Source organism: Thiobacillus sp. (assembly GCA_024235835.1).
Lineage (GTDB): Bacteria > Pseudomonadota > Gammaproteobacteria > Burkholderiales > Thiobacillaceae > PFJX01.
The window spans coordinates 1-112,503 of the sequence record JACKLQ010000002.1 but is presented as its reverse complement, the minus strand read 5'-3'; the positions used below and the strand labels follow the sequence as shown (position 1 = coordinate 112,503).

The 112,503-nt window shown below is 64.7% G+C and carries 113 protein-coding genes, 1 pseudogene and 1 riboswitch (1 of these 115 only partly in view); of the genes and pseudogenes, 60 read left to right on the top strand and 54 right to left on the bottom strand.

Translation table 11 applies throughout. The features are described 5' to 3' along the window. Positions 1-660: pseudogene (gene ltrA / locus H6935_08780) on the top strand (group II intron reverse transcriptase/maturase) (it extends 704 nt beyond the left edge of the window). 100 nt (positions 661-760) lie between these two features. Here ltrA and H6935_08775 read toward each other — a convergent pair. The 7 genes from H6935_08775 to H6935_08745 all read right to left on the bottom strand — a co-directional run bounded on the left by H6935_08775 (position 761) and on the right by H6935_08745 (position 7,940). Continuing rightward, positions 761-1,201: a DUF302 domain-containing protein gene (locus H6935_08775; protein ID MCP5278444.1), complete on the bottom strand. Its 441-nt coding sequence runs from the start codon at positions 1,199-1,201 to the stop codon at positions 761-763. 9 nt (positions 1,202-1,210) lie between these two features. Then, positions 1,211-3,913, bottom strand: coding sequence for a glucosidase (locus tag H6935_08770; GenBank protein ID MCP5278443.1), 2,703 nt, complete (start codon positions 3,911-3,913; stop codon positions 1,211-1,213). Beyond that, a complete protein-coding gene (locus tag H6935_08765; protein MCP5278442.1) occupies positions 3,906-5,936 on the bottom strand; it encodes a glycogen debranching enzyme family protein in 2,031 nt (676 codons plus the stop codon). Before H6935_08765 ends, H6935_08770 begins: the two co-directional genes overlap by 8 nt. Before the next feature lie 65 nt (positions 5,937-6,001). Continuing rightward, on the bottom strand, positions 6,002-6,292 hold the full coding sequence (locus tag H6935_08760) for a DUF2934 domain-containing protein (GenBank protein ID MCP5278441.1): 291 nt from the start codon (positions 6,290-6,292) through the stop codon (positions 6,002-6,004). Between the two features lie 183 nt (positions 6,293-6,475). After that, a complete protein-coding gene (locus tag H6935_08755) occupies positions 6,476-6,868 on the bottom strand; it encodes a hypothetical protein (protein MCP5278440.1) in 393 nt (130 codons plus the stop codon). Between the two features lie 15 nt (positions 6,869-6,883). Then, a complete protein-coding gene (locus tag H6935_08750) occupies positions 6,884-7,237 on the bottom strand; it encodes a hypothetical protein (protein ID MCP5278439.1) in 354 nt (117 codons plus the stop codon). A gap of 127 nt (positions 7,238-7,364) precedes the next feature. Further along, the gene (locus H6935_08745; protein ID MCP5278438.1) at positions 7,365-7,940 is read right to left on the bottom strand and encodes a MarR family transcriptional regulator; all 576 of its coding nucleotides are present in this window, start codon (positions 7,938-7,940) and stop codon (positions 7,365-7,367) included. Positions 7,941-8,053: 113 nt separating this feature from the next. Between H6935_08745 and H6935_08740 the strand changes: the two genes are divergently transcribed. Both H6935_08740 and H6935_08735 read left to right on the top strand, forming a co-directional pair. Beyond that, on the top strand, positions 8,054-8,530 hold the full coding sequence (locus tag H6935_08740) for a cytochrome P460 family protein (protein MCP5278437.1): 477 nt from the start codon (positions 8,054-8,056) through the stop codon (positions 8,528-8,530). 302 nt (positions 8,531-8,832) lie between these two features. Continuing rightward, the gene (locus H6935_08735; GenBank protein ID MCP5278436.1) at positions 8,833-9,066 is read left to right on the top strand and encodes a hypothetical protein; all 234 of its coding nucleotides are present in this window, start codon (positions 8,833-8,835) and stop codon (positions 9,064-9,066) included. 20 nt (positions 9,067-9,086) lie between these two features. On the opposite strand, the gene H6935_08730 is transcribed toward H6935_08735, so the two are convergent. From H6935_08730 to H6935_08715, 4 genes are all read right to left on the bottom strand, one after another. Further along, entirely contained in the window at positions 9,087-9,656 is a 570-nt protein-coding gene (locus H6935_08730) for a carboxymuconolactone decarboxylase family protein (GenBank protein ID MCP5278435.1), read from the bottom strand. A 55-nt stretch (positions 9,657-9,711) separates the two neighbouring features. After that, the gene (locus tag H6935_08725) at positions 9,712-9,939 is read right to left on the bottom strand and encodes a hypothetical protein (protein ID MCP5278434.1); all 228 of its coding nucleotides are present in this window, start codon (positions 9,937-9,939) and stop codon (positions 9,712-9,714) included. Between the two features lie 78 nt (positions 9,940-10,017). Next, entirely contained in the window at positions 10,018-10,551 is a 534-nt protein-coding gene (locus H6935_08720; GenBank protein ID MCP5278433.1) for a TetR/AcrR family transcriptional regulator, read from the bottom strand. Between the two features lie 91 nt (positions 10,552-10,642). Further along, the gene (locus H6935_08715; GenBank protein MCP5278432.1) at positions 10,643-11,239 is read right to left on the bottom strand and encodes a hypothetical protein; all 597 of its coding nucleotides are present in this window, start codon (positions 11,237-11,239) and stop codon (positions 10,643-10,645) included. Between the two features lie 132 nt (positions 11,240-11,371). Between H6935_08715 and H6935_08710 the strand changes: the two genes are divergently transcribed. The 9 genes from H6935_08710 (at position 11,372) to H6935_08670 (ending at position 18,654) form a co-directional block, all read left to right on the top strand. After that, positions 11,372-11,953, top strand: coding sequence for a sigma-70 family RNA polymerase sigma factor (locus tag H6935_08710; protein ID MCP5278431.1), 582 nt, complete (start codon positions 11,372-11,374; stop codon positions 11,951-11,953). A 12-nt stretch (positions 11,954-11,965) separates the two neighbouring features. Further along, positions 11,966-12,250 (top strand): zf-HC2 domain-containing protein, encoded by a 285-nt coding sequence (locus H6935_08705; protein MCP5278430.1) that lies wholly within the window; start codon positions 11,966-11,968, stop codon positions 12,248-12,250. Positions 12,251-12,411: 161 nt separating this feature from the next. Then, positions 12,412-12,711 carry a hypothetical protein gene (locus tag H6935_08700; GenBank protein ID MCP5278429.1) on the top strand — a complete coding sequence of 100 codons (300 nt, stop codon included), beginning with the start codon at positions 12,412-12,414 and terminating at the stop codon, positions 12,709-12,711. Positions 12,712-12,729: 18 nt separating this feature from the next. Beyond that, on the top strand, positions 12,730-13,572 hold the full coding sequence (locus H6935_08695) for a DUF692 domain-containing protein (protein MCP5278428.1): 843 nt from the start codon (positions 12,730-12,732) through the stop codon (positions 13,570-13,572). Further along, entirely contained in the window at positions 13,562-14,341 is a 780-nt protein-coding gene (locus H6935_08690) for a putative DNA-binding domain-containing protein (GenBank protein ID MCP5278427.1), read from the top strand. The genes H6935_08695 and H6935_08690 overlap by 11 nt, the downstream gene beginning before the upstream one ends. Positions 14,342-14,349: 8 nt before the next feature. Next, entirely contained in the window at positions 14,350-14,802 is a 453-nt protein-coding gene (locus H6935_08685) for a DoxX family protein (GenBank protein ID MCP5278426.1), read from the top strand. A 10-nt stretch (positions 14,803-14,812) separates the two neighbouring features. Further along, positions 14,813-17,101, top strand: a complete 2,289-nt coding sequence (locus H6935_08680; GenBank protein ID MCP5278425.1) for a bifunctional diguanylate cyclase/phosphodiesterase — start codon at positions 14,813-14,815, stop codon at positions 17,099-17,101. Between the two features lie 446 nt (positions 17,102-17,547). After that, the gene (locus tag H6935_08675; protein ID MCP5278424.1) at positions 17,548-17,907 is read left to right on the top strand and encodes a DUF2384 domain-containing protein; all 360 of its coding nucleotides are present in this window, start codon (positions 17,548-17,550) and stop codon (positions 17,905-17,907) included. Then, complete coding sequence (locus tag H6935_08670; protein ID MCP5278423.1) at positions 17,908-18,654, top strand: RES family NAD+ phosphorylase; 747 nt, start codon at positions 17,908-17,910, stop codon at positions 18,652-18,654. It abuts the gene before it with no gap. Between the two features lie 41 nt (positions 18,655-18,695). On the opposite strand, the gene H6935_08665 is transcribed toward H6935_08670, so the two are convergent. After that, entirely contained in the window at positions 18,696-19,745 is a 1,050-nt protein-coding gene (locus tag H6935_08665; protein ID MCP5278422.1) for an AI-2E family transporter, read from the bottom strand. A 51-nt stretch (positions 19,746-19,796) separates the two neighbouring features. Between H6935_08665 and purM the strand changes: the two genes are divergently transcribed. The 3 genes from purM to H6935_08650 all read left to right on the top strand — a co-directional run bounded on the left by purM (position 19,797) and on the right by H6935_08650 (position 22,311). Further along, the gene (gene purM, locus H6935_08660) at positions 19,797-20,852 is read left to right on the top strand and encodes a phosphoribosylformylglycinamidine cyclo-ligase (protein ID MCP5278421.1); all 1,056 of its coding nucleotides are present in this window, start codon (positions 19,797-19,799) and stop codon (positions 20,850-20,852) included. A 13-nt stretch (positions 20,853-20,865) separates the two neighbouring features. Further along, positions 20,866-21,501, top strand: a complete 636-nt coding sequence (locus tag H6935_08655; protein ID MCP5278420.1) for a phosphoribosylglycinamide formyltransferase — start codon at positions 20,866-20,868, stop codon at positions 21,499-21,501. A 72-nt stretch (positions 21,502-21,573) separates the two neighbouring features. Continuing rightward, positions 21,574-22,311 carry a DUF3108 domain-containing protein gene (locus H6935_08650; protein MCP5278419.1) on the top strand — a complete coding sequence of 246 codons (738 nt, stop codon included), beginning with the start codon at positions 21,574-21,576 and terminating at the stop codon, positions 22,309-22,311. Positions 22,312-22,318: 7 nt separating this feature from the next. On the opposite strand, the gene H6935_08645 is transcribed toward H6935_08650, so the two are convergent. The 3 genes from H6935_08645 to H6935_08635 all read right to left on the bottom strand — a co-directional run bounded on the left by H6935_08645 (position 22,319) and on the right by H6935_08635 (position 25,375). Next, positions 22,319-23,464 (bottom strand): 5-(carboxyamino)imidazole ribonucleotide synthase, encoded by a 1,146-nt coding sequence (locus H6935_08645; GenBank protein MCP5278418.1) that lies wholly within the window; start codon positions 23,462-23,464, stop codon positions 22,319-22,321. Then, complete coding sequence (gene purE / locus H6935_08640; GenBank protein MCP5278417.1) at positions 23,461-23,925, bottom strand: 5-(carboxyamino)imidazole ribonucleotide mutase; 465 nt, start codon at positions 23,923-23,925, stop codon at positions 23,461-23,463. Before purE ends, H6935_08645 begins: the two co-directional genes overlap by 4 nt. A gap of 70 nt (positions 23,926-23,995) precedes the next feature. Then, the gene (locus H6935_08635) at positions 23,996-25,375 is read right to left on the bottom strand and encodes a phosphomannomutase/phosphoglucomutase (GenBank protein MCP5278416.1); all 1,380 of its coding nucleotides are present in this window, start codon (positions 25,373-25,375) and stop codon (positions 23,996-23,998) included. Positions 25,376-25,678: 303 nt separating this feature from the next. Between H6935_08635 and soxY the strand changes: the two genes are divergently transcribed. The 14 genes from soxY to H6935_08565 all read left to right on the top strand — a co-directional run bounded on the left by soxY (position 25,679) and on the right by H6935_08565 (position 40,003). After that, positions 25,679-26,146 carry a thiosulfate oxidation carrier protein SoxY gene (soxY, locus tag H6935_08630; GenBank protein MCP5278415.1) on the top strand — a complete coding sequence of 156 codons (468 nt, stop codon included), beginning with the start codon at positions 25,679-25,681 and terminating at the stop codon, positions 26,144-26,146. 46 nt (positions 26,147-26,192) lie between these two features. Beyond that, positions 26,193-26,507 carry a thiosulfate oxidation carrier complex protein SoxZ gene (gene soxZ / locus H6935_08625; protein MCP5278414.1) on the top strand — a complete coding sequence of 105 codons (315 nt, stop codon included), beginning with the start codon at positions 26,193-26,195 and terminating at the stop codon, positions 26,505-26,507. 50 nt (positions 26,508-26,557) lie between these two features. Continuing rightward, positions 26,558-27,904 (top strand): sigma 54-interacting transcriptional regulator, encoded by a 1,347-nt coding sequence (locus tag H6935_08620; GenBank protein ID MCP5278413.1) that lies wholly within the window; start codon positions 26,558-26,560, stop codon positions 27,902-27,904. Positions 27,905-27,932: 28 nt separating this feature from the next. Further along, on the top strand, positions 27,933-28,316 hold the full coding sequence (locus H6935_08615) for a CZB domain-containing protein (protein ID MCP5278412.1): 384 nt from the start codon (positions 27,933-27,935) through the stop codon (positions 28,314-28,316). A gap of 507 nt (positions 28,317-28,823) precedes the next feature. Further along, positions 28,824-29,450 (top strand): rhodanese-like domain-containing protein, encoded by a 627-nt coding sequence (locus H6935_08610; GenBank protein MCP5278411.1) that lies wholly within the window; start codon positions 28,824-28,826, stop codon positions 29,448-29,450. A 10-nt stretch (positions 29,451-29,460) separates the two neighbouring features. Continuing rightward, positions 29,461-30,186, top strand: coding sequence for a DUF302 domain-containing protein (locus H6935_08605; protein MCP5278410.1), 726 nt, complete (start codon positions 29,461-29,463; stop codon positions 30,184-30,186). Between the two features lie 31 nt (positions 30,187-30,217). After that, entirely contained in the window at positions 30,218-30,898 is a 681-nt protein-coding gene (locus tag H6935_08600) for a hypothetical protein (protein ID MCP5278409.1), read from the top strand. A gap of 29 nt (positions 30,899-30,927) precedes the next feature. Further along, positions 30,928-31,512, top strand: a complete 585-nt coding sequence (locus tag H6935_08595; GenBank protein ID MCP5278408.1) for a hypothetical protein — start codon at positions 30,928-30,930, stop codon at positions 31,510-31,512. Positions 31,513-31,526: 14 nt separating this feature from the next. After that, a complete protein-coding gene (locus H6935_08590) occupies positions 31,527-32,906 on the top strand; it encodes an FAD-dependent oxidoreductase (protein ID MCP5278407.1) in 1,380 nt (459 codons plus the stop codon). Positions 32,907-33,001: 95 nt separating this feature from the next. After that, entirely contained in the window at positions 33,002-35,761 is a 2,760-nt protein-coding gene (napA, locus tag H6935_08585; GenBank protein MCP5278406.1) for a nitrate reductase catalytic subunit NapA, read from the top strand. A gap of 17 nt (positions 35,762-35,778) precedes the next feature. Beyond that, entirely contained in the window at positions 35,779-36,228 is a 450-nt protein-coding gene (locus tag H6935_08580) for a nitrate reductase cytochrome c-type subunit (protein MCP5278405.1), read from the top strand. Positions 36,229-37,583: 1,355 nt separating this feature from the next. Then, on the top strand, positions 37,584-38,954 hold the full coding sequence (gene hemN / locus H6935_08575; protein ID MCP5278404.1) for an oxygen-independent coproporphyrinogen III oxidase: 1,371 nt from the start codon (positions 37,584-37,586) through the stop codon (positions 38,952-38,954). A 76-nt stretch (positions 38,955-39,030) separates the two neighbouring features. After that, entirely contained in the window at positions 39,031-39,282 is a 252-nt protein-coding gene (locus H6935_08570; GenBank protein MCP5278403.1) for a hypothetical protein, read from the top strand. Between the two features lie 25 nt (positions 39,283-39,307). Then, a complete protein-coding gene (locus tag H6935_08565) occupies positions 39,308-40,003 on the top strand; it encodes a flagellar brake protein (protein ID MCP5278402.1) in 696 nt (231 codons plus the stop codon). A 65-nt stretch (positions 40,004-40,068) separates the two neighbouring features. Here the strand turns inward: H6935_08565 and H6935_08560 are convergent, their stop codons facing one another. The 3 genes from H6935_08560 to H6935_08550 are packed head-to-tail and all read right to left on the bottom strand — an operon-like array spanning position 40,069 to position 41,796. Beyond that, positions 40,069-40,620, bottom strand: a complete 552-nt coding sequence (locus H6935_08560; GenBank protein MCP5278401.1) for a DUF302 domain-containing protein — start codon at positions 40,618-40,620, stop codon at positions 40,069-40,071. A 34-nt stretch (positions 40,621-40,654) separates the two neighbouring features. After that, entirely contained in the window at positions 40,655-40,864 is a 210-nt protein-coding gene (locus tag H6935_08555) for a zinc-finger domain-containing protein (protein MCP5278400.1), read from the bottom strand. 11 nt (positions 40,865-40,875) lie between these two features. After that, the gene (locus H6935_08550) at positions 40,876-41,796 is read right to left on the bottom strand and encodes a branched-chain amino acid transaminase (GenBank protein MCP5278399.1); all 921 of its coding nucleotides are present in this window, start codon (positions 41,794-41,796) and stop codon (positions 40,876-40,878) included. Positions 41,797-41,951: 155 nt separating this feature from the next. On the opposite strand from H6935_08550, the gene H6935_08545 reads away from it, so the two are divergent. From H6935_08545 to H6935_08525, 5 genes are all read left to right on the top strand, one after another. Further along, positions 41,952-42,611: a CBS domain-containing protein gene (locus tag H6935_08545; protein MCP5278398.1), complete on the top strand. Its 660-nt coding sequence runs from the start codon at positions 41,952-41,954 to the stop codon at positions 42,609-42,611. 121 nt (positions 42,612-42,732) lie between these two features. After that, entirely contained in the window at positions 42,733-43,383 is a 651-nt protein-coding gene (locus H6935_08540; GenBank protein ID MCP5278397.1) for a MotA/TolQ/ExbB proton channel family protein, read from the top strand. Between the two features lie 55 nt (positions 43,384-43,438). Then, positions 43,439-43,834, top strand: coding sequence for a biopolymer transporter ExbD (locus H6935_08535; GenBank protein ID MCP5278396.1), 396 nt, complete (start codon positions 43,439-43,441; stop codon positions 43,832-43,834). Continuing rightward, entirely contained in the window at positions 43,831-45,810 is a 1,980-nt protein-coding gene (locus tag H6935_08530) for a TonB family protein (protein MCP5278395.1), read from the top strand. Before H6935_08535 ends, H6935_08530 begins: the two co-directional genes overlap by 4 nt. A gap of 49 nt (positions 45,811-45,859) precedes the next feature. Further along, entirely contained in the window at positions 45,860-47,371 is a 1,512-nt protein-coding gene (locus tag H6935_08525; protein ID MCP5278394.1) for a sel1 repeat family protein, read from the top strand. A gap of 16 nt (positions 47,372-47,387) precedes the next feature. Here H6935_08525 and H6935_08520 read toward each other — a convergent pair whose 3' ends face one another. From H6935_08520 to H6935_08490, 7 genes are all read right to left on the bottom strand, one after another. Then, complete coding sequence (locus tag H6935_08520) at positions 47,388-48,047, bottom strand: hypothetical protein (GenBank protein MCP5278393.1); 660 nt, start codon at positions 48,045-48,047, stop codon at positions 47,388-47,390. 3 nt (positions 48,048-48,050) lie between these two features. Further along, positions 48,051-49,283 carry an ABC transporter permease gene (locus H6935_08515; protein ID MCP5278392.1) on the bottom strand — a complete coding sequence of 411 codons (1,233 nt, stop codon included), beginning with the start codon at positions 49,281-49,283 and terminating at the stop codon, positions 48,051-48,053. Further along, positions 49,280-49,996, bottom strand: coding sequence for an ABC transporter ATP-binding protein (locus H6935_08510; GenBank protein MCP5278391.1), 717 nt, complete (start codon positions 49,994-49,996; stop codon positions 49,280-49,282). The genes H6935_08515 and H6935_08510 overlap by 4 nt, the downstream gene beginning before the upstream one ends. Before the next feature lie 20 nt (positions 49,997-50,016). Then, positions 50,017-51,309: an HlyD family secretion protein gene (locus tag H6935_08505; protein ID MCP5278390.1), complete on the bottom strand. Its 1,293-nt coding sequence runs from the start codon at positions 51,307-51,309 to the stop codon at positions 50,017-50,019. Continuing rightward, the gene (locus H6935_08500) at positions 51,306-52,736 is read right to left on the bottom strand and encodes a chloride channel protein (GenBank protein ID MCP5278389.1); all 1,431 of its coding nucleotides are present in this window, start codon (positions 52,734-52,736) and stop codon (positions 51,306-51,308) included. The genes H6935_08505 and H6935_08500 overlap by 4 nt, the downstream gene beginning before the upstream one ends. 211 nt (positions 52,737-52,947) lie before the next feature. Continuing rightward, positions 52,948-54,447, bottom strand: coding sequence for a YdiU family protein (locus H6935_08495; protein MCP5278388.1), 1,500 nt, complete (start codon positions 54,445-54,447; stop codon positions 52,948-52,950). Between the two features lie 168 nt (positions 54,448-54,615). Then, on the bottom strand, positions 54,616-55,110 hold the full coding sequence (locus H6935_08490; protein ID MCP5278387.1) for a heme-binding protein: 495 nt from the start codon (positions 55,108-55,110) through the stop codon (positions 54,616-54,618). Positions 55,111-55,489: 379 nt separating this feature from the next. Between H6935_08490 and H6935_08485 the strand changes: the two genes are divergently transcribed. Together H6935_08485 and H6935_08480 are read left to right on the top strand one after the other, a co-directional pair. Next, entirely contained in the window at positions 55,490-55,972 is a 483-nt protein-coding gene (locus H6935_08485) for a TerB family tellurite resistance protein (GenBank protein MCP5278386.1), read from the top strand. 284 nt (positions 55,973-56,256) lie between these two features. After that, on the top strand, positions 56,257-57,465 hold the full coding sequence (locus H6935_08480) for a TIGR03862 family flavoprotein (protein MCP5278385.1): 1,209 nt from the start codon (positions 56,257-56,259) through the stop codon (positions 57,463-57,465). A 65-nt stretch (positions 57,466-57,530) separates the two neighbouring features. Here the strand turns inward: H6935_08480 and H6935_08475 are convergent, their stop codons facing one another. From H6935_08475 to thiC, 5 genes are all read right to left on the bottom strand, one after another. Beyond that, complete coding sequence (locus H6935_08475; protein MCP5278384.1) at positions 57,531-58,586, bottom strand: macro domain-containing protein; 1,056 nt, start codon at positions 58,584-58,586, stop codon at positions 57,531-57,533. Positions 58,587-58,588: 2 nt separating this feature from the next. Continuing rightward, the gene (locus H6935_08470) at positions 58,589-59,272 is read right to left on the bottom strand and encodes a DUF4433 domain-containing protein (GenBank protein ID MCP5278383.1); all 684 of its coding nucleotides are present in this window, start codon (positions 59,270-59,272) and stop codon (positions 58,589-58,591) included. Between the two features lie 68 nt (positions 59,273-59,340). Beyond that, positions 59,341-59,718 carry a type II toxin-antitoxin system VapC family toxin gene (locus tag H6935_08465; GenBank protein ID MCP5278382.1) on the bottom strand — a complete coding sequence of 126 codons (378 nt, stop codon included), beginning with the start codon at positions 59,716-59,718 and terminating at the stop codon, positions 59,341-59,343. Next, on the bottom strand, positions 59,715-59,951 hold the full coding sequence (locus H6935_08460) for a type II toxin-antitoxin system prevent-host-death family antitoxin (GenBank protein MCP5278381.1): 237 nt from the start codon (positions 59,949-59,951) through the stop codon (positions 59,715-59,717). Before H6935_08460 ends, H6935_08465 begins: the two co-directional genes overlap by 4 nt. A 145-nt stretch (positions 59,952-60,096) precedes the next feature. Continuing rightward, a complete protein-coding gene (thiC, locus tag H6935_08455; protein MCP5278380.1) occupies positions 60,097-62,025 on the bottom strand; it encodes a phosphomethylpyrimidine synthase ThiC in 1,929 nt (642 codons plus the stop codon). Between the two features lie 37 nt (positions 62,026-62,062). Continuing rightward, positions 62,063-62,156, bottom strand: a riboswitch (TPP riboswitch). 59 nt (positions 62,157-62,215) lie between these two features. Here thiC and H6935_08450 point away from each other — a divergent pair. The 3 genes from H6935_08450 to H6935_08440 all read left to right on the top strand — a co-directional run bounded on the left by H6935_08450 (position 62,216) and on the right by H6935_08440 (position 64,591). Continuing rightward, positions 62,216-62,869, top strand: coding sequence for a protein-L-isoaspartate O-methyltransferase (locus H6935_08450; protein ID MCP5278379.1), 654 nt, complete (start codon positions 62,216-62,218; stop codon positions 62,867-62,869). An 83-nt stretch (positions 62,870-62,952) separates the two neighbouring features. Continuing rightward, positions 62,953-63,276, top strand: a complete 324-nt coding sequence (locus tag H6935_08445) for a sulfurtransferase (GenBank protein MCP5278378.1) — start codon at positions 62,953-62,955, stop codon at positions 63,274-63,276. A gap of 7 nt (positions 63,277-63,283) precedes the next feature. After that, a complete protein-coding gene (locus tag H6935_08440; protein MCP5278377.1) occupies positions 63,284-64,591 on the top strand; it encodes a TolC family outer membrane protein in 1,308 nt (435 codons plus the stop codon). Positions 64,592-64,689: 98 nt separating this feature from the next. Here H6935_08440 and waaA read toward each other — a convergent pair whose 3' ends face one another. Continuing rightward, positions 64,690-65,940: a lipid IV(A) 3-deoxy-D-manno-octulosonic acid transferase gene (waaA, locus tag H6935_08435; protein MCP5278376.1), complete on the bottom strand. Its 1,251-nt coding sequence runs from the start codon at positions 65,938-65,940 to the stop codon at positions 64,690-64,692. 55 nt (positions 65,941-65,995) lie between these two features. Between waaA and H6935_08430 the strand changes: the two genes are divergently transcribed. Next, a complete protein-coding gene (locus H6935_08430; GenBank protein ID MCP5278375.1) occupies positions 65,996-67,006 on the top strand; it encodes an NAD-dependent epimerase in 1,011 nt (336 codons plus the stop codon). Here the strand turns inward: H6935_08430 and H6935_08425 are convergent, their stop codons facing one another. Beyond that, a complete protein-coding gene (locus H6935_08425) occupies positions 67,007-67,948 on the bottom strand; it encodes an NAD(P)/FAD-dependent oxidoreductase (GenBank protein ID MCP5278374.1) in 942 nt (313 codons plus the stop codon). A gap of 62 nt (positions 67,949-68,010) precedes the next feature. Here H6935_08425 and H6935_08420 point away from each other — a divergent pair, with 62 nt between their 5' ends. Further along, a complete protein-coding gene (locus tag H6935_08420) occupies positions 68,011-69,150 on the top strand; it encodes an SAM-dependent methyltransferase (protein ID MCP5278373.1) in 1,140 nt (379 codons plus the stop codon). Between the two features lie 91 nt (positions 69,151-69,241). On the opposite strand, the gene H6935_08415 is transcribed toward H6935_08420, so the two are convergent. From H6935_08415 to secA, 4 genes are all read right to left on the bottom strand, one after another. Beyond that, the gene (locus H6935_08415; GenBank protein MCP5278372.1) at positions 69,242-69,688 is read right to left on the bottom strand and encodes a hypothetical protein; all 447 of its coding nucleotides are present in this window, start codon (positions 69,686-69,688) and stop codon (positions 69,242-69,244) included. A 2-nt stretch (positions 69,689-69,690) separates the two neighbouring features. Further along, entirely contained in the window at positions 69,691-70,053 is a 363-nt protein-coding gene (locus H6935_08410; GenBank protein MCP5278371.1) for a four helix bundle protein, read from the bottom strand. A 36-nt stretch (positions 70,054-70,089) separates the two neighbouring features. Next, on the bottom strand, positions 70,090-70,317 hold the full coding sequence (locus tag H6935_08405; GenBank protein MCP5278370.1) for a hypothetical protein: 228 nt from the start codon (positions 70,315-70,317) through the stop codon (positions 70,090-70,092). A 127-nt stretch (positions 70,318-70,444) separates the two neighbouring features. Continuing rightward, positions 70,445-73,198 carry a preprotein translocase subunit SecA gene (gene secA / locus H6935_08400; GenBank protein MCP5278369.1) on the bottom strand — a complete coding sequence of 918 codons (2,754 nt, stop codon included), beginning with the start codon at positions 73,196-73,198 and terminating at the stop codon, positions 70,445-70,447. A 94-nt stretch (positions 73,199-73,292) separates the two neighbouring features. On the opposite strand from secA, the gene H6935_08395 reads away from it, so the two are divergent. From H6935_08395 to H6935_08365, 7 genes are all read left to right on the top strand, one after another. Then, complete coding sequence (locus tag H6935_08395; GenBank protein ID MCP5278368.1) at positions 73,293-73,733, top strand: DUF721 domain-containing protein; 441 nt, start codon at positions 73,293-73,295, stop codon at positions 73,731-73,733. Further along, positions 73,733-74,299 (top strand): shikimate kinase, encoded by a 567-nt coding sequence (locus H6935_08390; GenBank protein ID MCP5278367.1) that lies wholly within the window; start codon positions 73,733-73,735, stop codon positions 74,297-74,299. Before H6935_08395 ends, H6935_08390 begins: the two co-directional genes overlap by 1 nt. Beyond that, complete coding sequence (locus H6935_08385) at positions 74,266-75,588, top strand: hypothetical protein (protein MCP5278366.1); 1,323 nt, start codon at positions 74,266-74,268, stop codon at positions 75,586-75,588. Before H6935_08390 ends, H6935_08385 begins: the two co-directional genes overlap by 34 nt. Positions 75,589-75,683: 95 nt before the next feature. Beyond that, positions 75,684-76,973, top strand: coding sequence for a VanZ family protein (locus H6935_08380; GenBank protein MCP5278365.1), 1,290 nt, complete (start codon positions 75,684-75,686; stop codon positions 76,971-76,973). A 38-nt stretch (positions 76,974-77,011) separates the two neighbouring features. Next, entirely contained in the window at positions 77,012-78,247 is a 1,236-nt protein-coding gene (locus tag H6935_08375) for a putative O-glycosylation ligase, exosortase A system-associated (protein MCP5278364.1), read from the top strand. A gap of 138 nt (positions 78,248-78,385) precedes the next feature. Continuing rightward, on the top strand, positions 78,386-79,108 hold the full coding sequence (locus tag H6935_08370) for a PEP-CTERM sorting domain-containing protein (GenBank protein ID MCP5278363.1): 723 nt from the start codon (positions 78,386-78,388) through the stop codon (positions 79,106-79,108). 1,117 nt (positions 79,109-80,225) lie between these two features. Next, positions 80,226-81,638 (top strand): hypothetical protein, encoded by a 1,413-nt coding sequence (locus tag H6935_08365; protein MCP5278362.1) that lies wholly within the window; start codon positions 80,226-80,228, stop codon positions 81,636-81,638. A 70-nt stretch (positions 81,639-81,708) separates the two neighbouring features. Here the strand turns inward: H6935_08365 and H6935_08360 are convergent, their stop codons facing one another. The 8 genes from H6935_08360 to H6935_08325 all read right to left on the bottom strand — a co-directional run bounded on the left by H6935_08360 (position 81,709) and on the right by H6935_08325 (position 90,188). Further along, a complete protein-coding gene (locus H6935_08360) occupies positions 81,709-82,386 on the bottom strand; it encodes a PEP-CTERM sorting domain-containing protein (GenBank protein MCP5278361.1) in 678 nt (225 codons plus the stop codon). Positions 82,387-82,602: 216 nt separating this feature from the next. Continuing rightward, entirely contained in the window at positions 82,603-83,667 is a 1,065-nt protein-coding gene (locus tag H6935_08355) for a VanZ family protein (GenBank protein MCP5278360.1), read from the bottom strand. A 51-nt stretch (positions 83,668-83,718) separates the two neighbouring features. After that, positions 83,719-84,552, bottom strand: coding sequence for a sel1 repeat family protein (locus tag H6935_08350; GenBank protein ID MCP5278359.1), 834 nt, complete (start codon positions 84,550-84,552; stop codon positions 83,719-83,721). A gap of 130 nt (positions 84,553-84,682) precedes the next feature. After that, positions 84,683-86,131: a sodium:solute symporter family protein gene (locus H6935_08345; GenBank protein ID MCP5278358.1), complete on the bottom strand. Its 1,449-nt coding sequence runs from the start codon at positions 86,129-86,131 to the stop codon at positions 84,683-84,685. Between the two features lie 36 nt (positions 86,132-86,167). After that, entirely contained in the window at positions 86,168-87,226 is a 1,059-nt protein-coding gene (locus H6935_08340) for a spermidine/putrescine ABC transporter substrate-binding protein (protein ID MCP5278357.1), read from the bottom strand. Continuing rightward, complete coding sequence (locus H6935_08335; GenBank protein MCP5278356.1) at positions 87,223-88,002, bottom strand: ABC transporter permease subunit; 780 nt, start codon at positions 88,000-88,002, stop codon at positions 87,223-87,225. The genes H6935_08340 and H6935_08335 overlap by 4 nt, the downstream gene beginning before the upstream one ends. Beyond that, the gene (locus tag H6935_08330; GenBank protein ID MCP5278355.1) at positions 87,995-89,032 is read right to left on the bottom strand and encodes an ABC transporter permease; all 1,038 of its coding nucleotides are present in this window, start codon (positions 89,030-89,032) and stop codon (positions 87,995-87,997) included. The genes H6935_08335 and H6935_08330 overlap by 8 nt, the downstream gene beginning before the upstream one ends. After that, on the bottom strand, positions 89,019-90,188 hold the full coding sequence (locus H6935_08325; GenBank protein ID MCP5278354.1) for an ABC transporter ATP-binding protein: 1,170 nt from the start codon (positions 90,186-90,188) through the stop codon (positions 89,019-89,021). The genes H6935_08330 and H6935_08325 overlap by 14 nt, the downstream gene beginning before the upstream one ends. Positions 90,189-90,382: 194 nt before the next feature. Here H6935_08325 and H6935_08320 point away from each other — a divergent pair, with 194 nt between their 5' ends. From H6935_08320 to H6935_08305, 4 genes are all read left to right on the top strand, one after another. Then, a complete protein-coding gene (locus H6935_08320; GenBank protein MCP5278353.1) occupies positions 90,383-92,242 on the top strand; it encodes a PAS domain S-box protein in 1,860 nt (619 codons plus the stop codon). Between the two features lie 180 nt (positions 92,243-92,422). Further along, positions 92,423-93,043 carry a sigma-70 family RNA polymerase sigma factor gene (locus tag H6935_08315; protein ID MCP5278352.1) on the top strand — a complete coding sequence of 207 codons (621 nt, stop codon included), beginning with the start codon at positions 92,423-92,425 and terminating at the stop codon, positions 93,041-93,043. Between the two features lie 4 nt (positions 93,044-93,047). Next, positions 93,048-93,938 carry a hypothetical protein gene (locus H6935_08310; GenBank protein MCP5278351.1) on the top strand — a complete coding sequence of 297 codons (891 nt, stop codon included), beginning with the start codon at positions 93,048-93,050 and terminating at the stop codon, positions 93,936-93,938. Between the two features lie 103 nt (positions 93,939-94,041). Further along, entirely contained in the window at positions 94,042-94,842 is an 801-nt protein-coding gene (locus H6935_08305; GenBank protein ID MCP5278350.1) for a hypothetical protein, read from the top strand. Between the two features lie 9 nt (positions 94,843-94,851). On the opposite strand, the gene ubiB is transcribed toward H6935_08305, so the two are convergent. The 4 genes from ubiB to H6935_08285 are packed head-to-tail and all read right to left on the bottom strand — an operon-like array spanning position 94,852 to position 97,511. After that, positions 94,852-96,369: a ubiquinone biosynthesis regulatory protein kinase UbiB gene (ubiB, locus tag H6935_08300; protein ID MCP5278349.1), complete on the bottom strand. Its 1,518-nt coding sequence runs from the start codon at positions 96,367-96,369 to the stop codon at positions 94,852-94,854. A gap of 10 nt (positions 96,370-96,379) precedes the next feature. Beyond that, positions 96,380-96,604 carry a type II toxin-antitoxin system MqsA family antitoxin gene (locus H6935_08295; protein MCP5278348.1) on the bottom strand — a complete coding sequence of 75 codons (225 nt, stop codon included), beginning with the start codon at positions 96,602-96,604 and terminating at the stop codon, positions 96,380-96,382. Next, positions 96,601-96,909, bottom strand: coding sequence for a DUF4258 domain-containing protein (locus tag H6935_08290; GenBank protein MCP5278347.1), 309 nt, complete (start codon positions 96,907-96,909; stop codon positions 96,601-96,603). Before H6935_08290 ends, H6935_08295 begins: the two co-directional genes overlap by 4 nt. Then, positions 96,906-97,511: a hypothetical protein gene (locus tag H6935_08285; GenBank protein ID MCP5278346.1), complete on the bottom strand. Its 606-nt coding sequence runs from the start codon at positions 97,509-97,511 to the stop codon at positions 96,906-96,908. The genes H6935_08290 and H6935_08285 overlap by 4 nt, the downstream gene beginning before the upstream one ends. A gap of 36 nt (positions 97,512-97,547) precedes the next feature. Between H6935_08285 and mtnA the strand changes: the two genes are divergently transcribed. The 3 genes from mtnA to H6935_08270 are packed head-to-tail and all read left to right on the top strand — an operon-like array spanning position 97,548 to position 100,589. Beyond that, positions 97,548-98,714 (top strand): S-methyl-5-thioribose-1-phosphate isomerase, encoded by a 1,167-nt coding sequence (mtnA, locus tag H6935_08280; protein MCP5278345.1) that lies wholly within the window; start codon positions 97,548-97,550, stop codon positions 98,712-98,714. After that, entirely contained in the window at positions 98,711-99,349 is a 639-nt protein-coding gene (locus tag H6935_08275; GenBank protein ID MCP5278344.1) for a class II aldolase/adducin family protein, read from the top strand. The genes mtnA and H6935_08275 overlap by 4 nt, the downstream gene beginning before the upstream one ends. Positions 99,350-99,353: 4 nt before the next feature. Further along, positions 99,354-100,589, top strand: coding sequence for a hypothetical protein (locus H6935_08270; protein ID MCP5278343.1), 1,236 nt, complete (start codon positions 99,354-99,356; stop codon positions 100,587-100,589). A gap of 118 nt (positions 100,590-100,707) precedes the next feature. On the opposite strand, the gene H6935_08265 is transcribed toward H6935_08270, so the two are convergent. From H6935_08265 to xth, 5 genes are all read right to left on the bottom strand, one after another. After that, complete coding sequence (locus H6935_08265; GenBank protein MCP5278342.1) at positions 100,708-101,178, bottom strand: CopD family protein; 471 nt, start codon at positions 101,176-101,178, stop codon at positions 100,708-100,710. Between the two features lie 149 nt (positions 101,179-101,327). Next, a complete protein-coding gene (locus H6935_08260; GenBank protein ID MCP5278341.1) occupies positions 101,328-105,338 on the bottom strand; it encodes a ribonucleoside-diphosphate reductase, adenosylcobalamin-dependent in 4,011 nt (1,336 codons plus the stop codon). Positions 105,339-105,415: 77 nt separating this feature from the next. Continuing rightward, a complete protein-coding gene (locus H6935_08255; GenBank protein ID MCP5278340.1) occupies positions 105,416-105,733 on the bottom strand; it encodes a CcdB family protein in 318 nt (105 codons plus the stop codon). After that, entirely contained in the window at positions 105,733-106,005 is a 273-nt protein-coding gene (locus H6935_08250) for a type II toxin-antitoxin system CcdA family antitoxin (protein MCP5278339.1), read from the bottom strand. Before H6935_08250 ends, H6935_08255 begins: the two co-directional genes overlap by 1 nt. 72 nt (positions 106,006-106,077) lie before the next feature. Next, positions 106,078-106,866 carry an exodeoxyribonuclease III gene (gene xth, locus H6935_08245; GenBank protein MCP5278338.1) on the bottom strand — a complete coding sequence of 263 codons (789 nt, stop codon included), beginning with the start codon at positions 106,864-106,866 and terminating at the stop codon, positions 106,078-106,080. A gap of 80 nt (positions 106,867-106,946) precedes the next feature. Here xth and H6935_08240 point away from each other — a divergent pair, with 80 nt between their 5' ends. The 5 genes from H6935_08240 to H6935_08220 are packed head-to-tail and all read left to right on the top strand — an operon-like array spanning position 106,947 to position 112,006. Continuing rightward, positions 106,947-107,870, top strand: a complete 924-nt coding sequence (locus tag H6935_08240; GenBank protein ID MCP5278337.1) for a sulfotransferase — start codon at positions 106,947-106,949, stop codon at positions 107,868-107,870. Continuing rightward, complete coding sequence (locus H6935_08235) at positions 107,870-109,078, top strand: hypothetical protein (GenBank protein MCP5278336.1); 1,209 nt, start codon at positions 107,870-107,872, stop codon at positions 109,076-109,078. Before H6935_08240 ends, H6935_08235 begins: the two co-directional genes overlap by 1 nt. Next, positions 109,075-110,004, top strand: coding sequence for a glycosyltransferase family 2 protein (locus tag H6935_08230; protein ID MCP5278335.1), 930 nt, complete (start codon positions 109,075-109,077; stop codon positions 110,002-110,004). The genes H6935_08235 and H6935_08230 overlap by 4 nt, the downstream gene beginning before the upstream one ends. Next, on the top strand, positions 110,001-111,173 hold the full coding sequence (locus tag H6935_08225; GenBank protein ID MCP5278334.1) for a glycosyltransferase family 4 protein: 1,173 nt from the start codon (positions 110,001-110,003) through the stop codon (positions 111,171-111,173). The genes H6935_08230 and H6935_08225 overlap by 4 nt, the downstream gene beginning before the upstream one ends. Before the next feature lie 2 nt (positions 111,174-111,175). Further along, entirely contained in the window at positions 111,176-112,006 is an 831-nt protein-coding gene (locus H6935_08220) for a hypothetical protein (GenBank protein MCP5278333.1), read from the top strand. Here H6935_08220 and H6935_08215 read toward each other — a convergent pair. Beyond that, on the bottom strand, positions 111,912-112,503 hold a 592-nt coding region (locus H6935_08215), incomplete at its 5' end, for an arylsulfatase (protein ID MCP5278332.1). The two genes, H6935_08220 and H6935_08215, sit on opposite strands and share 95 nt — an antisense overlap.

Below are 112,503 nucleotides of genomic sequence, written 5' to 3'. Positions count from 1 at the left end.
GGCGGGCCGCTGAGCCCGCTGCTGGCGAACGTGCTGCTGGATGACGTGGATAAGGTATTGGAGAAGTACGGCCATTGCTTTGCGCGCTATGCCGACGACTGCAACGTCTATGTACGCAGCCGGAAGGCAGGCGAGCGGGTGATGGCGCTACTGCGGCGGTGTTACGCCAAGCTGCGGCTCAAGGTCAATGAGGCCAAGAGCGCGGTGGCGAGCGTGACGGGAAGGAAGTTCCTGGGCTACAGCTTCTGGTTTGCCAAGGAAGGGATCAAGCGCAGGGTGGCCGACAAGCCGATGGCGACGTTCAAGCAAAGGGTCAGGCAACTGACCCGGCGCTCGGGCGGACGCAGCATGGCCGAGGTCATCGACAAGCTCAAACCTTACCTGTTGGGATGGAAAGCCTACTTTGGGCTGGCGCAAACACCGAAAGTCTGGCGGACGCTGGACGAATGGCTTCGGCACCGGCTCAGGGCGATCCAACTCAAGCACTGGAGGCGGGGTAGCACGATCTACCGGGAACTGATCAACCTGGGCGCAGCCGGACAGGTAGCAAGGCGTGTAGCGGGCAATTCCCACTGCTGGTGGAGAAACAGCGATGGCGACATCAAACGGGTGCTGACCATTGCCTACTTCGACAAACTCGGCGTACCTCGACTCTCATGACCTCAACTTCTCGAACCGCCCGGTGCGGACCCGCATGCCGGGTGCTGTGGGAGGGGCCCGGTCAGGTAACCTGACCGCCCCTATCCCGATTGCTGAAGGATTACTTCAAAGCCGCGTCGATCAACCCGCCCACCGCCGCCAGAGGCTTGCCCTGGTCCGGGTCCAGGCCGTGCCGGCCGATGAGGCATTCCGGGCTGTTCCAGGTCACCAGGGTACGGCCGCCCTCGTCCTGCCAGGCCAGGGCTTTCATGGGCAGGTCCAGGCCGACGGTGGGCACGGCCTGCATCAGGGGTGTGCCCACCTTGGGATGGCCGAAGACCAGCAACTGCATGGGCCGCAGCGACAGGCCCGCTGAGCGGGCCTCGGCGGCATGGTCGATGCGGGCGAAGACCTTGATGCCCTTGGTTTTTAGCACGGCCTCCAGACGATCCAGGGTCTCCGCCACCGGATAGGGACTGGGGCGGCTGGCCAGGCCGGAATCGTCGGCGCCGGTGGACAGGGGCAGCAGGGCCAACAGCAGGATGGAAAGCGTGTTTCTCATGGTTCATCTCTAGGGGGAAGTAACGGTGGGGGATTTCCAGTATTCGGGAATGTCTTCCCGATAGCGCCGGAACACCAGGTTTGCGATCAGCGCGGTCCAGCCGGTCTGATGGCTGGCGCCCAGCCCCTGGCCGGTGTCGCCGTGGAAGTATTCGTGGAACAAGTGCAGGTCGCGCCAGTGGGGATCCCGCTGCAAGGGGGAATCCGGCGCATAGGCGGGGATGCGCCCCTCCGGACCGCGCCGGAACAGGTCCACCAGGCGCTCGGCCAGCAGGTTGGCCACTTCCTTCAGGCTGGCCCCACGGCCGTCCAGACAGGGGGCGGACACGGTGAAACCGGCGCCCAGGAAGCGGTAGTACTTCTCCACGGACTGGATGAGCAGGTAGTTCAGTGGCAGCCACACCGGGCCGCGCCAGTTGGAATTGCCGCCGAACAGGCCGTTGCGGGACTCGCCAGGCTCGTATTCCATGCGCACCCGGCCGATACCGGGCAACTCGACCAGGTCCTGGTGGCTGGCGTGATGCTTGGAGACGCCGCGCACGCCGTAAGGGGAGAGGAATTCGTTTTCATCCAGCACCCGAGCCAGGATGCGCGCCAGCTTGTCCGGATCGGCCAGGGACAGCAAATGCTCGCCGCGTGTGTTTTCATGCACCGGGCAGGCGCACACCACGTGGCCGTCGAAGCCGCCGCCGCCGTGTTCGGCCAGGCGGGCGGCGAAGCGGGGCGCGGCCTCCAGCAGGCGCTTGTCCACCACCTCGCAGGCGAACAGGGGAATGATGCCCACCCAGGAGAACACGTCGATGCGGCGTTGCCCACCGTCCGGCCCCAGCAGCAGGTCCTTGTAAAAACCGTCCGCCTCGTCCCACAGTGCAATGCCGCCGTCGCCGTGGCCGGCGCTTTTTCCAGCAATCCCGGCGGCGATGTTCATGAACTGCATGTAGCACTGGATGGCGATTTCCTCGTAGGCCGGGTCTTCCACCGTGATTTCCAGGGCCATGAGGGTCAGGTTCAGGGCATACATGGCCATCCAGCCGGTGGCGTCCGCCTGCTTGAGATGAAAGCCGGGCGGCAGGGGTTGGGAGCGGTCGAACACGGAGATGTTGTCCAGGCCCATGAAGCCGCCCTCGAACACGTTGTGGCCGTCGCTGTCCTTGCGGTTGATCCACCAGGCGTAGTTGAGCAGCAGCTTGTGCAGCACCCGCTTGAGGAAACCCCGGTCTTCCGTGCCTCGCTGAACCCGCTCGGCCCGGTAAAGCTTCAGGGCCGCCCAGGCGTGCACCGGCGGGTTGGCGTCGCCGAAGGCCCACTCGTAGGCGGGGATCAGGCCGTTGGGGTGCAGGGCGTTGTCCCGCAGCAGCAGTTCGATCTGGTCCTTGGCAAAGTCCAGATCCACCAGGGCCAGGGCCGAGGCATGGAAGGCCAGGTCCCAGGCGGCGAACCAGGGGTATTCCCACTTGTCCGGCATGGACACCACCGCCTTCATCCGGAAATGGCGCCAGTGGCGGTTGCGGCCTGACTTGCGCGCCGCCGGTGGCGCGTGGCCGTCGCCGTCCAGCCAGCGGGCCACGTCGTAGTGGAAGAACTGCTTGCTCCACACCATGCCCGCCAGGGCCTGGCGCAGGATGCGGTGGTCCTCGGTGTTGGCGTGGGGCAGCAGGGTGTCGTAGAACACCGTGGCCTCGGCATGGCGCAGGGAGAAGGTGGCTTCCCAGCGGGCGAAGGGCGCATCCATGGGGGCACGGGACAGCACCATGCCGGTCATGGCGGTTTCGCCGGGGGCTACGGTGAGCCGGTGGCTGGCGGTGAACTTGCTGCCCGAGCGCTCCGGATTGACGGCGGCGGTCTCGCCGTGGACCAGGTAGCGGTGGAAGGCATCCTTGGTGTACGGGTGGGCGTTGGGTTGGCCCCACAAGGCCTGGGTGTTGGTCTCGTTGTCGGTGAACAGGCGTTCCGCTTGGCGCCGGCCATACAGGTAGCAGGTACCCAGGCTGGGATGGTCTGCCCGCACCGCCCATACCGCGCCCTGGGGCGCGGGGATTTCGCGCAGGACCGGCCGTTCTCCGCCGTCGCCCCAGTTCCATGTATTGCGGAACCATAGGCTGGGTAATAGCCAGATGTTGGCTGGTTTCGGCCCCCGGTTTGCAGCGAACAGGCGGATCAGTATCTGCTCCGGTCCCGCCTTGGCGTAGCGCACCTCCACGTCCCAGTATCGGTCGTCCACGAAGGCGCCGGCGTCGTGCAGGGTCACCGGCGGATCGGCGCGAGTGCGGCGGGCGTTTTCCTCCACCAGCCAGCGGTAGGGGAACTCGCCCTGGGGGTACTTGTACAGGTAGCGCAGCCAGCTGGCGGTGGGGGTGGCGTCCAGGTGGAAGTAGCATTCCTTCACGTCCTCGCCGTGGTTGCCCTGGTTGCCGGTGAGGCCGAAGAGGCGCTCCTTCAGGATGGGGTCGCAGCCGTTCCACAGAGACAGGGCGAAGACCAGGCGCTGTTCCTCGTCGCAGATGCCGGCGATGCCATCCTCGCTCCAGCGGAAGGCCCGGGCGTGGGCCTGGTCGAAACCGAAGTACTCCCAGGCAGCGCCCTCGGCGGAATAATCCTCCCGCACCGTGCCCCAGGCCCGCTCGGACAGATAAGGTCCCCACAGGCGCCAGTTCTCCCGGCCTTGCCGCTGGGCCTCCAGGCGGGCGCGTTCCGGATTGTCGTGGCTAGCCATGGCGAGCCTCTTGTCCGGCGCGTTCCAGTTCGCACCAGACCTGCAACACACTGGCCACGGACCAGGCCTGGGCGGGGGCGCCCCGGGGCGTATGGGGCGGTTCCGCGTCGAACAGTTCGCTTACCGTGCCCAGGCCGGCGTCCGGCAGATGGTCGGAGAAGGGCTCCAGCAGGGCCTGGGCGGCCCCAGCGTCACCGGTGACCTTGTACGCGGCCATGGCGTAATGGGGCAGCAGCCAGGCCCAGGCCGGGCCCTGGTGGTAGGCGCCGTCCCGCGCTGCCACGCCGCCTTCGTAGCGGGGCCGGTAATCCGGGTGCTCCGGGTCCAGGGTGCGCAGACCGTAGGAGGTGAGCAGGCGTTCGCCCACCACCGCCACCACCCGGGCCTGGTTCTCGGCCGCCAGGGGCGTGTGATGCAGGGAAACGGCGAAGATCTGGTTGGGGCGGATGCGGCCATCATCGCCTTCGGGGCCGCCGATCACGTCATACAACCCCAGGCCGTCGGGCCGGATGAAGCGCCGGAAGCCTGCCCGGGCCTGTTCCGCCAGGGTTTCGAAGGGTGTCGGGTCCTCCTCCAGCAGCCGGGCGAAGCCCGCCAGGCTCAGGAGGGCGTTGAACCAGAGGGCGTTGATCTCCACCGGCTTGCCCGCCCGGGGGGTGACGGGATGGCCGTCCACCCGGGCGTCCATCCAGGTGAGCTGGGTATCGGGCGCGCCGCAGACCAGCAAGCCGTCCGCCGGGTCCAGGCGGATGCCATGGCGGGTGCCGCGCCCATAGGCCCCGGCGATATCCGCCAGCCTGGGCCAGCAGCGGCGCAGGGCGTCCAGGTCGCGGCTGGCTTCCAGGTAGGCCCGCCAGGCCTCCAGGTACCACAAGGCGGCATCCGCCGAGTTGTAGGCCGGAGAGGCCCCATCCTCTGGGAAATGGTTGGGCAGGTGGCCGTCGTCCAGGTGGGCAGCCCAGCCTTCCAGGATGTGGCGTGCCTCCTCGTGGCGATGGAATGGCAAGGTCAGCCCCGGCAAGGCGATGAAGGTGTCCCGCCCCCACTCACCGAACCAGGGATAGCCGGCGATCATCCCGCCCCGGCGTTGCCCGCGTTGCAACGGCCAATCCACCAGGAAGCCGCTGGCGGCCAGCACCAGCTGATCTATCCAGGCGGGGGCGCCGGACAGGCAGCCGTTCCGCACCTTGGCCATGCGCAGAAGGCTGGCGTCCTGGTGCTGGCGCTGGTGCAGGGCCTCGCCCAGATAAGGAGAAATATCCCGTTCCGTGGAGGCGACAAAACCCACCCACTCGCCGGCATGAAGGGGCAGGTCCACCGTGCCCACCCACAGGAGGTCGTCCCTGTCCGGCAGACCGCGCCGCGCCTCCTCCTGCAAGTGGAAGCGCTCGATCCAGGTCTTCTCGGCGCTGATGCGCCCGCAACGGCTGCGAAAGCGCAGGGCCACGCCGTCGCCAAAATCCACTTCAAGTTCGTGGTCCGAATGGTGGATAGCCGGCTCGAATGCCCCCGCGTGGGTCTCGCCATGATGGTTCCGGTGGTTGGCCAGCAGCCGCACCTGCAACCTGGGGTGGGCGCCATGGCCCGGCTCCGCCAGCAGGCGCCAGGCCAGGTAGGTCGTGTTGGCCCCCGCCTCCATCCAGATGCGCGCCTCCAGGCGGGTGTCCCCCACCCTATAGCGCCACACCGGCAGACGGCCGTCCAGGCGGAAGGACTCCAGATGGAGATGGCCGAGGGGTTCCAGAGCACCACTCGCCCAGCGGTTGGTGAACAAGGGGATCGCCCGTTCCCCAAGCATCAGCGTGGCCTCGGCCCGGGCGAACACCAGGCGGCGGCCTGGCGAGCCGCCGGGTTCCGGGGCCACCAGCAAGCCGTGGTAGCGGCGCGTGAGGGTGCCCGCCACGGTGCCGGCGGCATAGCCCCCCAGACCGTTGGCGAGCCACCATTCCCGGCGCTCGGCCTGGGCAAGGTCGTTGCAGACCTCGCGGCCGAAATGGATGGATTGGGGCAGGGCCTGTTCCACGTGGATTCCTATCTCTGGCGGCGGGCTGGCTGCGCGCGGGTTCAAGCCAGGTTCAAGAGGTGTGCTCAGTCACCGCTCTCAAGTAAACGAAGGGCCGCCCCGAGTTTACTTGACCCCCTCGGGGGGCGGGCTGGGCGCAGCCCGGCCCTGGGGGCGCTCAGATCGACGCCTGCCTGGGCCCGTACCCGGGCCTCGGCGGCCAGCCAGTCATCCAGTTCGCATCCCGGACAAAACCCGCGCTGTTCCGCCAGGTAATAGGCCGCCTCGGCCACCATGGCGTCGAAGTCATCGGGCTCCCTCTTGGCTTCGGTCTTCTTGCCGGTCGCCTGCTTTCCGGCTTTTGCTGTCGCGCTCATGTCAATCTCCTTATGGTTACGGGCGGAACGATGGCCCGCCGCTGTTTCTTGGTCGTACCAAGCGCGAATTCCTGACGCGGTGAGGGGTATTTTTCTACTCCATCAAGTGGAGCGCATCCTGGCCCCCAGCCCGGCCCACCAGCGCCGCCGGTTGCCGGGCAGGGGCGCTGAGGTCTACTAGGTTCAATTCCCCTGGAGCATGCTCAACAGTTGCTTCTCACTCTGACCGCCCAGGCGCACCTGGCGGATGAGGCCGTCCTCCACCAGTACGAAGCTGGGCGTGGCGGCAATGCCGAACGCCCGCGCCAGTGGCGCCGATTCCGCCACGTTGATCTTGATGAGATTGGGGTGGTCGCCGCGCAGCCGGTCCACCACGGGGGCCATGGCCCGGCAAGGGCCGCAATGGGGTGCGAAGAAGTAATACAGCCGCCGGCTTTCCCTCTGGGCGGGGCCATCCACGGCGGAAGTATCCGGTGCGGGGCTGCCCTCGCTGCGCTTTGCCCGCCGCAAGGCCAGGAATTGGCTCAGGACCAGCAGAGCCACCAGGCCCCCCACGATAGTGATCAGCCATTGCATGGCATTCTCCGGGAATCAGTAGCCAAAGTCGCCTGTCCAGGCGCCCTTGCGGAAATCAATGGACAGCCAGCGGGGCACATAGGGCTTGGGATCAGCAATGGGAAAATCATCCAGGGGCGGCGTGCCGCCCACCTCCGCCACGTTGCACACCCGGGTCATCACCGGACGGAAGCGCACGGCAAGCCGCTCCGATGCCAGGGTGGCGTCGTCTGCGACCTGCTCACTGAAGCGCACCCGCTTGCGGATCAGGCAGGAGAACAGCAGTTCCATCTCCGCCAGCAAGGGCGTGGCGCGGGCGGCCAGGGCGCGCTCCGCCGCGGGGCTGAGGCGAATTTCAAGTGTTTTATCCGAAAGGGTGATGTGGGCCATGTCGGCTCCCGTCCAATTGCATTGCTTGCTCGTGGATTGGTCGTTCTGATGGGTCAATCCTGACAACATACATGCCGTCATCCTTAACAGCATGCATGGACCACCATGACGAACCCCTTTTCGCGGGCTATGCCGGGTCTCCGGCTGGCTCGTGTTCGCGACAGATGCGCTCTCGGTCCCCCACCGTCAACGTCTCGCCGGTGAGGCCGCAACGCCACTGGCCGAGACCTTCCGCGAGGTGGTGACGGCAGGTGCGGCACACGCCGAAGCTCTTCCGCCCTTCCGCGAGCTGCAAGCGGCGCAGCATGCCGGTCAAGCCATCCAGCAGCCCCTTGGGCAGGCTCCTGGCGGCGGTCTGGAAGCGCTCGGCGCCCGCCTGCTCCACCGCCTTCACCAGGGACAGGCCGGCCTCGGTCAGGGCCAGGCGCACCACCCGGCCATCCCTGTCATCCGCCCCCCGTGCGAGGAAGCCCTTGCTCTCCAGCAGGATCAGGCTCTGCGACACAGTGCCCTTGGTCAGGCCCAGATAGTCGCTCACCGCCTGGGGCGTGTTGGAGTAGCGGTTGGCGTTGGCCAGATAGAGAAGGATGCGCGCATGCACGGGGAGCAGGCTGTGCGTCGCCGCCACGGTCTTCAGGTGGGCCTCCGCTAGATTGCCCAGGCGTTCGGCCAATTCCAGGATGCGCAGGATGTCATTGCTCATGGGTTTAATGTAGCGGATCGATACTTGATTGACAAATCAGAACCTCCTCCCTATAAGTATCGTATCGATACCAAATGGATCGATATGACCCCATCTTCGAGAGGAACCCGAACATGAAAACCCTGCTACTTGCCCTGAGCCTGACCACCGCCACCGCCACCTATGCGGGTAGTGCCGGCGTGGACTATCCCCTCGGCTACCGGAACTGGTCCCACGTAAAGAGCCTGATCCTGGAGCCCGGCCATCCCCTGCACGAGACCTTTGGCGGCCTGCACCACATCTACGCCAACGACCGCGCCCTGAAGGGCTACCGGAGTGGCAAATTTCCGGACGGCGCGGTGATCGTGTTCGACCTGCTGGAGGTGGACAAGGCCGGTAGCGCCATCGCCGAAGGGCCGCGCAAGATCGTCGGCGTGATGCAGCGTGATGCCCGGCGCTTCAAGGACACCGGTGGCTGGGGCTTCGAGGGATTCGCCAAGGGCGACCCGAAGCAACGGGCAGTGGGCAGCCAGGCCAAGGGTGCCTGCTTCGCCTGCCATGCCGAGCAGGCGGCCAAGACGGGTTATGTATTCAGCGCCTGGCGCGAATAACCGGCTCGCCTGCCGGCGCCGTGCACCCCAGGGGTGCACGGCCCGTCTTCGCGGCCTGCGTAAAGCGCGGGGGTTGTCCCAGGCGAGCCTGGGGCAGCGGGTGGGCCTCTCCCAGGAGTGTTGGCCCCCACAAGGTGCTGGTGGTCACCCGCGTAGACCGGGCCTGGCAGGCGGAGGGCTGGTGGGTCCGGTTGCCCCAGGAGGATTTCTGCCAGGTGTACGGTCTGCACGCCAGCCAGAAGTAACAGGACCGGGGCGGGCCGGGTATCGACCTGATCCTGGACACCCTCCGGGGCAGCGTGGTGGCTGAACAGGAACGGCAACACTTCCTGAAAGCCCAGCTCGTTTTCTGGCTGCTGGCCGCGCCGGATGGCCATACCAAGAACTTCAGCCTGTTCATAGAACAGGGTGGCCGGTTCCGCCAGCCCCCCAACTCTCAAGTAAACGAAGGGCCGCCCCGAGTTTACTTGACCCGCTCGGGGGGCGGGCTGGGCGCAGGCCGGCCCTGGGGCCGCTCAGCACTTGCCGCCAGATGAAGGCGGATTTCGATAGCCGTTTATACCGACCAGACACGGCCCGCGAAGGCGCCGTCAACCGGGGTGTGGAACAGGTGGTTGGCGTAGTTGCTCAGGGTCTTCACGGAGATGGCCAGGACGATCTCCAGGATGTGCCGCTCGCTGAACCCCGCCGCCAGGAAGGCCGCCACGTCCGCCTTGCCGGGCAGGCCCCGCTTCACCACCATGGTCCGGGCGAAGTCGTGCAGAGCAGCCAGCTTCGCATCGGGGATGGGGACGCCGTCGCGGACGGCGTTGGTCACCGCCACCGGCACGCCGGACATCTTGTCGGCGATGAAGCTGTGGGCGGCCACGCAGTAGGTGCAGCCGTTTTCCCGGCTGATGGCCAGCAGCACCACTTCCTGCTCGGCGGGCGTGAAGCCGGAAGATTGGCGGAAGCGCTCGTAGCCGTGGATGTAGGTGTCCAGCAATCCTGGCGAGTTGGCCATGACGCCATACATGTTGGGGATGAAGCCCAGCTTGTTCCGGGCTTCTTCCAGGCGGGCGCGGGCCAGGGGTTCCGCCTCGTTGGGGCTGAGGGAGGGGAGGGAGAGTTTGTGTTCGGCTTGCATGAGCGACTCCTGTTTCTAATGAACCGACTGGTCCATAAGTGGGCACAAAAAAGGGCTACAGTCCCACCAACTCGGCGGTATGGCCGCATGCGCGAACCAGGCCGAGAAGTTCGGTAGCCCTCGTCTTGGCCGGGTCGAAGGCCACCAGTAGCAAATGCGGCCTGCCGGGATTGAAGCGGGGCGCCACGACGCCGTCCCGAGCCCACAGGTGCACTTCCAGGGCCGCACGGGCCTTGTCGTCGAGGGCTTCGTCAATGTGGATCATGGTGTCGCTGTAGTTCATGGTGCTCTCCGGTTGCGGGGTGTGCCCAAATGCCGCACGGCCTATCTGGACCGTACGTTCCATAATAAGTCAAAAAAATCAGTCCAAGGCCATGAGGATCACCGCGATGATGCCTTTCAGGGTTTCCGCGTCAGCGCCGGCCTTGGCCTGATTTTTTAGGCCGCTCATGCTGCTCACCAAGTAGTTGGCCAGTTGCTGGGCGTCCCGCTCGGGCCGGATGTCCCCTTCGCGCTGGGCGCGTTCCACCGCAGCCCGCAATATGCCGCGAAAGCGTTCGATGCTGTGGGCCACATCGCGGGCGATCTCCGCCTCGTTCTGCGCGAACTCGCTGGCGGTGTTCATCACCAAACAGCCCCGACGCTGGCCCTCGGCTTCCACGTCAGCCAATACGGAGTTCAGAAAGGCCTCGATAAAGCGACGGCCCGAAGACGCGCCTGCCAGCCCTTCCCGCAAGTGGCCGGCCAGGAAATCCGTGTAGCGTGCCATGCATTGCCGGAACAACTGCTGTTTGCTGCCAAAGGCTTGGTATAGGCTGCTCTTGGACAGGTTCATGGCGTTGAGCAGATCCTGCAAGGAGGTGTGCTCGTAGCCTTGCGTCCAGAATAACTGCATCGCTGTTTCCAGCGCGCTGTCCGGGTCGTATTGAAGAGGTCGTCCAATGCTTAGTGCCATGCCTCGTTTATGGACCGGGCGGTACAGTATGTCAAGGATGGATGCGAAAACGGCCGACATAAAAACTCAGATCCGCCGCATCCTGAGTGCCAGAGGCCAAGGGCTGGCCCTTAAGAAACATGCGGATGCAGTTGTTCTGCATCTCGGTCTGGGTGATGACCCGGCCATCCAGGGGCTTGTAGCGCGGATAGCGGCTGGCCACGTCCATGAGGGAGGGGATGTCCACCTCGTGCCGGCCCATCCCCACCTTGCCGCCGGCCGTGCCGCCGTTGGGATGGCACGCGGCACAGTTGAGTCCCGTGGTACCCAGGCGGGCATCATTGAACAGGGTCTCGCCCCGCTTCATCGCGGCCTGTTCAGCCCGGGCCGCGAAGGCCTTGCGGTCCGCCTCCGCCAGGCCCATGAATCGGTTCAGCCGCGCCATCGCCTCCGCCGGCAGGCCGTCGCCGTGCTGCTGAACGACACCGGGGCCGTAGTGGGTGGGGTAATTGAGCCAGGGATTGTTGTGGGGGTTGGGCGGCAAGGGCGTGGGTGTGCCTGGCCCGGAGAACTGGAAGCCAGCCGCGCCGAGCCCGGCCCCTGTAACCATCAACACAATACCGATCAGGAAAAATGTAAAACGGCCCATGGCGTTGCTCCTTGTCTGATGGGTGATCAAGGGTTGGTCGTCTGAAGCCAGGAACTCCTGACAGGTATTGGCGTCATTTATGGACCGTCTGGTACATTACCGCCACAACAAGACCATTGGATGGAGAAGACCATGGGTGAATACGCCGCCGGCTCGCCGGATGATTGGCTTACGGATCATGGCGCGGCCTTATATAAATATGCCCTCCTGCACACCCGGGACGAACACAGGGCCGAGGAGGCGGTGCAGGAGACCCTGCTGGCGGCGTTGCAGGCCAGGGACCGTTTTTCCGGGGAATCCTCGGTACGGACCTGGCTCATCGGCATCCTCAAGCATAAGGTCATGGACATGTTCCGCCGAGATGCAAGGGAAGTGCAGCTGGAAGATCCGGATGACGCGGAGGTCAGCGAGGATCCGCTGACGGAGGAAATCTTCAAGCCCAGTGGGCGCTGGCAAGACAAGCCCTCGGACTGGGGCAACCCCGAGGAGATGCTGGAACGCGGCCAATTCATGACTATCCTGCAGCGTTGCCTGGATGCGCTGCCACCTCGTCTGGCGCGTCTTTTCATGATGCGTGAGGTCATGGAAGAAAATACTGAAAATATCTGTCAGGAATTGGCCATTACGCCGACCAACCTGTGGACGATGCTGTATCGGGCCCGTTTGGGGCTCCGGCGGTGTCTCGACCGGAACTGGGTCGGCTCAATGTCGTAAGAGCGCCCGAGGATGATGAAGATGCTGACCTGCAAGGATGCAAGCCACTTGATTTCGGAGAACCAGGAACGCCCCTTGGGTTTCCGGGATCGCTGGGGTCTGAAGCTGCACCTGATGATGTGCGTGTACTGCCGCCGTTTCGAGCAGCAGGTGGCCTTGATGCGGAAAGCCCTGCGCGAGCTGGGCCGCCGCGCCGAGTCCGAAAGCGAGGACATCGCGGAAGACATCGAATTCACCCCCGAGGCGCGGGAACGCATCCGCAAGGCCGTGGCCGAGCGGTGCAACCACGAACACTGAACGCCCGGTTCTCCGAGACCATCGTCATCCCAAACCCATCGACGGGCCGCCCCAAGATGGGTTTGCCCCCCACGGGGGGCAGTCCGGCCGACAGGCCGGGCCGGGGGCCAAGTAGCTGCCCACCCGGGCAAACAACATGACAGACCTTTAGGAGAATCGACATGAACGCGACCAAGAAAACCCTGACCCTGGCCCTGGGGGCCGCCCTGACCGCTGCCATCGGCACTGCCGGCCTGGCCCAGGCTGCAGGCAATCCCTTTGCCATGCAAGGCCTTTCCAGTGGCTACATGGTGGCCGCCGCGGACAAGGCCAAGGATGGCAAGTGCGGCGAAGGCAAATGTGGTGGCAGCAAGGATGCCAAAGCCAAGGACGGCAAATGTGGCGAAGGCAAGTGCGGTGGCAGCAAGGCCAAAGCCAAGGATGGCAAGTGCGGCGAGGGTAAGTGCGGCGGCAAGAAGTAAGCCATCGGAGCACCCGACATGCATGGCTATCCACTGCATGGCGCGGGCCTCGGCCTGAGGCGGGAGCACTTGCCCGACCTCATGGCCGGGATTCCGGATGCCATCGATTTCTTGGAACTCGCCCCGGAAAACTGCTTGGACATGGGCGGCTCCCGCCGCAAGGCCCTGCGTTTTATTGCCGAGCGTCGGCCCATCGTCGCCCACGGGCTCTCCCTCAACCTGGGCGGCCCTGCTCCCCTGGACGAGATCTTCCTGAAACGCGTGAAGCGCTTCCTGGACGAATACCGTATTGACCTCTTCACCGAGCACCTGTCCTGGTGCGGCGACGACGGCCACCTCTACGACCTGCTGCCCATTCCTTTCACGGCTGATGCAGTGCGGCATGTGGCAAATCGCATCCGCCGCACCCAGGAAATTTTGGAGCGGCCCATTGCCATCGAAAACGCCTCCTACTATGTGGCCCCCGCCATGGCCGAGATGAGCGAGATCGCGTTCATCCGCGCGGTGTTGGAGGAGGCGGATTGCGGCCTGCACCTGGACGTGAACAACGTCTATGTGAACAGCTTGAACTTCGGCTTCGACCCCCGCGCCTTCATCGATGCGATGCCCACGGAACGTGTGGTGTACATGCACATGGCCGGCCATTGGCGGGAGGCGGAAGACCTCATCATCGACACCCACGGAGCGGACGTGATCGAGCCGGTGTGGGATCTGCTGGCCCATGCCTTCCGGGTGGTCGGCAACCCGCCCACCCTGCTGGAGCGGGACTTCAACATTCCGCCCCTGGACGAACTGATGCCCGAGGTGGAACGCATTCGCGCGATGCAGATTCAGTCACGGTATTTGCGCCATGTCGCCTGAGCCCCTTTCCTTCACCACCTACCAGGCGACCTTCGCCGCCCGCATCCGCGACCCCAGGGGCGCTCCCCGGCCACCCGGTGCTCCGGCCAGGCGCATGCGGGTGTATGAGGAACTGCTGTTCAACAACCTGGAAGGCTTCCTGCTGGCCTGCTATCCGGTCACCCGGAAGATACTTGGCGCGCAAGCCTGGAAACGCACCGTGCGCCACTTCTTCAAGGAACACCGCTGCCACTCGCCCTTGTTCCGGGATATCCCCAAGGCCTTTCTGGAGTGGATCAAACCCCGCGCCGCTGAACTGTTCCCGAACCTGCCCTTCCTGCATGAGTTCATGCATTACGAATGGCTGGAACTGGCGGTGGAGACGGCGCCCGACGAGATCGGCCTGACCGCTCCCGAGCGGGTGGACGCCAAGGGCGATCTGCTGGCCGGGCGTCCGGTGGTAAACCCCACGGCGCGGCTGGCCTGCTACCACTACCCGGTGCACCGCATCGGTCCGCGTTACAAGCCCGCCGTGCCGGATGAAGCCCCCCATTGCTACCTGCTGTTCCGTGATTCCGGGGATGAAGTGCGCTTCATTCAGCTCAATCCCCTGGCGGCTCACCTCATGGACCTGTTGCGCGGCCAACAGCCCACCGGGCGCGAGGCCTTGGCCCATCTGGCCGGGGAAAACGCGCCCGACCAATTCGAGCTTTACCTGCACGCGGGTGGAGAACTGCTCAACGACCTTTATGCCCGGGGCGCGCTGCTGGGCACCTGGAGAGAACCATGAACGCCTGCCTGACCTGCATGACCCGTGACGCCCTCAACCTGCTCAACCGCGCCGGCGCGTGGCTCGCCCCCCTGGGCTTGCGCCTGCTGCTGGCCTACGAGTTCTGGGAATCCGGCGTGGAGAAGTTCAAGGGCGAAAACTGGTTCGCCGACATCCAGGGGCAGTTTCCCTTCCCCTTCAACCTGGTGCCCCCTGAAATCAGCTGGCAGATCGCCACCTGGAGCGAACTGATCGTCCCCGTGTTGCTGGTGCTGGGCCTGGGCACCCGCTTCGCCAGCGTGTCGCTGATTGTGCTCACGGTGGTGGCCTGGGCCAGCGTGCATGCCGGCAATGGCTACAACGTCTGCGACAACGGCTTCAAGCTGCCGCTGATTTACCTGGTGATGTTCGTGCCCCTGCTGCTCAATGGTGCCGGAAAGCTGTCCCTGGACCACTGGATTGCCGGCCGCATGAAAGGCTAAGGTGGGCATCATGGAGCGGGGCCTGAAGTGGCGCATCCTCGCCCTCTATGCCCTGGTCCTGGCCCTGGGGGCCGGGTTCACCTGGCGGATCTACCAGGACAGCCGCGATCTCTACTCTGCCACCGTGCCCCTGGTGGAGGAAGGCCTGCCCGTGCTGGGTAGCCTCTCCGCCCTGCGCGCCAGCGTGGTGGCCCAGGAACCCATCCTGTATGAGTATTACGCCACTGCCGATTCGGCCCGCTTCCGCTTGCGCTGGCAGGCCAATCGGCAAGCCATCGCCGACCATGGCGCAAAGGTGCGCCGGGATTTTCCCCAACACCCCCGACTGGCCTCCATTGACGCCCACGATGCCCGGATCGGCCAACTGGCGTCGGAACTGGATATCACCCTGGGCACGAAACCCGTGGACTGGGACCAGGCCCGGGCGCTGTTGGAAGAAATCAGCCGCCATGCCCTGGAAATCAACATCCATCTGGACAACCTGGCGGAAGATGTCCATACACGCGTGGAGCACCGTGCGGCCACGGCGCGGGTGAGCGTGGCCGCCATCAACCGTTCCGCCCTGTTCTATGGCATCGGCGTGTTCCTGCTGGCCCTGACGGCGGGCTATTTTCTCAACCGACATCTTGCGGGCACAAGGGAGCGCCAACGCCTGGCCATGTTCCCCGAGCGCAACACCCATCCGGTCTTCGAACTGGGCTTGCAGGGCGAGATCCTTTACGCCAACCCCGGCGCCCGGGCGACGCTGGCCACTCTGGACAGTGATGCCGGCCCCGCCGCCCTGCTCCCCGCCAACATCCACTCAAGATTGACCGAATTGCTGGACTTGGGCGCGGAAACCGGACACTGGGCCTACGGAGCGTTGGGGCGCGAGTTCGAGGCGGGCGTGCATTACCTCACGGACTTCAGTCGTTTCCACGTCTATCTGACGGATGTGACCGCACGTGAGGAAGCCAAGCGGCACCTGGCCTGGCTGGCCCACCACGACCCCTTGACCAATCTGCCCAACCGGCGGCGTTTCCTGGAAGACATCACCACCGCCGTGGCCGAGGGCGGCACCGGGGCGGTGGCCCTGCTCAGCATCGACCGGCTCCGGCGCATTGTCGACGGGGTCGGGCACCGGGTGGCGGACCAGCTGCTCATTGCCGTTTCCCGCCGGATGACCCAGTCCTTGGAGGACACCGCATTGCTCTGCCCCCAGGCCTGCTTGTACCGTTTCGAGGGCGCGGTATTCGGCCTCCTCCTGCCCTGTCTGAAGACGGACGAGGCACCTGGAAACATCGCGCTAAAAATCGCCAGCGCCTTCGAGGCGCCCGTGCATGTGAATGGCCAGTCTTTCCACCTGGGCGTGAGCATCGGTGCCAGCCTGTTTCCCGCGGATGACGGTGATGCCGTCAACCTGATCAGCCATGCCGACCGGGCACTGCAACAGGCCCGGGGCCATGGCGGCTACCGCGCCTACGACCGGGAACTGTCCATCCAGGCCAGGGATCGTCTGGAACTGGAGAACCACCTGCGCCATGCCCTGTCGCGCCAGGAATGGTTCCTGGTGTACCAACCCCAGGTGGAGGTTGCGAGCGGACGCATCATCGGCGCGGAAGCCCTGTTGCGCTGGCGCCATCCGACCCGCGGCCTGATTTCTCCAGCCAGTTTCATCCCCCTGGCCGAGGAAACCGGCCTGATCGTCCCCATCGGCGCCTGGGTGCTGCAAACCGCCTGCGCCCAGGCGCGCCGATGGATCGACGATGGGTTCCCGCCCCTGACCATGGCGGTCAACCTGTCGGCGCGGCAGTTCGAAAGCGAGCAACTGGCCGAGGAGATCGCGGCCACCCTGAATGCCACGGGCCTGCCACCCCAGACCCTGGAACTGGAAGTCACGGAAAGCCTGGCCATGGAAGACGTGGAGCGGTCGATTCGCACCCTGCGGGCATTGAAGGCCCTGGGGATACGTATCTCGGTGGACGACTTCGGCACGGGTTACTCATCCCTGGCCTACTTGCGCCGTTTGCCCATCGACAAGCTCAAGGTGGACCAGTCCTTCGTGCGCGCCCTGGAAAACGATCCGGCCAGCGCCATGCTGGTTCGTGCCATCGTGGAACTGGGCCACAGCCTGGATCTGGCCATCATCGCCGAAGGAGTTGAGAACCAGGCGCAGCTGGCGTTTCTAAAAGAGATCGGGTGTGAGGAGGCACAGGGCTATTGGTTCAGCCGGCCGCTGGAAAGCACTGACTTTCTGAAGCGGCTTCTTCCGGTGAACGGGAGTACAGGAAAACTCCAACAATTGGGCCGAAACCCTTGATCTGGGCGCGCAGCAGGCTTGGTGCCAACAAGTGAGCTGGCAGCGAGCCAATGCACGAGGTCCGCTGAATTCGCTAGCTGAAGCCAGTGATCGTGTCCTTCGGTGTGGCGTAAGAAGCGATCTTGATGTCATCGACGCCGGCGGTTTTGGGGAACCGATCAGCGAGTGACCGCAGGCAAGCTGACGTTGTGGTTCTCGCCCAGGTCGTCGAGGGTTTTCATGGTCATGTAGCGGCGCAGTCGCGCCCACTCGTCGTTCTGCGCATGATGGAAAGCGAACAGTCACCCGAGCGCGTCATGGCGTTCTTCCAAGATCCGAAGGTGAGCTATGTGGCGTAAAGACTTATTCGGGCCGGATTATTAATGCTAATTTTATAAGCAAATATTGCGTGCAATGTGCGCATTATTTTCTTATATTGTGCAATATGCACATATTGGAGGGGTGAGATGAACCTGGCTGTTGCAGCGACACCAGATAAGGCCAGTGTTTTGGCTGAGGCCTTCGCAAATGCGGGCAAGCTGCTTGGCCTGACCCAGGCGGACCTTGGCGCCATTATTGGCAAGGACCGTACTGCTGTAGGCCGTGGACGTATCGACCCCACGAGTAAGGACGGCGAACTCGCGTTGCTGTTTATTCGGTGCTATCGCGCCTTGTTCGTCTTGGTGGGCGGCGCCCAGGACCAGATGCGGCACTGGATGCACACTGAAAACCTGCATACTGGCGGTGTGCCCGCTGAGCAGGTCAAGAGCGTGCAAGGTCTTGTCAGGGTGCTGGAATACCTCGACGGTATTCGGGGCAAGCTGTAGGTGGTGGATTGGGGTGCTTGCCTGGCGCAGGCCGCGCCAGGCCTCCTCGCGGGTACGCTGCTGCGGTTGGTGGAGAGTCAGGAGCAAGTTGCAACCAACCAGCTCGTCAGTTCCCTGGGGCGCCAGTCAGTCTTGGAAGAACTGCTGGAGCAGACCAAACCCCCGTTACCGCATGGCACAGAAGGGCTCCATTACCTGCTGGCCACGCCTTTTCGCTATCCCCCGCTGCAATGGGGGTCCCGCTACGGTACACGGGCAGAACCCGGCTTGTTCTATGGCTCACTCACGACCACCACCGTACTCTGGGAGGCCGCTTTTTACCGCTTCGTGTTCTGGCATGGCATGAAAACCCCGCCACCCGCCAAACTGGATACCCAACATACCCTGTTTGGCGCGGAGTACCTGACCGTGTATGGGCTGCGGCTGCAGGATGCGCCATTTAAGGCGTTCCAAGCCACGTTGACTGACCCCGCAGACTACCGCGAGAGCAAGGCCCTGGGCCATAAGATGCGGGAAATGCGCGTACAGGCCTTTGAGTGCATCTCGGCTCGAGACCCCGCGCATGGCATCAACGTGGCGCTATACACGCCCGAGGCCTTGGCCAACCCCAAGCCGGTCTCCCAGGAGGCCTGGTTGGGGGAGGTGGATGGTGCGCACGTCAAGTTTCGCGCGGCACATGGCAAGGACGTGCACGATTTCCCCCTGGAGGCCTTCCTGGTGGCTGGAAAGCTGCCGCAACCCGCGTGAACCGGGACAACATGATTTCCAGGCTGTTGTGGCCCTTGCCGTCAATCCAGTTGCTTCTTGAGGTGCCGCAGGCCCACCAGGAAGATCGCCGCCGCCGGGATGGCGATGAGCACCCCCACGAAGCCCAGCAACTGGCCGAAGGCCATGAGGGCGAAGATGACGGCCACGGGATGGAGCCCCACCTTCTCGCCCACCAGCCAGGGGGTGATGACCATGCCTTCCAGCAACTGGCCCACGGCGAATACGCCCCACACGGGCAACAGGTCGGCGAGGGTGCCGAACTGGGCCCAGGCGGCCAGGGTGCCCAGCAACACGCCCACCACCACCCCCAGGTAGGGCACGAAAACCAGGATGCCGGTTACCAAACCCACGGCCAGGGCGTAGTCCAGGCCGGCGATCCAGAGGGCCAGGCTGTAGAACAGGGCCATGACCAGGATCACCATGACCTGGCCCCGCACGAACTGGGACAGCACGGCGTCGAATTCACTGGCCAGGCCCACCACTCTTGGGCGCAGACGGTCAGGCAGCCAGTCCGCCAGGTGGGCCATGGTGCGGTCCCAGTCCCGCAGCAGGTAGAACAGCACCACGGGCACCAGCAGCAGGTTGGCCAGGAAGCCCACCAGGGCCAGGCCGCTGTCTGCAAGTTTGGGCAGATAGGGGGTGAGGCGGCTCAGTTCCGACACGTGGCCCCGCAGCCAGGCCAGGATTTCTTCCTGGTCCCTCACCAGGTCCACACCGAAGGTGGCGGACAGCCAGGGCAGGAAGGTGTTGCCCGCCCACTCCACCAGGCCGGGAATCTGCTGCATGAAGAGCCGGGCCTGGGCCTGGAACAGGGGGGTGAGGATCAGGGCCATGAGCACGAACACCAGCGCCAGGCCCGCGAGCACCAGTACCGTGCCCCAGGTGCGGCCGATCTTGCGCGCCTCCAGCCGGTCCACCAGGGGGTCGCACAGGTAGGCGATGGCGGCGGCCAGCAGGAAAGGAGCGAGGATGGGCGACAGAAGGTAGAGCAGCCAGCCCCCCGCCAGGGCTACGGCCAGGGTGAGGGCTGTTCGGGTGGGGAGGGACTGGAAGGGAGGCTGGGCGTTCATGTCGGCTAGAATAGCACCCTCTTTTCTTCGCCTTTTCCCTCCGGATTCATCGTGACCACGCCTACTTCCCCCACCTCCGCCACTTCCCTTTCCTATCGTGACGCCGGCGTGGACATCGACGCCGGGGATTCCCTGGTGGAGCGCATCAAGCCCCACGCCAGGCGCACCCTGCGGCCCGAGGTGCTGGGGGGCATCGGCGGCTTCGGCGCCCTGATGGAACTGCCCAAGCACTACAAGGAGCCGGTGCTGATTTCCGGCACCGATGGGGTGGGCACCAAGCTGAAGCTGGCCTTCCAGATGAACAAGCACGACACCATCGGCCAGGACCTGGTGGCCATGAGCGTCAACGACATCCTGGTGCAGGGGGCCGAACCCCTGTTCTTCCTGGACTACTTCGCCTGCGGCCACCTGGACGTGGACGTGGGGGAAGCGGTGGTGGCGGGCATCGCCCGGGGCTGCGAGCTGTCCGGCTGCGCCCTCATCGGCGGCGAGACGGCGGAAATGCCCGGCATGTACCCGGCGGGGGAATATGACCTGGCGGGCTTTGCCGTTGGCGTGGCGGAGAAATCCCGCCTTATCTCGGGGCGTGACATCCGTCCCGGCGACACACTGCTGGGTCTGGGTTCCAGTGGCCCCCATTCCAACGGCTACTCCCTGGTGCGCAAGATCGTCGAGGTGACGGGGGCCGACCTGGCCAGCGACTTCCACGGCCGTCCCCTGGGTGAAGTCCTGTTGGAGCCAACCCGCATCTACGTCAAGCCCCTGCTGGCCCTGATGCAGGAGATCACGGTGAAGGGCATGGCCCACATCACCGGCGGCGGCATCACCGGCAATGTGCCCCGGGTGCTGCCCGACGACTGCACCGCCGTCATCGACGCCCAGGCCTGGACCTGGCCGGCGGTGTTCCAGTGGCTGCGGCAGGGGGGCAACGTGGCTCTGCCGGAGATGCACCGCACCTTCAACTGCGGCATCGGCATGGTGGTGGTGGTCGCCGCTGCCGACGCGGCTGCCGCCATGGACTTCCTCAAAAGCCAGGGCGAGACGGTGTACCGCCTGGGCGAGATCAAGGCCCGCCAGGCCGGCCAGGAACAGACCATCATCGTTTGACGCTTAATAGTTCATGCGTGTCGTCATCCTCATCTCCGGCCGGGGCAGCAACATGCAGGCCCTGCTGGAGGCGAACCTGCCCGTTGAGTTCGCCTGCGTCATCAGCAACCGGCCGGATGCCACGGGCCTGGCCTTTGCCGCGGAACGTGGCGTGGCCACGGCGGTGGTGGACCACAAGGCCTTCCCGGACCGGCCCAGCTTCGATGCGGCCCTGGCCCTGGAAATCGACCGCCATGGACCCGACCTGGTGATCCTGGCGGGCTTCATGCGGGTGCTCACCGACGACTTCGTGCGCCGCTATCAGGGCCGCATGATCAACATCCACCCGGCCCTGCTGCCGGCCTTCCCCGGCCTGCATACCCATGAGCGGGCCCTTAAGGAGGGCGTGAAGCTGCACGGCTGCACCGTGCATTACGTCACCCCCGAGGTGGACGTGGGCCCCATCATCGTCCAGGCTGCCGTGCCGGTGCTGGCGGACGACACCCCCGAGACCCTGGCGGCCCGGGTGCTCAGGCAGGAGCACCGCATCTTTCCCCTGGCCGTGGCCTGGATCGCGTCCGGGCGCGTGGACCTGCGGAGCGATGGCACCGTGGCGGTGCAAGGGCTTCCGGACATGGCTGAAGCGGCCCTGGTCTCCCCCCACGACTGATTCCGGTGCCCTGGTCATCCGAGGCACGGTTTTATCCGTTACTCAAGCACAGATATGACCTTGGGACTTGGCATGAACATCCGGTTGGGTTTGATCCTGGCAGGCCTTGTGGCCCTGGCCATGCCTGGGTCAGTGACTGGCATCGAAGCGTGGGCCGACACGGGCTCCCGTTCCCAGGCCATGGCCCCCTTGCGCTCCTTGCCCGCCCAGTCCCGCCTGGTCTACGACGTGCTGGCCGGGAAGGACGGCTTGAAGCTGGGGCAGGCCGTGTACACATGGAGGGTGAGTGGCGAACGCTACCGGCTTGAAAGCGTGGCGGAGGCCCAGGGCGTGGCCAGCTTGTTCATGAGCGGTCGCATCGTCCAGACCAGCGAAGGTCGCATCGGCAGCCAGGGCCTGATACCCGAGCTGTACGCCCAGACCAAGAGGGAGAAACCCAAGGGCACGGCGCGTTTCGATTGGGACAATCGGCGACTCGTCATGTCCCGGGGCACGGAGGCCTTGGCCAAGGGAACCCAGGACCTGCTGAGCTTCCCTTTTCACCTGGCCCTGACCGTGGCGGAAGACGCCGGCGCCTGGCAGATGCCGGTGACCAACGGCCGCTATCTGAAGCATTACCGGTTCAAGGTGACGGGGTGGGAGCGCCTGCAGGTGGGCAAGCGAGGCGTGGACACCCTGCACGTGCGGGGCAGCCGTTCCGAGGACGAGAACCTGGATGTGTGGCTCGCCCCTTCCAGGGAATGGCTGCCCCTGCGCATCCGCACCGAGGACGAGAAAGGCCTGCCGATTGAGATGAAGCTGGCTTCCTGAAGGCCCTTCAGCCTATGCCCAGGGTGGCGCGGGTCTTCATGGCCAGTTCCAGGGCCTCCTCCACCGTGGGGGCCAGGCAGTTATAGTGGCCCATCTTGCGGCCCGGCCGGGCCTCGGCCTTGCCGTAGAGGTGCAGTTGCAGGCCAGGATGCTTCAGAAGCTCGTTCCAGGACGGATCGGGAGACCAGACGTCCCCCAGCAGGTTGACCATGACCACCGGCGAGAGCAGGCGGGGGTCCCCCAGGGGCAGGTCGCACAGGGCCCGCACCTGTTGCTGGAACTGGTCCGTGGCACAGGCGTCCAGGGTGTAGTGACCGCTGTTGTGGGGGCGGGGCGCCATCTCGTTGAAGACGATGCGGCCGTCCTGGAGGACGAAGAACTCCACCGCCATGACGCCCACGTAATCCAGGCCCCGGGCCAGATGGGCGGCCATGTCCCGGGCCTCGTCCGCCAGGGATTCCGGCACCCGGGCAGGTACGATGCTGATGTCCAGGATGCCCTGGCGGTGCTGGTTTTCCGCTACGGGAAAGAAGGCGACCTCGTCCTTGGCATTGCGGGCCAAGACCACCGAAACCTCCCGCTCCAGGGGCAGGAAACCTTCCAGCAGGCAGGGCACCCGGCCCAGATGGCGGAAGGCGTCCGTCAGTTCCTCCCGGCTGTTGACCCGGGCCTGGCCCTTGCCGTCATAACCCAGGCGGCGGGTTTTGAGCAGGGCGGGGGCGCCCACCTTTTCCCAGGCATTGTCCAGGTCCGCTTCGGACTCGATGTTGGCGAAGGGGGCGGTGACGCAGCCGAATTCCCGGGCCCGGGTTTTTTCCGCCAGGCGGTCCTGGGCCACGGCCAGGGCGCTGGCGGAGGGGGCCACGGGGCAATGCTTGGCCAGCATTTCCATGCTCTGGGCCGGCACGTTCTCGAATTCCGTGGTCACCGCGTCGCACAGGCTGCCCATGCGCAGCAGGGCCACGGCATCGGTGTAGTCGGCCTTAAGGTGGGTGTCGGCCACCTGGCCGGCGGGGGAATCGGGGTCCGGGTCCAGCACCACCACCTTGTAGCCCATGACCCGGGCGGCCAGGGTGAACATGCGGCCCAGCTGGCCGCCGCCAACGACGCCCAGGGTGGCGCCTGGCAGGAGGGGGGTCCAGGCGTCGGTCATTCGTCGGGCAATTCCATGCCCAGCACGGCCTCGGTCTGGGTCTTGCGGAACTCGATGAGCCGGGCCCGGACCTCGGGAATCTCGTTGGCCAGCAGGGCGGCGGCGAACAGGGCTGCGTTGGCGGCCCCCGCCTCGCCGATGGCAAAGGTGGCGGTGGGGATACCCTTGGGCATCTGCACGATGGAAAGCAGGGAATCCATGCCCTTCAGGGTGCGGGACTGAACGGGCACGCCCAGCACCGGCAGGTGGGTCTTCGCGGCTGTCATGCCCGGCAGGTGGGCGGCGCCCCCGGCCCCGGCGATGATGCACTTCAGGCCCCGGCCGGCGGCGGATTCCGCGTATTCATACAGCAGGTCCGGGGTGCGGTGGGCCGAAACCACCCGCTTCTCGAAGGGGATGCCCAGCTTGGTGAGGAGGTCGGCGGCGTGGCGCATGGTTTCCCAGTCGCTGACGCTGCCCATGATGAGTCCGACGAGGGGCTTGTCCATGGTTCAGGGCGTTCTGCTAAAGGCAAGAATGATACCGCGCTGACTAGAAGGGCAGCACCGTTCCGGGCAGGGCCTTGTTCAGGATGCGGCGGAAATCGTCCTGGATGCGAGCCAGGGCGGGGGCATCGTCCGCTTCGAAGCGCAACACCAGTGAGGGCGTGGTGTTGGAGGCCCGCAGGAGGCCGAAGCCGTCGGCGTATTCCACCCGCAGGCCGTCCAGGGTGATGATTTCCCGGGCGTCGTCGAACCGGGCCGAGTCCCGCAACCTGCCTATGAGATCCTGGGCTTCCCCCTCGCCCAGCCTGATCTGCAGTTCCGGCGTGTTCACGGCATTGGGCAGGGCCTGCAGCAGGGCTCCGGCATCCGGATGTCGGGAGAGGATTTCCAGCAGCCGGGCCCCGGCATAGAGACCGTCGTCGAACCCGTACCAGCGCTCCTTGAAGAAAATGTGGCCGCTCAGTTCTCCCGCCAGCAGGGCCCCGGTTTCCCGCATCTTGGCCTTGAGTACGGAATGGCCGGTCTTCCAAAGCAGGGGCTGGCCGCCATGGTCCCGGACCCACTTGTAGAGGTGGCGTGTGGATTTAACGTCGAAGATGACCTGGGCGCCGGGGTTTCGGTCCAGCACGTCGGCGGCGAAGAGCATCAGCTGGCGGTCCGGGTAGATGATGGTCCCGTCCGTGGTGACAACGCCCAGGCGGTCCCCGTCGCCGTCGAAGGCCAGGCCCAGTTCGGCATCGCCAGATTTAAGCCGGGCCTTGAGGGGAGCCAGGTTTTCCGGCACCGAAGGGTCAGGGTGGTGATGCGGGAAGCGACCGTCCACTTCGCAGAACAGTTCTTCCACCTGGCACCCCAGGGCCCGGTAGAGGGCCGGGGCGAAGGCGCCGGCCACGCCGTTGCCGGCATCGACGACGATTTTCATGGGGCGCGCCAGTTTCACATCCCCGGCGATTCGTGCCACGTAGTCGGCCCTGATGTCATGTTGCCTGTAGCTGCCCTGGCCGCTGGCGAAGTTTCCGGCCTCGACGCAGGACCGCAATGACTGGATGGCTTCTCCCGCCAGGGTTTCCCCCGCCAGCACCATCTTCAGGCCGTTGTAGTCCGGCGGGTTGTGGGATCCGGTCACCATGGCCGCGCAGCCCGTGCCCAGATGGTGGGCCGCGAAGTACGCCATGGGGGTGGCGACCCGGCCCAGGTCGATGACATCCAGGCCGCTGGCTTGCAGGCCCCGGGCAAGGGCCGCGGCCAGTTCCGGCCCGGACAGGCGCCCGTCCCTCCCCAGCACGATGGCCGTCTGGCGGCGGGCCAGGGCTTCGCTGCCCAGGGCGCGGCCGATGCGCTCCATGCCTTCGGCGGTGAGGGTCTTTCCCACGATGCCACGGATGTCGTAGGCCTTGAAGATCTCGCTGGGTAGGCAGATGGGCATTGAAGAGTGGGGGGAAGGTGTAAACGTCGCGAACGAATTGTCAGGGCCCAGGCCAGCGGCTGCAAATGACCCTGTGAATCTGGCAAAGCATCACCAGAGCCCATGTCATGACACGTCATGTCATGGGCTCTGGTGATGGTCCTTCCGTCAGGTGTGCATGCTTGTGTAAAACATAATTAATTCATTTACTTGTGCGATATGAGCGGTTTGGCACATCCTTTGCTAACCAGCAGGTCGCGCATGCTTGAGTATCGAAGAACATGCGGCAAAGGCAATCTGTTTTCCCCATTGAAGGAGTTGGCAATGAACTCATTGCGTAGGACGATGTTAAAAGGTGCCAGCTCCGCTGGCGTGGTTGGCGTGGCCGTGATGGCCGGCCTTTTGAAGCCTGGTGTGGCCATGGCTACTTGGAACAAGGCAGGTTTTGAAGCCAAGGACATGGGCGGTGCCATGGGCGCCGTGGGTGGCGGAGCCGCTTCCGCCAGCAGCGACATCTCAGTGAAGGCCCCCGACATCGCCGAGAACGGCGCTGTGGTGCCGGTGGAAATTACCAGCAACATCGCTGGCACGAGCCGCATCGCCATCGTTTCCGAGAAAAACGGCTTCCCCTTAATCGCCGACTTCAACCTGATGAATGGCGCTGAAGGCTACGTCTCCACCCGCATCAAGATGGGCGCCACCTCCAACGTGGTCGCCGTGGTGCACGCCGGCGGCAAGAGCTACAAGGCCCATAAAGAGGTGAAGGTCACCATCGGTGGCTGCGGCGGTTAAGCCCCGCCCTGTTCCCAAGACATTGAACTGAATACAGGAGAACGAAATGGCAGAGCCGATGAAGATCCGCGCCTCCCTGAAGGGTGGCGTAGCCGAAGTGAAGTGCCTGATGAACCACGTGATGGAAACGGGCCTGCGCAAGGACGCCAAGACGGGCGCTGTGGTGCCTGCGCACCACATCACCAACGTGACCTGCGAGGTGGGTGGCAAGCCGGTAATGGATGCCCAGTGGGGCGGTGGCATCAGCAAGAACCCCTACCTGGCGATCCGCGTCAAGGGCGCCAAGGCGGGTGACAAGGTGGTGGTGAGCTGGGTGGATAATACGGGCGACAAAAACACCGCCGAAGCCACCGTGGGTTGACCATCCGCACGGACGGGCCTCGTGCGGCCCGTCCTCCGTTGCGACATGCCATGACCCAAACACGCCAGCTTCCCGAACAATCCTTCCTTCAAGGTCTGGTTGATGCCCACCAGGAACCGTTTTGCCTGGTCGACGAGCAATACCGAATCGTGGCCGCCAACCAGCGGTATGCCGAGGTCTACGCCGGCCTGGATAAACATGCGGTGGTGGGGCGCAAGTGTCACGAGATTTCCCATGACTCGGAGGTACCCTGCGACGCACACGAGGAGTGCCCCTTACGGCAGACCTTCGACCAGGGCCACCCCTTCCAGGTGGTGCACCGCCATTTCGACCAGTACCACCAGCCCGACTACGTGACAGTTCATGCCACGCCGATTCTCAATTCGCTTGGCGAAGTGGTGCTTATGGGGGAGAGGATGTCCTCCATCAGCCACGGCAGAGATCTTTGCTTCGACGCGGAGAAGATGGTGAGCGGCTGCTGCCCCTCGTTCATGCGCGTTCTGGATAACCTGACATCCGTGGCCGAAACCGACTTTCCCGTGCTGATTTTGGGCGAGACCGGCAGCGGCAAGGAGATGGCCGCCCAACTCATCCACCGCAAGTCGCGTCGTGCGGACAAGGAATTCGTCACCATCGACTGCACCCAGTTCACGGAGGAACGCTTCGCCAGTGAACTATTCGGCCATATCCGCGGCGCCTTCACTGGCGCGGTCGAGAACAAGATGGGCCTGTTCGAGCTTGCCGACCGGGGCACCCTGTTTCTGGACGAGATCGGCGATTTGCCCCTGGTCAGCCAGGCCAAGCTGCTACGCGCCCTGGAGACCGGCAAGTTCCGCAGGTTGGGGGAAACCCGCGAGCGGCGTGCCGACGTGCGCCTGGTATGCGCCACCAACCGCGATATCCAGAGCATGGTCAAGCTGGGCGAATTCCGCGCGGATCTCTATTACCGTATCAACTGCATGCAGGTTGAACTGCCGCCGCTGCGGCACCGCAAGGGTGATCTGCCTGAACTGGTCAACTATTTCCTCGACCGTGTCGGACATCGCCAAGGCATCAGCGAGGCGGCCTATGAGGCGCTGCTGGGTTACCCCTTTCCCGGCAACATGCGCGAGTTGCGCAACATCGTCGATCGCGCCGTTGCCCTGGCGCGGGGGGCGCGACTGGACATCCAGCACCTGCCGGCCGAGGTCACGCGCCCGGAACTCGCCCCGGCGGTGCATCCGGTACACGCGGAAAGCGATTTCGTCGAATGTACGGAGCACGAACTCTCCGAGGCCGAACACCTGCGCGAGGTGCTGCACAAACACCGCGGTAACCGGCGCCTGGCGGCCCTGGAACTGGGCATCACCGAGCGCACACTGTATCGCCGGCTCAAGGCCCACGGCATCGAGCAATGATCGGCAACAAAATCCCCGGGAGAAAGCCATGACCAAGACGGAAGCCCTGAGCCAGGTACGCCACGCCAAGTCGTCGCACATCCGCTGGCGCGCTTATGTCCAGGCCATGGTGGCTGGCCTGGAGATCGAGGAGCAGCGCGCGCCAGTGCACCACAAGGATTGCGACTTCGGCCAGTGGTTCTACGGCGAGGGATTCAAGGCGTTCGGCCACTGGCAGATCTACCAGGACGTGGAATACGGCCACGAACTGCTGCACGAGGTCTATCAGATGCTGCATCGGATCATGGGGGAGGGTGACCCTGCCCGCGCGGCGATGATCACCGAGCAGCTAGTGGGCATTTCGCATTCGCTATTGGCGGCACTGGATTTGCTGGAAGAGGAAATCCGCTTGGCGGCGACGGACAGTTTTTGACGGACTCACCGGCGTTACCGCAGGTGGCGTGTTGGCCGCCGACGCATCCGCCATCTTGGGTCAAGCGAGCTTGTGTCCAAGATGGGCCATCCCGGATTTCTTCCATTCTCTGAAACATCCTCTTTAGGCCAGTTTATCCGACTCCCTCCGAGCGCCCCGGGAATCCGCTTCGTGGATTCCGTCCGCCGAGGTGGACAAGAAAACGATCGAAGCAAAGTAGCGAGCTTGCGGCAAGGCTTGGAGCGGCCCTACGGTTTCTTGATAGGGCTCATTGGAGGGGCGTCCGCTGCGATACACCCCTCTCTGTCATGACTCCATGTCATGACATGGACGCGTCGACTGCGTCCCACTACTGAATCGGATAAACAAAATCCTATAAAAACAACGAAGTGGATTTCTGATTCTGTTGGCATGGAAATGGCTAGGGGTGCGTCCTGGCCTTCCAGTGGAGAATTGACGATGCATCTTGCCGTGCCAAGCCGCCCCGGTTTCCTGGCGTGGCTCCGCATGCTTGTCTTTCTGGCAGCGGGACCCGTCCTCGCCGGTGAGGTGCGCATCACCCATGACCTGTCCAACGTGGAAGTACTGCACGACGGCAAGCCGGTACGCATTGAGCGCAACCCGGACACGGAAAACCTGCTCGATCCGGATTTCATCCTCACCTCCCGCCCCTGCCCGCCGTACTGCATCCAGCCCATGCGCCTGGCCCCCGGCGTGGAGACCCTGGGCGAACTGGAGCTGATCGATTATCTGACGCGGGCCGGCCGGGACGATTCCGTGCTGGTGATCGATTCACGTGACAGCGATTGGCCGCTGCGCTCCGGGGTGATCCCCGGCGCCATCGCCCTGCCCTGGCAGGACCTGCATCCGGCCCACACCGAGCCGGCGAAGATCGTCGAGACCCTGGTATTCCGCTTTGGCGCCGCCCACGAGGGGGCGCTGTGGAACTTCGAGAATGCCAAGACCCTGGTGTTCTATTGCAATGGCCCCTGGTGCGGGCAATCCCCCACCAACATCAAGCAACTGTTGGCCCTGGGCTACCCGCCAGGCAAGCTGAAGTGGTACCGGGGCGGCATGCAGGCCTGGAAGTCGCTGGGCCTCTCCACGGTGCCGCCCATCCTTCCCAAGAAATAGGAGATTTCCCTTGAAATCACGCATTCCGGCATTGCTGGCCGCAGCCCTCGCGTTTCCCCTGATCATGGCCTCGCCTTTGGTTCAAGCTCAGACGCCACCAGCCAATCCCTATCTGGTGAACATCCCCGGCATCTCCCTGCCCAACATCCCCTCCTACCTGGGTCTGATCGGCTCCATGGCCACCTTCAAACCCTCTCTCGCCGCCAAACCCTACAGCATGGCCGCCAGCCTGCCTCGTGACCAGAAACAGGCCCTGATGCAGGCCATGATGGGCCTGATGCCCAGCATGGGCATCCGCGACGCCATGAGCTTCATGACCACAAAATACAAGGTCAAGGACGGGCTCACCTTCGACGATGTCAAACAGTCGATGGAACTGCGCGCCAACCAGCTCAACTTCAAGAAGGTGGGCGAAAGCCCGATGTGGAAGGATTTCCAGGCAGTGCTCGGCGACATGGATGCGCCGCGCATGGAGGTGTACCACTACTGCGACATCGCCGCCGGCCGCGCCGTGCTGAAGGCCGCGCCGGAAGCCATCTCCTACCTGCCCTGCCGCATCGCCATCATGGAAGACGCCAACAAGCAGCTCTGGGTGCTCACCCTGGATTGGGATCTGGCCTGGCTGGACACCGTGAACAGCAAGATGGGCATCGATGCCGAACTTGGCAAGTTTGCCAAGGACATCCGAGACAAGATGGACAACATCATGCAGGCCGCAGCGAATGGCGATCTGTAATCCCCGCAGTACCCACACACGAGGAGCTCTCATGAAAAACGCTGCACTGGCTTTTGCATTCATCGCTGGGTTTGCCTGTTCCAGCTTGACCGCCCAGGCCGCCGACACCCCCGAGGCCACGGCCGACAAGATGCTGGACCCCACCCGCAATGCCTCCGCGTTCAAGGATCCGCAGGCGTTTACGGCATGGGCGGCCAACCTGATGAACCCGGCCACCTCCATGGCCCTGGCGCAGAAGGGCATCGACCCCAACACCTACATCCGCATGATGGCTGCGAGCATGAACCCGGCCACAATGCAGAACTACATGCAGTTCACTGATCCGAACGTGGCCATGAAATGGATGGCGGCAGGCATGAACCCCAACTTCTACACTGCACTGATGGCCCCGGGCATGAACCCCTCCACCTACACCAACTGGATGGCCGCGCCGATGAGCCCGCAGGCCATGAACCTGATGGCTGCGCCGCTGAACCCCGCGCTGATGGGCAACTGGATGACGGCACCGGTCTCTCCGGCGGCCATGAACGCCATGATGGCACCCATGAACCCTGGCCTGTACACCAACTGGATGGGCGCGGGCATGAACCCCGCCACCTACGGCACTTGGGGGCAGATGATGGCCGCGCCGACGACGGCCATGCCCGTCCTCGACCCCGCCGCGCTGCTGAAGATGATGCCGGCCCCCACCACCGCACCGGCCAGTAAATAGTCCCAAGTCAAACCACTAAAGGAGATGCCATGAAGTTCCGTACACTTCCCGCAACCCTGGCGATGCTCGCCGGCCTGAGCCTTGGCGGCCTGGCCCAGGCGGATGCCAAGATTGAAACCATCGCCCGTAATTGCAACAACTGCCACGGCACGGACGGCGTGAGCGTGGGGCACTCCATGCCCAGCATTGCCGGCCTGTCCGAGTCCTACCTCAAGAACATCATGATGGAATGGAAGAGCGGCTCCCGTGCCTCCGCCAACATGACCCGCCTCATCAAGGGCTACACCGATGGCGAAATCGCCGGCCTGGCCACTTACTACAGCAAGCTGCCCTGGACCCCCGTGGTGCAAAAGGCCGGCGCCGACGTGATGGCCAAGGGCAAGGACGCCACCGAACGCTGCGAAACCTGCCATGGCGCCACTGGCGGACAGCCCGACGACGCCGACACCCCCATGCTTGCCGGCCAATGGGCCAAGTACATGGAGCTTGAGCTCATGAAATACCGCGACGAGAGCTTCAAGATGAGCCACAAGAAGATGACCAAAAACGCCCGCAAGATGGAAGAGGGCGATGTCTCCACCGCTGCCCAGTTCTACGGCGCACACAGCAAGTGAAAGAGGGAAACAACATGAGCCAGATCAATCGTCGTCAATTCCTCCAGTTCGCCGCTGCCGCCTCCTCCGCCACGGCGCTCTCCTTCCCCTCCATTGCCCGTGCCGGCAGCAAAGCCAAAGTCGTCGTCATCGGCGGCGGCTATGGCGGCGCCACCGCCGCCAAATACGTCAAGATGCTCGACGCCAACATCGAAGTAACCGTGATCGAGCCGAACTCGCTCTACGTTTCATGCCCGCTATCCAATGAAGTCATGGTCGGCCACCGCGACATCGGCACCCTCACGGTGGGCTACGATGGCCTGAAGAAACGCGGCGTCAACGTCCTGCACGACTACGTCACCGGTGTAGACCGCACGCGCAAGGTCGTCAATACCAAGGGCGGCAAGACCCTGCCCTACGACGCCCTGGTCATGTCCCCCGGCATCGACTTCCACTTCACCGGTATCGAGGGTTATGACGAATCCATGATCAACGATATCCCTCACGCCTGGAAAGCCGGACCCCAGACCCTGCTCCTGAAGAAACAACTCGAAGCCATGCCCGACGGCGGCAAGTTCGTCATCGTCGTGCCCAAGGGCCCGTTCCGCTGCCCGCCCGGCCCCTACGAGCGCGCTTCCCTGGTGGCCAACTACTTTCTGCACCACGGCAAGAAGAAATCCAAGGTCATCATCCTTGATGCCAACGACAGCCACTCCAAGAAGGGCCTGTTCAACCAGGCCTGGGCCAAGATGTATGGCTGGGAAAAGGAAGGCCTGGGCACCAACGGCATGATCGAATGGGTGAAGGGCGCTGAGGGCGGCAACGTCAACAAACTGGACGCCAAGAGCAAGACCGTGTCGTCCGACTTCGTCGACGTAAAAGCCGACGTGCTCAACATCATCCCGCCCCACAAAGCCGGCAAGATTGCCGTCGTGGCCGGACTCGCCGGCGCCACCGGCAACAACTTCGAGCAAGGTTGGTGCAAGGTGGAACCCATGACCATGGCCTCGGCGGTGGACCCCAACATCTACACCATTGGCGATGCATGCGTGGCGGGCGAGATGGCCACCTACGGCAACCCCAATGCCAACTTCGACATGCCCAAGTCGGCCCACATCGCCATGACCCAGGCCAAGGTGGCGGCCGCTGCCATCGTCGCCAAGGTCAATGGGCTGGCACCGGTCGAGCCGATCTACGCCAACACCTGCTACAGCGTGGTGGGCGACAACTACGGCATCTCCGTGGCGCACCTGTACCGGGTACAGAATGGCACCTTCAAGTACATCACCGAAGGCAGCGGCATTTCGCCCATGTCCATGCCGGACAAATCGCCCGTGCCTGACATCTACCGCAAGCTGGAAGCCGAATACGCCGACGGCTGGCTGCGTAATGTGATGGCGGATGCGTTTATCTAAGCGCCCCCAGGGCCGGGCTGTCCCAGACCTGCCACCCAATGAGGGTGGGGCACTGTGGGGTGGCCCTTCGATAACTTGAGAAGAGGCAAACATTCATGGGAATCAACCGACGTGATTTCCTGAAATCCAGCATTGCCGCCAGTACGGCGGCAACCGTGGGCATGTCCGTTTCGGAACAGGCCCAGGCTGCGATCAAGGAAGGTGAAAAGGACTGGCAGTGGGACAAGGGCGTATGCCGCTTCTGCGGCGTGGGCTGCGGCATCATGATCGCCACCAAGGACGGCCGCGTTGTGGCCACCAAGGGCGACCCCAAAGCCCCGGTCAACCGGGGTCTCAACTGCGTCAAGGGTTACTTCAACGGCAAGATCATGTACGGCCAGGATCGGCTCACCCAGCCCCTGTTGCGCATGACCAACGGCCAATACGACAAGGCCGGCAAGTTCACGCCGGTATCGTGGGAGCAGGCCTTGGACGTGATGGAACAGCAGTTCCGCAAGACCTACGCCGAACTCGGCCCCGCCGGGGTTTCCATGATCGGCTCCGGCCAGCAGACGGTGATGGAAGGCTATGTTTCCAGCAAGCTCTTCAAAGCCGGCTTCCGCTCCAACAACCTGGACAACAACGCCCGCAACTGCATGGCCTCGGCCGTGGCGGGCTTCATGCAGACCTTCGGCATTGACGAACCCGCCGGCAACTACGATGACGTGGAACACACCGACACCATCGTGCTGTGGGGCGCCAACATGGGCGAATGCCACCCCATCATGTGGTCGCGCATCACCGACCGGCGGCTCACTCACAAGGCCTGCCGCATCGTCAACCTGACCACCTATCACAACGCCTCGTCCGATCTGGCCGACCTGGAAATCATCATGTCGCCCAACGGCGACCTGGCCATTCAGAACTGGCTGGCGCGCGAGATCATCGCCCGCAACTCGGTGAACTGGGACTTCGTCAACAAACACTGCATCTTCAGTACCGGCCACAACGACATCGGCTACGGCTTCCGCACCGCCAATGCCGAGAAATACGCCTTTGCCGCCGAGAAAGATGTGGTGGGCAACCAGAAACGCCATGTGCTGGACGCTCAGGAGGCCGTCGCCCAGCGGCGCAAGGCCGGCGAAGCGGTGGAGCAGAAACATGCCGCCGCTGCCGCCGCCCACTGGAAGATCAGCTTTGATGACTTCAAGGCCGCGCTGGAGCCCTACACCCTGGACTTCGTCGCCGAAGTGGCCAAGGGCGACGCGGAAGAAAGCCTGGACGCCTTCAAGGCCAAGCTGGTCAAGCTGGCCGACCTGTTCATCGACCCCAAGCGCAAGGCCGTTTCGTTCTGGACCATGGGCTTCAACCAGCACCAGCGCGGCACCTGGGTCAACGAGCAGTGCTACATGAACCACCTGCTCCTGGGCAAACACGCCCAGCCCGGCAGTGGCGCGTTCTCGCTAACCGGCCAGCCTTCCGCCTGCGGCACCGCGCGCGAAGTGGGCGTGTTCTCGCACCGCCTGCCCGCCGACATGCTGGTGGCCAACAAAAAGCACCGCGACCACACCGAGCACCTGTGGCATGTGCCCGCCCAAACCTTGAACCCCAAGGACGGCGCGCACATCACCGACATCATGCGTGGTCTGGAAGACGGCGCCATCAAGTGGTGCTGGATCCTGGTCAACAACCCGTTCCAGCATCATCCCAACGCCAACCACGCCATCACCGCCGCGCGCAAGGGCGACAACTTCATCGTCGTTTCCGACGCCTATCCCAGCGTTTCCGCCAAGGTGGCCGACCTGATCCTGCCGGCGGCGATGATCTTCGAAAAATGGGGCGCCTACGGCAACGCCGAACGCCGCACCCAGCACTGGCGTCAGCAGGTGCTGCCGCCCGGCCAGGCGCGCGCCGACATCTGGCAGATGATGGCCTTTGCCAAGCGCTTCAAGCTCAAGGACGTGTGGGGCGAACAGCGCCTGCCCGGCCTGAAGGTGGAAGGCTTCCCCGAAGGCAAGCTGCCCAGCGTGCTGGACGATGCCGCCAAACACGGCATGGGCCCGGAAACCACCCTGTATGACGCGCTCTTTGCCACCCACAGCAACCGCAAACACGCCTGGCCCGACCCCGTGGCCCAGGGCCATGGCAACCATGTGGCCGATCTGCTCGGCGACGGCTGGTTCCCCGAAAAAGCCATCTTTGAGGAATACCGCACCTTTGGCGCAGGCCACGGCCACGACCTGGCCCCGTTCGACGTCTATCACCATGAAGACGTGCGCGGCCTGCGCTGGCCGGTGGTGCAACAAGACGGCAAATGGGTGGAAACCCTCTGGCGCTTCAACGAGCAGTACGATCCCTACGCCAAGAAGGGCAGCGGCTTCGACTTCTACGGTGACTTCGCCAAGGCCATCCCGACGGGCAACCTCGACGGCGTGACCGACCCGAAACCCACGCCGCTGCCCGGCAAGGCCAAGATCTTCTTCCGCCCTTACGCCGCCCCGGTGGAAAAGCCGGATGCGGAATACGACCTGTGGCTGTGTACCGGCCGCGTCATCGAGCACTGGCACACCGGCACCATGACCCGGCGCGTGCCCGAGCTGCACCGCGCCGTGCCGGCCGCCGTGTTGTGGCTGCACCCGGAAGACGCCAAGAGGCGCGGCCTCAAGCGCAACGACGTGGTGTGGGTGGAATCGCGGCGCGGCAAGGTGCGGGTGCGGGTGGAAACCGGTGGCCGCAACCGCATGCCCAAGGGCTACGCCTTCGTGCCCTTCTTCGACGAAGGCGTGCTCATCAACCGGGTCACGCTGGATGCCAACTGCCCCATCTCGCGTGAAAACGACTACAAGAAGTGCGCGGTCAAGGTCTATCGGGCCTGAAGCGAAAAGGAGATGCCATGAAAATCAAGATCGCTTTGATCGCCGCGCTCGCCCTGACCACCGGCTGGCTTCAGGCGGACAGCCTGCCGGACGAAAGCCTGGGCCTGTCGAAAACCAGCGTGTTTGAAGACCCGGTGCCGCAGGAGTTTGCCTACTCCACGCTACCGCCCAAGAAATCCGGCGTACTGCCGCGTTTCTGGGAGGAAGCCCCGCCGCAGATTCCGCACAAGGTGGACAAACTCATCCCCATCACCGCCAAGCTCAACAAGTGCATGGACTGTCACGACACCCCCGAAGACATCGGCGACAAGGTCAAGGGCGAACCCACGCCCATGCCCGAATCGCACTACGTCAAAGAGGGCAAGGACATGACCATGGCTGGCCGCCGGCACTTCTGCACCCTGTGCCATGTGCCCCAGGCGGGCGTGGAAACCCTGGTGGGCAACACCTTCGGTGGAGGACAATGAGTGCGCGCAATCTCTGAGCATCCTGCTGGTAGATGCCAGGGCCAATTCCCGCCTTTCGCTGGAGCAGAAATTACGCGAGGCATGCGGCCATTTGATGGTTAGCGCCACCAATGGCAAGGATGCCCTTGCACTTGCACGCAAGGTTCTGGCACAAGTGGCCATCCATGACTGGCAGTAGCCAGTCATGGATGGCCAGGAATTCTGCCGGGCCTTGCGTGGCATGGAGGACGGACATGTCCCCTACATCCTGATCCTCCCGGTATGGTGACGGAAAGCCACCTGAACTAAGCGTTCGATGCCGGCGCGGATGATTTTCTGGTCAAACCTGTGGTCTCCCGCGATCTGCGCCTCAGGCTGCGCGCTGCTGCGCGGCAGGTTGAGTGCCGGAGGTAGTAGGGTGTGTGGTGCGAATGGAGCCAAGTACTGGTCACTTCACGACGACGGGAACATCAGTGTCATTCGCATGGGCGGCAGTTTTATGTTCCATGGTTGATGCTCGCGTCATTGAGTCTAGCGTGGGTGGCCTTGTCTATCTCGACTGATCGGCTCTGGGTATGTTGTCGCTGTTCAAGGACAAGGCACGAGTCGCGCGGCAAAACCGTTCACATTCGCGAGGCCAGGGAGTTGGCGCGACAAGTTCTCAGGTTCGCCAATTTCCAGCGGATCTTCGACATGCTCTGAGGGGGTCACTCACGCGGAAAATCTCGCCTCGGGCGCTCCATCGAAAACCCTGGTGCGATAGCAGAATTCGGCGTGATGGGCTTCTGGTGTGGCGCTTCGCCATTATCGAAACGTTCCCTTCCTTTCAAGGGGAGGCGAAGCGGGGATTCGCGGAGCATTGCGCCGCGCAGCCGGAGCCGGCCCGATATGCTGGTTGAGGCGTGGGCAGCCAGTGTAGGGATGGGTTTAGTGGATGCCCGGTCGACGCCGTCCACTTCACTCTCATCCCCCCTTCCGGCCTCCCCCTGGGGGAGGGCCAAGTCAAAAACACTATGGCTGCAGACTACTTGGCCTGCTTCTACTCACCCCTGGATGGAGAGGGGGTTGATCAGGTGTGCAGGTACCCCTTCTCTATTGTGGGGAGAAAGCCTGAAAGGCACGAAGTCCAGCGAGAGGGTGGGCCCATGGCTTACATCGGCGCCAGGATAAAAAAACGGCACCCAATGGGTGCCGTGGAAAAACCGTCTTTGCGACGGTCAGGGAGGTGATGCAATTCTAGCAAAGCATATAACTAAAGGTATAGTCGTTTCAGACTAGATTGATCGTCCTCAGGCGTTTCCCGGTATCCGATCTTGATCAAGGTTCCCTCTGCGCTATCGGGCTAAAATGGATTCACCATCAGATAGGCTCATCCCATGTCCGACTTCACCGCCCTCCTCGAGAAATACAGCAAGCCGGGACCACGCTACACCTCCTACCCCACGGCTCCCTACTTCCATACGGGCTTCTCCGAGGCGGACTGGCTGGAGGAGTTGCGCAGTTCCCAGGACAAGGGCCGGGACCTGTCCCTGTACGTGCATATCCCCTTCTGCGACACCCTCTGTTACTACTGCGGCTGCAACATGGTGGCCACGGGCCACTACGAGAAGGCGGAGGAATACCTGCGCTACCTGGACCAGGAGATCGCCCGGGTGGCGGCCCTCACCAACCCAAAGAGGGTGGTGCGCCAGTTGCACTGGGGGGGCGGCACGCCTACCTACTTGCGGCCAGACGACATCCGCCGCGCCATGGATATGATCCGCAGCCGCTTCAACATCGCCCCGGACGCGGAGATGGGTTGCGAGACGGATCCCCGGGAATTGACCCGGGCCCACCTGCTGGCCTTGCGGGAATCCGGCTTCAACCGGCTCTCCATCGGCGTGCAGGACCTGGACAACACCGTTCAGGTGGCCGTAAACCGGGTGCAGCCGGAACCCATGATCCAGCAGGTCTACGGCTGGGCCCGGGAACTGGGCTTCCAGAGCATCAACATGGACCTCATCGTGGGACTGCCCCACCAGAGCGTGTTCAGCTTCGAGCGCACCCTGGACAAGGTGCTGAAATGGGCGCCGGACCGCTTCGCCATCTTTGCCTACGCCCACGTACCCTGGATGAAGAAGCACCAGAAGCTCATCAACGAGGCGGACCTGCCCAGCTTCGCCACCCGCCTGGACTTGCAGCAGCTGATCCACGAGCGCCTGGGGGCCGCCGGCTACAACAACATCGGCATGGACCACTACGCCAAGCCGGACGACGAGATGTTCAAGGCCCAGCAGAGCAAGACCCTGTGGCGCAACTTCCAGGGCTATACCACCCACAAGCACAGCGACATCTACGCCTTCGGCGCCTCCAGCATCAGTCAGACCGACGACGTATACCTGCAGAACGAGAAAAAGATCGGCCGCTACCAGGAAATGGTGGGCGGTGGCCACCTGCCCGTGGAAAGGGGCCTGCGGCTGACCCGGGACGATCACATACGCAGGGACGCCATCACGAAGATCATGTGCGACCTGGAACTGGACTTAGGCGCCTTCGGAGCCGAGTGGGGCATCGACTTCCCCAGTTATTTCGCCGATGCCCTGGAGGACCTGCCCCCCCTGGCTGCGGACGGCCTGGTGCACCTGGAGCCCAACCGGATTGCCGTCTCCGACCTGGGGCGCCTGTTCCTGCGCAACATCGCCATGGTCTTTGACAGCTACCTGCGCCAGGCTGCCACCGACCAGCCCCGCTATTCCCGCACGGCCTGAGTACGGCTTTGAAGTCAAGGGATGCCGAGTCCGAACGCTTGCGCTACATTTTCCATGCCAAACAAAGGGAAATGCCGTGAACGATAGCAACGAAACCGTTGGCCGGTCAGCCGACGAGCGTCGCCAGCGCCTGGACCTGCGGGACATCTTCGATGACGTGAAAGCCCGGGTGGAACCCTTCTGCCAAACGGGCGGCGCATCCCTGGAATACTGGGCCGCCCAGGCGGTGCGCGAGGCCTATCCCACCCTGGACGAGCAAGGGCTCCAGATCGTCGTGCGGGCCGCACTGCGGGTGTGCCGGGTGGGCAACCAGGCCAGGACCGTCTGAAACCCCGGATTCCATGGAGAGCGGCATGGCGCAACTCACTGAACAGGCCCTGGACAAGGAAACGGTCGCCTTCGAGCAGCTCCCCCTGCGGGCCGGAGAGCAGATGCGGCTGACCTCCCAGGACCCGGGTACCCCCATCGGCCACTACGCCGTGCAGTTTATTGGCACCCTGCCAGGCAAGGGCCTGATCACGACCCTGCCCATGGTGGACGAAAAGGGCTTGTGGATGCCGCCGGGCACCAGCTACATCGTGCGCGTGCTGTCCGGCACCCGTGTCTTTGCCTTCACCACCCAGGTGATCCGGGCCCGGGCCACGCCCTATCCCCATGTCCACTTCCAGTACCCCGTGGAAGTGCAGGCGCGCAAGGTACGCCAATCCCTGCGGGTCGGCATGAAACTGGCCATCGAGATCGTGGACGAGGCGGGCACGTCCCTGCCCTCCACCCTGCTTGACCTGAGCCTCCACGGGGCACGTCTGGAAACAAGCGCACCCCTGGCAGGGGAACAGGTGCAACTGAACCTGCCTGTACAACTGGAAGAGGCCCAGGATCAGTTGTCGCTGCGGGCCAGGGTGCGCAACCAGCAGGTTGGCGATCAGCCCGTCGAGGGGCAGGTCATGCGGCTGGGGGTGGAGTTCGAGCAGTTGGAAAAGCGCGAGGCGCTGCTGCTGCACTATTTCATCGACCACGCCATCGCCGAGCACGGGGCAGAGCTGCTCTAGGCATGGGGTACCCAAAAAAACGCCGGCGTCGCCGGCGTTTTCGTTTGCCTGAGGGCGTTACGTGCCTATTGCACGATGTCCTTGAAAACGGCTTCTTCCTCGGCGCCGATCTCCGCGAGTACCTTGGCCAGGGCCGGGTCCGGCATCATCTTGGCCATGTTGGTGGTGTTCATGCGCACCAGCATGGTCTTGCCGTCCTTGCCTTCGAACACCGTGACCCGGCAGGGCAGGGGCGGCGCCTTGCCGCTGCCAGCCTTGGCGATGCGTTCGTTGGCCTGGGCCGGGCAGGTGGGGATGATTTTCATGCGCTTGGCGTCCTTCATGCCGGCCTGCTGCAGCTTGGCCTGCATGTCCTCCACCTCACCCACCTTCCAGCCATGCTTGCCGGCGCCTGCCTTTACGGCGTTGATGGTCTCGTCGTAGCCAAGCCTGGAGGGCCGCACGTCGAACATCACCGCCATCATCTGCATCTGGCGCTGCATCTGGGCCTGCATCATGGCCTGCATCTGTTTCATCTGCTCCGGCGTGGGTTGGGCAGGAGAAGTGGATTGCTGGGCCAGGGCGCCGGTGGCGGTTAGGGTTGCTGCCAACAGGATGCTTTTCAGGCGTTGTGCCATGTACAGACCTCCAGGTTCGGTTGAAGAACAGGGCTCAGTGATGCTTGCGGGGTTTGCCGTCCCAGCCCTTGAGCTTGTAAAGGGTACCGCAGTAGGGGCAAAGGGCCTCGCCTTTCTCTTCCACCGCCAGGAAGACCCTGGGGTGGGAGCACCATACCGCATCGCCGGGCATGGGGCAGTGCAGGGGCAGGTCGGCGTCGCTCACTTCAACGGTACGGACGGGGGAACAGACAGATTGGTTCATGGATGGGTTCCTCAGACGTGGCTAAGCCAGGCGGCATGGCCGGGTGAGCGGCCCTGCACGCAGTCGAAGTACATGGCCTGGAGCCGGGCGGTGACGGGGCCCCGGTCGCCGGTGCCGATGGCCCGGTTGTCCAGTTCCCGGATGGGGGTCACCTCGGCGGCGGTGCCGGTGAAGAAGGCCTCGTCGGCGGAGTACACCTCGTCCCGGGTGATACGTTTCTCGATCACCGGCAGGCCGATCTCGCCCGCCAGCTGGATGAGGGTGTCCCGGGTGATGCCTTCCAGGGCGCTGGTCAGGTCCGGGGTGTACATCTTGCCCTTGCGGATGATGAACACGTTCTCGCCGGAGCCCTCGGCCACGAAGCCGTCCACGTCCAGCAACAGGGCCTCGTCGTAGCCGTCCATCTCCGCTTCCCGGTGGGCCAGGATGGAGTTCATGTAGTTGCCGTTGGCCTTGGCCTTGCACATGGTGATGTTGACGTGGTGGCGGCTGAAGGAGGATGTCTTCACGCGGATGCCGTGCTCCAGGGCTTCCTTGCCCAGGTAGGCGCCCCAGGGCCAGGCGGCGACGATGACATGGGTGGACAGGGTCTTGGCGGAGATGCCCATGGCCTCGGCACCGTAGAATGCCATGGGTCGCAGGTAGCCGGACTTCAGGCCGTTCTCCCGCACCACGGCCAGTTGGGCCTCGTTGAGGGTGTCCTTGTCGAAGGGCATCTTCATGCCCAGGATGTGGGCGGAGCGGAACAGACGGTCGGTGTGGTCCTGCAGCCGGAAGATGGCCGGGCCGCCCGGGGTTTCGTAGGCGCGCACGCCCTCGAACACGCCCATGCCGTAGTGCAGGGTGTGGGTGAGCACGTGGGTGGTGGCCTCGCGCCAGGGGACGAGTTTGCCGTCGTACCAGATGACGCCGTCACGGTCGGCCATGGACATGATGAGAACTCCGGGTGTTTGGATAGACCTAGAATTCTACCCACGCCGGGGGCGGTATTGAATCCGGTTCGCTCGATCCGGAATCTCGGCGCCCCCCGCCGCTCTTTTCCTGCGGCAGCCAGCGGAGCCGATGCTCCGGGACCAAGGAGGCAAGCATGTTTTCCATCTACGGTGTCACCGGCCGGACTTTTCGCGGCACCCTCGAGAACCTCAGGCCCCTGTCCGGTTTGGCCCCCGTGCAGCACGGCCGGGGCATCGAGCGGGACGGGGAAGAACTGGGACCGGAAATGTTCCTCGCTGAACAGCCTCGAGCACACACGGAGGAAGACGCAACAGGACGTTATGGGGAGGCCGCCCAGGCCTACCGCCAGATGTTGCGGGCTTTCCCCGAGCGGGGCCCCATCCACCACGCCTACCAGGTCATGAGCCGCAACGTGGCCACCCTGGAGCCGGCCATGCGGGTGGAGGCCGCCTGGAGCTTCCTTTCGGCCCGGGGTTTCGGCCAGGCGCCGGTGGTGGGGGGTGCCCAGGGCCTGGTGGGCATGGTTTCCCTGGCTGACCTGCTGAAGGTGCTCAACGTGGACGACACGGGGATACGGGACATCCGGGCACGCACGGTGGCGGAGGTGATGAGTAGCCCGGTCATCACCACGGCCCCGGTTTCGGACGTGCGCCGGGTGGCCCGGGTGCTGCTGGACTACGACCTCACGGGCATCCCCGTGGTGGGGGACCAGGACGACCTGGTGGGCATCGTCACCCGGGGGGACCTCCTGCGCCGGATCATCAACGACCCTCCCCTAAGCCTGTGGGCTTGAGGATGGCGCGGGCGCATCACCGGCAGCTCCATCGACGACAACGGCGGGTCTTGTCTGAATGGCTTAATAAGCAGGAGCTTATAATCGCCCCCGCCGATTCCATTCAATTTTCCCCATCGCCATGATCAATTACTCCGCTTCCACGGCCGTCAATCTGGCCCTGACCCTCCTGATCCTGTTCTCCCTGGTTACCTGGGCCATGATCTTCGCCAAGGGCTGGCTGCAGTGGCGCATGCGCCTGGAGAACCAGGACTTCGCCCAGAGATTCTGGCAGGCCGCCAACCTGGAGGCCGCCTCCCAGATCGCCAAGACCGCCAGCGGCTCCCTGTCCAGCCTGGCCCGGGTGGGTTTCGACACCCTGGCCACCCTGGGGGAACGCAAGACCCTGGAAGGCGCCGGGGACCGGGAGGCGGTGATGGAGCGCAGCCTGTCCCAGCAGGTGCGCAAGGAACAGCACAAGCTGGAATCCGGCCTCATGCTCCTGGCCAGCATCGGCAGCACCGCCCCCTTCGTGGGCCTGTTCGGCACCGTGTGGGGCATCATGAACGCCATGGAGAACATCGCCCGCTCCGGCTCCTCGGGCCTGGAAGTGGTGGCCGGCCCCGTGGGCGAGGCCCTCATGGCCACGGCCATCGGCATCGCCGCCGCCGTGCCCGCCGTACTGGCCTACAACTACGGCGTGCGGGTCACCCGCCTGTCCGTGGCGGAGATGGATCGCTTCGCCAACGACTTCCTGTCCCTGGCCGGTACCCAATCCGTCAGGCAGGACTGAGCCCATGGCCCGCCGCGACACCTTCACGGCCTCGGGAGAATCGGACTTCCGCGCCATGAGCGAGATCAACGTCACGCCCCTGGTGGACGTGATGCTGGTGCTGCTCACCATCTTCATGGTCACCGCCCCCTTCATCCTCCAGTCGGTGAAGGTGAAGCTGCCCCAGACCGCCCCCGTGGCGGCTCTGCCCACGGCCAAATCCCTCATCGTCACGGTGCTGGCGGACGGCAAGGCCCTGCTGGGACGCAACCCGGTGCAGCTGGACGTGCTGGAAGGCACCCTCAAGGGCGAAATGAAACAAGCGCCTGAACTGAGCGTGCAACTGCGGGCCGACGCGGGCGTGCCCTATGGCCGGGTCACCGAGGTCATGGCCGCCATCAGCCGGGCCGGCGTGATCAAGCTGACCTTTGTCACCGCCGCTGCGCCCAAGACAAAACAGGCGGGCAAGTGACACTCTGGGCGCGTCTGATTGCTCGTCTGGGGCAGGTGGAAACACGCCACTGGATTGCCATGGGCGCCAGCGCCCTGCTGCACTTGGCCGTGGTCCTGGGCTTTCGCCAGGTGCCCCCGCCTCCTCCGGAAACGGTTAGCTTCGAGATCGCTTTGCAGTCCCCCGAGGAGGCGCGACTCAAGCTACCCAAGGCCAAACCCAACAAGGCGGACAAGAACACGCGCAAGAAGCTGGCCAAGGCCAGGAAGGCCAAGCCCAAGGTGGCGGTCAAGGAGCCTCATACCCTGGAGGCGGAATTGAAGGCCGAGAAGCGGCCCCGCAAGGATGCCCCGGCAGTGACCCTGCCCACGGCCGAGACCCAGGTTGCCGAGGCCATCCAGGCAACCGCCAAGGCCTTGCCCACGCCCCCCAAAGAACAGAGTGCCGCGCCGACGGAAAATGCCGTCCTGGCCTCCGCGGCCACCCCGGGCGTGGCGGTTCAGCCCTCATCCCCCTCCACCGCCACGTCCGCCGCGACTGGCGAAACCGCCGAACCGGGCGGCGCCGGCTTGGTGGCGGGCGGCTCGTCCGCGCCCAACGGCGAGGCGGGCCTGGCCCTGGCGGCCGCCCGCGGCATGGCCCTGGCCCCGGGCGGCGGCGATGCGAGCCAAGGCGCGGAAGCCAGCGCCACCCCGGGCAATGCGGCCGAAGGGGCCAATGCCGGAGCCGGCCCAGCCAATTTCAGTGCCAGCGGCGGCGCTGGCGGTGGGCTGAACCTGGCCGCCGGCACAGGGGCCAATGTCAATTCCGCCAGCCAGTCCACGCCCATGGCGGGAGGTGAACCCCAGGGCCTGCGCCTGACGGCCAGCGGCAGCTTGTCCAGTCTGCCTGAATTCGCCCAGGGCAAGGGTGGCCTGGCCGCCGGGCATCTGGCCCTGGAAGCCGGTGCCGCAAGCCCGGTGGATGGCCAAGGTCGTGGCCAGGCCCTGGCCAGCGCCACGGCGGGCGGTACGTCGGTCAGCCCCATGCAAGGCCCGTCCGCCGGGCCCGGCATGGGCGGGCAGGGCAAGGCCATCGAACGACCGGCCGGTTCCCGCCAAGCGGCGGGCTCCGGTCCCGCCCCCGGCCGGCTGGCCGGCGCGGTGGTGCCCGGCCGCAGCCTGAGCGGTCCTGAGGGAACCAAGCGGGCCGGCAACAGCAGCCAGAACGGCAAGACCCTGGCCCTGGCGCCGGGCGAACCGGGCAGCGGGCCCCAGTGGGCCGTGCTCATGGTGCCGGTACAGACGGGTGCTCCCATGCCCTGGATGCTGGGACGGGGCACTCCAGACCGGCGTGGGGGGCAGGTGGCCAACAAGGCGGCAACCGCCCCGGGCGGCGGGGATGGCTCCGCGGCTGGAGGAGGTACAGGCGCGGTGCGCCTGGCCCAGGCTGGAACGGGCAAGCTGGCCTCGGTGGCGCCCAGGGGCATGCCCTCTGCCGGTGGTGGCGCAGGTGGACGCAGCGAAGCGCCCGTGGCGGGACCCGCCACGCCGGGCGGAGCCTCCCCCATCGGAGCCGGACGGGGCATGTCCAGCATCAAGCCCGTCGAGAGGAAGGTGGTACGCCCGGACAGCAAGGTGGAGACCCTGGATGTGCTGGCCCCCTCCAATTATTGCCCACTGCCCATCCACGCCCAGCCGGACAACCGGCCGCCCAAGCCGGTTGAAGAACGGCTGGAACTGCCCACCTACGCCGAGACCAACCCCAGCTTCGTCTATCCTGTCATGGCCAACGTCTACGGCGTGGAAGGCAGGCTGATCATGCGGGTCCAGGTGCAGGCGGACGGCAAGCCGGGCCGCATGTTGCTCAAGCAGAGCAGCGGCAACGGCATCCTGGACCAGGATGCCCGGGATCAATTGGCCCGCTGGCGATTCAACCCTGCTCGCAAGAATGGCCAGGCCGTGGCCGCCTGGGTGGACGTGCCGGTGACTTACCGCCTGCCGGAAGGCAGGAAGTGATTTTTCTGATTTTTCGAACTTGAACCGACTCAGTAATAAAGGAAACGCCATGAAACTGCGCGCCCTCACCCTGATGCTCGCCCTGGCAGGCACGGCTCCCATGACCGCCACTGCCCAGATGCCCATACCGGACCCTGTGCAGGCCATGCAGATGGCCCTGCGCTACTACCAGATGGCGGCCCAGGCGGGGGACCCGGAGGCCCAGGCCAAGATGGGCTGGATGTTCGAGAACGGCATGGGCGTGGCCAAGGATCTGGCCAAGGCCGCGGAGTGGTACGGCATGGCGGCCCAGCAGAAGGATCCCATCGGCCTCTACAACCTGGGTCTCATGCTCATGAAGGGCCAGGGCGTGGACCAGAACATGGACCAGGCCGTCACCCTCATGACCGGCGCGGCGGAACTCAACCTGGCGGCGGCCCAGGCTCAGCTGGCGGCCCTCTACGACCAGGGCCTGGGCGTGCCCAGGGACCCGGCCGTGGCTGCCCAGTGGCTCACCCGGGCGGCGGAGCTGGGGGACGTGCCGGCCCAGAACAACCTGGGCATCAAGTTCGCCACGGGCAACGGCGTGGCCCAGGACTACCAGCAGGCGGTGAAGTGGTTCACCAAGGCCGCCGAGGCGGGCAACGCCGAGGCCCAGGGCAATCTGGGCCTGATCTACCGGGACGCCCTGGGCGGTATCCAGCAGGACTACATGGCCGCCGCCAACTGGATGGCCCTGGCGGGCAACCAGGGCCACGTGCCCTCCATGGCCCGCCTGGGCTGGATGTTCGAGAAGGGCCAGGGCGTGCCCAGGAACCTGGGCGAAGCCGCGCGCTGGTTCCGCATGGCCGCCGACGCCGGTGACGCCACCGCCGCCACCCACCTGGGCTGGCTCCAGGAGACCGGTGCCCTGGGCCAGGCCGACCTGGCCGCCGCCAGGGTCTGGTACGAGCGGGGCGCGGTGAAGGATGCCGCCGCCCAGAACAACCTGGGCCGCCTCTATCGGGAAGGCCTGGGGGTGGAGCCGGACTTCGTCAAGGCGCGGGAATGGTTCCAGAAGGCCGCCGCCCAGAACGAGCCCCTGGCCTGGTTCAACCTGGGCCTCATGGCCGAGCAGGGCCAGGGCATGGACAAGAATGAAGCCGAGGCCATGGACTGGTACCGCAAGGCCGCCGAGGAGGGCCAGGCCGCCGCCCAGAGCCGCCTGGGCTGGCTATTGCACAAGGGCAACAAGGACGAGGCCGGCATGCAAGCCGCCATGGACTGGCTCACCAAGGCCGCCGAGGCGGGCGACGTCCCCGCCCAGAACAACCTGGGTGTCATCTTCGAGCAGGGCAAGGGCGTGGCCCAGGACTTCGCCGCCGCCGCCAATTGGTACCGCAAGGCCGCCGAGGCGGGTGACCGGGTGGCCCAGCACAACCTGGGCGTGCTCTACCGGGACGGCAACGGGGTGGAGAAGAGCCTGAACGAGGCCCTGGCCTGGTTCCAGAAATCCGCCGAACAGGGCTATGCCAAGGCCCAACTCAGCCTGGGACAGTTGTTCGAACAGTTGGCGGGGGCCGCCGGCAAGGGCAAGCCCTGAGGTTGGTGCCGGCAGCTTAGCCGGTCTTGGCCGTTTTCCTGGGGGGCAGTTTGCTCGCGCCCGCCGGCCCGGGCGTGGACGGCTTGGAGGAAGCGGGTTCCATGTAAGGCAGCTCGGCCGGAGGCGTCGGCTGGGGGGGCGCAAGCTTTTCCTTCAGGGAGCGCTTCAGGTCCCGCTCCAACTGCTGGATGAGGTTGTCCATGTACATGCCACCTTCCTTCTGCATGCGCACCAGGAGGATTTCCAGCTTGAAGGCCAGGTCCGGTGGCAGATAGACCTCTTCCCCTCTGAAGGCGGCTACCACGGACTCCTTCATGTACTCGAAAAGAAGGTCCAGTTCGTCTTCCGTGAAATAGTTGCGCAGGGATTTGCCCAGGTCCGACAGGGAGGGTCCGGCTACTGGAGTGGCGGCCTCCGGCTGGGGCACCGTCGCCGTGGCAGTAGGCGACCCGGGCGGGGTGGGCATGACGGGTGTGGTCGGCGCCGTGGGGATCGGCATGGTCTGGGGGGCCGGGACGTACATCAGGTAGGGATTCTGTCCCGTGGCGGGAGCGATGAGGATGAAGGGCGGCGGAGTGTATCCAGCCGCCTCCTCCTGGGCCCGGGCCTGGGGAACGATGCCCAGGTATGCCGTGGCCAGGAGGCAGTGGAAAAAGGACAGATGGCGCTTGTTCATGGCTCAATCGTAGCGCAGGGCATCGATGGGGGCCAGGCGAGCTGCCTTGCGAGCCGGGTACCAGCCGAAAAAGATGCCAACGGCGCTGGCGGCGGCCACCGCCAGGAACACGGCATCCGCCTGGATCACGATCACCCATTCCGCCCACTTTTCCAGGGCCAGGCTGCCCCCCAGCCCCAGGGCCACCCCCGCCAGGGCGCCGATGAGGGAGAGGATGATGGCTTCCGCCAGGAACTGGGCCAGGATGTCCCGGGGCCGGGCCCCCACGGCCATGCGGATGCCGATCTCCCGTGTGCGTTCCGTCACCGACACCAGCATGATGTTCATGATGCCGATGCCGCCCACCAGCAGCGACACGGAGGCGATGGCCGCCAGCAGGGCGGAAAGGGCGGTTGAGGCCGCCTGTTCCGCCGCCACGATCTCAGACAGATTGCGGATGTTGAAATCGTCCTCCTTGTCCGGGGCCAGGCGGTGCCGCTGGCGCAGCAACGCCCGGATGCCGGCCTCGGCCTCCAGCATGTCGGTGCCGTCCCGCATCTTCACATTGACGTGGCCCACGGTCCGCAGCCGGCCCAGGGCCTGGCCGATGATGCGGCCCCGGGCTGCGTTGAGGGGAATCAGGACCACGTCGTCCTGGTCCTGGCCCCACTGGTTCTGGCCCTTGGGTGCCAGCAATCCGACGATGGTGAAGGGCACATGCTTGACCCGCAGGGTCTGGCCCGTGGGGTCGGTGCCGCCGAACAGCATGTCCGCCACGGTCTGCCCCACCAGGGCCACCTTGTCGCCCCCGCGCAGTTCGCTCTCGTCGAAACCCCGACCCCGGGCGATGGCCCATTCCCGGGCCGCCAGGTAGTCCGCATCGACGCCGTAGATGACGCTGGACCAGTTCAGGTTGCCGTAAACCAGCTGTCCCGTGCCGCGCAGGGCCGGCGCCACGGCCAGCACCCGGGGGATTTCCTCGCGGATGGCCTGGGCATCGTTCTCCGTGAGGGTGTTGCGGCTGCCGGCGCCCAGGCGCACGCCGCTGGAAGTCACCGTGCCGGGAAAGATCACCAGGGTGTTGGAGCCCAGGCTCTTCAACTGTTCAGCCACCTGGCGCTTGGCCCCCTCGCCCACCGCCAGCATGGTGATCACCGCGCCCACGCCGATGATGATGCCCAGGGTGGTGAGGGCGCTGCGCATCTTGTTGGCCCGCAGGCTTCGCAGGGCCGACAGGCCGGCGTCGGACAGGTTCATGTCGGTGCCTCCCGGGCCGGGCGGTGCTGGGCCAGGGGCTTGTCTTCCACCAGTTTCCCGTCCCGGAACACCAGCATGCGCTTGGCGAAGGCGGCGATGTCCGGCTCATGGGTCACCAGCACGATGGTGATGCCGGCGTCGTTCAACTGCTGGAACAGGGTCATCAGCTCCTGGCTGGTGTGGGTGTCCAGGGCGCCGGTTGGCTCGTCCGCCAGGATCAGGGGCGGCTCGTTCACCAGGGCCCGGGCGATGGCCACCCGCTGCTGCTGGCCGCCGGAGAGCTGGGCAGGACGGTGGTGGGCCCGTTCCGCCAGGCCCACCTGTGTAAGCTTTTCCAGGGCGCGACGGTGCCGTTCCGCCGCCGGCACCCGGGCGTAGACCAGGGGAAGTTCCACGTTCTCCTGGGCGCTGGCCCGGGGCAGCAGGTTGAAATTCTGGAACACGAAACCCATGCGGCGGTTGCGGATGCCCGCCAGGGACTCGGCATCCAGGCCAGTGACCGTTTCACCGTCGAGGAAGTAGCTGCCCTGGTCCGTCACGTCCAGGCAGCCCAGCAGATTCATGAAGGTGGACTTGCCCGAGCCGGAGGGGCCCATGATGGCGACGAACTCGCCATGCTGGATGCTCAGGCTTACCCCTTTGAGGGCGGGAACGACCACCTCGCCCAGGTGATAGGACCTTTCCAGGTTCCTGACTTCGATGAGGGCGGACATGGGGCGGCTGGGAAACGCGATCAGAAACGTCGACCGAAGAGGGGCTTGGCGGGCTTGTCCCCCGGGGCTTCGAGCTTGTTCAGGATGATCTGGGCCCCTTCCCTCACCTCGCCCTGGAGCACTTCGGTGAACTTGCCGTCGGAGACTCCCAGGCGCAGGTTGACGGCGGCGGGGTTGCCGTCGGCGCCCAGGACCCAGACCCGTCCAGGTATGCCGGGACCTTCCTCCCGCTTTCTTACCTCCAGCTTCACGGGCGAACCATCCGGGTTGGTGGGGCGGAAACGCAGGGCTTCGTTGGGCACCCTGAGCACGGCCATGCGCTCCTCGGTAAGTATCCTGCTGCTGGCGGTCATGCCTGGCAACAGCTTCATTTCCGGGTTCTGCACCCGGGCCATGACGCTGAAGGTGACAACGTTGCTGATGGTCTGGGGTGCCTTGCGGATCTGGGTGACGCTGCCCATGAAGCGCTCGCCCGGGTAGGCATCCACGGAAAAGCGCACCTTCTGGCCTTCATGGACCCGGCCCACGTCCGCCTCGTCCACGGCGATGTTCACTTCCATCTCCCGGAGATCACGGGCGATGGTGAAGAGCACCGGGGCCTGAAGGGAGGCGGCCACGGTCTGGCCGGCATCGATGTTGCGGCTCACCACCACCCCGTCCACGGGGGCGCGGATCACGGTGCGATCCAGCTCCAGCCGGGCCTGTTCCAGCTGGGCCTGGCGCTGGCGCACCACGGCCTGGGCGTTGCCAACCTGGGCCTGGGCCGCCTGGATCTCGCTGAGGGCCAGGCGTTCCTGCTCCCGAGCGGTGTCCAGAACCGTCTGGGCGGTGTCCAGTTCGGCGGCGGAAATGAAGCCCTGGGCCACCAGGTCCTGTTTGCGCTTGAAGTTGCGTTCCGCCTCCCCCAGGGACGCCCGGGCCTTGCCCGCCTCGGCCTGGCGCACCGCCAGGGTGCTCCGGGCCACCTCCACCGCGCCCTGGGCGGCGGCCAGGTCCGCCTCCGCCTGGGTGACGCGGCTCTGGAAGGTGGCCGGGTCCAGCCGGGCGATGACCTGGCCCCGCCGAACCGGGGTGTTGAAATCCGCCAGCACCTCCTGGATCTGGCCAGATACCTGGGAACCCACCTGCACGGTGATGAGGGCGGAGAGGGTGCCGCTGGCGGTGACGTTGGCGGACAAAGCGCCCTTTTCCACCTTGCTCAGTTCGTAGCGGGTGCCCTTGTCGGCCTGCTTCCAGGGCTGCCAGAACTGCAGGGCAGCGCTCACTAGGATGACCAGGCCGGCCAGGCCCAGCCAGATTCGACGTGTGCTCATGATGGGTTTTCGTTGCTCGCGGCGGGGGTGGGCGGGGGCGAATTACCAGGGACAGGCTTGGGCGCCACGGGGCGCAGGTATCGGGCGGCCAGGGTTCGATAAAGGGGTGGGCAAAAGGTTCTCGACACGCCGGAGGAGAGCAGGGTCACCACCATCAGGTCCAGCACCAGGCCGTAGCCGCTCACCATCTCCATGACGATGACGAAGGCGGTGATTGGGGTCTGGGTCACGGCCGCCAGGAAGCCCGCCATGCAGAGCAGGTTGGTCATGCCCGGCAGGTAGCCGCCGCCGCCCGCCAGCTCATTCAGGTCGTGGAGGTTCTGGCCCAGGCCGGCGCCCACGGCCAGGGAGGGGGCGAAGATGCCGCCAGGCACCCCGCTGGCGAAGGACACGGCCGTGGCCACGAACTTGTCCAGGCCGAAGTGCCAGGGCATGGGGGCGGAATGGTCCAGCAACTGCTTGGCCTCGTCATAGCCGGTGCCGAAGCTGATGCCGCCGGTGGCGTAACCCAGGGTGGCCAGCACCAGGCCGCAAGCGGCGGCGAAGCGGACGGGATAGGCGCGGCGCCATTCCCCCAGCCGCCCTGGCAGGTCCGTCGTGGCGATGAGCAGGCGGGCGAACAGGCCCCCGGCCACGCCGCACAGCAGGGCCGCCCACAGCAGCATGCCCGGGTTGTGGGGGGCCTCCACCTGGGTGATGTCCAGCCAGCCGAAGTAGGTGTAGTTGCCGAAGTAGGCCTGGGTCACCACGCCGGCGATGACGATGGCTGTGATGATGAGGCCGCTCATGCGGTCCGCCATGCCCCGGCTCAGTTCCTCGATGGCGAACAGGATGCCCGCCAGGGGCGTGTTGAAGGCGGCGGCGATACCGGCCGCGCCGCCGGCGGCCAGCAGGTGGCGGCGGTCCACCTGCAGGCGCCGGGGCAGGCGCTCGCCGATGGCATGCATGAGGCCGGCGCCGATCTGCACCATGGGCCCTTCCCGGCCCATGGAGAAGCCGGAAAACAGGGCGCCCGTGCCCAGGGCGATCTTGGCGAACACGATGCGCAGGGACAGCAGGGGTCGCGGCGGCTTGTGCCGGTCGCCGTGCCGCGCCATCTCCGCCATGACCTGGGGGATGCCGCTGCCCTCCGCGCCCGGGAAGTACTTGCGCGTCAGCCAGACGATGGCCGCGCCGCCCAGGGGGGCGATGATGAAGGGCCAGAAGGGATAGGCCTCGGTGGTCTGGCGCAGGTGATGCACGCCGGCGTCCACCAGCTTGGCGAAGGCCACGCCCAGGAAGCCGATGCCCACGGCGCCGCCCCAGAAGATGAAGCGCCCCAGCCACAGATGGCGGTAGGCCAGCTGCCGGCGGCGCAAGCGGGCCAACTGGTCGCCGGACCAGTCGCGCAGGCGTTTTGCGGGGGGGCTTCTGTCGTCTGCTGACATGAGCGTGTCATTTTAAGACGTGTTCTCGCCGCGAATCCGCAATTTGCCGCCGAGTTTTTATGGGAAGGGCGGAATGAGCATGTGCAGCCATTCCGGCGAAAGCCGGAATCCAGCTCTCCAGGAGCCCGGTTCGCCGGGGTGACGAATCCACCAGCATTTCCCGGCTTACTGATGCCGTGGCCTTGCCGGCCCTCACAGGTCCTTTATGTGATCAGGTACCGCAGAAGGTGCGGAACTCCGCCATGAACTCGCCGGTTGCCGGCTCAGCGTAGCGGACCAGGGCCGGGTCTTCGTCGAAGGGGCGCCGCAAGGCGTTCAGCAACTGCTCGAAAGGCTTCAGATCGCCATCGTCCGAGGCGGCGGCCAGGGCCTCCTCCACGCGATGGTTGCGGGGAATCAGCCACGGGTTCACCCGGCGCATGGCCTGGGCGCGATCCGTGCTTGAAGCCGCCCCCGCATCCTCGGCGGCGCAGCGCTGGCGCCAGCGTTGCAGCCAGCGGTCCAGTCCCGGCTGGCCGGGGAACAAGGCCCGCAGGGGCGCCTCGTTGCCCGCCGCCGCATCCGCCAGCCGCCGCCAGGCCAGGGTGAAGTCCACCTGCTGGGCGTGCAGCAGGTCCAGCCAGCTTTCCCCCAGGGCGGTGTCGGCACTGTCGCCATCGTTTACCTGCCCGCCCAGTCCCAGCTTGGGCCGCAGTCCGGCCAGCCAATGGCGCCGCTGGCGTTCCCGTAGCGTATCGATCACTTCGGTGGCCAACCCAATGGCATGGCCCTCGTTCCCGGCGATCAGGGGCAGCAGGGTCTCTGCCAGGCGGGCCAGGTTCCAGCGGGCGATGCGGGGCTGCTCCTCGTAGGCGTAGCGTCCGCCTTCGTCGATGGAGCTGAACACCGCGCCCGGGTTGTAGGCCTCCATGAAGGCACAGGGTCCGTAGTCGATGGTCTCGCCGGGGATGCCCATGTTGTCCGTGTTCATCACGCCGTGGATGAAGCCCACATGCAGCCACTGGGCGATCAGCGCCGCCTGGCGTTCGGCCACGGCCGCCAGGAAGCCCAGGTAGCGGTTCTCGGTCTCCAGCAATTCCGGGTAATGGCGGGCGATGGCGTAGTCGGCCAACTGCCGCACCATCTCGGTGGTGCCATGGGCCGCGAAATACTGGAAGGTGCCCACGCGCAGATGGCTATCGGCCACGCGGGTGAGGATGGCGCCGGGCAGGGGCCGCTCCCGATACACCGGCTCGCCGGTGGACACCACCGCCAGGGCCCGGGTGGTGGGAATGCCCAGGGCATGCATGGCCTCGCCGATGAGCACCTCCCGCAACATGGGCCCCACCGCCGCCTTGCCGTCGCCCCGGCGGGAAAAGGGCGTGCGCCCCGAACCCTTGAAGGCGATATCCCGCCGTTGGCCCTGGCGGTTGATCACCTCCCCGATCAGCAGCGCCCGGCCGTCCCCCAGCTGGGGGTTGAACTGCCCGAACTGATGCCCCGAATAGGCCTGGGCGATAGGCTGGGCCCCCTCGGGCAACGCGTTGCCGGAGAACATGGCCGCCAACGCAGCGTCGTCCTGGCCGGCCAGGCCCAGTTGCAGTTCCTCCGCCAGGCCCCGGTTGAAGAACAGCAGCACCGGCGCCTGCGCCTTCGCGGGCTGGCAAGCTTCGTAGAAGCCCGGCAGGTCCCGGGCGTAGGTGTTGTCGAAGGGGATGGCGAGGGTCGGCATGGTGGGTCCCGGTTCCGGGAAAAGAGAAGCGCTTGGCGGACAGGAAGGAACTTAGGGCCGGGCGTGGGGAAATTCCACCCCATCGCCATCAGGGGAACGCCCCCTGGTACCTGTCCTCGCAAGGAAAAGCCCGGGATGTCCCCCAACCCCGGCCCGGCCGGACGACTCCTAGAACTCTACAGGGAAGTCGAGCCGCTCCTGGTGCTTGCTCAGGGACGCCAAGGCACAGCGTTCGTTGTTGCGCGGGCCCGGCGCGCCGGCCACCGCCAGGGCGCCGATCGTCACCCCGGCATACTTGATCGGCACGCCGCCCTCGATCAACAGCAGACTGGCCACGTTGTTCAACTCCATGGCCACGTCCGGGCGGTTGGTAAGCAGGTCGGCCGTGGATACGCCGGACAGGATCACCGCCTCCGCCTTGCGCCGGGCGATCTCCAGGGTGTGACGGGGGGCCAGGGTATCGCGCAGCGCGGCCTGGACGTCCCCGCTCTTGCCGACCACCACCACCGACACCTGCCAGCCATGGTCCCTGCACACCTCGATGGCCCCCTGGGTCAGGTCCCGTGCCAATTCCATGCCGATGGTCGGAATGGAGGCCATGTCGACGGCGGACACGGGCACGCCTGTGAGCAATATCGCGAGACCTGCAAGCACTCTTTTCATGGCATGCCCTCCTCGATGTCGTTGATGTAATCAGGGGCCGACTTGCTGTGGATTATGGAGTATTAGCCGAGGGGAGCGGCTTTGGCCAGTGCCATTCCAGCAGCGTTTCAGATGGCTGGTGATACGTTCGCCGGAACAGGTGGTATCAAGGGGGGGGCGGTGTGAGGCATTGGCCGGTACACGTTTCAGGAGGGCGTGAGCGGTTGGCTGACGGGAAGGCACTTGGGGCCCGAAGCGTCGAAATGCCACCTTGCCGTGAGCAGGAGAACACCGTGCATGCGCCTCATGTACAAGAAATACCGTGGCTTGCCCCGGTTCACCGTTAATTGCATGCGCCGAGTTGAGCGGAACTAATCGCCACAAAAAACGCCAACGTGGAATGTTCGACATCATTCAAAACAAGCTGCGCGACATCATGGAGCGCATCGCACCCAGCCCCGAGGCCCGACCGCGCCAGGAAACGGTCGCTGTCCAGCAAGCCTGCTGCCAGTTGTTGATGGAGGCGGCCCGGCTCGAAGAGGCAAACGGCCAACAGAAACGAAAGCTCGTCGCCCAGGTGATGCGGGACCAATTCGACATGCCGGAGGCCGAAGTCGCGGCCATGATCGAAGCCGCCACCCGCCGGGAGAACCTGCCCACCTCCTACTTCGATGCGGTGAAACTGATCAACAGCCGTTTCGATCTTGCCCGCAAGGTGCATTTCGTCGAACAGCTATGGCGGGTCGCCATGGTGGACGGCGACATCGACATGTACGAAGTCCACCTGGTGCGCAAGCTGGCCGACCTGCTGTACGTCCCCCACAACGACTTCATCCTGGCCAAGAACCGGGTGCGAGCGAGTGTTGAAACGCAAGTAGGTTGATGATTGCCAAACGCCTGGGGGCGTGTCGGCTGGCAACCGTGATCTTTCCGTATGGCCTTGTTTGTCCCGCGCACTGATGTTTGGGAAGTGGGGCCTCGGGCCGTGCAGATTCAACCGGACGGAATCCGGGGCGAACTGAACATCTCCCAGGCGGGGCATTGGGTGGGGTATCGGTGGCCCGGGATCGCCAGCACAATCACGGCCTATTCGTCTGTCCTGATGCATGTCATGCCCCTTTCAGCACTCATTGCCATGTCCTCCATCCGCCCGCTCAAGGCTGCCCGATGAAGCATCGCGTCGCGGTCATCGGTGGTGGTCCGGCGGGCTTGATGGCGGCGGAAACCCTGTTGGCGGGGGGTGTGGCCGTGGACCTCTACGACCGCATGCCTTCCCTGGGGCGCAAGTTCCTGCTGGCGGGCCGAGGGGGGCTCAACCTCACCCATTCCGAACCCCTGCCGGACCTTCTGGCCCGCTACGGTCTGCGCCAACCTGAGTTGGAACCCCTGATCCGGGACTTCGGCCCCTCAGACCTGCGGGCCTGGGCAGCCGGGCTGGGGGTGGAGACCTTCGTCGGCACCTCCGGCCGGGTGTTTCCCACGGAGATGAAGGCCGCGCCCCTGTTGCGGGCCTGGTTGCACCGGCTGCGCGAGGCGGGGCTCCAGGTCCACGTAGGGCACCGCTGGCTGGGCTGGACGGACGCGGGTCCCACCACGCTGCGTTTCGCCACGGCGGAGGGCGAAAAGATCGTTCAGGCCGACGCCCTGGTGCTGGCCCTGGGGGGCGGAAGCTGGTCCAAATTCGGTTCCGATGGGGCCTGGGTACCCCTGCTGGCAGCCCAGGGGGTGAACGTGGCCCCTTTGCGGCCCGCCAACTGCGGTTTCGACGTGGCCTGGAGCGCCCACTTCCGCGAACGCTTCGCCGGCCAGCCGGTGAAGCCGGTGGTGCTGGCCTGGGGCGATGCAAGGCGTCAGGGGGAATTCGTCGTCACCGAAACCGGGGTGGAAGGCAGCCTCATCTACGCCTTTTCCGCGCAGCTGCGGGATGCCATTGCCGCCGGGGGCCAGGCCGTCATCCACTTGGACTTGATGCCCGACTGGACTCGGGAACGATTGGAAACCGAGATCGCCCGGCCACGGGGCGCTCGATCCCTCTCCAGCCATCTGCAAAGCCGGCTGGGGCTCAAGGGCCTGAAGGCCGGGTTGCTACGGGAGGTCTTATCCGCCGAAGCCTTGCAGGATGCCGGCCGGTTGGCTGAGACCCTCAAGGCCCTGCCCCTCACCCTGACGGCCCCCCGGCCCCTGGAAGAGGCCATCAGCAGCGCCGGCGGGGTGGATTTCGCGGACCTGGACGCGAACCTCATGCTCAAGGCCCTGCCCGGGGTGTTCTGCGCCGGGGAGATGCTGGACTGGGAGGCCCCCACCGGCGGTTACCTGCTCACAGCCTGTTTCGCCAGTGCCAGAAGAGCTGCCCAGGGGGTTCTGGCTTGGCTTTGAAGATGTAGTTGGATGCCGATACAACGGCCGAACCGACCAAGCATACGCGCTTGGACCCTTTGATTCTACCCTTTGAATCCTGGCAACCATCCCTCTGAGGAGAGTCTTTCCCAGGCCACGGCAATGTGTTCAGCATGCATCAGGGCTCGCTTGCGGGGATTCCACCCATGTATGGCAGAAATTACCTCATCAATTGATTGACGCTTCCCCTCGTGTGTCGTGACCCAATGCACAGTGGCCAGAAGTTCCATGCCGTATGAAGACTGAAACCCCTCGATCAGCCGGCCGACTCGCTCAATCCTCCTAGCCAGTTCCACATGGTCTTGCCGACTCACGAATTCATCCGCCTCTGACAGCGCGTCCGGCAATGGCTCGATTTCAGCATCCACCACACCATCCCCCAAGCCCCGGATGAAATGCCCTTCCATTCGGTTCAGGGCATGGCGCAATTCATCGGAATAGGGGCCGTAATGATGTTTGGAGAAGTTCAATTTCAGGGGCTCGCCCGCCTCCTGAAGGAAATAGGCTAGTTTCTGAGCCTCTATTTTTGACAGCCCGTAATTGAGTTCCCGATAGGTTTCCAACAACTTGAGAATGGCCGCCCGGCCCGGCGTCATGCGCGGGCGCTCGGTACGCACCTCCATGGATTTTGGGTCCGGTGCTCCCGCAGGCTCAAACAACCGAACCTCCACATCTGGCAATGAAGCAAACGCCGACTCGATCATAGGGCGCACCGCCTCCCAATCCAATCCGCCATTGCCGCAGCCCAGGGGGGGGATGGAGATGGATTGAATGCCAAGCCGACGCACCTGACGAACGAGGTCGACCAAGCCGTCGCGGATGAACTCGATCTTCGACTTGCCGCGCCAATGGTCCTTGGTGGGGAAATTGATTATGAAATTCGGCTTCACCAACCCCCCTGTGTCGTGGATGAACATGCTCCCCGGGCGCACCTCCTTGGCTTTGCATGCGGAGTCGTAGGCACGAAAATTCGCCGGCCACTTGTTCTTGAATTGCAAGGCGATGCCCTTGCCCATGACCCCCACGCAATTCACCGTGTTGACGATGGCATCCACGTCATCCTGCTTCAGCAGATCGCCCCGCATCAGTTTGGTCGCCATGTTCATTGCCCCAGAAAATACCAATCGCACTTCACTTCCACCGGCAATATCACCCCTACTGTTTTCAATATGGCACGGACCTCAGCTGCCTTGTCGGCATTGAGCACTCCGATCCGGGTGAATGCCGTCAAAGGCACCCGATCCTTGACCAGAAATTCCGCCTGCCGCCGCTCCATGCGGTCCGTATAGTGCGCGGAATCGGGACGGTTTTGCCAGTACTTGCAAAACCCGTCCAGGGTCGGGGCCTCGGTAATCAGATTCCAGGCGATGGCTTCACCCAACTGGCCCAAGTCCGTATAAGGCTTGCTGAAAGCCAGGGTAGCATTGCGGTCATAGAACACGAACGGGGAGCCTCCCGCCAAGGCCTTCTCCACTGTCGTTTCGAGGTGAACGATATCCGCCTGGCGCAAATCACAACCCGCGACGCGTCCGCCGTTGATGGCGTACAGCATCGGTGACCTCGGCGCGAAGTAGAAGGGCACGAAGTCATGCATCAAGCCTCCCGGCGGATTGGGTACATTCCGCTGGGATCGCGCGCCTTGGGCACCCTGATGGGCAATGTTCTGGTAATTGATCCCCGCCGAAGCACCCGCGTTCTTACATAGCAAAGCACCACCGGCGCAGATGTCCGGCAGGTTGGCTATGGCTGTGATGTGAAAAAGACGGACGGGATTGGGGCAAGGCATGGCTCAGTTTTCCACAGGTGTGGCTGACTTGGATTCACTAGTGGGGCAGATCACGGTTTCCCCATGGTTCAGACCAAAATCACCGTATCTGAATAGTCCGCGACCATTGCATCCGCCGTCACCAGCCGCAAAGGCTCGGCAAGAGCCTGGGCTACCAGGATACGGTCGAATGGGTCTTTGTGCCTCCAAGGCAGGCCGGCCAATACTTCGGCATGGATTCCAGTTACAGGCAGTTCCTCGAACCCGCTTTTCACCACCGCGGCACGAATCTGCGGGATGGACACGTCGATCTTCCCTTGGCTGATTTTGATGGCCAGCTCCAGATAGGACGCTGCGCTTACCGTGACCGTGTTGGCGGGGTCGAGAATCAGGGCTTCCGCCTTGCCCAGGCGGCGGTCCCCGGCCAGGGCCCAGAGGAGGATATGGGTGTCGAGCAGCAGCCTCACGGCTCGATACCGAAGTCCCGTAGGACGTCATCCGGCAGGGGGGCGTCGAAATCGTCCGGGATCGTGAACTTGCCTTTGAGCAGGCCGAGTTTCCTCGGTTTGTCGGACGGCAAGGCGACGATGCGCGCCACGGGGCGGCCGGCCTTGGCGATGATGATTTCCTCGCCTTCCGCAGCCTCCTCGACCAGGCGCGACAGATGGGTCTTGGCTTCATGGATGTTGACGGAATGCATGATAGCGGCCTGAAGTATGTTGTCCGGTTAGCTTAGTTCAACTTAGTTTAATTAAGCAAGCCGCCCATCATTTGTTCATCGCTCAAAACAACGACGGCCCGGCTGCCATGGAGCAGCCGGGCCGTCGCAGGGAAGGTGGGTAGATTCAGACCTTCCGATAAACCTCCGCCCCCTGCTTCACGAACTCGATGGATTTCTCCTCCATCCCCTTCTCCAAGGCCTCGCCTTCCTTGAGACCGTGGCTGGCGGCGTAGTCCCTCACGTCCTGGGTGATCTTCATGGAGCAGAAGTGGGGGCCGCACATGGAGCAGAAATGGGCCACCTTGGCGGATTCCTTGGGCAGGGTCTCGTCATGGAATTCCCGGGCCTTGTCCGGGTCCAGGCCCAGGTTGAACTGGTCTTCCCAGCGGAACTCGAAGCGGGCCTTGCTCAGGGCGTTGTCGCGGATTTGCGCGCCGGGGTGGCCCTTGGCCAGGTCGGCGGCGTGGGCGGCCAGCTTGTAGGTGATGATGCCTTCCTTCACGTCGTCCTTGTCCGGCAAGCCCAGGTGCTCCTTGGGGGTGACATAGCAGAGCATGGCGGTGCCGTACCAGCCGATCATCGCCGCGCCGATGCCGCTGGTGATGTGGTCGTAGCCGGGGGCGATGTCGGTGGTGAGGGGGCCCAGGGTGTAGAAGGGGGCCTCGTCGCACCATTCCAGTTGCAGGTCCATGTTCTCCTTGATGAGCTGCATGGGCACGTGGCCGGGGCCTTCGATCATGACCTGCACGTCATGCTTCCAAGCGATCTGGGTGAGCTCGCCCAGGGTCTTGAGTTCGCCCAGCTGGGCCTCGTCGTTGGCGTCGTAGATGGAGCCGGGGCGCAGGCCGTCGCCCAGGCTGAAGGCCACGTCGTAGGCCTTCATGATTTCGCAGATGTCCTCGAAGTGGGTGTAGAGGAACGACTCTTTATGATGGGCCAGGCACCACTTGGCCATGATGGAGCCGCCCCGGCTGACGATGCCGGTCATGCGGTTGGCGGTCATGGGCACGTAGCGCAGCAGCACGCCGGCGTGGATGGTGAAGTAGTCCACCCCCTGTTCCGCCTGCTCGATGAGGGTGTCGCGGAACATCTCCCAGGTGAGTTCCTCGGCCTTGCCGTTCACCTTCTCCAGGGCCTGGTAGATGGGCACGGTGCCGATGGGCACGGGGGAGTTGCGGATGATCCATTCCCGGGTCTCGTGGATGTTCTTGCCGGTGGACAGGTCCATGACCGTGTCGCCGCCCCAGCGGATGGCCCAGGTCATCTTGTCCACTTCCTCGCTGATGGAGGAACCCAGGGCGGAGTTGCCGATGTTGGCGTTGATCTTCACCAGGAAATTGCGGCCGATGATCATGGGCTCGGTTTCCGGGTGGTTGATGTTGGCGGGGATGATGGCCCGGCCCCGGGCCACTTCGTCGCGCACGAACTCGGGGGTGATTTCATTGGGGATGGCCGCGCCGAAGCTCTGGCCCGGGTGCTGGCGGCCCATGAGATCGGCCAGCCTGGCGCCCTTGGGGCCGGAGGCCCGCAGTTGTTCCAGGTATTCCTGGCGGCGCAGGTTCTCGCGGATGGCGATGTATTCCATCTCCGGGGTGATGATGCCCTTCTTCGCGTAGTGCATCTGGCTCACGTTCATGCCTGGCTTGGCACGGCGGGGCTTGCGGTGCAGACCGGGGAAGCGCAGCTCGGCCAGGTCCGCCATGCCGGCACGGCGCAGGCCGTATTCGGAGCTCAGGCCGGGCAGCACCTCGGTGTCGCCCCGTTCCTCGATCCACTGCTGGCGCAGGGCGGGCAGGCCCTGGCGGATGTCGATCCTGGCCGCCGGGTCCGTGTAGGCGCCGGAGCAGTCGTACACGTAGATGGGCGGGTTCTGCTCGCCCCCCATGCCGGTGGGGGTGTCCGCCTGGGAGATTTCCCGCATGGGCACCTGGATGTCCGGCCGGCTGCCCTGCACGTAGATCTTCTTCGAGTTGGGCAGGGGCTGGATGGCGGCCTCGTCCACGTGGGCGGTGGCGGCGAGGAATGTACCCAACTGCTGGGGATTGGCGTTCATGTCTGCACTCCTGGGTGGCGGTGGGAGTGCGGCGGAGGGGAAGTCCAGCGCGCCTCCCTACGCCGGGATGATCCGGATCAGGTTCGAAGGGTATTTCTCACTCCCATACGGGGAGACCCCTGGCTGAGGCCAAGGTAATGAACTTGGGGCATAATTGCAAGTCGCTCAGTCACTTACCAATAGCCAGATCATGGATATCGAACAAGCCCGCTTCAACATGGTGGAACAGCAGATTCGTCCCTGGGAGGTGCTGGATCCCAAGGTGCTGGACCTGCTCTTCAAGGTGAGGCGGGAGGACTTTGTACCCCCGGTGTACCAGTCCCTGGCTTTCGTGGACATGGAGATTCCCCTGGGCCACGGTGAAACCATGTGGGCCCCCCGGGTGGAGGCCCGTGCCCTGCAGTCCCTGCAGGTGCAGCGCCACGAGCGTGTGCTGGAAGTGGGCACGGGCAGCGGCTATCTCTCCGCCTTGCTGGCGGCCCAGGCCGGTGTGGTGGTGACGGTGGAACTCCATGCCGACCTGAAAACTGAAGCCGAGCGCAAGTTCCAGGCCCATGGCCTGGCCAATATCCAGACCCGCCAGGGCGATGCGGCCCGGGACTGGGAATCGGACGGCCAGTTCGATGTCATCGTCCTCACTGGTTCCACGCCCCTGCTGCCCGAGACCTACCTCAAGCGCCTGAACCCTGGCGGCCGCCTGTTCGCCATCGTCGGCGAGGCCCCGGTGATGAGCGCCCAGCTGGTGACCTGCGTCAGCAGCGGCTCCTACCGCACCGACAGCCTGTTCGAGACAGTGGTGAAGCCCCTGGTGAACGCCCTGGAGCCGGAGCGTTTCACCTTCTGATATGGGACGGCCTCCCATGCTCGCTCCGCTCGCTGCCCCCTTAGGGGTGTCAATACGCCTGGGGCGGCCCTGCACGTACTGACATGCGCCAGATTCGGCCCATCGAATTGAAACAATGGCTGGACGATCCGCAGCGGCAACCGCCGTTGTTGCTGGACGTGCGGGAACTCTGGGAATTCGAGCGCTGCCATATCCCTGACGCCAGGCTGGTGCCCATGGGCAGTGTGCCCGCCCACCTGACGGAACTGGACACGGAAAGGGAGACGGTGGTGATCTGTCATCACGGCGTGCGCAGTTACCACGTGGCCCGCTTCCTGGAACACAACGGATTCAGGAATGTGATCAACCTGAGCGGAGGCGTGGATGCCTGGGCCAAGGAAGTGGACCCCTCCATGCCCTTTTATTGAGAAGAACATGCGCCCGACCGCCTTATTCCTTGCACTGAACCTTGCCAGCGTCCTGGCCATGGGCCAGGCCATCGCCGCCAACCTGAGCGACATCTATCAGTTGGCCAAGGAAAACGATGCCATCTATGCCTCGGCCCGCCAGGCCTACCTGGCCGGCCAGGAGGCCCTGCCCCAGGGCAAGGCCCTGCTGCGCCCCACCATCAGCCTGTCCGGCTACCTGCGCCAGAACGACGTGGAGACTTCCACCACCAGCCGGGACTACAGTACCCGGGGCTATGGCCTGAGCTTGAGCCAGCCCCTCTACCGCAAGCAGAACCTGGAAGGCTACGAACAGGCCAAGCTGTCTGCGCTGCTGGCGGAACAGCAGTTGGGCCTGGCGGATCAGGATCTGTTGCTGCGGGTGGCTCAGGCCTATTTCGACGCGCTCCTGGCCCAGGACAACCTGGCCACGGCCCAGTCCCAGAAGCAGGCCCTGGTGGAACAGTTGGCCCAGGCGAAGAAAAGCTTCGAGGTGGGGGTGGCCACCATCGTCGATACCCATGAAGCCCAGGCCCGCTATGACCTGGCCACTTCCCAGGAGATTGCTGCCCAGAACAACCTGGAGGTGGCGCGCCGCGCCCTGGAGAGGCTCATCGCCCGGCAGGCTCCGGCCCTGGATGCACTGGATGCCGCCAGCAGGATTCCCCTGCCCGCGCCCAACGACATGGACGCCTGGGTGAAGCAGGCGGAGGACAACAACCTGTCCGTGGTCGCCAGCCAGACGGCACTGGAATCCGCCCGCCGGGAAGTGGAGCGCCAGCGGGGCGGACACCACCCCACCCTGGACCTCACCGCCAGCTACAGCGACAACCGCAACGCCAGCACCGGCCTGGCCACCACCAATACCCAGAGCGCCGTCCTCGGGGTGGAACTGGGCTGGGTGCTCTACCAGGGCGGGGCCATCACATCCCGCGTCCGGCAGGCCATCGCCAACCAGGAAAAGGCCCGCTACGACCTGGACAACGCCCGCCGCCAGAGTGCCCTGGGTGCACGCCAGTCCTTCCTGGGCGTGGTTTCCGGCGATGCCCAGGTGAAGGCCCTGGAGCAGGCCCTGGTGTCCAGCGAATCCCAGCTGAAGTCCACCAAGCTGGGTCTGGAGGTGGGGGTGCGCACCCGGGTGGACGTGCTGAACGCCCAGCAACTGGTGTTCTCCACCCAGCGGGACCTGGCCTCGGCCCGCTATCAGACCTTGTTGTCCGGCCTGCAGTTGAAGGCCGCTGCAGGCACCCTGAGCATGGATGACCTCCAGTCCCTGGACGCCCTGCTGAAGAAGTAGGCCGCCGGGCGTTTGGCCCGGTGGAGCGTGGCGGGTCCGGGAGAGTTCTCCCGTCTTCATTGCAGTGCCCCGGATTCGGCTTGACCGCCTCCTCCAGGCTAGGCAACCAGTGCCTTCTCGATCAGGGCCAGGATGCGCGCAGTGGCGCCCCGGTTGGCCTGGGCGAAGGCCTTGCCCGCCTCGGTCATCCGTTGACGCGCCTGGGCGTCGTCATGGAGTTCCAGCATCGCCTTGCGCAATTCCGTCCCATCCGCCACCCGCCGGGCCGCGCCCCAGGCCACTGCCTGCTCCGCAGCTTCGAGGAAGTTCCAGGTGTGGGGGCCGATGAGGGCCGGGCAACCTGCCGCCGCGGGCTCGATCATGCTTTGGCCCCCCAGGGGCAGCAGGCTGCCGCCCACATAGCAGAGATCGGCGGCGGCGTAGTAGGCGTCCATCTCGCCCATGCTGTCCCCCAGGAATACACGGGTTTCCGATGTGGCGGCGCCACCGCCGCTGCGCCGCACGAAGGACAGGCCACGATCCCGCAACAGAACCGCCACCTCGTCGAATCTCTGGGGGTGGCGGGGCACGATGACCAACAGCAGGCCGGGTAGGCCCAGGTCTCCCAGGACGTCCAGCAGCAGGGCTTCCTCCCCTTCCCGGGTGCTGGCACAGAGGAAGACGAAGCGGCCCGAGTACAGGTTGCGCAGGTCTGCCGCCCGGGCCTGGGTGTCACCGGGAGGATTCACGTCGAATTTCACATTGCCCGTGACCTCGACGTTCGTCGCCCCCAGACCTTCCAGGCGTTCCGCATCCGCTGCCGACTGGGCGGCGATGGCCGCCAGATTCCCCAGGGCCATGCGGGCCAGGCCGGCGAAACGCAGGTAGCCCCGGGCCGAGCGGTCCGATAGCCGGGCGTTGGCCAGGAGCAGGGGGATGCCCCGGTGGCGGCAGGCACTGAACAGGTTGGGCCAGACCTCCGTTTCCATGATCAGGCCCAGGCGGGGCCGGGTGCGGCGCAGGAACAGCCATACCAGCAGGGGGAAGTCGTAGGGCAGATAGGTCTGGCGCACGCCGTCGCCGAATAACTCCCGGCCTGTGGCCCGGCCGGTGGGGGTGGCGTGGGTGAGCAGGAGGACGTGGTCGGGGTAACGTTCCTGCAGCGCTGCGATCACCGGCGCCGCGGCCCTGGTCTCGCCCACCGACACCGCGTGGACCCAGAGGACGCGGCTCGTGGCCAGGTCGGGCGCCCAGCCCAGCCGTTCGGTCCAATGGCGGCGGTACTCGGGCTGCCGTCGACTGCGCCAGAGGAGGTACAGGAAGGCAATGGGCAGGGCCATTAGCCAGGCCAGGGAATAGAACACACGCATGCGCGGATTCTAGCCGCTGCTAGAATCCAGCGATCTTGTTAGGGAGTCAGACCAGATGAAAGTACTTTTGACCGGAGCCGCTGGCTTCATCGGCATGCACGTGGCCCAGATCCTGCTGAAGCGTGGCGACGAGGTGGTGGGCATCGACAACCTCAACGACTACTACGATCCCAAGCTCAAGCTCGCCCGTCTTGAGCAGCTCAAGCCTTATCCCAACTTCAAGTTCGTGCGCGGCGACATCGCCGACCGCATGACGGTGGAAGACCTGTTCGCCGCCGAGAAACCCAACCGGGTCATCAACCTGGCCGCCCAGCCCGGCGTGCGCTACTCCCTGAAGAACCCCTACGCCTACGTACAGACCAACCTGGTGGGCTTCGGCAACCTGCTGGAAGGCTGCCGCCACAACGGCGTGGAGCACTTCGTCTACGCCAGTTCCTCCAGCGTCTACGGCGCCAACACCCACATGCCCTTCTCGGTGCATGACAACGTGGACCATCCCGTGAGCCTGTACGCCGCCAGCAAGAAGGCCAACGAGCTCATGGCCCACACCTACAGCCACCTCTATGGCCTGCCCACCACGGGCCTGCGCTACTTCACCGTGTACGGCCCCTGGGGCCGGCCGGACATGTCTCCCTGGCTGTTCACCTCCGCCATCCTGGAAGGCCGCCCCATCGACGTGTTCAACATGGGCAAGATGCAGCGGGACTTCACCTACGTGGACGACATCGCCGAAGGCACGGTGCGGGTGCTGGACAGGATCGCCACCCCCAACCCCGACTTCACCACCGACGCCCCGGATCCTGGCACCAGTTACGCCCCCTACCGGGTGTACAACATCGGCAACAACCAGCCGGTGGAACTGATGACCTTCATCAAGACCATCGAGGACAGCATCGGCCAGGAGGCAAAGAAAAATTTCCTGCCCATGCAGCCTGGCGACGTGGTGGCCACCTACGCCAACATCGACGACCTGAAGCGGGACGTGGGCTTCGAGCCCAGGACCGAACTGGCCGTGGGCCTGGCCAACTGGGCTGCCTGGTACAAGCAGTACCATGGTCTGAGCTGATTACCCGCCGAGGCGACCCGTTTTCAAATCCCGTTCGATGGCCTTGGCCGCCGCCAGCCCCTGGGCAATGGCGGTGGGAATGGCGGGCTGGACGTTGTCGGTGACGTCGCCGGCCGCATAGATGCCGGGCACGGAGGTGCGCTGCCAGGTATCCACGTGCAGGTGGCCTGAAGGGATGCGCGCCGGGCGAAGCTCCGGCGCAAAGGTCTCCACTACCTCGGTGTTGGGCTTGTAGCCGTACATCACCAGCAGCCAGTCGTAGCGTCCTGGTTCAGCGTCGGCCCATCGGGCAATGACGCCGGTTTCTTCCGCTTCAAATCGCTCCGGCCTACAGTGGGGCCGCAGCTCGATCTCACCACGCTGTCGGCAGGCAGCCATGAGGGCTTCCCGGCCCGAGAATTCGCCCCGGGTGCAGACCCGGGTGCGGTTGCCCCGCTCCGCCAGGAACAGGGCGTGGTCCAGGGCATTGTCGCCGCCGCCCAGGATGAGCACGTCGGCGTCGCGCACGTGGTCTCGGATGGTGTCGTTGAGGGGGCCGATGATGACCCGGGGACTGGCCTGGGCCAGGGCAGCCAGTTCCGGCGTGGCGTAGGGACGCATGCCGCTGGCGATGACCAGGGCGCTGGCCGCCAGGTCGCGTCGGCCTTGGGGAGTATCCAGATGCAGGATGAGCCCCCCGCCGCTTTGCTCCAGGCCCTCCAGGCGGCTGGAAAGCAGGGTGGTGACCTCCAGTTCCTGGTAGTGGGCCACCAGCCGGCGGGTGAGCTCCTGGCCGCTTTCGCTGGGGGAACCCAGCAGCCAGAGATTGGTGTGGAAGTTGCTGCGCTGGGCACCGCCCACGTGGGCGCCGCGCTCGATGACCACCGGTGTGAGTCCGAAGGACAAACAGGCATTGGCGCAGGACATGCCGGAGGGGCCGGCACCGAGGATGGCGACGATCATGGGGCGCTAATCGGGATGCAGGGGCTTACGTTTATGATTGGTCCAAACCTAGCACAGCCATCATGCCAGCACACCTACCAAACCCTTCCCCGGAAGCCCTGGCCCACAGCGAGGCGGTCATCCGTCGCATCCGTGACGAGATCGAGGGGGCGGGAGGCTGGATACCGTTCACGCGCTACATGGAACTGGCCCTATATGCGCCGGGCCTGGGCTACTACGCGGGCGGCGCGGCCAAGTTCGGCGGGGCCGGGGATTTCATCACCGCACCGGAACTCACCCCCCTGTTCGGCCGCACCCTGGCCCGGGTCGCGGCTGAAGCGTTGGTCCAGGCCGGTGGCGACATCCTGGAACTGGGCGCGGGGAGCGGCCGCCTGGCCGTGGACGTGCTGCTGGAACTGGAGCAGATGGAGCATCTGCCGGAGCGCTATCTGATCCTGGAGGTGAGCCCGGACCTGCGCCAGCGCCAACGGAATGTGCTGGCCGAACACGCCTCCCATCTATTGGCGCGGGTGGACTGGCTGGATGTCCTGCCGGACAAGCTGCGGGGCGTGGTGCTGGCCAACGAGGTGCTGGATGCCCTGCCGGTGCACCTGGTGCACTGGACTGGGGAGGGCGTGATGGAACGAGGCGTGTCCTGGTCCGGCAATGGCTTCGCCTGGATGGACAGGCCCATCCCATCGTCAGCCTTGGATGTGGCAGTGGCGCGGTTGCCGGTGTCAGCCCCCTACCTCACGGAAGTGAGTCTGGCCGCCGCCGCCCTCATCGCCAGCCTGGCCGCCTGTCTGGAATGGGGGTTGATGCTGTTGCCGGACTACGGCTTCAGTCGCGCCGAGTACTACCATGCCCAGCGGCACCAGGGCACCCTGAAGGTCCATTACCGCCACCACAGCCTGGACGATCCCTTCTTCCTGCCGGGGCTGGCGGACATCACCGCCCATGTGGATTTCACCGCCATCTCCGAGGCGGCCGAAATGGCCGGGATGGACTTGCTGGGTTATGCCAGTCAGGGCCGTTTCCTGCTGGATGGGGGCCTGCTGGACTTGATGACGGCCATGACGCCGGGCACACCGGATTACATCCGCTCAGCCCTGGCGGTGCAGAAGCTGGTGCAGCCCCACGAGATGGGGGAACTGTTCAAGGTGATGGCGCTGGGGCGGGGCATCAAGCCGCCGTCCGCCTGCCGCCGTATGGATCGGCTCTGACTGTAGCCTGGAGGAGGCCTTGGGCCGAGCCCGGGAAGCCCCCATGTTCACGGACTTGCCGGACTTCTCCGGGCTGCGTGAACCTTGGCGCCTAGGGGCGCTTCTTGCGCGGTTCGTAGTGCACCACGCCGCGCATGATCTCCGAGTAGGGAAATGCGTCGATGCGCTTGAAGCGTTGCTGGCCTTCCCGAACCAGGGCGGCCACGTCGGCGGATTCCGCCCCCTCGTAGCCCATGGCGGCCTGCAGGCCGCGGATGCCGCCGCACTGGGCGCGGATTTCCTTGGCGAAGGGCCAGGGCTGGTCCGGATCCATGTGCAGGGCGAAGCGGGCATTGTGGTGCAGGGCTTCGTGAAAGGCCTTGCAGCGGTTGTTGGCCTCTTCGTCCGAGCAGGTGATGGCTTCCCGTTCCGCCAGCAACAGGCGCTTGGCGGCGGAGCAGTTCACGCATCGGGACAGCAGGGCCCGTTCGAAGGGGCACTTAAGGGAGATGATGGAGTCCCGGGCTTCCTTGTAGGCGGTTTCGTTGTAGCCGGACATGATCAAGTCGAAAGTTTGCAGTCTGCAGTTGGCAGCGTGTGTATCAAACCTACCAGCATCGCGCTGATCTCCTTGGTTTCTTGAACCCAGCCAGTGCCCAAATCTTTACTGACGTGGTTGATTTCCATGCCGATGTAAATCTGGGTGCGCAGTTCACCGCAGGAGCCTTTGGCATTGTCCAGGTAACGACGTTTTTCCCTGGGTAAACTTCGCTCCATGCCTTCGGCAATGTTGGAGGGTATGGATAATCTGGATCGCGTGATCTGGTCACGAAAACCGAAGTCGGGGCAATCCCGCAGGGATTTGAAAATGTTTGCAGACAATCTCGCTGAACGTTTCCAGACTTCAAGATTCTCGAATGCCATTTCTGCACTCTGCCAACTGATGGCTGGTGACTTGATTCAGTAGTCGTCCCCGGCCAGGCTGGGGTCCAGTTCACGGGGTTGGGACAGGGTGTCTTCCGCCTGGAGTTCGTTCTCGGCGAAGATCATCTTGATGGTCTGCCCGGCATTGGGGTCCAACTGCTTGCGCAGGTCGTTGGCGGCAGCCTTGGCTTCCTTGAAGCTGTCCGCCTGGCCCTGTTTTTCCAGGATGTTCAGGGGGCCGATCTTGTAGATGTAGTAGGGCATCGCATGACTCGGATAAATGTTGACTGATATTGTCAGGTTTATCGGCGTATTGAACAAGTCGGCAGTCATCAGCAGGCAGTTGGCAGAAAACCATGCGGTTTGCTGCCAACTGAAGACGGCCAACTGCCTACTGGAGTTGCCCGTGGCAGTGCTTGTACTTCTTGCCGGAGCCGCAGGGGCAGGGGTCGTTGCGTCCCACCTTGGGGAAGGCGCGGTGCTGGGGTTGCTGGCCACCCGCGGCCTCTTCCCCCTCGCCGCTGCCCAGGGCCTCGTCGTAGTCGGCATGGTGGTACTGCACGTTGCTGACGGGGGGTTCCTGGCTTTCCACGGCCTCCACGTCGGCCTCGCTCTTGATCTGCACCGTGAGGGTGACCTGGGCCACTTCCCGGGTGATGGTGGAAAGCATGCGCTCGAACAGTTCGAAGGCCTCCCGCTTGTATTCCTGCTTGGGGTTCTTCTGGGCGTAGCCCCGCAGGTGGATGCCCTGGCGCAGGTGATCCATGGCGGCCAGGTGCTCGCGCCAGTGGCTGTCCAGGGACTGCAGCAGGATGGCGCGCTCGAAGTGGCGAATGTTTTCCGTCCCGGCCAGGGTTTCCTTCTGGGCATAAGAGTCGGCGGCAACCTGCACCACCCGGTCCCGTACGCCCTGCTCGTCAAGTTTCTCGTCCTCGTCCAGCCACTTCTGCACGGGGCAGTCCAGCAGGAAATCGCTGGACAGGGCCCGGGTGAGGCCCTCCACGTCCCATTGCTCGGCCATGCTGCCCGGCGGCATGTGCTCGTTGATGGTGTCGTTGAGCACCTGGGCGTGCATGCCCTTGACGCCGACCGAGACGTCGTCAGTCTCCAGCAGTTCGTTGCGCTGGGAATAGATGACCTTGCGCTGGTCGTTGGCCACGTCGTCGTATTCCAGCAATTGCTTGCGGATGTCGAAGTTGCGTTGCTCCACCTTGCGCTGGGCTGACTCCAGGGAGCGGTTGACCATGGCGTGCTCGATGGCCTCGCCCTCGGGCATCTTCAGGCGCTCCATGATGGCCTTCAGGCGCTCGCCGCCGAAGATTCGCAGCAGCGGGTCGTCCAGGGACAGGTAGAAGCGGGAGGAGCCCGGGTCGCCCTGGCGGCCGGAACGGCCCCGCAACTGGTTGTCCACCCGGCGGGATTCGTGGCGCTCGGTGCCGATGATGTGCAGGCCGCCGGCGTCCAGCACCACCTGGTGGCGTTGCTGCCACTGGGCCTTTTCCTCGGCGATGCGCTTGTCCTTCTCGGCGTCGTCCAGGTTCTCGGCGGTGCGGATCATGTCCAGGCGCTTGGCGATGCTGCCGCCCAGGACGATGTCCGTGCCCCGGCCCGCCATGTTGGTGGCGATGGTGATGGCGCCGGGCAGGCCTGCGTCGGCCACCACCTGGGCTTCCTGGGCGTGCTGCTTGGCGTTCAGCACCTGGTGGGGCAGCTTGGCCTTGGTGAGCAGGTCGGAGAGGAACTCGTTCACCTCGATGGAGGTGGTGCCCACCAGCACGGGCTGGCCCCGCTGGTGGCAGTCGCGCAGGTCGTCGATGACCGCCTTCCACTTCTCGTCGGCGGTGCGGTACACCAGGTCGTTCTTGTCGTCCCGGATCATGGGCTTGTTGGTGGGGATGATCACCGTCTCCAGGCCGTAGATCTGCTGGAATTCGTAGGCTTCCGTGTCCGCCGTGCCCGTCATGCCGGAGAGCTTGGCGTACATGCGGAAATAGTTCTGGAAGGTGATGGAGGCCAGGGTCTGGTTTTCCCGCTGGATGTTCACGCCTTCCTTGGCCTCCACGGCCTGGTGCAGGCCGTCGGACCAGCGCCGGCCCTGCATGAGGCGGCCGGTAAACTCGTCGACGATGATCACCTCGCCGTTCTGCACCACGTAGTGCTGGTCCTTGTGGTACAGCACATGGGCCCGCAGGGCCGCATAGACATGGTGCATCAGGGTGATGTTGGCGGCGTCGTACAGGCTGGTGCCGGGCGCCAGGATGCCCAGTTCCACCAGGGCGGCCTCCACCTGCTCGTGGCCCCGCTCGGTGAGGGTGACCTGGTGGGCCTTCTCGTCCACCACGTAGTCGCCCACGGCACAGCGCTGGTCTTCCGGCTCGTCGTCCTTGATGTCCCGTTCCTGGCGCACCAGGCGGGCGGGTACGGCATTCATGGCCTGGTAAATGGCCACGTTGTCGTCGGCCTGGCCGGAAATGATGAGGGGCGTGCGGGCCTCGTCGATGAGAATGGAGTCCACCTCGTCGACGATGCCGAAGTTGAGCTTGCGCTGCACCCGCTGGGACGGGGTGAACACCATGTTGTCCCGCAGGTAGTCGAAGCCGAACTCGTTGTTGGTGCCGTAGGTAATGTCGGCGGCGTAGGCGGCCTGCTTGGACTCCGGATCCTGCTGGGACAGGATCACCCCGGTGGTGAGGCCCAGGAAGCCATAGATGCGGCCCATGGAATCCGCGTCACGGCTGGCCAGGTAGTCGTTGACGGTGATGATGTGCACGCCTTTGCCTGGCAGGGCATTCAGGTAGGCGGCCAGGGTGGCCATCAGGGTCTTGCCTTCACCGGTGCGCATCTCGGCGATCTTGCCCTGGTGCAGGGCCATGCCGCCGATGAGCTGAACGTCGAAGTGGCGCATGCCATGGACCCGCACCGCCGCTTCCCGCACCACGGCAAAGGCCTCCGGCAGGATCTGGTCCAGGGTTTCCCCTTTCTCCAGGCGTTCCCTGAATTCCCCGGTCTTGGCGCGCAACTGCTCGTCCGTCAACTTTTGCGTGGCGGGCTCCAGGGCGTTGATCTTGGCGACGTTGCCCCGGTATTGCTTCAGCAGGCGGTCATTGCGGCTGCCGAAGACCTTCTTAAGTAGATTGGAAATCATGAAAAAAATGAGGGAGTTAGAGGGGGCTGCGGGGGTTTTTCGGAATCCGACGGATGTTACCATAGCCCTGTTTGGGCCTTTCTTAACGCCTTCCTTGTCTTTCCGTCCTTTTCCTCTCGTACGCCTGCATGGCCTGCTTGCCGCTGAGCGCCAGTTCGCCGTGGCCCTGCCCGAGGCGGAACGCATGGCCGGCCTGAACCGGCGATTCGCCGGGGTGGTCCCTGCCGCCGTGGCCCGGGCCTGTGCCGTGGCGGCCATCCAGGGCGAGACCGCCATCGTCTTCTGCGGCAACGGCGCCGCCGCCAGCCGGGTGCGGGCCCAGGCCAAGGGTGTTGCCCGGGCCTTGAGCCGCGCTGAAGCCCCCGTCAACAGCGTGCGGGTCAAGGTACGGGCCGATTGGTCCGTGCCGGAGCGGCCGGAAAAAACCGGCATGTCCGCCGCGGGGGTGCGCGCCTTCCGTGACCTGGATTCCGTGTTGCCGGACGGTGACCTCAAGGCCGCCGTCGAGCGACTGCTGGCCCATCGCCGAGCATGATTCCCAGCTGCAATGTTTTCCTGGTGGGGCTCATGGGGGCGGGCAAGACCACCATCGGCAAGCTCCTGGCCAAGCACCGGGAACTGGAATTCATCGACTCGGACCACGAGATCATCGCCCGCTGCGGCGTGTCCATCCCCACCATCTTCGAGATCGAGGGGGAAGATGGTTTCCGCCGGCGGGAGATGTGCGTCATCGATGAATTGACCCAACGCCGGGGCATCGTCCTGGCCACCGGCGGCGGCGCCATCCTGCGACAGGAAAACCGGGAATGGCTCAAGGGCCGGGGCACGGTGGTCTATTTGCGGGGCCAGCCCCAGGAGTTGTACCTGCGCACCCGCCATGACAAGAACCGCCCCCTGCTGCAGACCGACGACCCCCTGCAGAAGCTGAAGGACCTCTACGCCGTGCGTCATCCTCTTTACATGGAAACGGCGGACATCGTGCTGGATACCGGCCGCCAGAGCGTGCACTGCCTGGTGCGACGCCTGGAAAACAGCCTGGATCTGGCGGCGGTGGGCGAGGGCGACCCGTGCGCCACGAAGCTGGCTTCCTCTTCTTCCTGATCGCGCTGTCGGGCTGGGTTCCGGCCCAGGCGGTGGACTACCGGGCCGGACCGGATACCTACCGCCAGTTCCTGCCCAGGCTCCAGGCCGGCGACCGGCTGTTGCTGGAGGCGGGGGATTACCCGAGCGGGCTTCCTCTGCACCGTCTCGAAGGCCAGCCGGGCAACCCCATCGTCGTGGAGGGGCCGTCCCAGGGCGCCAGGGCGCGTTTCCTCGCCCGTCCCGGCGCCAACACCGTCAGCTTGCTGGACGTGGCCCATGTCGTGGTCCGCAACCTGGAACTGGACGGCCGCTACCTGTCGGTGGACGGGGTCAAGGCCGAGGGCCATGGCCGGTTCGCCCATTACGTCACCCTGGAAAACCTGCATATCCACGACTTCGACGCCAGCCAGCAGAACGTGGGCATCTCCACCAAGTGCCCGGCGGTGGGCTGGATGATCCGGGGCAACCGGATCGAGCGGGTGGGCACCGGCATGTACCTGGGCAATTCCGACGGACGGGCACCCTTCGTCGGAGGGCTCGTCGAGGGCAACGCGGTGGTGGACACCCTGGGCTACAACCTCCAGGTCAAGCACCAGAATTCCAGGTCGGAATGGATGCCCGAGGCGGACGTCCGGCATGACACGATCATCCGCCACAACTTCTTCAGCAAGCCGAACAGCCTGCCAGGCCCCGGTGTCCGGCCCAACGTCCTTGTGGGGCATTTTCCCGTCAGCGGTCCAGGCAGCGAGGACCGTTACCTGGTCTACGGCAACTTGTTCTGGCAGAACCCGGGTGAGTCCCTGTTCCAGGGCGAAGGCAACGTGGCCCTGTACAACAACGTGTTCGTCACCCAGGGGCCTGACGCGGTGCGCATCCAGCCCCACAACGACGTGCCCAGGGAAGTGAGGGTCCTGCAGAACACCGTTCTGGCCGTCAACAACGGCATCACCGTGCGGGTGCCCGAGGGCAACGCCTACCTGCAGGCGGTGGGGGGCAACGCCGTGTTCGCCGCCCGGGCCATCGAGGGCGGGGTCCAGCAGGCCAACCAGATCGGCGCCTATGACCGGGCCGTCTTGTTTCTGGCTTCCCCATATGGGACTTTGCCAGAGGCGGATTTCACGCCGCGTGCGGGGCGTCTGGGTGGTGGTGCTTACGAAGCTGCCTGGCGGCACGGTCTGCCGGACTTGAGTAAGGATTTTCGCGGCCAATCCCGTTCCGACGACTTGATGGGGGCCTATGGGCAGGCCACGGCAGGGCCGCTAAAGTCCTGGTTACGGCAATCGGGCTTCGGAGCGGAGGGGCAGTGACCACAGGCAGCGGCCGCGCGCACTTGTTTTGGGGAGGGCTGTTTTACCTGGCCTTCGTGGTCTATGGCAGCCTGGTGCCCCTGGACTTCAAGGCCATGCCACTGGACGAGGCCATGGCCCGCTTCCGGGATGTGCCCTTCCTGCAACTGGGTATCGGCTCCCGGGCCGACTGGGTGGCCAACCTTTTGCTCTTCATCCCCCTGACCTTCCTCTGGACCGGCGCCCTGGCCTACGGGCGGGGTGTGGCTGTAGGAATTCTGGCCACCTTGTTCGTGCTGGCCTCGGCCGTGGCCCTTTGCCTGGGCATCGAGTTCACCCAGTTGTTCTTCCCCCAGCGCACGGTGTCCCAGAACGATATCTTCGCCGAGGCCCTGGGCGGCTTCCTTGGCGTGGTGGCCTGGTGGTCCGTGGGGCCCCGCTGGGTGGACTGGTACCAGGGCTGGCACAAGGCCAAGGCACCCACCGAGACGGCGGAACGTCTGGCCTGGGCCTACATCGTCGCCGCCTTCGCTTACGGCGTTTTGCCCCTGGACCTGACCATCAGCGGCGTGGAAATCTTCCACAAGTGGCGCGAAGGCAAGCTCAACCTCATTCCCTTCGGTCACCTGCCCGGCGACCCGGCCTATGCCCTGTATGAACTGGCCAGCGATGTCCTCCTTTGGGTACCTCCCGCGCTGCTCTGGCGCATGCATGCGGGGCGCACCAGCCTGAAGGCCTGGCAGATGACTTTCGCCACCGTGGTGGTGCTGGAAGTACTGCAACTGTTCGTGTACTCCCGCGTCAGCGACGTCACCGACCTGTTCACCGGTGCCCTGGGGGCGTGGGCCGGGGCCTGGCTGGGCGGGCGGGTGGCGGGCAGGCATGGCGCGCAGGTCGCCACCGCTTCTGGCAGACCGGGCTCCCGGGGCATCAACTGGCTGCCGTTGGGGCTGGCCTTGGGGTGGCTGGGCGTACTGGCCGTGGTGTTCTGGTATCCGTTCAACTTCCTCACCGAAGGGGCTTTCCTCCGCGAGCGCCTGGATTTTCTCTACAAGGTGCCCTTCCAGACGTATTACTACGGCACGGAATTCCGCGCCATCACCGAGGTGTTCCACAAACTGCTGTTCTTCGCGCCCCTGGGGGCGATGCTTGCTTGGTTCCTTGGCGGTGTGCCCTGGCAGTGGCGTACCGCCACTGGGATAGGTGTATTCATCGTTCTCATTTTCGCCCCGTTGGGCATTGAGCTTGGGCAGATGCTTCTTCCCGAGAAATTCCCTGACACCACGGATTGGGTTTTGGAACTTATCGGCGGCATCATGGGGTATGTGATTGCAAAGGCGCTAACTGGTCGAGGGAGTTCTTCTCGGCGAACGGGGCGTCTCCAACAACGCCCCACCCAGCATTAGGTGCCGCACACTATTTAAAGAAGCGAGTTCGAATAAAAATGCGCGATTTGACTCTTGTGATCATGCTTCTGAGCTTGGCATGGATGGCTTGGCGCTTGCCCTGGGTTGGGCTGTTGGGGCTTCTCTTCATCGGAATCTTGCATCCGCAGAACTACGCCGCAGATTTCATGCGCGGATTTCCGGCGTATTCAAGTCTCATGGGGGTGGTATTCCTGTCGTTGGGTTGGCAACTTTGGTGGCAGCGCGTTTTCCCCCCCCTGTTCTGGGATTGGCGGTTGGTGTTGATCGGAGGGATATGGGCATGGTTTGGTCTTAGCTCCTATTTCGCCCTCAACCCCTTGCCCGCCAGAGACAAGTTCCTGGAATTATTGAAGATCCTTCCTCCAATGTTGCTTGTCTTCGTGTTGATAGATAGCCAAGAAAAGTTGCGGTGGCTATTGTTGACCATCGCCCTTGCAATTGCCGCGCTCATACTAAAGGGTGGGTATTGGGCATTCATCACCGGTTTCCAAGACAGAGTCTATGGCCCTTATGGCAGCGCCTATGGTGGCAACAATGAGTTTGCGATCGTAACCACCATGGCCATCCCCCTCTTCGTTTACTGGTATAGATCGCTGCAAGGTCGCTGGCCGCGATTCGCCGTCGGGTGCCTGATCGTTCTCGGTTTCGCGTCTGCGCTGTCCTCATGGTCCCGGGGAGGGGTATTGAGCCTTGGTGCTGTCGCCGTACTTTTGGTTTGGCAGAGCCGCAACAAGTGGCTTGCGGCTCCATTGTTGTTTGCGGGTGTCGGTTTTGCCTATGTTGGGCTTCCTGATGCCTGGTTCGCTCGCATGGAAACCCTGGGGGCGCCAGAATTGGAAGACTCCGCGGCCAGTCGCATGCTTGTCTGGCAAGTAGGTTGGGAGTATGCCGTGAACCACCCCTGGCTTGGCGCCGGTCTGCAAAGCTGGATACTGTTCACCCCCCCAGATGCCGAACTGCGCGCCTGGCACAGCGCATATGTGCAGATGGCAGTTGAACATGGCCTTGTGGGATTGGGATTATGGGGTTTCCTATTGATCGCCACGCTTTTCCAACTGAGCCGGCTCATTGCTTTGGGGCGTTGTGTTGCGGCCCCATGGATATCCGACCAGGCTGCGGCACTACGCGCGTCCCTTGTTGCCTACCTGGTAGGGGCCGCGTTCTTGAGCATTGCCTATTGGGAATTGTTGTATCTGTTGGTTGCTGCCGCCTTGGTGTTGCAATACCAGGCATACAGCTCGGTACGTGGATGACATGTCGATTTTTTTTACAAAATTTGTTCCGTCCGCCCTTGATATGCGGCCAAGCCACGTAGTCATGGGGCATGGACGGGGTGGTTCGATTCTTGCTTTATCGTGATACACGATATTGATCTACAGACCGAGGTGCCCATGACTGCCCATCTTTCACAACTTTCCTCCAAGCGCGGCTGGCTACAAAGCGCAGCGATCATGATCGGCCTGGGCGCCATGGTCATGGCTGATGCTGCTGTTGCCGATTCCTACAATTTCTGGCTCAAGAAAGCGCCAAATACGCCATACGTGATTGGTGCGGAAAAGTGTGCAACCGGTGAGTTCACCTACACAAAATCCGGTGTGACCTTGGGGGATGCGGTCGCGAACATGAGCATGAGCATTGCCCAAGACTGCAGGGCTGCGGCAAGCCCGGCTGTAGCCCTAACCATGACGGGAACACTGAATGTCGTGGTGCGCGATATCAATTTGAACGGCGAGTACCAGGGGCCGAACGTGGATGGTCTGACCGGCACACTGGCCAGCCAACAATTTGAAAAGAACTGCAAGATCACCAGCGGTCCATTTACCCAGGACGGACATCAGTTGGCTCAGTGGGAGGTGACATTCAAGTCACAGGCAGGCGCAGGCAACGCCCCCGGCGTTCGTCAGTTTGATTTGGTGGAAAGGGTAGGCAGGTGCGTGATCTTGAATGCAACGCCCAATTTCAATACGCCGACCCCCCTGACCCTGGTTTCCAATGGCCCTTATCACGTTTACAACACTATCGTTCGTCCCGCTCCGGAACCTGAGACCTTGTGGTTGTTGCTTGGGGGACTGGGTGCGTTGGCCCTGATTCGGCGCAAGGTGCGGCGTCACTGAATCCGGTTCTAATCGCCCCTGCTCCTTCAGTGATGTCATGAATTGAGGGGGCAGGGGCACTGTCACTGTTGTTGTCGTACTATAGGGCGTCTCAAGCCGCACGGGCCGTGCCCTTAATAGATTGATTCCTCCTTCTGCACGGTCAATTCCCCGGCTGTCTCCCAGATCCTCTCGGGTGGTTCGAGTCTTGTGGACCGGGCTCCTTTTCTTTGCGGTGCTGTTCCTGTTACTTCCTTCGCTTCAAGAAGGAGGACCCAGGCTTGTGCCCTGGTTGTCCGGGTATCCCGCCCAGGTTGTCCAGAACAGTTATGTGCTGGTCAAGAATGCGATGCCCTGGATAGTCGTTGGGTTTCTGCTTTCCCTGGTCTGGTCGAGGACGCCCATACAGTTTGGGGTCATAGTCATTCTTCCAGTGCTGATTCTGCTGGATTGGTCCTTGAACGGCCTGAATTGGTCAGGCATTCGTGACGTGCTGTTCACACTTCCTGGCCTATGGGCCGGGTTGTGGCTGGCCGAGCAAACCCGACTGGCTGGAGCAGGCGGTGCAGCCATGGTGGGGGGCACGAAATTATTGGAGGAAGAGAAAGGGGCCGATGGGGCAGTGCCTGACCAAGGCGCAGCCCAGGAAACTCCGTCAGGGTCGGCGACCATATCCTCATTGCCCTCCCTGGCGCTGCGTGGCGCAGGCCTGCTGTTGTTGGCTGGCGCGTTCGTTGCATTGGCCAACTTCCCTCATGGGGCAATCGTGGCTGGGCTGGGGATTGCGCTTGCACTTTATGTCGGCGTGCTTTGGTATTGGCCACGCGCTTGGATGGTGGTGGTGCCCGCGGCTCTTCCCTTGCTGGACCTGGCGCCCTGGACGGGACGTTTCTATTTCGACGAATTCGACCTTCTCATGCTGGCAACCGCCGGCATGCTGCTGTTGCGCGGCAGGCCCCGGAATGCAGCATCGATGCGCGTCCACGCCAGGCCGCTTATGGTCCTAGTAGTCCTCTCGGCATTGGCGAGCTTGATTGTAGGGGTCTTGCCGCTTTCGTCCTTGGATGCCAACGCCATGGCAAGTTATTGGAGTCCGTTCAACGGGTTGAGAGTGGCCAAGGGAATGCTTTGGGGCGGCTTGATTTTTCTGTGGCTGAACCGGGTCAAGCTGGACCGGCAAGTGCTGGCTCATCGTTTGGCCCTGGGCATGGGCCTTGGCCTGCTGGGCGTGGGGCTGGTTGGCGCCTGGGAGCACCACTTGTTCGTGGGCTTCGAAGACCGCCTGGAAACCTATCGCATCGTTTCCACCTTCTCCAGCATGCACACCGGGGGTGGCCACATCGAGGCGTATCTGGTGGCGGCGCTGCCTTTCCTCTGGCTGGCCACATCCAGGTTCAGGCATCTATTGTTTACCGCTCCGGTGATGCTCTTGACCGCCTACGTCATGCTGTACACGGTCGCCCGTGGCGGCGTGCTGGCCCTGGGGATTGTGATAGCCATCCTGGCGTTGGCCAGCGCGCGCCTCGGCATGCGCAGTCATGGCCGGCGCTACGTGGCGCCGGTGGCCATGCTGGTGGTGGTGGGCATGGTGCTGGCCGGCGGGGTGGGAGTGGGGCATTTCCAGCAGCGCTTCGCCAAAACCGCAGAGGACTGGCAGACCCGTGTGGACCATTGGGGCGAAGTTCTGGACATGATGGATGGCACGGTGGGGGCGCAACTGTTCGGCATGGGCCTGGGCAGTTTTCCGCGCATGTACCAGGAACGGGGCCCGGTGGACAAGCAGCCCGCAAGCTTCGGCTTCGCCGACGAGCAGGGCAACACCTATTTCCGCCTGGGCACCGGCGAGACCGTGTACTACGCCCAGCGCATCCCCTTTTCCGCAGGCAAGGCCTATCGCCTGGAGGTGGACCTGCGCAGTCGCCAGGGCGACACCCGCATGGATACGCCAGTATGCGAAAAGCAACTGCTGAACTCCCGCCAGTGCGAGTGGTTCAGCTTTGACGTAGCAGGTGATGGTCAATGGCATCGGCTGTCTCACACCTTCTCCAGCACCAAGGTGGGTGCCGAGGGATGGTGGAACCGGCCACCGGTGGAGTTGTTCCTTTACCACCCGGGCAAGGGGGGCGTGGTGGATGTGGACAACCTGAGGTTGGTGGATCAGGACGGCCAGGATGTGTTGTGCAACGGCAATTTCAGCCACGGCGGCGACTGCTGGTTCTTCAAGACCCACAGCCACCTGCCCTGGCACATCAAGAACGTGTGGGTGCACGTGTTGTTCGAGCAAGGCTGGGTGGGACTGCTGCTGTTCCAGACCCTGACGGGCCTGGCGCTTTACCGCCTGGCCAGGGCGGGGTGGCGGGGGCACCGGCTGGCCTGGACGTGGCTTGCATCGCTTGCCGGGCTGCTCACCGTTGGCATGTTCGACAGCATGCTGGATGCGCCACGCCTTGCCACGCTCCTGGTGGCGTGGTCCCTGGTCGGTGCGGGATTTGACTGGGAGTCACGCCATACACGGCACAGACGATCCACCCTGCGCTCTGGTGCGCAGTGAAGGTGAAAACTTATAAAGCAAATAAAAACGGCGGCATGGCAGCCGCCGTTTTTTTGGGGGGAAGTTTGGATTAGGCAGACTTGCGGCGACGCGCGGCAGCCAGTCCCAACAGGCCCAGGCCCATCAGGCCGAGGGTGGCGGGTTCCGGAACACCGTTGCCGCCGCCATTGTCCTGGGAGCGCTCGCCGTCCAGATAGAAGGCATGCTCCTGCCCATTGCCAAACCAGTTGTTGAAGGTGCCGCCGTCGGACTCTTGGCCGTTGCCCTGGGTGGGGTCGGTGGTGACCCAGTAGATGTCGTCCCGGTCAAAGTTGTTGGAGAGGTGGACGCCGAGCCAGTAAGTGGTGGAGGCGGCGGCAGTGAAAGTGCTGGCGAGGTCAAAAGTCACCAGGTAGCTATTCCCAGAGCCAGCGATCCATGCGTTTCCGGTGTCGGAAGAGGCGATGTTCTGGCCGGCCCCGGAAGTGATCACGGCGCCGGGTTGGCCACCGGTGTCACCAAAGATGAAGTAGTCGACGGTGCCGTCCCACCCGTTGATATCGCCAAAGCCCCCAATGTAGATGCCCGCGCTGGCGATGTCCGTGGCGGCACCCAGGCTGAAGTCCTCGGCTTGTACCCATTGGGTCGCGTCATTGCCACTGACGGCATTGGGGCCGCCGTTGTTGTAGACCACGGCGGCATGGGAGGCGGTACCGGCGCCGACCAGGCCTGCAAACAGGAATGCGGCGGAAAGTTTGTTCAGTTTCATGATCGGCTCCATAACATTGACGATGTGTTCCTTGCGCGAGAATGTTCTCATTCATGCTTGACGCAATATAAAGCACATAGCGTGCCAGCCATCATATTACAAATAATTCACTATATTAATCATACGGATAGCGCTTATTTCTGTTGGCTGGAAAAGGTGCCTGGGTCGATACAGTAAAAAAAACCGACTGCATGTGCGTTGGTCCTGGACATGGATTTATTGCCGATATTTTGCGGTGTGCACGAAAAATTGCCTGTAACTCACCAGCCACATCACACAGAGAACAGGCCAGAGTGCTGCAACGTGTTTTGCCAGTCCCACGACGTTAAGAGCGCTGGTGCGGGGGAAAAAAAACTCGGCCAGGATCAGGCGGGTGATCATGATCAAGACCATGCCCACCATGGCCACCACCACCCGGTCACGGGAGATATCCGGCAGCAGCAACAGCCACAGGGCCAGGATGAAGGCGGCCAGGGTTTCCAGGGACAGAATCCCTCCAGCGACCGAGAGCTTCAGCAGAACCGTGGCCACCAGCAGCTTAGAGAAAAAGGCAGCGAAAAACAGCAGGGTGAGGCCGCCCACGTAGCGGCCAGGGCGCAGCAGGCAACCGCTGAAAGCACCCAGGGCAACCATTTCGACAAACAGTGCCAGCAGCCAGGCCGTATTGATGCCGGCCAGGTCGGTGGGTGGGCTGTCCAGGGGACGCAGGTGCAACTGCAGCCAGCCGATGCCGGAAATGGGGACCAGGGCGAACTGGGCCAGCAGCCAGAGGGCGAGCAGACCCAGGCCCAGATTCGTGGCGGGGCCCGACCGGAACCAGTTGCCGCGCCAGCGCTTCATGGCGCTGAAGGCGCGCAGCCAGCGGCGGTGGTGGATGGCCAGCAGGGCACCCAGCAGGACGCCCAGGACGTTCACCAGCAGATCCAGGTTGGAAGCGATGCGGCTTGGCAGCAGTTGTTGCAGTGCCTCGCAGGTGAAACTGAGCAGGCTGCCCGCCAGCACCCCCAGGATCACCCCACGCAGGCGGTGCCCAGGCAGGGAAAACCAGAGGGCGAAGGCATAGCCCAGGGGAGCGTAGGACAGGAGGTTGGTGGCCAGGTCGGTGCGGGTGAAGTACCTGGGCCAGGGGGCGGTGAGAAAACTGAAGAGCGAACCCGTCTGGGCTTCCCAGCCCGAGAAGGGATATAGGCTACCCGTAAGGATGAGGAGGCCGTAAACAAGCAGGAAAGCCTGCAGGGGGCCATGGCCAGCTTGATTGATGGTGGGCGGCGCACGATTCATGACGCAAGCCTACCTTTCCGCCGAATGCCAGAAAAGCGGGCAGGCGGCGGATCAGGGGCGTGGCTGGGTGGGGGGGGGGCCGGCGGTGGGCGCCGGCGTGGCGACCGGCTGGGCGGTGGCAGGTAGTGCTGGGGATGTATTCTTGCCGCTGAGCTTGTCATGCAACTGAGCGCTCGCTTCCTGGGCGCGGACGATTTGCTCGCCTGTCATGGCCATGGCGAGCCGATCACGGGCGGCAAGGGCATCGGGATGTCCCTTGGCGGCGGCGACATTCAGCCAGGCATAGGCCTGCTCTCGGTCCTGGGGTGTGGAGAGTCCATCACGATGGAAGATGCCGAGCCGGTACTCCGCTTCCAAATGTCCTTGCTGGGCCGCCTTGTTGAAGTATTCCATGGCGCCCCGGTAGTTCTGCACGATGCCTTGCCCCTCGAGGTATGCCATGCCCATAAGGTACTGGGCGTCGGCATGGCCCGCTTCGGCGGCGGCACGGAGCAGGGGGAGCGCCTCGGCATAATTGGCATCTTGCCAATAGGTCAGGCCCAGGTCGTACTGGGCCTGGGGATCACCCTGCTTGGCGCCCGTCTGGGCCTTGGACAAGGCAACAGGGTCCTTGGCGTCGATGCGTGGCTGGTACTCCGCCTCCGGATCTGACGACATGATGAAGCTGGTCGCCACCCCCGCAAGGATCAACAGGAACACGCCGATGCTCAGGTAGGCATGGATCCGGGGGCGAGCGGAGACCACCTTGAAATGGTGTTTGCAGGTTCTGCAGCGGTAAACGGCGTATTCCGACGACCTTGATGCCTTGTGGGAGGGGCGCACGTCCGTGCTGCCGCAATGTCGGCAGACTATTTCTTCCCTGGAAGGAAATAGTGCGGTGAACACGTTGGCTTTCGAGGACGCCGGCGGCGTTTTGGGAGGCAGTGTGTCTTCGGACAATGCTGTTAGCCCCTAAGGCAATCTGATGCAGCGTTTTATTGGAATTGCATTACTAAGATATCCGAAAAACGCAATCCTATGAATGGCCCATCGTATTGATCTGCTTGGGCTTGCCAAGCGATGAGCCTAAAACCATTCCGCAACACGCGGCGAGGAACCCCGCGAACTGGGGCGGGATGGGACCTTCCCCTTCCGGCATGAGGAATTCCATGGGCAGCCAGGTGACCAATCCCAGGGCGATGGCCCAATAGGCCCCCAGGGTGGTGGCCCGCTTCCAGTACAGACCCGCCACCAGGGGCACGAAGGCCAGCACCAGGGTGACCTTGTAGGCGTTTTCCACCATCTGGTGGATGCCGGTCTCCTGGTCCAGGGCCCACAGGGCATAGAGGGTGACCAGCACCGAGAACACCGCCACCACCCAGCGGGTCATGACCAGCAGCTTCTTCTCCGACATGTGCTTGCGGCGGGTGACGAAGCCCTTGAGCACGTTCTCGGAGATGGTGACGGAAGGCGCCAGCAGGGTGCCGGAGGCGGTGGACATGATCACAGCCAGCAGGGCGCCGTAGAAGATCACCTGGGCCAGCAGGGGCAGGTGGCCGCTCACCAGCAGGGGCAGGATCTTTTGGGCGTCCTCGCCGAGGAAGTGGCTGGCCATGTTGGGGTCGATGAGCAGGGCGGAATAGGTGAGGAACAGGGGCACGGCGGCGAACAGGAAGTAGGCGATGCCGCCGCCCACGGTGCCCCACACCGCCACGTTCTCGCTTTTCGACGCGTTGGCGCGCTGGAACACGTCCTGCTGGGGGATGGAGCCAAAGCCCATGGTGAGGAGTCCGGAGATGAAGGCCACCATGGCCACGGCGTTCAGTTCCGGCCAGAAGCGGAACTTGTTGTTCTCCACCGCGTGCTGCACCACGGGGGCCACGCCGCCGGTCAGGTCGGTGACCAGCCAGGCGATGTAAAAAAGCCCGACGACGATGACGATCATCTGGAAGAAGGTGGTCAGGGCCACCGACCACATGCCGCCGTACAGGGTATACATGAGCACCACGGCGGCGCCGATCATGATGCCCTGGGCCTGGGTGATCTGGCCGTCGGACAACACGTTGAACACCAGGCCCAGGGCGGTGATCTGGGCGGACACCCAGCCCAGGTAGGACAGAGCGATGGCCACGCCGGTGATGACCTCGACTTTTCGGTCGTACCGCTCCCGGTAGAAGTCGGCAATGGTGAGCAGGTTCATGCGGTACAGCTTGCGGGCGAAGAACAGGCCGAACAGCACCAGGCACAGGGAGGCGCCGAAGGGGTCGGAGATGAGGCCGCCCAGGTCTTCCTCCATGAAGGTGGCGGGAATGCCCAGCACCGTTTCCGCGCCGAACCAGGTGGCGAACACCATGGCCATGACGATGTAGATGGGCAGGCTGCGGCCGGCGGCGATGTAGTCCCGGGCGTTGTGCACCTTGGTGGCGGCATAGACGCCGATGCCGATGGAGATGACCAGGTAGAGCAAGACGAAGCCGAGCAGCATGGGCGGGTCCTTCTGTCCTTTTGGGTTTCTTGATGGTCAGCGCAACTTGATTTCCGTCCAGATGCGGTTCAGGACCCGGCGGCTCTTCCGGTCCAGGTCCCGCATCATGGCCAGCCGTTCCATGGCGGCGGCGTCGGGAAACACGGCGGGATTATCCGAAATTTCCGGCCGGATGGTGCGCAGGGCGTCGCGATTGGGGTTGCCGGAGCCGATGAGGTTGGTCAACTCCGCCGAATTTTCCCCTTCCAGCATGAAGTCGATGAAGCGGAGGGCCAGTTCGGGATGGCGCCCCGTCTTGTGCAGCACCATGGAATCCAGGGCCAGCACCGCCCCCTCTTTCGGTGACGCATAGCCGATGGCGAAGGGCCGGCCCGCCGCCTGGGCGTCGGCGTTGGCCTGGAACATGTCGTTGGAATAGCCGTGGGCCACCCAGATGTTGCCCACGGTGAGTTCCTTGATGTAGCTGGAGGCGTTGAAGGCCGCCCAGTAGGGCTTTGCCCTCAGGATCAGGTCCCGGGCCTGTTTCCATTTCGCCTCGTCCGTGTCGTTGATGTCGTGGCCCAGGTACAGCATGGCGGCGGCCATCAGTTCCCGCTGGGAGTCCAGCACCGTCACCCGGCCTTTCAGCTTCTTCAGGTATTTGGGTTCGAAGATCAGGGCCCAGGTGTCCGTGGGCAGGCCCAGTTCCCGGATGTGGGCCGTGTTGTAGCCGATGAGGGTCACCGTGTAGGCATAGGGCACGGAGTAGCGGTTGCCCGGGTCGAAGAAGCGGTCCAGGAACTCGGGCTTGATGTTCTTCAGGTGGGGCAGCTTCGCCTTGTCGATGGGCCGCAACTGCCTGGAGCGGATCAGGGCCTCCACCGCGTTGCCCGTGGGCACGATGAGGTCGTAGCCGCTGGCCCCCGCCGCCAGCTTGGCCAGCATCTCCTCGTTGTCCGAGTAATAGTCCTGCACCACCTTGCAGCCGCAACGGGCCTCGAAGCGGGCCACGGTGGCGTCGGAGATGTAGTTGTTCCAGTTGTAGAGGTAGAGGGTTTCCACGGCCTGGGCCGGGCCGGCGAGCCACAGGGCCAGGGCCAGCAATAACCGCCTCATGCCCCGCCTTTCATGAATCCTTTGTCCATGCGCGCCGCCGCGATCACCAGCACCAGGGTCAGCAGCATCAGCAGGGTGGAAACGGCGTTCACCTCCGGCGTTACGGCGATCTTGATCATGGAATAGATCTGCAGGGGCAGGGTGGAGACCCCTACCCCGGCGGTGAAGAAGGTGATGACGAAGTCGTCGATGGACAGGGTGAAGCTCATGAGGAAGCCCGCCACCACCGCCGGCAGGATGAGGGGGAAGGTCACCAGGCGAAAAGTTTGCCAGGGGCTTGCGCCCAGGTCCCGGGCCGCCTCGAAGATGCTCTCGTCCATGCCCGCCAGCCGGGCCCGCACGATGATGGCCACGAAGCCGATGGAGAAGGTGATGTGGGCCAGCACCACGGACAGCAGGCCCAGGGTGAGGTGCAGCACCTGGATGAAGAACACCAGCAAAGACACCCCCAGCAGGATCTCCGGCATGGCCACGGGGGTGATCACCAAGATAGGCAGCCAGCGGAAGCGGTAGCGGTGGATGGCCAGGCCCGCCAACGTGCCAAGGACCGTGGCGGCGGTGCTGGACACCCCGGCGATGAACAGGGAGTTTCGCGCCGCCAGCAGCATCTCCTCGTCGTAGAACAGCACCCGGTACCACTCCAGGGTGAAGCCCACCCACTCCGCGTTCAGGCGGGAGTCGTTGAAGGAATAGGCCACCACCACCATCAAGGGCACGTAGAGGAAGGCGAAGGTGGCGCCCGCCGAGAGGATGAGCCAGAGAGGCAACCTACGCATGCCGCCTCCTGGGCCGGCCCGCCCAGGCCGCCAGGCCCGCCAGGGTCAGCACGCACAGGGTCAGGATGATGGACAGGGTGGCGCCGAAGGGCCAGTCCCGCACGCCCAGGAACTGGTCCTTGATGAGGTTGCCGATGAGCATGTCCCGGGTGCCCCCCAGGATGTCGGGAATGGCGAACATGCCCAGCACGGGGATGAACACCAGCACCGAGCCGGAGAACACGCCGGGCAGGCTGAGAGGCCAGGTCACGCGCCAGAATCGCCGCCAGGCGTTGGCCCCCAGGTCCTGGGCGGCGTCCAGCAGCACCGGGTCGTGCTTCTCCAGGTTGGTGTAAAGGGGCAGGATCATGAAGGGCAGGTGCACGTACACCATGCCCACCAGCACGGCGAAGGGGGAGAACAGCAGGGAGACGGGGGGGAAACCGAAGGCCCCCAGCACCCCGTTCACCGCCTGGGCCAGGGCCGCCTGGGGTCCCAGGATGATCATCCAGGCGTAGACCCGGATGAGGAAGTTGCTGGCGAAGGGCAGGATCACCAGCAGCACCAGCAGGTCCCGGTGGCGCCGGGGGCTGCGGGCGATGAGCCAGGCCACGGGGTAGGCCAGCACCAGGCAGGCCAAAGTGGATGCGGTGGCCACGGCGAAGGAGCGCAGGAAAATCTCCGTGAACAGGAAGTCGCTGAAGAAGAACTGATAGTTCTCCAGGGTCAGCCCGTGCTCCCGCCCGTCGCCCGGGTCGGTGATGGGCGCCAGGCCGCCGAATTCCCCCGGGTACTGGAAGGACGCCAGTACCACGATGAGGGCCGGCACCAGGAAGAAGGCCAGCAGGAACAGGGTGGGCGGCGAGGTGACCGCCCTGCGGGTGGTGTTCTCCCCCCTTTGGAAAACGAGCGAAGCGAAGTTTCGAGCTTGCGGCCAAAGCGGGGATGGGGGGGATTTGATGGTGTCCGGCGGGGCCGAGGGCCGCCGGAATCCCCCCTGCCCCCCTTTGGGAAAGGGGGGTGATTTGTTGAGGTGCCTAGTCCCGGACATAGTGTCCGGCCTCCCGGGCCCAGCTCACGGTGACCCGGTCCCCCACCTCGAAGAAGCGGGCCCGGCCGGGGGCATCGTTGGCCCGCAGGGCCGCCAGCTCCTGGCCGTTGTCCAGGGCCACCTGATAGGTGGTGACGTCGCCCACGTAAAGGAAGTCCTTCACCGTGCCGGGAAACGCGTTTTCATCCCCCCTGTTTTCAAAGGGGGGGTGGGGGGGATTCCCGGGGGCATCTTCTTCAACAGATGTACTCAAATCCCCCCTGCCCCCCTTTAATAAAGGGGGGGTAAAACCTGAGATGCGCACCTGCTCCGGCCGCAGGGCCAGCACTCCGGTGTCGCCCGCCTGGGAGCCTTCCGATGCCGGCGCCAGGATTGCCCCCAGGCCCGGTGACTCCAAGCGCAGACGGCCTTCCAGCCGTTCCGCCACCCGGGCCTCCAAGAGGTTGCAGTTGCCGATGAAGTCCGCCACGAAACGGTTCCTCGGGAAGCCGTAAATCCTGGACGGTTCGTCCAGTTGTTCGATGCGCCCCCGGTTCATCACCGCGATGCGGTGGGACAGGGCCAGGGCCTCGGGCTGGGCGTGGGTGACGAAGACGAAGGTGACGCCCACGTCCCGCTGCAGTTTGATGAGTTCCAGCTGCATCTCCTCCCGCAGCTTCAGGTCCAGGGCTCCCAGGGGCTCGTCCAGCAACAGCAGGCGGGGCTTGTTCACCAGACCCCGGGCCAGGGCCACCCGCTGCTTCTGGCCGCCGGACAGCTCGTGGGGATAGTGGTCCGCCAGTTCGGCAAGATGCACCTGCGCCAGGGTCTCGCCCACCCGGCGCTTCAGCTCCGCCTCGCTCACCCCGGCCATGCGCAAAGGAAAGGCCACGTTCTGGCCCACGGTGAGATGGGGGAACAGGGCATAGCTCTGGAATACGGTGTGGATGGGCCTCTTTTCCGCCGGCGTGTTCACCAGGTCCTTACCATCCAGCAGGATCTGCCCCCCGTCCGGCAGGTCGAAGCCGGCGATCATGCGCAGGATGGTGGTCTTGCCGCAGCCGGAAGGGCCCAGCAGGGTGAAGAACTCTCCTGCTTCCACATCAAAGCTGACGTCCCCCACGGCCTCGAAGGTGCCAAAGCGGCGGGTGATATTGCGGATTTCCAGCAGGGCCATGGTTTGGTGCAGAGGGGCTGAAATGCTCGTGAAAGCCTATCACCGGCAACGTCTTACGGATATCTGCGTAAAGGCGATCCTGCCAGCAAAACCACTCTGGTTGCATGGTTGATATCCCATGTGGCCTGGGATAGCGTGGCAAAAAACCCGACTAAATTTGTCTGGAATTATTAAAGCCACACAAGGAGACTGAAATGGATAGCGGCTTCGTGAAGGTGAAGTTTCCCTTACGTCTGTTTTTGATTCTGTTTGCCCTGGTTTCCGTGTTGATCGTGGGGGGAGCCTGGTACATCGGCAACGAGCGGATTTCAGCCGAGATGGACATCACCCGCACCAAGGAGATCGGCAACGTCATCATGGGCGTGCGCCGCCTGGATGACGAACTGGCCATGCCTTTGCGCCATCTGCGCGCCCTGGCGGACACAGTGGCGGTGCGCAACGCCTTGGAGGGTGGTGGCGCCGGGGCCGTCCTGGCCATGGAAGATGAGTTCAAGACCCTGCTGGCCTACAGCGGTCTGTATGACAAGGTGCGCTGGATCGACGCCGGCGGCGTGGAGCGGGCCCGCATCAACAGCGTTGGCGGTCGCCCCGTGCCCGTTCCGGCGGACCGGCTGCAGCAGGTGACGGACAGCTACTATTTCAAGAAGACCATGGACCTGCAGCCCGGTCAGTTCTTCATCTCGCCCCTGGACCTGAACGTGGAAAACGGCGAGGTGGAAGTGCCCTACAAGCCCGTGCTGCGCCTGGCAACGCCCCTGCGGGACGCCAACCGCAGGCCCCAGGGCATCCTGGTGCTGAACATCGATGCCCGGCGGCTGCTCACCGCCTTCACCGAGAGCGTCATGGACGCCCGGGACCACGCCATGCTGCTGAACAGCCAGGGCTACTGGCTGGTGAGCCCCCGGCCCGAGGAGGCCTGGGGCTTCATGTTCAAGCGGAACGATACCCTGGGGGCCCGCAATCCGAAGGCCTGGCAGGCCATCTCGGGGATTCCCTCGGGCCAGGTGGAAGCCGAGGGCGGGTTGTGGACGTGGAGTACTGCCTATCCACTCAAGGACACGGACAGCAGCGTGGTGGCGGATGTGCCCCACTGGCTGGTGGTGTCCCACCTGCCCGCCAACCAACTGGCCCTGTTGCGCCAGGAAGCCTGGCGCACCGTGGGCCTGGGTGCCCTGACCATGCTCTTGCTGTTTGGCGCCCTCACCGCCTGGCTTTCCCGGGCCCTGGTGGGGCGTACGGTGGCCAAGGTGGCGGCCGCCAAGGCCCAGGCCGAGGCCAGGATCGCCAACCGCCTGGCCGAGGCCCAGAAGCGCTTCCGCCTGGTGGTGGAAGCCAACGCCAACGGCCTCCTGGTGGTGGACGACAAGGGCGCCATCCAGATGGCCAACCCCGCCCTGGAGCGCATGTTTGGCTATGAGCCGGGCGAGTTGATCGGCAAGCCCATGGAAATTCTGGTGCCTGAATCAGAACGGGCCGGTCACGAGCAGAAGCGCAGCGGCTACATGCGCGCCCCCGAGGCCCGGCCCATGGGTGCGGGGCGGGACCTGGTGGGCCAGCGCAAGGACGGCAGCCGGGTGCCCATCGAGATCAGCCTGAGTTCCTTCATGGAGGACGGGCGCCGCTACGTGGACGCGGTAGTGGCCGACATCTCCGCACGCAAGGAGATTGAGGAGCGCCTGCAGCACAGGGAAGCCCACTTGCGCATGCTGCTGGACACCAATCCCAACGGCCTGCTGGTGGTGGACGAACGGGGCAACATCCAGATGGTCAACACCACCCTGGAAGCCATGTTTGGCTACGAGCCCGATGAACTGCTGGGCAAGCCCATCGAAATCCTCGTCCCCGAGGCGGCAACGGGACATCAGGCCGCCTTCAGCGGTGACATGCCCCGCCACCCCGTGGTCACCATGCTGGGCCGGCAGCACTTCCTCCAGGGGCACCGCAAGGACGAGAGCACCTTCCCCATCGAGATGAACCTGTCCGGCTTCAACGAGGACGGAAAGCTCCACATCCAGGCCACCGTCATGGACCGGCGGGAGCGCATCGCCGCCTGATTTTCCCCGGCACCCCCTGGCGCCCAGGCCCCGGAAACGGGGCCTGTCTCATTGTTGGCCATGAATTTCGTGCCCGGGCCCCGGGGCCAATACAATGCATGCACACCTCCCAGGCGTCCCGCCGCCGGGGACCCACCTGCTAACCCCATATCGCAATACCAGGCGTTCAAACGCATAGCCATGGATGATTCCGACGCAGCCGCCAGTTCCACTGACGACCCGCGCACCGACGAAGCCCTCATGCTGGCCTACCGTGACGGCGACGGGCCGGCCTTCGAGGCGTTGTACGGGCGCTGGCGGGGCAGGCTGTACCGCTATCTGGCCCACCAGGCGGCCCAGGCGGCGGACGAACTGTTCCAGGACGTGTGGCTGCGGGTGGTGGGTGCCCGGGCCCACTACGAGGTCACGGCCAAATTTTCCACGTGGCTGTTCCGCATCGCCCACAACCGCCTGGTGGACCATCACCGGGCCAGGGGCCGCTCCATCCTGGAGTTGGCCGGTGATGGCGCGGCCGGCCTGGACGAGGATCCTGACTATGATCCGGTGGACAGCATGGCCGCGCCGGAACAGGAATCGCCCCAGGCCATGCTGGAGCGACGGGAGGCCGCCCGGCACATCCTGGACTGCCTGGCGGCCCTGCCCCTGCCCCAGCGGGACGCCTTCCTCATGGCGGAGGAGGGCGGCATGAGCCTGGAACAAATCGCCAACGCCACCGGCGTGGGGCGGGAGACCGCCAAGAGCCGCCTGCGCTACGCCCTGGACCGGCTGCGCAGGTGCCTGGCGGCATTGATAGGAACCTGAGGCCATGGAAGAACGCGACCCGCATCTCAGCCAAGCCTACCGGGAGGCCAGACACCCGGAGCCCTCGCCGGGCCTGGACGCCCGCATCCTGGAGGCCGCCCGCCAGGCCCTGGCCCGGCCCAAACCGACCGGGCGTTCCCGCTGGTTCACCTGGGCACTGCCCCTCTCCAGCGCCGCCGTACTGGTGCTGGGGATCTCCCTGTTGTTCGAAGCGCAGCAGCAGGCACCGGAAAACATGAAACCACCCAAGGCCATCCCGCCGACAGGCCAGGGTGGAATTGACGACGCGGCCCCCGCGCCTTTGCCAGCCGAGCCCACCGTGCGCCTTCCTTATCTGGCGCAGCAGGAATCCGTACCCCAGGCCGATGCGTCGGAAAGCGTCGAGCCCATGGGCACGGATGTGCAAAGCGGGCCCGCGCTCCCCCAGGAGCGAGCGGCGGTGGAACAGTTGGAGAATTCGGGTAGTGTCGCCGCACCCGCACCCGCACCCGAGCCCTTCCCGGCCCAGGCCGGCGCTGCCGCGGCCTTGTCGCCCGCTCCCCAGCCGGCCGCCAGGGCCGAGGCCCATCCCATGCCCCAGGCTGTCCCCATGGCTGCCCAGGAGTCCTCCGACGCCACGACGAAAATGAAACGCCCGCCCGCAGCCCGCATGGTCCCGCCCCCCACGGCCAGTGCCGTGGCACCTGGCCAGGAAACCGCGCCGGCCTTTTTCTTCAGCCAGGGCCTGGGCAAGCGCAAGGCCGCAGCCCCGGCGACTGAAAGGCCGGAACAGATGGTGGAGACGATTCGCCGGTTGTTGCGGGAGGGGCGACAGGAGGAGGCGCGGAAGGCACTGGAGAAACTCAGGCGGACTTATCCGGGGTTTGCCTTGCCGGAGGACTTGAAGGATTTGTAGCCTTTGCCCGGCAGATGCTTGCCGGCATTCCTGGTTCTTAACCCCGTTTCAATTTCCCGCGCGTTTAAGCGGATGTCCTTCCTCAACCCAAAAGGAGCACATCATGCTTGCACGACTCTTCGTACTGACCCTCAGCCTCCTGGCTGCCAGCGCATTCTCGTCCTCACCCGCCCACGCCGGCCAGCTGGTGGACATGGAGATCATCAACCGGTCCACGGGGGAGACCCTGGACTTCCACCGCTTCCGGGGGCAGCAGTACGTGGCGGGCAACCCCGGCGATCGCTACGGGGTGCGGCTGGTGAACCGCACGGGGCAGCGGGTGCTGGTGGTGCTGTCCGTGGATGGCGTCAACGCGGTCACCGGCGAGACGGCGGCGCCGGACCAGTCCGGCTACGTGCTGGGCCCCTGGGGCCGGGTGGAGGTGGCCGGCTGGCGCAAGAGCCTGCAGGAAGTGGCCCAGTTCTATTTCACCGCCCTGCCGGATTCCTACGCCGCCCGCACGGATAGGCCGGACCACGTGGGGGTGATCGGTGGGGCGGTGTTCCGGGAGAAGGTCTATGCGCCCCAGCCCATGCCCTATCTGAATGAAGCAGTGCCGTCTGCCCGTGCCCAGGCTGGCGCAGCCGGGGCAGCGGCCGATGCCGCCGCCCCGGAAGCCATGGCCAAGTCCCCGCGCAAGTCGGAGCGCCTGGGTACCGGGCATGGAGAACGGGAATACGCACCCACCCGCTACACGGAGTTCGAGCGGGCCAGCGCCGGGCCGGCCGAGGTGTTGAGCGTGCGCTACGACAGCCGCCCCAACCTGATGGCCCGGGGCGTGATTCCGAAACTCCGCCCTGTACGCCCCCACTGGCCCGAGCCCCAGCCCTTCCCGGGCCAGTTCGTGCCGGACCCCCAGGGATGAGCGAAGAAGTCAGTAGTTGATCAGGTTGGCGGCCACCAGCACGGCCAGCAACACGGCGATGGCCGCCAGCCAGCGGTTCCGGGCCTGCTGCTGGCGCAGCATGATCTCCAGGCCATCCTCGAGTTTTTCCAGCCGGTCGGTGCGGAGGGCCTGGTGGGCCAGGCGGGGCAACTGGGGAACCAGTGCACCCCAGTAGGGCACTTCTTCCTTGAAGGTGCGCAGCCAGCCGCGCCAGCCGATCTGCTCGTTCATCCAGCGCTCCAGGAAAGGCTTGGCCGTGGACCACAGGTCCAGTTCCGGGTCCAGGTCCCGGCCCAGGCCTTCGATGTTGAGCAGGGTCTTCTGCAGCATCACCAGCTGGGGCTGGATTTCCATGCCGAAGCGGCGGGAGGTCTGGAACAGGCGGAGCAGCACCTTGCCGAAGGCGATCTCTTTCAGGGGCCTGTCGAACACGGGTTCGCACACGGCGCGGATGGCGGCCTCGAATTCGTCCACCCGGGTCTCGGCGGGCACCCAGCCGGAATCCAGGTGGGTCTGGGCCACCTTCTTGTAGTCCCGCCTGAAGAAGGCCAGGAAGTTCTGGGCCAGGTAGTTCTTGTCCACGTCGGTGAGGGTGCCCATGATGCCGAAGTCCAGGGCCACGTATTTGCCTTCCGGTGTCACCAGGATGTTGCCCGGGTGCATATCGGCGTGGAAGAAGCCGTCCCGGAACACCTGGGTGAAGAAGATTTCCACCCCGGCCCGGGCCAGGCGGGGGATGTCCACCCCCTGGCGGCGCAGCTCGTCGATGCGGGAGATGGGGGTGCCGTCCATCCAGGTCATGACCATGACCTCGGCTTCGCAGTAGTCCCAGTACACCTCGGGCACGGCCAGCAGGGGGGAGCCCTTGAAGTTGCGGTGGAGCTGGGAGCAGTTGGCCGCCTCACGCATCTGGTCCAGCTCGTCACCCAGGTGCTTGGCGAACTCGCCCACCACTTCCTTGGGCTTCAGGCGCTTGCCGTCCCACCACAGTTTTTCCACCAGGCCCGCCAGGGCGTAGAGGAGCTTCACGTCCTGGCCGATGACCTTGCCGATGCCGGGGCGCAGGATTTTGATGGCAACTGCGTCACCCGACTTGAGTTTTGCTCTATGCACCTGGGCCACGGAGGCGGAGGCCACGGGGGTGGGATCGAATTCGGCGAACACCTCCTCCACGGGGCGGCCGTAGGCCCGGCGCAGCACGGCCAGGGCCTGTTGGCTGGGGAAGGGGGGCACCCGGTCCTGGAGCTTGGCCAGTTCGTTGGCGATGTCCGGTGGCACCAGGTCCCGCCGGGTGGAGAGCATCTGGCCGAACTTGATGAAGATGGGGCCCAGGGATTCCAGGGCCAGGCGCAAGCGCTCGCCGCGTGGACGCGTCAGGCGACGCCAGAAGAACAGGGCCTGCACGGTCCAGCGCACCAGCTTGACCCGCTCGTGGCCCAGGAAGAATTCGTCCAGGCCGTAGCGGGCGCCGGTGAACCAGATGCGGAGGATGCGGAAGAGGTACATCAGGTGGCGATCAGGCTGCGTAGCGCTGGATTTCCACTTCCACGTGGCGTTCGAATCCCCGCTCGGCGGCCGCATAGACGCGGCGAGCGGTGACTTCATCCAGGTAGTACTCGCCGCAGTCCTCGCAGATTTCCGCGGGCACGTCCCGGATGACGACCACGCTGTCCCCGCGTTGCAGGGTGACCGTGGCCTTGCCCGGATGCGTCGTCCCGGTTTTGCAGATGGAACATTTCATGGTTGTTTCCTTGTCTTGAAGGAGTCGTCCCAAAGGTCTGGGTCTGGTCTGTAGACAGTTACGACTTGGCAAATTCCGCTTTGCGCGTCCAACGCCATGACGGCATGAAGCGGCGAGTCCCAATGTTGGCCCAGGATCAGGTAGCTGGGGTAGGGGCGATCATCAGGATAGGACGCAATGATCTCGCCCGACTTGATCATGGCTTCGACGGCTTCCGGCGGGATGCCTCTCTGGAACATGCGTTCAAAGGCGTGACGCGAATATCGCACCTCCCGGCAGGGGAGGCCGGTTGCAGGGATCGTCATGCTTGCCGTTGCTCCAGCAGTTTCAGGCGCGCCTCCAGCCGGTCCGTGTCTTCCCGCAGGCGATCCACCTCGGCGATGAACTCCCGTGCCGCATGGGGCTCCGCCAGCACGCCGGCCTCGTGCACGGCGTACTCGGCCAGGTTGCGGCCGGCGGCATCCACGGCCTTGCCCCGCCATTCGGAGAACCCCTGGATGAACTGGTCCACCCGGCTGGCGGCCATGTCTCCCAGGTAGGGGCGCAGGGCCAGCACCCAGTCGAAGTCCGCCAGGGCCTTGGCCACGTCGGCGGCCAGCAGGCCATCCCCTTCGGCGCTGAACAGGTCGCTCACCGTGCCGCCGGTGATCCACTTGGGCAGGGCGGCAAGCTGGGGGGTGAGGGTGACGGAGGAGACGGCGCCGGCCAGTTCATCCGCTTCCGTCTCCGGGCCGGGCACGCTGAAGCGGCCGTCGCCGTCCAGGCCCAGTTCCAGGGGGCGCAGGGGCAGGGCCAGGATGATGCGCTTGCCGGCATGGCGCAGCAGGCGTTCCCGGGCCACGGGCTGGCGGTCCAGCAGGGCGTTCAGGGCGGTGGCGAGGGCGGATTCGGGGAGTGGCGCAGGCATGGCGCGATTGTAGGGCAAGCAAGGATAATCCGGCCCATGAACATCAACGGCACCCCCACCCGCACCATCTGGCCCGTGGAGGCTGGAGTCGAGATCATCGACCAGACCCGCCTGCCCCATGAATTCGTCACCCGCACATTGACTACCCCGGAAGAGGCGGCGGAGGCCATCGCCGTCATGCGGGTGCGGGGCGCGCCCCTCATCGGCGCCACGGCCGCCTACGGCCTGGCCCTGGCGGCCCACCGGGATGCCTCCGATGCAGGTCTGCGCGCCGCCGCTGCCCTGCTGGTGGCCACCCGGCCCACGGCGGTGAACCTGAAATGGGCGGTGGAGCGGGTGTTGGCCGAGCTCCTGAAGCTGCCGGTCAGCGAGCGCTCACCCGCGGGCTGGATCGAGGCGGAGGCCATCTGCGCCGAGGATGTGGCCCAGAACCAGGCCATCGGCCGCCACGGGCTGGCACTCATCCAGGCCATGGCACAACGGAAAGGCAACGCCCCCGGCTCGACCCTGCGGGAGGAGCCGCCCCCCAAGGGGGCCAAGAAACCCTTGGGACGGCCCGGCGGGTTTCTTGAGCCCGGGACGGTGAACATCCTCACCCATTGCAACGCCGGCTGGCTGGCCACGGTGGATTGGGGCACCGCCCTGGCCCCCATCTACGCCGCCCGGGAGGTGGGCATTCCGGTGCACGTGTGGGTGGACGAAACCCGGCCCCGCAACCAGGGCGCCAGCCTCACCGCCTGGGAGCTGAACCAGGCGGGCATTCCCCACACGGTCATCGCCGACAACGCCGGCGGCCATCTCATGCAGCAGGGCCGGGTGGACCTGTGCATCGTCGGCACGGACCGCACGGCGGCCAACGGCGATGTGTGCAACAAGATCGGCACCTACCTGAAGGCCCTGGCGGCCTTCGACAACGGCGTGCCCTTCTATGTGGCGGCGCCGGGGCCCAGTATCGACTTCCACCTGGCCGGCGGCAGGGAGATACCCATCGAGGAACGCTCGGCCGATGAGGTGGGCCGCATCGCCGGCCGTACCGACGATGGCAGGTTGGTGAGCATTCACCTGACGCCGGAAGGCAGCGCCTGCGCCAACCCGGCCTTCGACGTGACCCCGGCCCGGCTGGTGACGGGGCTGATCACCGAGCGGGGCGTGTGCGCCGCCAGCCGGGATGCCCTGGCAGCACTTTTTCCGGATCGCGCATGAATATTTCCAACCTGCCTGAACGCGTCGCCGCCTGCGCTCGCAAGAGTGTGGCTCTTGGACTAAACCAGGGCACCTCCGGCAATGTGAGCGCCCACTCACAAGACGGCTTCGTCATCACGCCTTCTGGCCGGGACATGACGTACCTGGAGGCCCGGGACATGGTGATGCTGGACATGGACGGTCAGGCCCCGGAGGGCCAGAAGCCCTCCAGCGAATGGCGTTTCCACCGGGACATATATGCCGCCTTCCCCGACGCCCGGGCGGTGGTCCACGCCCATTCCCCCTTCGCCGTGGCCCTGGCCTGCCTGCGTCGGGACATCCCGCCCTTCCACTACATGGTGGCCATGGCGGGGGGCACGGACATCCGCTGCGCACCCTATGCCACCTTCGGTACCCAGGCCCTGTCTGACGCGGTCATTGCCGCCCTGGAAGGCCGCCGTGCCTGCCTCATGGCCAACCACGGCCTGGTGGCCTGGGGCAAAAGCCTGGACAGCGCCCTGGCCCTGGCGATGGAGGTGGAGGCCCTGTGTGGCCAATACCTGCGGTGCCTCCAGGTGAGTGCCCCGGTGCTGTTGACGGCGGAAGAAATGGCCGAGGTGCTGGAGAAGTTCAAGGGCTACGGCGCCGGGGCATGACCCCATGAACTTCATCACCGGTTTCTTCCTGAAGCTGAGCCTGCTCTTCGTCCTGCCCCTGGCCATCCTGGTCCTGCTGCTGGGAATCGCCACCTCCCCCAGGCCCGCGGTTGCCCGGGGTGGGGACGTGGCGGTGACGGACCTGGAGCGGGGGCGCCTGGTCTGGTCCTCCCTGGGACTGAGAAACATGGCGGAGGGCCAGGAAAGGCAGGTGCGCCTCTCCGAAAGGGACCTGGGCCTGGGTCTCAACTACCTGGCCGGGCGCATGGAGATGGAGGGGGCATCCATCTCCGTCTCCAGGGAACGGCTGTTGGTCCGTGCCAGCCAGCGCCTGCCCTGGCTGGACGTGCCCCGATACCTGAACTGGGAACTGGCACTGGCCCAGGATGGCAGCAAGCTGGCCCCCGCGGGCCTGCGCCTGGGCTCCCTGCCCCTGCCTGCGGTCCTGGCCGGGCAGGTGCTGGAATGGGGGCTGGCCCTTTCGCCCGTGGCGCCCCAGTACTTGGTGGCCAGGGACATGATGCGCGCCGCCCGCCTGGGCCAGGGCTACCTGACCCTCCGTTTCGTCTGGCGGGGCCTGGCCCTGGAGGAAGCCATGGCCCGCGGTGCCGGCCTGGATGTCGCCATCCTGGGCATCTACCGCCAGCGGCTGGCCACGCTGAAAGCTCGGGATTTCCCTGTCGTGCTGGGGCAGGTGTTCGCCCTGGCCCGGGAACGCTCGGGCAAAGGCGACCCGGTGGTGGAAAACCGTGCCGCCCTGACCGCCCTGGCTGAGCGTGCCCTGGGGCAGAACCTGGTGTCCGTCCGCGGCTTGCAGGGCCTGGGCCGAATGGGCGGCGTGAACCTGGCTGGGCGCGGGGATTTCGCCCAGCATTTCGCCCTGTCCGCCTTCATCGCCGCCACGGGCGGCGAGGGCCTTTCCGATGCGGCAGGGCTTTACAAGGAACTGCGGGACGCCCGGGAGGGCAGCGGATTTTCCTTCAACGACCTGGCGGCGGATCGGGCGGGCAGCCGGCTGGGGGAGGCGGGTACCCGTTCGGAGAGTCAGGCACGCAAGGTCCAGGCCGTGCTGGCGGGCGTGAAGGAGGCCGGCGTGTTCTTCCCCAGGGTGGACGACCTGCCCCAGTTCATGAACCAGGCCGAGTTCGAGCGCCGCTTTGGCAGCGTGGGAGCACCGGCCTACAAGGCCATGGTGGAGAAGATCGAGGCCCGCATCGCGGCCCTGCCCCTGTACCGCTGAATCACTGGGGAAGCCTGGAGAGGTGCGATTCCCTGACTCGGCCTGCGGCCTCCCCCGGGCTACCGTGCGTGCCGCCGAGACGTAGCCCGGCGGAGCGTAGAGAGTCCGGGGCGGGTATTTATGCCTGCGGCAGGCCGGGCAGCAGGAAGATCAGCGCCACGTTGGTGAGGCCCAGGGCCAGGTTGGTGCCCACCAGCATGCGGATGCGGTTCAGGGCCGCGCCGGCGGCAGGCCAGTCCTGGGCCGCCACGCCTTTTTTCAGGGCAGCATAGGGCGCGAAGTAGATGAAGGCGAAGATGATGGCCATGAGGTAGCCGATGCCCGCCATGACGTGGATCTGCACCGGCACCGCGCCCATGCCGCCCATGTTCACCACGATGGCCTGGCCCGTCAGTACCAGGGCAATGACGCAGCCCCACACCCAGGGAAAGAAACGGCCGAACACCGCCCGCCACAGAGCCAGGCGCTGGGGCGGTTGTTCCAGGGTGGCCAGGACGGCAGGCCGCAGGCACTGGTGGGCGAAGAACATGCCCCCCACCCAGACGATGGTGGCAAGGACGTGGACGAGAGTGAGGAGGTAGAAGGTCATGACGGCTTCCAATCAGTTCAACAGCCTGGATTGTAGAGCGATAGCAGGTAGCTAGTCGGTAGGCTTGAGGCCGCAGGCCAAGTCCGGGGTAACCCGGGCAATCGCTTCCCCTGGACTCGCTTCGCTCCTCCAGGCTACGGATCAAGGATTCAGCCGCAGGCCCCCACCGCGCCGCAGGCGGTGCAGAAGTCGCAGCCGTCCTTGCGGATCACCGTCTCGTTGCCGCACTCGGGGCAGCGGCGGCCCTTGAGCACCGTGGGTTGCTCGCCGGCGTGGGCGGGCAGGGCCGGGGTCTGCAGGATGCCCATCTCCTTCACCGGCAGGCCGTCCTCGGTAAGGATGCCCAGCATGGCGTAACGGTGGATGATGAGCCGGGCCACGTAGGCCACGGTGGAGGGCCAGGTGGACTGTTTGCTCTCTCCCGGCACGAAGGCCATGAAATCCCCCAGGGGTTCCGGGTAGTTGAGCAGCTTGCGCAGCTTCATGCCCACCCAGGCCGGGTCCATGACCCGCATGTCCAGGGACAGCAGCTTGCAAAGCCCGTCCAGGGCCCTTGGGTAGTCCCCCGCCAGCCACACGGAGTAGGGCCGGGTGACGCCATCCGGCAGGGTGATCTCCTTCAGCCCCAGGACGAAGTCGTCGCCGGTATGGGGGTTGAGCACGTCCACGGTCCAGGACAGGGTGCCGTCGGTGCCGGTCTTGGGCTCCTTGTGGGAGAACAGGGCGTCCAGCAGGGCGGAATCGGTGTGTTCCGTGCCCTCGCCGTCCAGGGCATGGAGTTCGTCCAGTCGCCAGCGCAAGAGCTGGGCCATGGCCGCCACCTGGCTGGGCATCTGGCGGAGCTCACCATCCGGCGGGAAGGGGATGGCGCAGGCGTCGTCACCCCGGGTCCGGGCCAGGGTGTCCAGCTTGAACTTGAGCCAGCCCCGGTCGTTGGCGCGCATGTCCATGGACAGGGTCTTGGCCACGGCCCCCAGGCCCCGGGGCTGCTCGGCGCCGTTGACCCACACCTCGAAGGGCCAGGCCCGGCCGTCGGTTTCGCTCGGTTCCGTATTGCCCACGAACAGGGCGAAGCTGCCGTGGGGGCTCTCGATCATGTAGCTCCAGGCCGGGTTGCCGCCGGGCAGCTTGGGCCGGCCGGGCCACTTCAGGCTTTCCAGAACGGGGGCGGGCAGGGCCTTGATCTCGATGCGGCGGTTTACGTCGGAGAGCTCGAAATCCTGGGGCGCGGCGGCCTTGGCCTTGTCGGCGGCGGGTTTCTCCTCGCCCGTGGACAGCACGCTGCCCAGCACCGCGTTGGGCCGGTAGGTGGCCAGGCCCTTGAGGCCCGCCTTCCAGGCGGCGAAGTAGAGGCCTTCGAAATCCGTGTAGGGGTAGTCGGCGGGGACGTTGACCGTCTTCGAGATCGCGCTGTCTACGTAAGGGGCCACGGCGGCCACCATGTCCATGTGGGCCAGGGCGGAGATCTCCAAAGCCGTGACGAAGCTCTCGGGCAGGTGTTCCGTGTCACCGCCCTGTTCCCGGTACAGGCGCCAGGCGTGGTCCTCCACCTGGTATTCCTTCCAGCCGCCGTCCGGTTCCCGCTTCTTGCGGGTGTAGGCCCAGGAGAAGGGGGGCTCGATGCCGTTGCTGGCGTTGTCGGCGAAGGCCAGGGAGATGGTGCCCGTGGGGGCGATGGACAGCAGGTGGGAATTGCGCAGGCCGTGGGCGCGGATCTCCGCTTTCAGGTCTTCCGGCAGGCGGGAGGCGAAGTTGCCGCCGGCCAGGTACAGGTCCGCATTGAACAGGGGGAAGGCGCCCCGTTCCTGGGCCAGCGCCACCGAGGCACGATATGAGTGGTCGCGCATGAAGGCCGCCACCTGCGTGGCGAAGGCCAGGGCCTCGGGGGTGTCATAGCGCAGGCCCAGCATGGCCAGGGCATCCCCCAGGCCGGTGAAACCCAGGCCCACGCGACGCTTGGCCATGGCCTCGTCATGTTGTTTCTTCAGGGGCCATGCGGTCAGGTCCAGCACGTTGTCCAGGGCCCTAACGCAGGTGGGCAGGATGTGGGCTAGACCTTCGAAATCGAAGGCGGCATGTTCGGTGAAGGCCTGGGTCACGAAGCGGGTGAGGTTCACCGAGCCCAGGCAGCAGCAGCCGTAGGGTGGTAACGGTTGTTCGCCGCATTGTCCGGTGACGAGGCCATTGAAGATGACCGTGTTGTGGTCAGGCTGGGTGGTGTCGTAAACCGCTTCACGGCCAACTGACACGATGGATTTGATTCGGCTAGTGAAGCGCTGCTTTTGGCGTAGTGCCTTGTCCTTTGCCCACGCACGATATTTATCGTTCTTGTAGTCCAGCAGGAAGCCCATCTCGGCCATGAATACACTGCGGGATTCCCCGTCGATGATGAGTTCAAAGTCTGCTTGGCAAGCATACTCACGATGCCCGCCCTTACCATCTGGCAAGATGCGCTGCCCGGCAGCGCGGCGTTGGTGGATGCGGCAGAACACACCGAAGTTGGCCAGCAACACCTGCACTTCCCGCAGCAGATGAGGGTAACTGGAAGCCAAGCGAACGGAGCAGCTTTGGCTATTTCCAGAAATGTTTACCGTGCCATCGGCCTGGAACAGGGCACGCAAATAGCCCTTGACGCAGTCCTCGCTACCTCGCCAGACCACCTCGGGAACCCGTAGTTTGGTTTGCCGCGTAAAGCCGTAGTGTTCCAGAACCCGTGCCAGCATGATGGAGCGCAGAAAAACGTGGTTGCGCTGGGGCACGGCTACCGGGCGTACAGCATATTCGCGGCCGTTGGTGGCCAAGCCCGAGATCAGGCCGTTGACGATACGCGCCATGCCATCGGCCAGAACGCGGTCTTCGTTCCAGAAGTTGATGATGGCTGCTTCCTTGCCCTGTCCCCGGTTGGTGAAATGTCCGTCGCCGGTGATCAGGCCCAGCAATATGCCCAGTTCCATGCTGCCCTGCTGCCCGAACTGGCCCTTGCCGGACTGCACCAGGATTTCGTCGCCTACCCGCAGGTCCCGCAGCTTGATCTTGCCGCGCTGGGTGTAGAAGTCATGCCAGGCCGTGGCCTTGATGCGGTAGCCGTCTTCCGTGGTGACCTCGAAGACCTCCGCCATGTTGGCCGTCATGAAAGCAGGTTTGGCGGGGCGGCGTTCCACGCCACGTTCATCCCGGCCCAATGCGCGCCGGTCGACGCTGGCCATGATGGGCGCGACGTTGGCGGCCAGTTCGCCAATGGGGATCAGGCCGAACTGGGTGGCCAGCCGGGTGTCCGCCGTGACGCAGGGGTTGGTGGCCTCGATGGCTTCGCAGTAGCCCAGGTTATTGTCCCGGTTGATGCGGTCGATGAACAGCACGCCCGGCTCGGCATGGTCGTAGGTGGAGGCCATGATCTGGGTCCACAGGTCCCGGGCCCGCAGCTTGCGGTAGACCCACATGCCATCTGTCCGGTGATAGGCGCCGGCCGCCTTCTGCTCGGCACCGGGCTCGGCCTTGTGGTTCAGTTCCACGTCCCCATCCGCTTCCACCGCCTGCATGAAGGCGTCGGTTAGGCCTACCGAGATGTTGAAGTTGCGCAGGTCGCCCTGGTCCTTGGCATGGATGAACAACTCGATGTCCGGGTGGTCGCAGCGCATGACCCCCATCTGGGCGCCCCGGCGGGAACCGGCGGACTCCACGGTCTCGCAGGAGCGGTCGAACACCCGCATGTAGGACACGGGGCCGCTGGCCCGGGACTGGGTGCCCTTCACCAGGGCGCCCCTGGGACGGATGGCGGAGAAATCGTAGCCCACGCCTCCGCCCCGGCGCATGGTCTCGGCCGCTTCCTCCAGGGCCACGTAGATGCCGGGCCGGCCTTCCACCTCGCCGGAGATGGCGTCCCCCACGGGCTGCACGAAGCAGTTGATGAGGGTGGCCTGGAGTTCGGTGCCGGCGGCGGAGTTGATGCGCCCGGCGGGGATGAAGCCCGCCTCCATGGCGGCGAAGAACTGGCGTTCCCACTTGGCCCGGTCCGCCTTCTTCTCCACCGAGGCCAGGGCCTTGGCCACCCGTTTGCGCACGTCGATGACGTTGCGCTCGTCCCCCTTGGCGTACTTCTCCAAAAGCACCTCGCTGGAGATGGCCTGGTCAGTCAGTTCGGGGAACAGGGCTTCCTGCATGGTGGGCTCCGTAGGTTGCGCTTTCACATGCTGATCGCCATTTTGCAGGCCTATTCGCCGCGATCAGCCAAGCGGAATCAAAAACCCTGGAACAGGAAATCCAGGGCAGCGGTTATTTGTGCCTGCTCAGCATTCAAGGACGTGATCGGGGATTTCAGAATACGCTGTGGCACCGCGCCCATCTTGGGGGTTTCCAACAGGTAGTCCTTGCCCTGGATGCTGAGCACAGGGGTGAGTTTGGCCGGCAACTTGACCTTAGCGAAGTGATCCAGGCTACGGAGCGGGATCACCATGCGGCTGTCTAAGCCATCCAGCAGGTCACTCTGGACATCAAGCAGGTAGGGTGTCGTGCTGGCATGGGAACCTGGATTGGGATAGACCTCGAACCTGGCCATCAGAAGGTCCTCCACTCATCGAGGGGCATTCCTTCGGATTCGATGGTGGCGTTGTAGGCGGCAATGAAATCCGCATGTTCCTCACGCCAGCGGCGCTCCTGTTCCCGGCGCACGATATCGCGCAGATGACTGTCGCAGACCTGGGATACGTTGATCTTCAGCATCTTGGCGGCCTCCAGGACGTCAGTGCTCAGGCTCAGGTTGACCGCCCGCTTGGAGGGGGGTCTGGAGTGGGGAGCAGTTTCGATGGCTGATGCATTTGATGTGGGCATGGCGGCTCTATGCGCATGTATTAATGCGCACAGTTTAGTCCGATATGTCGGCTGTCGCCATGTGCTCCCGCGCTAGGACCCGGTTAGATCCAACTCCGCCAGCACTGGTGTATGGTCCGAAGGCCGCTCCAGCTTGCGCGGTTCCTTGTCGATGACGCAGGCCGTGCATTTCCCCGCTAGCGCCGAAGACAGCAGGATGTGGTCGATGCGCAGGCCCAGGTTGCGGCGGAAGCCGGCGGCCCGGTAATCCCACCAGGAAAAGCTCTTCTCCGGCTGCTCGAACAGGCGGAAGGCGTCTTTCAGGCCCAGGGCCAGGAGGGCGCGGAAACGCGCCCGCTCCGGTTCGGACACCAGCACGTTGCCCTCCCAGGCCAACGGGTCGTGCACGTCCCGGTCCTCGGGGGCGATGTTGTAGTCCCCCAGCAGGGCCAGACGGGGATGGCGGTTCAATTCGTCCTTCAGCCAGGCGATGAGGGCGTCCAGCCAGCGCAGCTTGTACTGGTACTTGTCGGAATCCAGGCTTTGGCCGTTGGGGATGTAGACGCAGATCACCCGGAGTTTCTCGTCACCGTCCCCCACCGTGGCGGCCAGCACCCGCTTCTGCTCATCCTCGAAGCCGGGAATGCCGGCCTGAACCTCCATTAAGGGGTGGCGGCTCAGGATCGCCACGCCGTTGTAGGTCTTCTGGCCCGAGAACACCGCCCGGTATCCCGCGGCTTCGATGTCGGCCTGTGGGAAGGCCTCGTCCGTGAGCTTGGTCTCCTGCAGGCAGACCACGTCCGGCTGGGCTGCGGGCAGCCAGTCCAGCAACTGGGGCAGGCGGACTTTCAGGGAATTGACGTTCCAGGTGACGAGTTTCATGGCGGATGGCGGTATGAGCAGCCTAGGCATTGTAGCGACAGGCAAGTATCCTTTCGCCGAACTCAAACACGAGCAGGCGGATGTCGGATTTCATTTCCAAGGTTGAAAAGACCTTGCGCCACCACGGCAAATCCGTGGCGCGCAAATTGCGAGCCGCCTATTGGGACATTGCCCGCCCCCCCGCCGACCGTCCTGTCATCGTGCTGGGATGTTCCCGCGCGGGCACGACCGTGGTCTACAAGACCCTGTCTGAATCTCCTCAACTGGGCACCCTGCAGCGTGAAACCCACGATTTCTGGGTCGACCTGCATCCCCTGACCGAAAAGAACTGGGATACCCACGCCTTGTATGCGGCGGACGCCAGCCAACGGGACCGGGACCACGTCGCCCGCTACTTTTTCAGTTGGACCGGAAGGTCCCGCTGGGTGGACAAGAACAACCAGAATGGCTTGTGTGTGCCCTACCTTCAGGCCCTGTTTCCGGATGCGGTGTTCGTGTATGTCAAGCGCAGCCCGGGTGACAATCTGAATTCCCTCATAGAGGGTTGGGGCAAGCCGGACAAGTATTCCACCTGGACAGATCAGTTCCCGGCCCAGGTGGCCGTGGACAAAGGTCGTTACACCCAGTGGTGCTTTTTCCTGGCCGAGGGCTGGCGGGACTACCTTTCCGCGCCGATCGAGGAGGTGGCCGCCTTCCAGTACCAGGCCATCAATCGCGCCATCCTGGATGCCCGGGCCCAGGTGCCAGCCAGTCAGTGGGTGGAAATCTTCTATGAAGACCTGGTGCGGGACCCGGTGGCGGGCTACAGGGCCATGTACCAAGGTTGCGACCTGGACTTTACCTCTGGCGTGGAAGAGCACTGCCGCCAGGTGCTGACGAAGCCCTACGACGTGTTCGGTGAGATCAAGCTGGACAAGTGGAAGGATGGTCGCAACCGGGAGCGGGTGGAGCGCGTGCTGGATCGTGTGGCTCCCCTGGCCAGGGAGATGGGGTACGACCTCTGATGGGGTGGTGGCTGCCGGCGTTGCTGGCCCTGCCCACGCTCTGGTTGTTCATTCTGCTGTTGTACGCCGGGCCGGCCCGGGCAGCCTGGCGAGAGCCGGTGCTCCGTCATCCGGTATTGATCATCGAAAGCGACGACTGGGGCCCGGGTCCCCCGGCCCACGCCCAGTCCTTGGCCCGCGTGGCGGCCTGCCTGAACGCCCATCGGGATGCCACCGGCATGCCGGCAGTCATGACCCTTGGCCTCACGCTGTCCCTGCCTGACGGCGAGGCGATCGCTTCGTCCGGCTTCCACACCTATCACGCCAGGCCCATTCTCGATCCCGCCTATGCCGATCTGCTGGCCGCCATCCAGGAGGGCATCCGACTCGGCGTTTACGCACCGCAGCTCCACGGCATGGCCCACTACTGGCCGGATGCCCTCCTGGTTGCGGCCAGGAGGGACCCGGCGATACGGGAATGGGTGCTGGCCGGTCCCGGTCAGGAAACCGAGGCGTTGCCCAGCCCCCTGCAAACCCGCTGGGCGGACGCCAGCGTGCTGCCATCAAGGCCCCTGGCCGATGCGGCCATCGCGGTGGCCGTGGCGGAAGAAGTGGACCTTTACCGGACCGCCTTCGGCGAAAGGCCCCAGGTGGTGGTGCCACCCACCTTCATCTGGACCTGGCCCGTGGAGGCTGCCTGGGCAGCCCATGGTGCCAAGGCCCTCGTCACGCCGGGCCACCGGTGTACCGGGCGGGATGCCCAAGGCCAACCCGATTGCGAGGCTGTGGATCTGTACAACGGGCAGCAGGGCATCGGCGGCATCGTCTATCTGGTCCGCGACCGTTATTTCGAGCCCGACCGGGGCCACCGGGCGGAGGATGGGCTGAAGGCCCTGGCGGAAAAATGCGCCCAGGGCCGCCCTTGCCTGCTGGAGACCCACCGCTTCAATTTCACGGGTTCCGGACAGGAACTGGCCCTGGCGGAACTGGACAGACTCCTGGGCCAGGCGCTGCAACGGTTTCCAGGCCTGCGCTTCATGAGCGCGGCCGAACTGGCCCAGCATTACCGAAAACGGGAACCCGCCTGGATCGCATCCAACCTGGGAACCCGCCTGGCCGCCTGGAACCAGCGCATGGCCAGGATTCCCCGCTTCGCCAAGCTGGCCCGCTGGTCCGGCCTGGGCGGGGTGCTGGCGCTTCTTGCGCCAACAAAAGGCGTTGCGGCATGAGCGGGCCGCGCTTTTCCGTCATCATCCCAGCCTACAACGCGGAGGCCTTCGTGGCCCGGGCCATCGATTCCGTGCTGGCCCAGACCTGGCCGGCCCACGAGATCCTGGTGGTGGATGACGGTTCCGTCGACAAAACGGCGGAGGTGGTGGCCGGGTACGGGGAACGGGTGCGCTACCTGCGCCAGGACAATGCCGGCGTGTCTGCCGCCCGCAATGCCGGCGCCCGGGCGGCCACCGGGGACTGGCTGGCCTTCCTGGACGCCGACGACTGGTACTACCCGGACCGGCTGAAATGGCATGCCGATTGGATAGCACAGGACAGCGGGCTGGATTTTCTCACCGGCGACTACGACTATCGTCGCCCCGACGACAGCCGCATCTCCGGCTCCATGGAAATCCACGACTCCGGCCGGGTATTGCTGGCCAGGGCGGCGGGATCCGACAAGGTGGTCATGGAGGCCCGCGAACTGGAGCCTTTCGTTGCCGACCACTTCGGTGACACCCATACCCTCTCCGTGCCCCGTGCCATATTCCTGGAATTGGGGGGCTACCCTACCGGCTACCGGGTGTGCGAGGACGTATTCTTCCTGGTCAAGCTGTGCGCCCGCAGCCAGCGTATTGGCGTGGTTTGCCGGCCCATGGCGGCCTACGTGATCCATGATGCCAGCGCCACCCGCAAGGATCCCCTGCGCGCCCAGTTCGACAACTTGCGCACCCTGCGGGACATGAACCAGGCCGCCCGGGAATACCCGGCGATCGTGAGGCGGGGCGTGCGCAGCCGGCTGGCCCAGGGCCGTTTGAACCTGGGCTATGCCCTGGCCAAGGCCGGCCGCCGGCGGGAAGCGATCCGGGCCGTGCTGCCCTCCGTGTGGGAGAATCCGGGCATGGCCAGCCTGCGGAATATCCTTTCCATGATGCGCGGATGACAACCTTGACCAATCCTCATGTCCGGCTCTTGGTCCTGACGGAACTTTTTCTGCCAACCAAGGGCGGTACCGCCGTGTGGGCGGCGGAGGTTTACAGCCGCCTGGGGGGGAAGGATCTGCACATTGTCACCGCTGACGTCCCGGGGGCTGTGGAAGTGGACCGGGATTTACCAAACACCGTACACCGGCTCAACCTCAAGCGCGTGCCCTGGCTACGGCCCGAGTCCCTGGGTATGTACGCCCGATTCCTGTTCAAGTCCCTGGGACTGGCCCTGACCCATCGATTCGACGCCGTGCACGCCATTCGCGCCCTGCCCGAGGGCCTGGTGGCCTGGCTGGTTGCCCGGCTGACATTCAGGCCGGTGGTGATCTATGCACACGGGGAGGAACTCACCACCTGGGGCAAAGGTGGCAAGTACAAGGCCATGCGCTTCGCCCTGCGCCACGCTGATACGGTCATCGCCAACAGCGATTTCACGCGCCGGGAGCTTGTGAGCATGGGGGTGGCCCCCAACAGCATCGTCCTGATCTATCCGGGGGTGGACACGGCACGTTTTCGGCCAGACCTGCCCTGCGAAGACCTGAAACAATCCATTGGTCTCCAGGTGGGCGAGAAGCTTGTCCTGTCGGTGGGGCGACTGTCCCGGCGCAAGGGCTTCGACATGGTGGTACGCAGCTTGGCTGAGTTGTCGAAACGGGGTGTCGCAGTGCGCTATGCCCTGGTGGGCATCGGTGAAGACGAGGGCTACCTGGCCAGCCTGGCCAGGGAACTCGGCCTGGAAGAGCGCATCCACCTGTTGGGGCACGTGGCCCCGGAGGACCTTCCCCGCTGGTACAACGCCTGTGATGTGTTTGCCATGCCCAACCGGGAGATCAACGGCGACACCGAGGGGTTCGGTATGGTCTTCCTGGAAGCATCGTCCTGCGGCAAGCCCGTGGTGGCCGGCAGGGCGGGGGGCACTGGCGATGCGGTGGTGGAAGGACTGACTGGGTTGCGTGTGGACGGTGCCGATGTGTCCGCCGTGGCGGGTGCCCTAGCGGAGATTTTGACTGATGGCGAGCGGGCTGCAAGGATGGGGCGCCAAGGCCACCAGCGGGCCATGGTGGAGTTTGCCTGGGAACAGGTGACCCAAAAGACGTTGGAAAAAGTCATGGTAGAGAGGAACTGAATATGAAGTGGTTGATCTTCGCGCTGACTGCATTGACCTATCCGCTGAGCGCATGGTCGGTGGATGACTGGAAAGCGACTCCCCAGGAACGCCAGATGTGCGAAGTCATGATTGCCACTAAGGCCCGTGCATTTGGCGTGGACCGAAAGGCCAATGATCCGGATTGGATGACGCTCAATCACTATTGTGACTGCCTTAGGTTCTACAACCGGGCTTTGGGTAACCGGGGCAGAAGGGACTACTTCATTCACGAGTCACTGTTGGGGTGCAACTATGTGCTCGATCATGTAAGCGAAGGGTTTGCCTTGCGTCCCGAGATGCACTTGCGCAATGGCATGTCCTATGACCTGACAGGCAACAAGATCGCTGCGGAGGGTGAATATCGCCAGGCTCTGAATGGTGCCCCTTTCCTGGCGGAGGCTTATCTGGCCCTGGGTGACATATACATGCAGCGGAAGAATAAGGATAAAGCGATGCAGTTTATCGTCGAGGGATTGCGGTATGCGCCCGATTCCAAGGGCCTCAAGCGGCGTTACAAGGAATGGGGAGGCAAGGAACCATTCCCCGAACCCTACAAACCCAAACTTAAGCCCGAGCCCGCGAGCGAGGCCAAGCCAACAGCGGATGCAAAGCCCCAGGAACCGGAAAAGAAGCCGGTACATGCTTCCGAGCCGACGCCTGTCCCTGCCGCCGAAGCGGTGATATCACCCGCCTCCCCGAATGCTCCCATTGGCTCGACTACGAACCCTTGGTGCCGATTCTGTCCCGTTCCGGCGAAAAAAGAGGATCCTCAGCCATCCAGGCCGCCAACTGACCCCACAGGCTCTCGGTAACCTCCGGGTGCCTACTGGCGATGTCGGACTCGCAATTGGGGTCAGACTCCGTATCGAACAGACGCAGCACATAGCCTTCGTCCAGGGGCTGGTACACCAGTTTCCATCGATCCTGGCGAATCATGCGGTCCTTGGCCTGGATGGTGACCCGGGCGTATTCCGGCTTGACAGCCAAGGTGCCCGTCTGCCGGTCCGGCACCTCCAACAATTCCAGCAGGTCCGGGTAGCGAAGATGCCGTTCCGGAAGTCCCGGGATGTCGGCGATCCATATGCCAGTCTCATTGAAGGCAGCCAGGTCCTGTAAGGTTTTTCCCTGTAGCGCGGGCGTCAACGGGACACCATCCAGGTTGGGGGGCAGGGGGATGCCGGCCTGCTCCAGCAGCGTGGGCATCAAGTCTATGCTGCGAACCACCCCCTGGTAGATTCCAGGCCGGATACCGGCACCGGCGATGAGCAGGGGTATCCGAGGGCTGAAATCGCCGATGGCGCTATTGCCC

Coding starts and splice junctions, on each gene's coding strand:
- hemN (MCP5278404.1), top strand. CDS start 37,584: ATGTCCGACTTCACCGCCCTCCTCGAGAAATACAGCAAGCCGGGACCA.
- H6935_08725 (MCP5278434.1), bottom strand. CDS start 9,939: ATGAACTACAGCGACACCATGATCCACATTGACGAAGCCCTCGACGAC.
- H6935_08635 (MCP5278416.1), bottom strand. CDS start 25,375: ATGCCCATCTGCCTACCCAGCGAGATCTTCAAGGCCTACGACATCCGT.
- H6935_08405 (MCP5278370.1), bottom strand. CDS start 70,317: ATGCCCTACTACATCTACAAGATCGGCCCCCTGAACATCCTGGAAAAA.
- H6935_08340 (MCP5278357.1), bottom strand. CDS start 87,226: ATGAGGCGGTTATTGCTGGCCCTGGCCCTGTGGCTCGCCGGCCCGGCC.
- H6935_08560 (MCP5278401.1), bottom strand. CDS start 40,620: ATGGCACAACGCCTGAAAAGCATCCTGTTGGCAGCAACCCTAACCGCC.
- H6935_08600 (MCP5278409.1), top strand. CDS start 30,218: ATGAAAAACGCTGCACTGGCTTTTGCATTCATCGCTGGGTTTGCCTGT.
- H6935_08690 (MCP5278427.1), top strand. CDS start 13,562: ATGTCGCCTGAGCCCCTTTCCTTCACCACCTACCAGGCGACCTTCGCC.
- H6935_08500 (MCP5278389.1), bottom strand. CDS start 52,736: ATGTCAGCAGACGACAGAAGCCCCCCCGCAAAACGCCTGCGCGACTGG.
- mtnA (MCP5278345.1), top strand. CDS start 97,548: ATGAACATCAACGGCACCCCCACCCGCACCATCTGGCCCGTGGAGGCT.
- H6935_08505 (MCP5278390.1), bottom strand. CDS start 51,309: ATGAGCACACGTCGAATCTGGCTGGGCCTGGCCGGCCTGGTCATCCTA.
- H6935_08265 (MCP5278342.1), bottom strand. CDS start 101,178: ATGACCTTCTACCTCCTCACTCTCGTCCACGTCCTTGCCACCATCGTC.
- H6935_08760 (MCP5278441.1), bottom strand. CDS start 6,292: ATGAGCGCGACAGCAAAAGCCGGAAAGCAGGCGACCGGCAAGAAGACC.
- H6935_08620 (MCP5278413.1), top strand. CDS start 26,558: ATGACCCAAACACGCCAGCTTCCCGAACAATCCTTCCTTCAAGGTCTG.
- H6935_08305 (MCP5278350.1), top strand. CDS start 94,042: ATGCTTGCACGACTCTTCGTACTGACCCTCAGCCTCCTGGCTGCCAGC.
- H6935_08590 (MCP5278407.1), top strand. CDS start 31,527: ATGAGCCAGATCAATCGTCGTCAATTCCTCCAGTTCGCCGCTGCCGCC.
- H6935_08445 (MCP5278378.1), top strand. CDS start 62,953: ATGCGCCAGATTCGGCCCATCGAATTGAAACAATGGCTGGACGATCCG.
- H6935_08375 (MCP5278364.1), top strand. CDS start 77,012: ATGCGCGATTTGACTCTTGTGATCATGCTTCTGAGCTTGGCATGGATG.
- H6935_08345 (MCP5278358.1), bottom strand. CDS start 86,131: ATGCTGCTCGGCTTCGTCTTGCTCTACCTGGTCATCTCCATCGGCATC.
- H6935_08730 (MCP5278435.1), bottom strand. CDS start 9,656: ATGCAAGCCGAACACAAACTCTCCCTCCCCTCCCTCAGCCCCAACGAG.
- H6935_08675 (MCP5278424.1), top strand. CDS start 17,548: ATGAACCTGGCTGTTGCAGCGACACCAGATAAGGCCAGTGTTTTGGCT.
- H6935_08220 (MCP5278333.1), top strand. CDS start 111,176: ATGAAGTGGTTGATCTTCGCGCTGACTGCATTGACCTATCCGCTGAGC.
- H6935_08255 (MCP5278340.1), bottom strand. CDS start 105,733: ATGGCCAGGTTCGAGGTCTATCCCAATCCAGGTTCCCATGCCAGCACG.
- H6935_08285 (MCP5278346.1), bottom strand. CDS start 97,511: ATGCCTGCGCCACTCCCCGAATCCGCCCTCGCCACCGCCCTGAACGCC.
- H6935_08555 (MCP5278400.1), bottom strand. CDS start 40,864: ATGAACCAATCTGTCTGTTCCCCCGTCCGTACCGTTGAAGTGAGCGAC.
- H6935_08580 (MCP5278405.1), top strand. CDS start 35,779: ATGAAAATCAAGATCGCTTTGATCGCCGCGCTCGCCCTGACCACCGGC.
- H6935_08335 (MCP5278356.1), bottom strand. CDS start 88,002: ATGCGTAGGTTGCCTCTCTGGCTCATCCTCTCGGCGGGCGCCACCTTC.
- H6935_08330 (MCP5278355.1), bottom strand. CDS start 89,032: ATGTCCGGGACTAGGCACCTCAACAAATCACCCCCCTTTCCCAAAGGG.
- ubiB (MCP5278349.1), bottom strand. CDS start 96,369: ATGTACCTCTTCCGCATCCTCCGCATCTGGTTCACCGGCGCCCGCTAC.
- H6935_08225 (MCP5278334.1), top strand. CDS start 110,001: ATGACAACCTTGACCAATCCTCATGTCCGGCTCTTGGTCCTGACGGAA.
- H6935_08230 (MCP5278335.1), top strand. CDS start 109,075: ATGAGCGGGCCGCGCTTTTCCGTCATCATCCCAGCCTACAACGCGGAG.
- H6935_08535 (MCP5278396.1), top strand. CDS start 43,439: ATGAGCGAGATCAACGTCACGCCCCTGGTGGACGTGATGCTGGTGCTG.
- H6935_08520 (MCP5278393.1), bottom strand. CDS start 48,047: ATGAACAAGCGCCATCTGTCCTTTTTCCACTGCCTCCTGGCCACGGCA.
- H6935_08565 (MCP5278402.1), top strand. CDS start 39,308: ATGGCGCAACTCACTGAACAGGCCCTGGACAAGGAAACGGTCGCCTTC.
- H6935_08680 (MCP5278425.1), top strand. CDS start 14,813: ATGGAGCGGGGCCTGAAGTGGCGCATCCTCGCCCTCTATGCCCTGGTC.
- H6935_08320 (MCP5278353.1), top strand. CDS start 90,383: ATGGATAGCGGCTTCGTGAAGGTGAAGTTTCCCTTACGTCTGTTTTTG.
- H6935_08525 (MCP5278394.1), top strand. CDS start 45,860: ATGAAACTGCGCGCCCTCACCCTGATGCTCGCCCTGGCAGGCACGGCT.
- H6935_08480 (MCP5278385.1), top strand. CDS start 56,257: ATGAAGCATCGCGTCGCGGTCATCGGTGGTGGTCCGGCGGGCTTGATG.
- H6935_08715 (MCP5278432.1), bottom strand. CDS start 11,239: ATGGGCCGTTTTACATTTTTCCTGATCGGTATTGTGTTGATGGTTACA.
- H6935_08275 (MCP5278344.1), top strand. CDS start 98,711: ATGAATATTTCCAACCTGCCTGAACGCGTCGCCGCCTGCGCTCGCAAG.
- H6935_08545 (MCP5278398.1), top strand. CDS start 41,952: ATGTTTTCCATCTACGGTGTCACCGGCCGGACTTTTCGCGGCACCCTC.
- H6935_08295 (MCP5278348.1), bottom strand. CDS start 96,604: ATGAAATGTTCCATCTGCAAAACCGGGACGACGCATCCGGGCAAGGCC.
- H6935_08240 (MCP5278337.1), top strand. CDS start 106,947: ATGTCGGATTTCATTTCCAAGGTTGAAAAGACCTTGCGCCACCACGGC.
- H6935_08270 (MCP5278343.1), top strand. CDS start 99,354: ATGAACTTCATCACCGGTTTCTTCCTGAAGCTGAGCCTGCTCTTCGTC.
- H6935_08750 (MCP5278439.1), bottom strand. CDS start 7,237: ATGGCCCACATCACCCTTTCGGATAAAACACTTGAAATTCGCCTCAGC.
- H6935_08710 (MCP5278431.1), top strand. CDS start 11,372: ATGGGTGAATACGCCGCCGGCTCGCCGGATGATTGGCTTACGGATCAT.
- H6935_08490 (MCP5278387.1), bottom strand. CDS start 55,110: ATGAAAAGAGTGCTTGCAGGTCTCGCGATATTGCTCACAGGCGTGCCC.
- H6935_08440 (MCP5278377.1), top strand. CDS start 63,284: ATGCGCCCGACCGCCTTATTCCTTGCACTGAACCTTGCCAGCGTCCTG.
- H6935_08360 (MCP5278361.1), bottom strand. CDS start 82,386: ATGAAACTGAACAAACTTTCCGCCGCATTCCTGTTTGCAGGCCTGGTC.
- H6935_08665 (MCP5278422.1), bottom strand. CDS start 19,745: ATGAACGCCCAGCCTCCCTTCCAGTCCCTCCCCACCCGAACAGCCCTC.
- soxZ (MCP5278414.1), top strand. CDS start 26,193: ATGGCAGAGCCGATGAAGATCCGCGCCTCCCTGAAGGGTGGCGTAGCC.
- H6935_08325 (MCP5278354.1), bottom strand. CDS start 90,188: ATGGCCCTGCTGGAAATCCGCAATATCACCCGCCGCTTTGGCACCTTC.
- H6935_08260 (MCP5278341.1), bottom strand. CDS start 105,338: ATGCAGGAAGCCCTGTTCCCCGAACTGACTGACCAGGCCATCTCCAGC.
- H6935_08485 (MCP5278386.1), top strand. CDS start 55,490: ATGTTCGACATCATTCAAAACAAGCTGCGCGACATCATGGAGCGCATC.
- purE (MCP5278417.1), bottom strand. CDS start 23,925: ATGGGCAGCGTCAGCGACTGGGAAACCATGCGCCACGCCGCCGACCTC.
- thiC (MCP5278380.1), bottom strand. CDS start 62,025: ATGAACGCCAATCCCCAGCAGTTGGGTACATTCCTCGCCGCCACCGCC.
- H6935_08250 (MCP5278339.1), bottom strand. CDS start 106,005: ATGCCCACATCAAATGCATCAGCCATCGAAACTGCTCCCCACTCCAGA.
- H6935_08595 (MCP5278408.1), top strand. CDS start 30,928: ATGAAGTTCCGTACACTTCCCGCAACCCTGGCGATGCTCGCCGGCCTG.
- H6935_08720 (MCP5278433.1), bottom strand. CDS start 10,551: ATGCAGTTATTCTGGACGCAAGGCTACGAGCACACCTCCTTGCAGGAT.
- H6935_08315 (MCP5278352.1), top strand. CDS start 92,423: ATGGATGATTCCGACGCAGCCGCCAGTTCCACTGACGACCCGCGCACC.
- H6935_08515 (MCP5278392.1), bottom strand. CDS start 49,283: ATGAACCTGTCCGACGCCGGCCTGTCGGCCCTGCGAAGCCTGCGGGCC.
- secA (MCP5278369.1), bottom strand. CDS start 73,198: ATGATTTCCAATCTACTTAAGAAGGTCTTCGGCAGCCGCAATGACCGC.
- H6935_08430 (MCP5278375.1), top strand. CDS start 65,996: ATGAAAGTACTTTTGACCGGAGCCGCTGGCTTCATCGGCATGCACGTG.
- H6935_08470 (MCP5278383.1), bottom strand. CDS start 59,272: ATGCCTTGCCCCAATCCCGTCCGTCTTTTTCACATCACAGCCATAGCC.
- H6935_08610 (MCP5278411.1), top strand. CDS start 28,824: ATGCTTGTCTTTCTGGCAGCGGGACCCGTCCTCGCCGGTGAGGTGCGC.
- H6935_08380 (MCP5278365.1), top strand. CDS start 75,684: ATGCCACTGGACGAGGCCATGGCCCGCTTCCGGGATGTGCCCTTCCTG.
- H6935_08550 (MCP5278399.1), bottom strand. CDS start 41,796: ATGTCCATGGCCGACCGTGACGGCGTCATCTGGTACGACGGCAAACTC.
- H6935_08425 (MCP5278374.1), bottom strand. CDS start 67,948: ATGATCGTCGCCATCCTCGGTGCCGGCCCCTCCGGCATGTCCTGCGCC.
- H6935_08460 (MCP5278381.1), bottom strand. CDS start 59,951: ATGCATTCCGTCAACATCCATGAAGCCAAGACCCATCTGTCGCGCCTG.
- H6935_08420 (MCP5278373.1), top strand. CDS start 68,011: ATGCCAGCACACCTACCAAACCCTTCCCCGGAAGCCCTGGCCCACAGC.
- H6935_08355 (MCP5278360.1), bottom strand. CDS start 83,667: ATGAATCGTGCGCCGCCCACCATCAATCAAGCTGGCCATGGCCCCCTG.
- H6935_08310 (MCP5278351.1), top strand. CDS start 93,048: ATGGAAGAACGCGACCCGCATCTCAGCCAAGCCTACCGGGAGGCCAGA.
- H6935_08745 (MCP5278438.1), bottom strand. CDS start 7,940: ATGAGCAATGACATCCTGCGCATCCTGGAATTGGCCGAACGCCTGGGC.
- H6935_08700 (MCP5278429.1), top strand. CDS start 12,412: ATGAACGCGACCAAGAAAACCCTGACCCTGGCCCTGGGGGCCGCCCTG.
- xth (MCP5278338.1), bottom strand. CDS start 106,866: ATGAAACTCGTCACCTGGAACGTCAATTCCCTGAAAGTCCGCCTGCCC.
- H6935_08650 (MCP5278419.1), top strand. CDS start 21,574: ATGAACATCCGGTTGGGTTTGATCCTGGCAGGCCTTGTGGCCCTGGCC.
- H6935_08510 (MCP5278391.1), bottom strand. CDS start 49,996: ATGTCCGCCCTCATCGAAGTCAGGAACCTGGAAAGGTCCTATCACCTG.
- waaA (MCP5278376.1), bottom strand. CDS start 65,940: ATGCGTGTGTTCTATTCCCTGGCCTGGCTAATGGCCCTGCCCATTGCC.
- H6935_08705 (MCP5278430.1), top strand. CDS start 11,966: ATGATGAAGATGCTGACCTGCAAGGATGCAAGCCACTTGATTTCGGAG.
- H6935_08540 (MCP5278397.1), top strand. CDS start 42,733: ATGATCAATTACTCCGCTTCCACGGCCGTCAATCTGGCCCTGACCCTC.
- H6935_08775 (MCP5278444.1), bottom strand. CDS start 1,201: ATGAGAAACACGCTTTCCATCCTGCTGTTGGCCCTGCTGCCCCTGTCC.
- napA (MCP5278406.1), top strand. CDS start 33,002: ATGGGAATCAACCGACGTGATTTCCTGAAATCCAGCATTGCCGCCAGT.
- H6935_08655 (MCP5278420.1), top strand. CDS start 20,866: ATGCGTGTCGTCATCCTCATCTCCGGCCGGGGCAGCAACATGCAGGCC.
- H6935_08740 (MCP5278437.1), top strand. CDS start 8,054: ATGAAAACCCTGCTACTTGCCCTGAGCCTGACCACCGCCACCGCCACC.
- H6935_08410 (MCP5278371.1), bottom strand. CDS start 70,053: ATGGCATTCGAGAATCTTGAAGTCTGGAAACGTTCAGCGAGATTGTCT.
- H6935_08770 (MCP5278443.1), bottom strand. CDS start 3,913: ATGGCTAGCCACGACAATCCGGAACGCGCCCGCCTGGAGGCCCAGCGG.
- H6935_08695 (MCP5278428.1), top strand. CDS start 12,730: ATGCATGGCTATCCACTGCATGGCGCGGGCCTCGGCCTGAGGCGGGAG.
- H6935_08645 (MCP5278418.1), bottom strand. CDS start 23,464: ATGACCGACGCCTGGACCCCCCTCCTGCCAGGCGCCACCCTGGGCGTC.
- H6935_08290 (MCP5278347.1), bottom strand. CDS start 96,909: ATGACGATCCCTGCAACCGGCCTCCCCTGCCGGGAGGTGCGATATTCG.
- soxY (MCP5278415.1), top strand. CDS start 25,679: ATGAACTCATTGCGTAGGACGATGTTAAAAGGTGCCAGCTCCGCTGGC.
- H6935_08495 (MCP5278388.1), bottom strand. CDS start 54,447: ATGCCGACCCTCGCCATCCCCTTCGACAACACCTACGCCCGGGACCTG.
- H6935_08235 (MCP5278336.1), top strand. CDS start 107,870: ATGGGGTGGTGGCTGCCGGCGTTGCTGGCCCTGCCCACGCTCTGGTTG.
- H6935_08370 (MCP5278363.1), top strand. CDS start 78,386: ATGACTGCCCATCTTTCACAACTTTCCTCCAAGCGCGGCTGGCTACAA.
- H6935_08755 (MCP5278440.1), bottom strand. CDS start 6,868: ATGCAATGGCTGATCACTATCGTGGGGGGCCTGGTGGCTCTGCTGGTC.
- H6935_08450 (MCP5278379.1), top strand. CDS start 62,216: ATGGATATCGAACAAGCCCGCTTCAACATGGTGGAACAGCAGATTCGT.
- H6935_08615 (MCP5278412.1), top strand. CDS start 27,933: ATGACCAAGACGGAAGCCCTGAGCCAGGTACGCCACGCCAAGTCGTCG.
- H6935_08415 (MCP5278372.1), bottom strand. CDS start 69,688: ATGTCCGGCTACAACGAAACCGCCTACAAGGAAGCCCGGGACTCCATC.
- H6935_08475 (MCP5278384.1), bottom strand. CDS start 58,586: ATGGCGACCAAACTGATGCGGGGCGATCTGCTGAAGCAGGATGACGTG.